Below are 115343 nucleotides of genomic sequence, written 5' to 3'. Positions count from 1 at the left end.
GTGTTCTTATATAAGCTGTCACAACATTATCTCGAAAAGAAGATTACAAATCTTACGGATAGAAATTTATTTTACATAAAAACTAACATAGAAACTGATATGAATTATTATAAGGATATTTTATATAGGATTGCAGCAGATAATGATTGTTTAGAATTAGAGAAAATGTTTAACGACGGAAATGAGTTTGAAAAGGCAGCGTCTATTAATAAGATTAGAGATGCCTTTGGATCTTATTCTTATTCAAGAAATCAAATTAGAGCTATAACCTTTGTTGGGAACAATGGAAGAAATGTATATTATGATAAAGGTAATCAAGGAATCAATAATAGAATATGGGAAGAATATAGTAATTCTGAAAAAAGCAAAATTTATTCTGAAATCTTAAATAGTAATATTCCCGTAATATTACCTACAACTTGTAATAGCTTTATTCATGGAAAATCTGAGTATATGTTTCACATAGGACTAAAAGTTAGAGATATCAGAACTAAAGATGAAATTGGGATAATTATTATGAGTTTTGATGAACAAATTCTATTTGATGTTTGTAATGTTCAGATGGATAAGGAAGATTTTGAGGAAGATAAGCTTAATATGTGCTCTGTAATAGTTGATAATGATGGGAGAGTTATATCATTTCAAGATAAGAAGTACATTGGGACATATGTAAAAGATTATTCTAGCAGTGAGATTAATGATACTGATAATATGGAAACACTAAATCAATTAATATATTCAATACCGAGTTTTAAGAATAGAAATATATCTGTTAGCAGTATTCCTATAGATAGTGTTGGCTGGAAAGTAATTAATGTTGTTGATAAAGATAATTTATTTTATGAAGTTAAGTTATTAAGAAATTTAACTTTTGTATTTCTAGGATTGATACTTATAATCTTAACAATAGTTATTATAATATTTTCAAATAAATTGTACGAGTCAGTTAAAATTATTGTCAGTGGAATGAAGGAAGCTAAAAAAGGAAATTTCAATGTAAAAATAAAGCTAAGCACAGAAGATGAAATGTCCTTTATAGGAGACGAATTTAATGAAATGTTGTCTACAATAAATATCTTGATAAGAGATATAAAAGATCAAAGTAATTTTATTGTTGAATTATCAAATAAAAGACGAGAAGCTGAAATAAAGGCAATTGTCGCTCAAATTAATCCTCACTTTTTGTATAATACTTTAGATTGTATAAACTGGATGGCAATTAAAAATGAAAATTATGAAGTTAGTGATAATATTGGAAATTTGGCGCAAATACTAAGATATAGCATAGGCGATATTAATAAGGAAGTGACTATTTATGATGAAGTTGAATGGTTGAAGAAATATGTATATTTGCAGCAGCTTAGATTTAATAATAGCTTTGTATTGGATTTAGATGTAGATGAAAATATATTAGGGGCTAGAATTCATAAGTTAATATTACAGCCCTTAATTGAAAATTCAATTATTCATGGATTTAAAGGATATGATAGTGAAAGAATATTAAAAGTTAGCATAAATAGATTTAAAAATAAGTATGTAAAAATCGTAGTAAAAGATAATGGATTAGGTATAGAAGATAGAAAGCTCAAAGACATAATTAATAATATAAAATCAGGGAAAGATGAAGATGAAAATATAGGTATAAAAAATGTATATGACAGGATAAAGATTTATTATGGTGAAGATGCTAAGTTTAGTATTGAAAGTGCAAAGGGACAAGGAACTACAATAACTTTGATTATTTCATTGATATTGGTAGTGTAAAAAATATATGAAAAATCAATCCAACTACCATTTAATGTTAAATTATGTTTGCTAGTTGCCCTTGACACACCTAAAGATAAATGGTCTTAGGCAGTTAAGGACGGGTGAATGATAATTTTGAACATGACTAATAGACCCGCCTATTGAGATATTTTACCATTTATCTTTGTGGGCGTGTCAAGGGTGCGTTTCACCAACTGCTTTAGATCATTAGGCAGTTATTGTACAGTTATTTAGAACAAAGTCTTGAGATAGTTCAATAAATTTGCACCATCTAGTAGGCATGTTGGACATTGACTCTAACTCTTCAAGGATTACAGGAGTTTTGCCTTCAAGGGCAGAATGTGGTCTTAGAAAGTTAAAGTATGCCACAAACATAGTTACAAATGCAACCGACCCGTTAGGACTTCCGAAGCCAGTAGTAGCTCTATAATTGCCTTTAAAGGTTCGGTTAAGACGTTCAATAATTTGCTTCAATGGCCTATATTCTTTTGAAACTTCATCTTTATTGGTTAAGCCTATAACTTGAGTAACATCGAATTTTATACTATGGCTTGCAAAGAAGTGCTGTGCAAGAAGATATATAGGGTTACCATCAGTTATAAGATTAAGATCTTCAGGTATTTCTTTTAACTTACTTAGAACATCATCGATGGCTTTTACAGCCGTTTCGGTATCTCTATGTGGTGATACTCTGTAAGATAGAATAATCTTTTTAACAGCATCAAAAAAGAAGAAAATATAGTTCCACTTACCGTTAACTTTTATGTAGGTTTCATCGCCGCAGAAAGAGTCAGAAAGTTTATAATCGTAGTTATCTATAAATGGCTTAACTACAATTGAAACGGCATTAACATAGTTTAAAATTGCTTGATGAGATATTTTAATATCATGAATATCTTTAAGCAATGCAGCTGTCTTTCTGGAAGATAAACCGTAGTTAACGTAGTAAGTTAGAATGAGTCCTAAGGTGTAAGAAGAAATCATAATGTTTGGAAGAGAAACCTTTGATTTTACCGGACTTTCTTTAGAAAGTGGCTTAAAGTCAAAAGTGAAATCTCTAAATATGTATCTAACTTTGAACTTACCAGGATTCTTCTTAAAATCTTGTTTTTCAGATTTTGTCATTGATTTAAGATTATTTTGGTAAAAAGAGCAATTATCATTCTTACACTTATAAACGTAGAAATCCTTACGCGCCTTGATTCTTTCAAGTGTTTTACTGCAGTGAGGACATCTTAACACTATGGATTTCTGATAGTAATTTTTAGGATTGAATGTGGTATCACAGACTTTGCAAAGATATTGTCCTCGGCCTCCGTTATTATCGTAAAGATAGGTATGTGGAGCACCACACTTAGGACAGATAACATCCTTAGGAGCTAACGCTTTGTTTTTGCGAGGTTTCACAGGAGCAAATTCTTTGCCGTGCTTAAACTCATATTCAGCTATTAGAAGCTTATAGTTAAGTTTTTCGGGAACATCAAAGATTGGTTGATCATCTACTTGAAGCTTTCGGTATTCTTTCTTAACAGGTTCGTCCGAAATGCTTTTAAGCAAGTTTTTGCCAACCAGCAAAGTCATGAGATACTTTATAATTTCAATAAGATAAATTACAGTTTCAAGAAGAAACTTATTAATCATGGTAATAGCTTGCCTCCTTTTTTAGTTCAGTGTTTTTGTTTTGCAAGTATAAAATATCTTAACTTTTTGGGGGTGGCAAGTTATTTATATAAAAAATAAGAAAAATTAAAGGGTTGCTGCCTTAGTTAGATAAAAAACTTTGACAGTACCTTGATATTTTAAGGGGGATATTTATGAAAATTTTAATTGTAGAAGATGAAATTAATGCTAGAGAAGGACTGGGGAACTTATTAGGAAAGATTAATGAAAATTATATCGTTTGTGGAAAGGCTTCTGATGGAGAGCAGGGTTTCCTTTTAGCTAAAGAGCATAAGCCAGATCTTATCTTTACAGATATTGAAATGCCGAAAATAAATGGATTAGATATGCTCCAGAAAATTAAAAATTGTGGTCAAGATCCATATATTATTATACTTAGTGGATATTCAGATTTTAAGTATGCACAAAAAGGTATAAAACTTGGAGTTAATGAATACTTATTGAAACCAATAACCTATACTGCTTTAAAAAATACCATGGAGGATATTGAAAAAAAGCTTAATTTAAGTAAGGAAAAAGATGCACTTTTAGAAGAAGGTATACTTAAGGAAGAAAAATTAGGACAAGTACTACTAAATAAAGGACAAAATTTAGAGCATTTTTACAAAATAATTGAAAGTAAAGTAAAGCAAAATGAAAATATATATGTTGTTAATTTGCATCTTAGAGATAAATACGAAGATAAGGTTGAACTTATAATAAAAGAGATTTATGAAGCTATGAAGAATTACAATATTGTAAATTTCTATTACTCTATCTTAAAAGAGTACAATTATTTGCCTATTTTAGTAATTACTAAAACACCTTACTTAGAATTTATAAAAATGCTAAAGCATAAGATATTATTTTCACTTAGGCAGAAGGGATTCTTAAATACTACTATTAGTATTATTAATCTAAACGAACTATCTGAAATTAAAAGTTCATTTAAAAAGCTACAAAGATTGTCTAGATGGCCTATTTCATTTGGAAATAATGAAGTGATTTATGAAGAACTAATATCTAAATTAAAAATAAATCATTGTAATTATCCAAGAGATCTTGAAAAGGAAGTGCTAAAAGCCATAAAAAACAATGATCAGAAAAAGTTATCTGATATTAATAAAAGATTTGTATCATATTTGAAAGAAAACATCTACGACCCATGCGAGATAATCGATGTTAGCAGCAAGTATATTTTTTCAATTTTAACTGTGGCTAAAAGCTGTAATAGCAATCTTTACACTGAGTTTAATAATGAAGGTGTTTTAGATTCAATTAAGAATAGTTTTACATTTGATGAGTTGAAAGAGCGGCTGAATTATGTAATCCGTAAGATGTGTGAAAGAGATGATGAGGGAACTAAAGTAAATTCATTGATTGTAAGAAAAGCTATAAATTATATAAAGGAGTATTATAGCGATAAAATTTCTCTTGAAGAAATAGCAAGTGGAATGAATATAACCCCAGAATATTTAAGTAGGTTGTTTACAAAAGAACTTGGAAAAAGTTTTTCAGATTATTTAAAAGAGTTTAGAATTCATAAAGCAAAGGAATTATTAGGTAGTAACAAACTAAAGATTTATGAAATTGCAGAGAAGGTCGGTTATAGTGATTCTAAATACTTTTGCAAAGTTTTTAAAGAATCAACAGGTATGTCTCCAAAAGAATATATGAAATTTTATTAAGAGATGATAAAGAAAGAATAAGTCAGTATGCTTGCTATTTTATTTAATAAGCTTAAATGCAAAGTGTAAAATTAATATCATGATTTTACACTTTTTTCATGATAATAGAATATTAGAAGTAATTTAGAAGATGTAATATTAAGTTATAGAAAACGTTATTATTCATAAGAATTTAGGAGGTAAATAATATGAAAAAAACTAAAAAGTTACTGGCTTGTTTGACAGCTATTGCAATGTCGGCGACTATATTTATTGGATGTGGAAGCAGTGGTGGGGGCACAACTCAAACTAAAGCTGATCCGGCAGGAAAGACAACGATTACAGTATGGCGCTATTTTGATGGGCAGCAACAACAAAATGCAATGCAAAATCTTGCTGATAAATATAATAAATATCAAGATAAGGTAGAAGTTCAAGTGGAATTCGTACCAAGAGCTGAACTTACTAAGCAGTTTACAATAGGTCTTGTTGCTGACAAGCTACCTGACATAGGTTTAGTTGATAATCCAGATATGGCTTCATTTTCGGCAATGGGATTATTTGCAGATATTACAGACAAAATCAATTCATATGATGGTAAAGATCAATTTTACCCAGGACCGATTTCATCATGTCAATTAGATGGGAAATATTATGGAATTCCACTTGGAAGTAATGATTTAGCTTTATTTTATAATAAGGACATGTTAAGCGCAGCAGGAGTTGAGCCACCTACAACTTTTGATGAATTAAAGACTGCAGCTAAGAAATTGACAAAAGGAGATACTTATGGTTTAGCTATAGCTGCGCCAAAGAATGAGGAAGGAACATTTCAATATCTTCCATGGCTTATTTCAACAGGAGCTAAATTTAATGAAATTGGAAGTGAGGCGGGAATAAGTTCGCTTCAATATCTCACCGATCTTATAAAGAATGGATCAATGAGTAAAGAAGTTATAAACTGGACACAAAATGATTTAGAAAAACAATTTGTAACTAATAAAGCAGCTATGATTACAGATGGTCCATGGATTATAGATACGGTTAAGAAGGATGCACCAAACCTAAATTGGGGAGTTGTAAAAATTCCTAAAGATAAAGTATTTGCATCGGATTTAGGTGGAGAAAACTGGGGCATCATTAAAGGTCATCATGAAGCTGAAGCTTGGGATTTTATTAAATATACACAGCAAAAAGATAATATGACTGAATATTGTGCTGATTTTGGTTATATTCCACCTAGAAAGGATGTAGCAGAAAGTGATGATAAAATAACTAAAGACCAAGTTATGAGTGTATTTCTAGATGAATTGCAATATGCTATGCCAAGAGGGCCACATCCAAAATGGCCTGAAATATCAGATGCAATGTCTACTGCAATGCAGGAAAGTTTTACAAATGCAAAGACACCAGAGCAAGCAGCTAAAGATGCACAAGTTAAGGTTGATGCAGTATTAAAATAACTTTATAGATACCCATCTTTAAAGTTAACTTCCCGAAATCATAAATATTTTGATTCCGAAAAGCTATGAAAATATTGCTGAAGGTTCTAAGCAGCAGGTTGTATCCACTTTAGCATGCTCCAACTTTCAGTTTGACAAGCTAAAATGGTACAACCTACAGCAAAGAACCTTTAACAGCTCATTTTCAAATGTTTTCTCCACAAATATATTTATGATTTCTAGTGAAGATATGAACTTAAAATGTTATCAAATTTGTGAAATTCTTAAATTGTCTAACTATATAAAAAATCTAAAGGTGCCTAAAATTTAGTGCAGACACCTTTTAATTGAAGCAAGGTAGGTGAAAATAATTTTGAAAAATAAATATAGCAGTGAATTTATTAAGGAAGAAAGAAAAGGGTACATATTTGTGCTCCCAGCACTAATATTTATGCTGGCTTTTGTGGGATATCCGATTATATATAATTTTATTCTAAGTCTTCGTGATGTAAATGTAACGACTTTTAGTCAGCCTGTTAAACCATTTGTTGGTATAGAAAACTACATTGAAGTATTTAAAGATCCAGCAATGCCAATAAGTATTTGGAATACTTTAGTTTTCACTATTGGAAGTATATCAATTCAATTTATTATAGGACTCGGACTAGCTTTGCTTTTCAATTTGAAATTTAAGCTTTCAGAACCTCTTAGAGGACTTATGGTAGTCAGTTATCTTGTACCGATGACAGTAACTGCATTATTGTTCAAATTTATGTATAGTACAAGCGGAGGTATAATAAACGAATTACTTATGAAATTTCATCTAATATCACAGCCAATAGGCTGGATTATAGACAGTAAAACCTCAATGTTTTCAGTTATATTAACAAACTCATGGGTTGGAATTCCATTTAATATGTTGTTATTAACAACTGGGTTAAGTAATATTCCGTATGATTTATATGAGGCAGCTAAAGTTGATGGGGCTAATGTGATTCAGAGATTCTTTAAAATAACTCTGCCATCATTAAGACCAGCGATTTTATCTGTATTAGTTCTTGGATTTATTTATACATTTAAAGTTTTTGATTTAGTATTTGTTATGACAAATGGAGGTCCAGTTAATAGTACTGAACTAATGTCAACTTTTGCATATAAACTTTCATTTACGCAATTTTCATTTAGTAAAGGTGCTACTGTTGCCAATGTATTATTTGCTATTTTATTCTGCGTAAGTTTAGGATACCTCAAATTGATAAAGGAAGATGAGGTGATTGGATAATGAAGAAGGTTATTCTTAAGGATAAACAAAAAAATATAATATTATGCTGTGTATCAATTTGCATAGCTTGTATTATGCTTTTTCCAATATATTGGATTATAGTAAGTTCATTTAAAACCAATGCTGAAATCTTTGCATCACCTCCAACTTTTATACCTAAAGATTTTACATTAAGTAGTTATACAGACCAATTTACAGGAAAGAGCAGCATAATAGTAACACTAGGTAATAGCTGCAAAGTTGCATTCGCTTCAATGATCTTAGCATGTGTATTAGCCATTCCAGCTGCATATGGCTTGGCAAGATTTAGGATGAGAGGGAAAAAGGTATTTATATTAATCTTCTTAGTAACTCAGATGCTCCCAGTAGCACTATTACTTACACCAATGTTTTTAGTTTATAAAAATTTACATCTATTAGATACTCTTTGGGCTCCAATTTTATCAGATGCAACAATATCTGTTCCTTTTGTAGTTCTTATACTTAGAACTTATTTTCTTGCTTTACCAAAAGAACTTGAAGATTCAGCAAAGATTGATGGATGCAATACATTTACGGCATTTACAAAAATAATGCTTCCAATATCTTATCCAGGACTTATAATGACAGGAGCATTTTCCTTCTTATATGCTTGGGGTGATTTAGCTTATTCGCTAACATTTTTAACCAGTCCTGAAAAGAGAACTATGACAGCTAGTATATATAATTTCATGGGCAAGTATGGAATACAGTGGAATTCAATAATGGCTTATGGAGTACTTTTGGTTTTGCCTGTTGTTTTAATATTTATATTCCTCCAAAAATATATAATTGGAGGATTAACTAATGGTGCTGTTAAAGGCTAGGAATAAATACTTTTAAAGAAAATATAGGAAAGTCTTAAGACTAATATAAAGATAATAAATTAGCAGGTGCTGTTTCTAAGGGTGAATTTAATTATTCAAATTTTAAGTAGAGATAATTATTCAAAGATTGGAGAGTTCATATATGGAATCTAATAAGGAAATTAATTTAGATGATAGTGTTTTTGAAGTTTATGGAAATGTATTAATTCGTAAATATGACTGTAAAACATTACAAATTGAGCCTTGGGGAAAAAATAGTTTACGCATACGAAGCACTAAGCAAGCAGAATTTATAAATAATGATTGGGCCTTATTGCCACAAGAAAGTTGTGAAATTGAGATTAAGATTGAAAATAACGAAGCATATATAGAGAATGGAAAAATTCATGCAAGGATTGATAAGGAAGGAAAAATAACATTTTATAATGATAAAAATGATGTTCTTTTAGAGGAGCATGTAAGAAATAGGAAAAATGTAAATAGATTTTGCAGTGCTTTAGAGATAGAAGCACGTGAATTTAAACCTATTCTTGGCGGTGATTATACTTTAACTATGAGATTTGAATCAAATCCAAAGGAAAAGTTATTTGGCATGGGACAATATCAACAGCCAAATTTAGATTTGAAAAACTGCATACTTGAACTTGCACATAGAAATTCCCAAGCTAGTGTTCCATTTGTATTATCAAGTTTAGGATATGGAATGCTTTGGAATAATCCAGCTATTGGAAAAGTTAATTTTGGAAAAAATATTACAGAGTGGATAGCAAATTCTACTAAGCAATTAGATTATTTTATAACAGCAGGTGATATGCCAGCAGAAATAGAAGAAGCTTATGCAAAGGCAACTGGAACAGTGCCAATGATGCCGGATTATGCTATGGGTTTTTGGCAATGCAAATTGAGATACCAAACTCAAGAAGAGTTATTAAGCGTTGCACGTGAATATAAGAAAAGAAACCTGCCAATTTCAGTTATAGTGGTTGACTTTTTCCATTGGCCAAAACAAGGAGAATGGAAGTTTGATTTAGATTATTGGCCTGATCCTGGTGCTATGATTAAAGAACTTAAAGATATGGGCATTGAATTAATGGTTTCAATTTGGCCAACGGTAGATAAGACAAGCGAAAATTATGATATGATGCTTAAAAAAGGGTATTTAGTAAGAGTTGATAGGGGAATTAGAACAACTATGGACTTTTTGGGAGATACTGTTTTCTATGATCCAACAAATCCAGAGGCCCGTGACTTTGTATGGAAAATTGCTAAGAAAAACTACTATGATAAAGGTATAAAAATATTTTGGCTTGATGAAGCTGAACCAGAATATTCGGTTTACGACTTCGAGAATTATAGGTATCACTTAGGTCCAAATGCACAAATAGGTAATATTTATCCGACTATGTATGCAAAAACGTTTTTTGATGGCATGAAGAAAGAAGGGCAGGGAAATATAATTAATCTTCTTAGATGTGCATGGGCAGGAAGTCAACGTTATGGAGCACTTGTATGGTCTGGAGACATTGATTCTAGCTTTGAATCTTTAAGAAATCAGTTTGCAGCAGGTCTTAACATGGGAATTGCAGGTATACCATGGTGGACAACTGATATAGGAGGATTCCATGGTGGAAATCCAGATGATCCAGACTTTAGAGAATGTATAATCAGATGGTTTGAATATGGAGCATTCTGCCCTGTATTTAGGCTACATGGTGATCGTGAACCACATTCAAAGCCACTTGGAACTAGCGGTGGAGGACTATGTGCAAGTGGTGCAGCTAATGAAGTATGGAGCTATGGTGATGAAGCATATGAAATATTTAAGAAATATATGTTTATCAGGGAAAAGATGAAACCTTATATTGCTAAAATCATGAAGGAAGCACATGAAAAAGGAACTCCAGTTATAAGACCGCTATTTTATGATTTCTCAGAAGATGAGCTTTGCTGGGATGTTACAGATGAGTATATGTTTGGACCAGATGTTCTTGTTGCACCAGTACTCCATAAAGGAGATAGGTCAAGAAAAGTATATTTACCAAAAGGTGCAAATTGGAAAGATGTAAATTCAGGGAAGATATTTAATGGTGGACAAGTAATAGACTATAACGCTCCATTAGAAATAATACCGTTATTTCTTAAGGATGAAGCAGAAGTTTCAATTATTTAATGAGAAATATAGGTGATAAGAGTTTATGTTAAGTAAACTCTTATTTTTGTTTAAAAACTGAATTCTATGTTTAAAATTTACTATTTTATAGCAAAATAGTAATAGTACATTAAATATAGAGGTTTCATTTTATTTGATACAACTTGCAGGATATGACTCAATGGCATTTTAAAAATTTAAATGACATCTAAAGGAGGGCAACATGAAGAAATTATCGAAAAAAGTATTAATTTTAATTACTATTATAAATTTTTTGGGAATGATTTTTGAAGGCAGTGCAGGAAGATATGATAGTAGAGCAATAGTAACCAACGTATCAGAACAAAAGGATAGGTTACAATTGATAAAAGAAAAAGGCGTGATAACTGTCGCTTCACCGCAAAACGATGTTTCATATTTTTATATAGATCAAAATACAAAAAAGATAGAGGGTACTGAGGCTGACATAATAACCGAAATTGCAAGTAGGCTTGGAATCAATAAAATTGAAACTAAGAACTCACCATTTGTAAATTTATTGGAAAAATTAAATGCTGATGATAGTATAGACATTGCATCAGGTGGAATATTTATAACTCCAGAACGTGAAAAGATAGTCGCATTTACTCAGCCAATATATAAGGCTACAGAAGCTGTTGTTGTTCCGACATTTTCAAATATAAATTTTAAAAGTGATTTAAAAAATTCAGTGGTTGGGGTAGAAAAAGGTACGGTGTATGAGAGCATGGGTGAAAGATGGAAAAATGATAAGATAATAAAGGATATAGCAATTTTTCAAAATTCAACTGAATTATTGGATGCTATATATAAAAGAAAGATAGATGCAGGGATAGTAGACTCTGTTATAGTGAAATATTCTCTGCTAAAAAATAAAAATATACCTTTAAGGATATTAAAAGATTATACGCCGGAATTAAGTGGAAATATAGCTATAGCAGTTAGAAAAAATGATAAAACGCTATTAGATGCATTTAATGAAAAAATAAAAGAGATGAAGGCAGATGGCACTTTATATGCAATTCTTGTAGAAAATGGGCTTGATAGAAATAATATGATTTCCGATTAATTGCTTACATAAGTTAAAGTTTTAAATATATCTTTTTAGATAAACCAACTATAATCTATACTTATGCGTATATCACACCGAAATGAATAATATACCTTTGTTCCAGTTTCTGGGTAATTATGATGGGTGATTCTAAGGTTATAAAGTTGCATCCAAAGTGCTAGCCTCAAAGAACAAGCTTTGAACTAGCACATTTGGAACAACTTATAGCCAAGAATCACATCCATCAAAATTACCAATGAAACATTCCACAAAAGTATATCACTCATTTCTGCTTGGAAGATATTTCATATTCTAAGTATAGCTTATGATTGTGGTATCTATGTATGGATATCCTAATCAAAACTAAGTTTATGTGATAATTCACCGAAATCATAAATATTTTGATTCCGAAAAAATAGACTTACATTTGAAAATTCAATGAACTAAGTAATAGATGAAGACTGGAATTTAGAAAGCCATTTGAAATATATTATTTTATATTTTATGATGAATTTTGATAAATTTAATTTTGTGGAAAATATATGTTTTTTTCTGTGATAAAGTCTATAATGAAAATATTATGACAAAATAATATTTATATTTATATAAATTTACTATAAAAAGCAAGAAATCATTGCAACTTTGTCAAAAATGTATTAGTATTTAACAGTGAAAATTAAATTTTTAGAGGAATATATTGGGGAAATAATAGCTACAAAAATTCGCATGATTATAAAATACTTATAATAAAGCATTTATCTATATGCTTTAATAAATATGGAGGAATAAAATGGATAAATCAACATCAGAAAATCAAAATTTATCAAGAGGACTAAAAAATCGGCATGTTCAGTTACTTGCTATAGGAGGTGCAATTGGTACAGGATTATTCCTTGGTTCAGGAAGATCAATTCACTTAGCTGGTCCATCTATCTTATTTGCTTACATAATAACAGGAATAATATGCTTCTTTATTATGCGCGCTCTTGGGGAATTATTATTATCTAATTTAAATTATCATTCATTTGTAGACTTTGTATATGATTATTTAGGGAATGGAGCGGCATTTATTACTGGATGGACATATTGGTTCTGCTGGATTTCAGTTGGTATGGCTGACTTGACTGCAGCAGGGTTATACATACAATACTGGCTTCCTAATATACCTCAATGGCTTCCAAGTCTTATTGTTCTTGTAATTTTACTAATTATGAATCTTACAGCAGTAAAACTATTTGGTGAAATGGAATTTTGGTTTGCTTTAATTAAAGTTGTTGCAATCTTAGCACTAATTGTAATTGGTATATTTATGATTATTAGAGGATTTTCTACAGATGCTGGTACATCAAGCTTTGCAAATCTTTGGAGCCACGGAGGTTTATTTCCAAATGGAATAAATGGTTTTATTCTTTCATTCCAAATGGTAGTGTTTGCTTTTGCTGGAATTGAATTAGTTGGCCTTACAGCTGGAGAAACTGAAAGACCAGAGCATGTTATTCCAAAGGCTATTAACAATATTCCAATTAGAATCATTATATTCTATATAGGGGCACTTATTGTTATTATGAGCATATATCCTTGGAACTCAATTAATCCGGATAAAAGCCCATTTGTTCAGGTGTTTGCAGCAGTAGGAATTGCAGCAGCAGCAAGTATTGTAAACTTCGTTGTATTAACATCAGCAGCATCTGCTTGTAATAGTGCTATCTTCAGTACAAGCCGTATGGTTTATTCACTTGCTAAAGAAGAAAATGCACCTGAATCAATGAAAAAGCTCACTTCTAGTCAAGTGCCTTCAAATGCTACAATGTTTTCAGCAATTGTCATTTTGATTTCAGTTATTTTAAACTTTGTTATGCCAGAAGGAGTATTTGTACTTATAACAAGTATATCGACATTTTGTTTTATTTATATTTGGGCAATCATAGTTATTTGCCACATGAGATATCGCAAAACTAATCCTGAACTTGCTGCAAAGAGTAAATTTAAAATGCCGCTTTATCCAATAATCAACTATATAATTCTAGCATTTTTTGCTTTTATTCTAGTTGTATTGGCACTTAATAATGAAACTCGTGTTGCTTTATTTGTAACACCTGTATGGTTTATAGTACTTGGTATTATTTACAATATACTTAAAGCAAAAAAGAAAAATGAAGAAAATGCTTAGTAGCATTTATATATAGTTCTGAAATTTTAATAGAAAGAAAAAAGCTATCTTTTACAGGATAGCTTTTTTAAGTGTAATTATTAATTATTCTATAAAAGTAGCGTCTAATGGATTTCTATCAACTAATCTATTATAACTATACCTTGGATATCCAACCATAACGGCACCGACGACTTTTTTATCTTTAGGAATATTGAATAATTTAAGCAGTGGTGAGTCTTCAATAGCTATGCAATGCTCGAAAATTCCAGCCCAGCATGATCCAAGTCCTAATGAAGGGGCGTATAATTCAAGATAAGTTAGTGATGAAACAGCATTATCTCGTGCATATGGAAAATTCTTATCTGATGTTGCAATTATTAAATTGGGAGCACCACGGAAGACTGAATCATATCCATCTTCTCTATAACTTTTTATAGCTTCTTCTACTAAATGTCTTAAAGGTGAGCTTTCTATCATTTGAATAGAAATCTCTAAAGCTTGTTCAAGTAATTGCTTATTTTCAACCACAATAAAGGATATGCCTTGACTATTACTTGCAGTAGGAGCCAATCTTGCAATATCAATTAATTTCGTCAATTTTTCTCTTGACACAGGTTCAGTTTTGTAATTTCTTATGGAACGGCGAGATCTTAAGAAATATTCTGCCTGCTTTTCGTTTAGTTTAGTAAAATCTTTTAAATCAATTTGATCTTCTAAAGGCGATTTTTTATTATCTATCGCAGTATTAGGACAGATAGCAGTGCAATGTCCACAGGCAATACAATGATTGTTTTCAATTTCTTCTGGTCCATGTAAACCCATCTTTAGAAAAGCCACAGGACATTCTTTAATACATAACTCACATTTTATACATTTTGCTTCATTCACAGTAATAAGATTCATTTTATTCAAATCCTTTCAAAATTATTTATTATAGTGTATATGTGCACATTTATACACATTTATATTAAAGAAGAAAGGCATTACTGCCTTTTCTTAATTCTCTAGGAATTTATATTCAAATTAAATTTGTGGATAAATTATGGAAAAGACTAATTCAGAAAGTTAGGATTTGTAAAGAGAATAAAAAAGAAAATATATTCGCCTGCATAAAATGTTCTTATATGCAGAATAGTTCAGTATTGTAGCATAGCTACTCTTTTTATAGGTGCATAGCTGCCATTTCTGATGTGCAGATTTTTCTCACATACGTTCGAAAAGGCAGATACGTAAAAAAATCCCCAACCCCAAAGTCGCCTGCGATTTTGTTCTAAACCTTATTTTTGATATACTCTTTTAAAGTGTTTGTAGTTGTCTCAAATTTTTCAAGAATATATTCGCTATTAATTTCATAGAAAGTGATTCTGTTTAGCTTTTCCTTATTTAAGATTTTATATCGATTCATTAATTCCAAATGTCTTGAAATAACAGACCTATCTTGAGTAAAGTTTTCTGCAATTTCTGTGATATTTTTCTTTCCATTTATTGCGAGAAACTTTAAGATTTCACTTCTTACAGGATCAAAAAGAGTTTTATAAAATTCAAAATCACCACATTCAAATAAATTATTTTGATTTTCCATTTCCATCACCAATTAAATTATATGTGCACACATATGCATATGTCAAGAAATTTATTTATGCAAATTATCATTTAGTAATGAGATGAATGCGCAGTAATCTTAGTTCTGGCAAGAAATATAGTTAATCAATCATGGGAATTTTATCATAATCCTAGGTTAATATAACCTAAAATATATTCATAAAAAAATTTTTATATTAGGGATTGAAATATATGGTACCGTGTGTTAGAATTTACTTGTGAATTGGTAAGACCAATTTACGATATCGTATACAGAAAATGAATTAGCGATAGTATTTATTTGATGGTGCTTTTTACCACCAAAACACAGAATGGTTTTATCAAAAAACAATTTAGTAATATAAAAGGATAAAGGAGAGGGAAAGTATGCAGATTCTGTTATGTGTAAAACAGGTTCCAGATGATTCAATTGAAATCCATTTGGATAATGAAAAGAAAAAACCTAAATTAAATGGAGTCAGTTTGGTTGCAAATGCATTTGATACATATGCATTAGAGCTAGCGGTTCGTTTTACTGAGGCTCATGGAGGAAAAGTAAGTGTATTAACAGTTGGAGCAGAGGATTCTTTAAACACATTAAAAAATTGCATTGCTGTAGGAGCTAAAGAAGCATTTTTTGTAAAAGATGACTTATATGCAGATTTAGATGCTATGGGAACAGCTGATGTTTTGGCAGATGCTATTCACAAGATTGAAGCAGACAAAGGTGAAAAATTTGATTTGATTCTTTGTGGAAAAGAATCTACAGATGAAATTACTGGTCAAGTTGGAGCTATGCTTTCAGAAAAGTTAGGGACAGGCTATGTCAGCAGCGCTATTGAAATCGATTTAAAAGATAATTCTATGGAAATTCATCAAGAAACTGAAGAAGGATATAATTTAGTTTCACTAGAATGTCCAGCTGTAGTAACAGTAAGCAAGCCAGATTATGATCCACGTTATCCTACTATAAAAAGTAAGATGGCAAGCCGTAAGGCAGTAATACCAACTTATTCAGCAGCAGAAATTGGAGAGGTAAAACAAGCAAAAGTACGCTTAATAGAATATGTTGCACCTCCTAAGAAAGAGGCTGGTATCAAGATTCAAGAGAAGGATGCTACTTTAGCAGTAAGTGCTGTTATGGAGCAAATGAAAAAAGATAAGGCAATCTAATTAAGGAGGAAACGAAAGTATGAAAGCATTATTATTCATTGAAACAGATGGAGAAAAGGCATTAGGTGGAAGTATTGAACTTATTAGTGCAGCAAAAGCATTAGATGCAGAAGGAACAGCTCTTGTAGTAGGGAATAAAGCTATTGCAGATATAATAGCAGCATTCGGAATTCCAGTTATTTTTACTGATACAGCGACAGATTGCGATACTTTGACAGAAGTATTATCAGAAACTGTTAAGGAACAAAATCCAGATATTGTTTTATTAGCTAATACAACACTTGCTAAAGATGTTGCACCACGTATTGCAGGTCGTATGAATTTGGGATGTGTAAGTGATGTAATAGGAATGAGTAAGGCTGATGATAAAGTTATATACACTAGACCAGCTTATGGCGGTACAATCTTAGAACATATTGAAGTAGAGGGAACAGCTGTAGTAACAGTTAGAAATGGAAGCTTTCCTAAACCAGAACCAACTTCAAATGCAGACGTTACAGAAAAGAAAATAGAAATTCCAGCTGATGCTGTTAAGGCAAAAATTATTGATACAGTAAAAGAAATTTCTGAATCTGTTAATTTAGAAGAAGCTGAAGTTATTGTTTCTGGTGGACGTGGAATGGGAAGTGCAGAAAACTTCAAACTAGTTGAAGAATTAGCACGTGTGCTTGGAGGCGTAGTAGGCGCAACAAGACCAGCAATTGAAGACGGTTGGATTTCTCGTGCACACCAAGTTGGACAATCAGGAAAAATCGTAGCACCAAAACTTTATATTGCGTGCGGTATTTCAGGAGCAACACAACATACATCAGGAATGACAGGCTCTAATTATATTGTAGCAATTAATAAAGATGAAGAAGCTCCAATTTTTGAAGTTGCTAACGTAGCAATTGTTGGAAATGTAAATGAAATCCTTCCAATTATGATCGAAGAAATGAAAAAAGCAAAAGCAGAATAAATACTTTTTCCAGATAAGATAAAAGGTTGTCGCACTAAAAAATTAGCACGACAGCCTAAAAAATAAATCTCAATTCACAAGAAAATGAAATTATGTATAAATTTCACACTTGTATACGTGGAGAATTATTAAAAAACATAATTGAATAAGAGACGCAGCATATAAAAAACAACTAAATCCGAATATATGTAAAAATAGTATTGAATCAACAAGTGGGAAGCTATGTAATTAAGACCAAAAAAGTAATAACGATTTTTAAAAGGTTATACCATTTAAAAATCGTATGAGGAGGATAAAGGAATGTTGTTTTTTAAATTCTTAATGGCGATATTACCTATCATTTGGCTTATAGTTGCACTCAGTGGATTAAAAATGCCGGGTTATAAAGCTTGCTCTATTGCACTTGTTCTTACAATGTTTTTAGCTATTTTTTTCTGGAAATTAAATGTGGTTTATACTGTGACAGGAGTATTTGAAGGAGTACTCAACGCATTGTGGCCAATCTGTTTAGTTATCGTTGCAGCTTTGTTTACGTATAATTTAATTTTACGTACGGGTGCAATGGATTTCATAAAGGAAATGTTGGCCGGAGTTTCTATGGATAAAAGGGTTTTAACATTAATTATTGGATGGGGATTTGGTAACTTCATGGAAGGAATGGCTGGGTTTGGAACAGCAGTTGCTATTCCAGCATCTATGCTTGCTGGCGTTGGATTAAATCCATTTTCAGCAGTTATAGCTTGTTTGGTTGCTAACAGTACACCAACAGCATTTGGATCAGTAGGAATACCGCTTGTAACACTTTCAGCAGTAACCGGAGTTGGATCAAACACATTGGCAGTAAATACAGTACTAATTGAAGGAATTCTTTGTTTTATAAGTCCATTTATTATGGTATGCATCGTAGGTGGAGGAATAAAGGCATTGAAGGGAGCATTTCTTGTTACATTAGTTGCTGCATTATCATTTACAGTACCTGCTTATATTACAGCAACAGCAGTTGGAGCAGAACTTCCAGATATAGTAGGATCTATCTGTTGTATGGTATGTACAGTTGCAGCAGCAAAAATCTTTAATAAAAAGCCTCAAGATGAGTATTGTATTCAAATTAACAAGAAAAAAGAAGAAACAGCTTTATCATTTGGTAAAGCAGTACAAGCATGGTGCCCATTTATTTTAATCTTTGTAATGTTAATGGCTACATCAACATTATGTGCACCAGTTCATGATGCAATTGCAGTATTTAAAACAAGTACAAGCGTATATGCTGGCAAAGGTGGAAATACCCTAACATTTAGCTGGATTAATACACCAGGTATTATCATTCTTGTTGCAGCAGTGATTGGCGGTCTCGTTCAAGGCGCAAAAATATCAACAATACTTGATGTACTGCGTAGCACATTAAAAGCAAACTGGAAAACAATCGTTACAATTTGTGCAGTTATGTCAACGGCAAAGGTAATGGGGTATAGTGGAATGATTTCAGATATTGCAAGTCTTTTAGTTGTAGTAACTGGAGGAGCATACCCATTAATTTCTCCATTAATTGGAGCCATTGGAGGATTTGTAACTGGATCAGGTACATCAACCAGTGTTTTATTTGGAGGATTACAAGTTCAAACTGCGCAAAATCTTGGACTTTCTGGTGCATGGATGGCAGCAGCAAATACTCTTGGAGCAGGTATAGGAAAGATGATTTGTCCTCAAAGTATTGCAATTGGTGCAAGTGCAATTAATCAATCAGGTTCGGAAAGTAAAATTTTAAAAAGCGTATTTAAATATTTTGTTTGTTATGTAGTTATAGCTGGAATAGTATGTTTTGTTGGAACACTTTAAGGCAGTTGATATGTATTACAGGTGACCATTTAAAGTTGACCAGGAAAATTCAGTGGCTTTTAGAAAATTGAAGAATTTATTCAAAAGTCTACATTTTATACCCTTAGGGTATAAGATGTAAACTGAATTAGTTCGGCGTAGTAATTTGCTAAAAAAAGATAAAGTGAACTTTACATCTAATATATTAGAAAGGAATGAATATTATGGCTGAGTATAATCAATTGACAGAGGAGATAATCTCAAAATTACAGGAGGCAGCACCAGGACATATTTTAACAGGTGCTGATATAAATGACGACTATAGTCACGATGAAATGCCTATTTACGGAAAAGTAGCCCCACAAGTTGTGTTTATGGCACATTCCACAGAAGAAGTTGCTGCAGTGGTAAAAATATGTAATGAAAATAAAATACCAGTAACTCCAAGAGGAGCAGGAACAGGACTTACAGGTGGAGCAGTTCCACTACTTGGAGGAGTTTTAATTGATATTACAAAAATGAACAAAATAATTTCTTATGATTTAGAAAATTTTGTTGTTCATGTAGAAGCTGGAGTTCTATTAAATGATCTTGCAGAGGATTGTTTAAAACAAGGATTATTATATGCTCCAGATCCAGGTGAAAAGTTTGCTTGTTTAGGTGGAAATGTTGCAACAAATGCTGGTGGAATGAGAGCTGTTAAGTACGGTGCAACACGTGATTATGTACGTGCAATGACAGTTGTTCTTCCAACAGGAGAAATTACTAAATTCGGTGCTACAGTATCAAAAACAAGTTCGGGTTATAGCCTTTTAAATCTAATGATTGGTTCAGAAGGTACACTTGGAATTATTACAGAACTTACATTGAAAGTAATGCCAGCGCCAAAGGTAGTAGCAAGTTTAATTATTCCTTTTGAAAATTTAGATGATTGTATTTCTACTGTTCCAAAATTTAGAATGGAACACATGAATCCACAAGCGATAGAATTCATGGAAAGAGAAATTGTTTTATCTAGTGAAAGATATATTGGAAAGAGTGTATTCCCACAAGTAATTGATGGAGTTACTGCAAATGCTTATTTACTTGTTACTATAGATGCAGGTAATGAAGATGAATTAAATAATCTTATTGAGCAAGCAAGTGAAATAGTATTAGAAGCAGGAGCAATTGATGTTCTTGTAGCTGATACACCTGCAAAAATAAAAGATGCATGGGCTGCACGTTCAAGTTTCTTAGAAGCTATTATGGCAGAAACAAAATTGTTAGATGAATGTGATGTTGTAGTTCCAGTAAATAAAATAGCTCCTTATCTTGCTTTTGTAAATAAAACTGGTGAAGAGTGTGGATTAACTATTAAGAGTTTTGGACATGCAGGAGATGGAAATCTTCACATATACCAATGTAGTAACGATTTAGAAGAAGAAGAATTCAAAACAAGAGTTGATAAATTCTTTAAGATCATTTACGAAGAAGCAATCAAATGCGGTGGACTTGTTTCAGGTGAACATGGAATTGGTAGTGGAAAGATGAGTTATTTAGCTGATAGCGTTGGAGAAATAAATATGGAATTAATGAAAGGTATTAAAGAAGTATTTGATCCAAATTCTATTATGAATCCAGGTAAGGTATGCTGTCCAATAGAAAATTAAGCTCATAATTAATAATTTATATATATATTAATATCCCATGAAATAAAAAAAAGGAAAAGATGAAAAAAAGAAAGGTAGGAAATTAAAATGGATTTTAAACAAGATGAGAATCACCAACAATTACAAGAAATGTATCGTGAATTTGCAGAAAATGAGGTAAAACCAATTGCAAAAGAAATAGATGAAAGTATGCGTTTCCCAGAAGAAAATGTAGCAAAAATGGCTGAAATGGGCTTGCTTGGAATTCCATTTCCTGAAGAATTCGGCGGAGCTGGAATGGATACATTAAGTTATGTACAATGTGTAGAAGAATTATCTAAATGTTGTGCTACAACAGGTGTTATAGTTTCAGCACATACAAGCCTTTGTGCAACACCAATTTACACATATGGTACAGATGCTCAAAAAGAAAAATATTTAAAACCTCTTGCTTCAGGTGAAAAATTAGGTGCCTTTGGATTAACTGAACCTGTAGCTGGAACTGATGCTTCAATGCAAAAGACAACAGCAGTATTAGATGGAGACAATTATGTATTAAATGGAAGCAAAATCTTTATTACTAATGCAGGATATGCAGAAATATATATTGTTTTTGCTATGACAGATAAGAGTAAGGGAACAAAAGGTATTTCAGCATTTATAGTTGAAAAAGACTTCCCAGGATTTTCTGTTGGAAGCCATGAATTAAAGATGGGAATCCGTGCATCTTCTACATGTGAATTATTCTTTGATAATTGTATAGTTCCAAAGGAAAATCTTTTAGGAGAAGAAGGAAAAGGATTTGGTATTGCAATGGCAACTCTTGATGGAGGCCGTATTGGTATCGCTGCTCAAGCTCTTGGTATTGCAGAAGGCGCAATAGAAGAGACTGTAAAATATGTTAAAGAACGTGTTCAATTTGGAAAATCTATTGCTCAATTCCAAAATACACAATTTGAACTTGCTCAAATGAGTGCAAATACAGAAGCTGCAAAACTTTTAGTATATCAAGCTGCATGTGCAAAAGACGATCACCAAAAATTCACACATTTAGCAGCTATGGCAAAATTATTTGCTGCTAGAAATGCTACTGATGTAACAAATCGTTGTTTACAATTATTTGGTGGTTATGGATACACAAGTGATTATCCAATTGAAAGAATGATGCGTGATGCTAAGATAACAGAAATCTATGAAGGAACATCAGAAGTTCAAATGATGGTACTTTCAGGATGGATGCTTAGATAATATAATAAAAAACTAGTTAAAATTAAAATGCCCTCACATTAGGCACATGAGAAAATAATAAATCAACCTGCATACTGATTTATTATTTTCAGATTGTGAATTAAACCTATTTAAATAAACTATATAAGGATAACAAGTTTTCTACAATTGTAGGGAACTTGTTATTTTTTATGCATTTATATAGGTACAAAATTTAAAACCAGATTTATGTGGTAACTCGCCGAAAGAAAGATTACTCTGTTATTTCGATTGCTGGAGAATATGGCTTTGGATTTCTAATATCAAAAGTTGCACCCAATGCTGCATGTTCCTGAGCCAAGCTCATGACAAGCAACATTGGAACAACTTCTGATAAAGAAATACCTAAAGCCTATTCTCTGATGCAATACTGTACAAAAGAGTAATCTTTCTTTCTGGTGTATGATACATTTTAAATTATAGATATAGCCTTAAAAATTGTAGGAGGGATTGCACCGTTATAATACTCAAAATAAGAAGATTGCTTATTAGAATAATTTCTTGATTATAGAAAAATAAGCTAGATAAATTCATCATAAGGAGGTGCCTTGTATGAAACTATTAGTATCTGAAAGCTATAACTGGTTTGGTCCAATTGCGGCCTCTTACTATAGAATTCATCTTAAAGTTGTAAATAATAACTGACAAATAGTGAAAGTTGAATTATTAGGATTTTCATAATTTTCATCCTAAGAGACTATTCACAGATTCTTAATTACAATTATTACTTATCTTAAAATTCATCATCAAAAGTTGAAATCTAAATTGCAATTTAAACGTTTATTTAGGCTAGAGTTAATACATAAATTTCTGCATTAGTGTTCTGATGATAAATCTTTTGCAGGCTGTATATAACTAGTATAAATTTAGATTATAATTGGTTTATCTATAGAAAAAAATGTTTAAAATTTATTATATTAAGCAAAATATCAGTGGATTTAAAAATTACTATTTTATTTTAAAAGGGAGGCTTATATGGAAAAGATACTTAAGAAATTATTGATATTTATTGTTATAGTAAATTTTATTGGAATAATGTTTGAATGTACTGCTCTAAAAGATAATAGTAAAACTGCATTAGCAAATGTCTCAATTGAAAAAGATAGATTGCAGAGAATAAAAGAAAAAGGAGTAATAAATGTCGCGGCAATAACAAGCAGTCGTACATATTTTTATAGAGATACAAATACAAATGAGGTATCTGGTATAGAAGCAGATATACTAAATGAAATTTTAAAACGGCTTGGGATGAATGCAAAAATTGAAATCAACGAAGCAACATTTCTAAATTTCTTAGAAAAATTAACTACTGATGATAATATAGATATAGCATCAGGTGGAATATTTATAACGCCAGAACGTGAAAAGCTTGTAGCATTTACTCAGCCATTATATAAAATTTCAGAATCTATTGTGGTTCCAGCATTATCAACTATTAATTTTAAGAGTGATTTAAAAACTTCAGTGGTTGGAGTTGTAAAAGGTACAGTATATGAAAAGTTAGCAGAAAGATGGAAGAATGAGAACTTAATAAAAGATATAGCAACGTTTGATACTCTGCCTGAATTATTTAATGCTGTAAGTAGTATAAAAGTTGATGCAGGCATATTAGATTCTGTTGTCGGAAAATATTCTCTATTTAAAAATTCCAAGCTCCCTTTAAGATTACTAAGAGATTATACTCCAGAGTTAACTAATAACGTAGGCATAGCTATGAGAAAAAATGACATAACACTATTGAATGCTTTTAATGAAAAAATTAGTGAGATGAAAGCAGATGGTACAATGTATGCTATTTTTGTTGATAATGGGTTAGATAAAACTAATATGGCTTAAAATCAATATCTAAATATATCTAAAAGGTGATTATAAGGTTATTAGATAGACTTATAACGTTGAACTTATCTGCTTAAAAAAGTTAAGCAAAAATTATGTGAACTTTTTCAGCGGCATCTTTCGAAGTGTATTTATACATTCAAAAATATGTTATTTTTAAATTCGTACAAACAGAGAAATTAGATACATATTTGTGCAATAGGTATTTGAAAATAAGCTATATAGGTTCTTTATGGAAGGTTACTCCATTTGCTGCTTGTCACGCTGAAAGCGTGAGTATGCAGTAATGGAGGCAACCTGTCATTTTAGAACCTTTCAGCGAAATTTTCGTAGTCCTATGGAACTAATATGTATCCAATTAAGGTTGTCTTGTGAAATTTTAAAAGGAAACTCAACTCACATACGTTCACCGAGTAAGCAATTCATGTCGAATCACAGATTCAGGTTCTCTGCTTAAAAGCCAAAGTCTTCGCCAATTAGTATGATCTTTATCTTTTTTGCTGGCCTGCTAGTTCTTGTTGTTACCATTTGTGAACAAATACAATCTGGGCTTAGGCAATCTCCACAGCTGCCATTTATATAGCATGGAGTCTTCATATCTTGAAAATGCTGCATATTTGATGGTGCAGCAATTGTTCTAGCTCTTTGAATTGCATCATCAAGAGTTTTTACAACTTTATTCATTCCAGCCACAACTATAACACTTTTAGGTCCAAAAATCATTGCTGCTACACGATTCCCATTTCCATCGATATTAAATAGCTGACCATCTTCACTTATAGCATTACTGCTCATTAAAAATGTATCACATAAAAGTGCTTTTCTCATAAGTTCTGTTCGTTCTTCAGGACTCTTTCCAGTATCTCTATCTATAACTTGATAGCCTTTTTCTTTTACAAGTTCTTTTATGCCAATTTCAGTTAAGGTTTCAGAGCCACCCCAAGATACAACATGGTTTTCTGGAATCAAATCCAAAATTTGCTGAACTGCTTCATCCTTAGTCTTGCAATAATAAGCATCAAAATGACGCTTTTTCAAAGCATCAATTACCTTTGAGCTTAACTTATCATAACGTTTTATTAATAAAGATTGTCTTGTCATTTTTAAGGTCCCCCATAATTCATATATTTTATTTTATTCCTTGCGGAGAAAGTTAAATTGATATTTCTATAATATATTTATAACATAATTAACCAGTTTATATAAGAGCGCACTTTTCTGTAACATAGTATAAAAAATGATACTAAAAGATAAGTGAATATAATAATTTATTAGGAATATAATTAAGTAATGAAATCAAAGGAGATATGGATTTGAAGCTTGATTTAGATAAAAAAGATTTAATTTCTTTAGTTAAAGGAACGGACCCAAATTTAAATGTAATGGAGCATCCTAAAATAAGTTGTTGTGGAAATTATAGAGTGCAAAATAGTAGATGGGATTGGAATCAGCATGTTTTTGAAAAATATACTGATGAAGAAATATATGAAATATATAAGATATGCAAAAATAGTTGGGGTGAATAGATATCCAAATTTAAAGCTAGATTTATGTGGTACTTACCGAAATCATAAATATTTTGTTCCGAAAAGCTATGAAAATATCACTGAAAATTCTAAGTTGCAGGTTTCACCACTTTAGCATGCTCCTACTTTCAGTATGACAAGCTAAAGTGGAACAACCAACAACTAAGAATACTAGCAGTTCATTTTCAAATGTTTTCTCCACAAATATATTTATGATTTCTAGTGAAGATATGAACTTAAAGTTTTGAAAACTCTATAAGCATATTTATCTAATAAGTCAAATTCTTAAATTGGGTATCTATAAGCGTGGAGGAATACACCTCTAAATATAAAGTTAAGTAAATTTTATGAATGAGGGCATGAAAATTATAACTTAATTTACTATTTTGATACAGCGTATATGTATCATGCATTTAAGAATACCAAAATATTTCTCTCTATTTAATAACTATAAACAATTTGGCCCTGGGATTTCACAGGTCTACTATAATAATTTAACTCAAGAGCATGGAAAGGCTTCTGATTGCATAGGATGCAAGCAATGTGAAGGACATTGTCCACAACATATAGAAATTACAAAATGCTTAAACGATGTAGCGGCTGTATTTGAATAAGAATTGGATTAAAATGAACTAAATTATTTAAGAGTCAAGCAAAAAACAATTTTAAGGATTGTTTTTGCTTGGCTCTTTATTGTTAATGTAAAACATGTTTTAAATAAATATATTTTCCAATAAAACTTTTTAACAATTAAAAAAGTTAAAAAGTTACAAATAAAGAAATTTAACAATATAACAATTTATATTAAACAAGAACCGCATTACTTTATGAAATGTAGTATATTGAGGTTATAAGAAATAATAGATTTTAAATGAATATACCTTATATTTGTTTAGTTATATACATAATATTGGAATTAATATTATAATTATTATATGAAAATAGTGTAATTGAGAATACGATAATGTGCTTACACAAATGTGAATTTGGAAGAAAAAAATGGATGAGCTCCGTCTAGTATTTATATTGGGTTGTACCCCATAACAAAACTATATGAATTTATTATATTTTGAGGATAAAAAACAGCTGAACCAACATTTTTAGAAGATAATAAAAAATGAATTTTATTTTAATAAGAAGTTTCTTAATGAAGACAGTATTTTGGAATTCATAAACTTATATATATTCAGGGGGAATAATATGTGGGAAATATTTAAAGAGCCAAATAAGCGCAGTAAATATGTTAAGAAGATAGTTCAGATGCTAAATGATTCTGAGACTTTGTATTATTTAAATATGGCTACTGATAGACGTAATAGATATGATAGAGAAGCTATGACGGATCTATTCTTTTTTAAGACTAAAATGTTTATTGTGATAATTACGTTAATAGCACTTTTAAATAAGTTAGGATTACCTGACATTATTAAATGGTATGATAATGGAGGAAAGTTTCCAATAAAATCTGCTTTTTTAGTTGGCTTAAGTTTAGTAATAATTATCATTCATATTTTAAAGCTGGATGATTATTGCATTAATAATCTTGTATACAATAACGATATGAATAAGAAAAAGAAGAAAACAAATGAATTTATAAATACAATAAAGAAGGATCCTAAAAATATTTCTTACGCTTTTCTTAGAAGTACTGTAAAAGAAACATTTTCTAAGGTGATTGAGTCACTGGAACGTATGAACTTTGAAATGTGTCAAAAATATATAAGTACCGAGTGTTATGATGCGCTGCAATCACAATGTAAAAGACACTCTTTTGAGAATATTGGAAGGATAATAGAAGAACTTGAACTTATAGAAGCAGAGCCAGTTGGAATTATTCATCATCATGATAGTTATAAGGATGTTGTATGGTTTGTCATTAAATATAATGCAAAGGATTATGTGGTAGACGAAACAGATGGAGAGATGCTATTTGGAAGCAATAAAGTTAAGACTTTTGTACAATATTGGAAGTTTCAAAAAGCAGAGGAAAATACTTGGCTGCTAAGTGATGTGGTAGCAAAAGGAGAGCGTGATATAAAAAAATGCTTTAATATTACTGAAGAGTTTTAATTTTGGCTATAATTTTAATACTCTATGTTAAAGAATAGGAATGATCAATTTAAAGTGAAAACTGTGCATAGTTTCTTTAGAAGTAGAAGAAATTAGGCATAGTTTATTATTCTTCGTAACAGATATTATGGCAGATAAATAAGTTAATAAATTGTAATATTTTTGTTACAAATAATTAAGTATTTTAAATTAAAATATTGATATGGCTTATGGAGGTGTTTGTTTTTGCACGTAATAAAAAATATTTTGGCGATTATTGTTATATGATACAATTTTCTTATATAATGAGGTATAATTTTTAGTAGTTAAATGATAATTATGGAAAGATATTATATATGTTGCAATTCATAATGCACATTTTACAATTCACAATTGCAGCTAAAATTCTTGTAATATTTTAGAATTATTTATAAAGGATTATTTTTGTAATATACATAATAAGAAATACGAGGGGATAAGGAAATGAGAAACAATTACAGATATAGCAGATATAACAGAAATGCTCGCATACGAAGAAAGAGAATATTAATTTTAACTATTATAATTGTGGCATTAGGCGGTTTAGCTGCATCTATAATAGATGATAAATTTTTTTCAAAGGATAAAAATGTACAAGCACTTGCATCTAATGAGGCTGTTGGGTCAAATCAAGATGATGAAGCTAATAAAACCAAAGAAGATGACACAAATGCTGAAGTGCAAAATGATTCTTATGTTGATGATGTTGCATCTGTAGAGAAATTTTTAACGCAACAAGCGAAAGGACAGAAAATTGAAGATACTGATGGTAAAAAAGTCGTTTACTTATCTTTTGATGACGGACCATCTGAAACTAATACTCCATCAATATTAAAGACTCTTAAGGAGGAAAATGTAAAAGCAACTTTTTTTGTTCTTGGAAAAGCAATAGACCAAAGTGAAGCTAATAAAAATTTGCTAAAGCAGGAACTTGAAGAAGGACATGCTATAGGAAATCATTCATATTCACATAATTACAAGTACTTATATCCGAATGGAAGTGTCAACACAAATAACTTCATGTCGGAGATTAATAAAACTAATGAGTCATTAAAGAAAGTTTTAGGAGAGGATTTTTCTACAAGGGCTATTAGATTTCCAGGGGGGCATATGTCTTGGAAAAATACTGGGGAAGTGGATAAAATAATGAAGGAAAAAGATTATCATTATGTAGATTGGAATGCATTATCAAAAGATGCAGAAGGCCCTCATAAAAATGCAGATCAATTAACAGAAGAGGTTAAGAAGACAGTTGAAAACAAAACAAAAGTAGTACTATTAATGCATGACACATATGGTAAAGAAGAAACAGCTAAAGCCTTACCAGGAATAATAGAGTATTTAAAGGGGCAAGGGTATGAATTTAGAACTTTTAAGTAAAAATTAGTAGTGTAGTGATGAAACTTTTTTGTTATTTATTTAGGCTTTAAAATTTATAAGGTTTTGATTCTCTGGATTTTATAAATTATATGAAGTTAGATTATAATAAGTTAAGAAAAATAGCAGAAAATAAAAATATATGATAAAATACCTTTGGAAGTATTCCGTAATATTTTCAAAGGTATTTAAATTTTATTTTAATAAGAGGATAGAAGAAAAGATGGAAAAAAAAATAAGAATAGTTAGTCCTGTTTATCAGCAGATTGCCACAGATATTGCTTCAAAAATAGCAAGTGGATATTATCAAGTTGGTGAAAAAATATATGCACGTTCTGTACTTGCAAGTCAATATGGAGTTTCAGCAGAAACAGCTAGAAGAGCTATAGCAATACTTGCTGATGTGGATATTGTAGATGCTAATAAGGGCAGTGGTGTAATAATAAAATCAACTGAAAATGCCATAAAATTTATCAAGCAGTATAATGATGTTAAAACGGTTAATGATTTAAGAAATGATATATTAAATAAATTAGAAGAGCAAAAAAAAGAAAATGATTTATTAAGGGAACAAATAATTGATTTGTTAGATAGAACTGATAGATTTAAGTCCATAAACCCATTCATACCATTTGAGATACGTATAACTAAGGAAACGCCATACATAGATAAAAATGTAGCTGAAATTAATTTTTGGCATAATACCTCTGCAACAATTGTATGTATCAAAAGAAATGGATGTCTAGAAATGTCACCAGGGCCATATGCTGTGTTACGTGATAATGATATTTTTTATTTTGTCGGCGATGAAAGCTGCTATGAGAGAGTAAATAAATTCTTATATCCATAATATATCTCTAAATTAATTTGTAACGGGTAATATATTAATCATTTAGATTATAAAAATGGTTAGTATATTACCCGTTATAATTTTAGCGTGAAAAATCTGAATCTAAATCAAAATTAAGTATATAACAGCTCACTTCCAATGCCCCTTGAATGTTATGATTCAAGAGTTTATCAATATTTATCTAATTTCGCTCTTTGTAGTATCTCAGATTTTCAATGTGAGACTCTATAACACAAAAAGTAAAAAAGTTCAAATTTGACAAAAGTAACAACCTTATATTACAATTAAGTTGTTACTAAAACTATAAAAAGTAACAACTTGTATATAGATATAAAGTTGTTAACGAAAGGGGAGTGGAATTTTTGATAGAATTTAAAAATGTTCGCAAAGATTTTAAAAACAAAACAATACTCAAGGATATTACACTAAAGATAAATAGAGGAGAGCTTGTTGCTATTATAGGATCAAGTGGATGTGGAAAGACCACAACCTTAAAAATGATAAATAGGCTAATTAAGCCAACGTCAGGTAAGATTTTTATTAATGGAGAAGATATTGCTTCAAAAGATGTAATAAAACTTAGACGAAATATTGGATATGTAATACAGCAGACAGGATTGTTTCCGCATCTTACAATTAGAGAAAATATTGAGATGATTCCTAAAGTTGAAAAGTTAAACAAAACAAGTATAGAAAAAAGAACTCTTGAACTTATGGATATGGTTGGATTAAACAGCAATGACTTTTTAGATAGATATCCAACAGAACTTAGTGGTGGGCAGCAGCAGAGAGTAGGTGTTGCAAGAGCCTTTGCTACTAATCCAGAAATAATTTTAATGGACGAGCCTTTTAGTGCATTAGATCCAATTACTAGAGTTCAGCTTCAAGAGGAGTTAATTGATTTACAAAGTAAATTAAAAAGAACTATTGTGTTTGTAACTCATGATATGGATGAAGCAATAAAAATAGCAGATAAGATTTGTATAATGAATAAAGGTGAAATTGTGCAATATGATACGCCTGAAAATATACTTAAAAATCCTATAAACGATTTTGTAAGTGAATTTATAGGAAAGAATAGAATATGGTCTTCACCAGAATTTATAAGAGCTAAGGATATAATGATTGACCATCCTGTTGTTTGTTTTAAAAATGCATCACTTTTAAGATGTATTGAAAAAATGAGAAGTTCAAAAGTTGATAGTTTAATGGTTGTAGATAGAGAAAGTTATCTTTTAGGAATTATTACAGCAAAGCAGATTCAAAATAAAACTGATAGAAATATTCCTGTAGAAGAGATAATGAATAAAAAATTTATAAGCGTACAGCCTGATGATTCAATTATAGACATTCTTGAACTTGTAAAGGAACATAAAATAGGACAAGTACCTGTTCTTGATGACTTTGGAGTTTTAAAAGGCATAATTACCAAAAGTAGCTTGGTAACAACTTTAAGTAGTCAATTTTTAGATATGGAAGAGGTGAATTAGTATGAACGAATTTTTAAATTATATATTTACATCAAAAGATCAGATAATTACATTGCTGCTTGAACACATTAAGCTTACAGCATTATCAGTTGGGATAGCAATAATAATTGGTATGCCACTAGGAATTCTTACAAGCTATGTGAAAAAGCTAAACAAGCCAATCTTAGGAATAGCTAGTGTTGTACAAGCAATTCCAAGTATGGCACTGCTAGGATTTGCAATACCGTTCTTAGGGATTGGTACACCGCCAGCGATTGTAATGGTAGTACTATACTCATTATTGCCAATTATAAAAAATACAACAACAGGGATTGATAGTATAAATTCAGACATGCTAGAGGCTTCAAAGGGAATAGGACTTACTAAATTTCAAGTTTTAGTTAAGGTTCAAATTCCATTAGCACTACCAGTAATAATGTCAGGAATAAGAATTTCAGCAGTTACAGCAGTAGGACTTATGACTATGGCAGCCTTTATTGGTGGCGGTGGTCTAGGATATTTAGTCTTTTCTGGTATAAGAACTGTTAACAATTATCAAATTTTAGCAGGAGCAATACCTGCATGTGTATTAGCATTATTAGTAGATGGATTATTTAGTATTGTGGAAAAACTTGTTACACCAATCAGTTTGCAAAAAGCTAATAATAAATCCAAAGAAGCAAAAATAAGAGCTAGAAAAATACAAAAAGGTATATTAGCAGCAACTGCATGTTTACTTATTGGGATTTTTGCAGTAAGTGGATTATCTAAAAAGATTTCTAATAAAAAAGTTATTACAATTGGTAGCAAGGACTTTACTGAACAAGAGATTTTAGGAAATATATTATCAGAGCTTATTGAAAGAAAAACAGATATTTCAGTTAATCGTAAATTTGCATTAGGTGGTACTCAGGTTATATTTTCAGCTATGCAAAATGGAGATGTTGATATGTCTGTAGATTATACGGGTACAGCCTATGGAGATGAATTAAAGTATAAACCTATATCAGATGTAGAAGAAGTTTATAATACAGTAAAAAAAGATTTTAAAGATAAGTATAATATAGAAGTATTAAAACAGATGGGATTTAATAATACCTATACACTTGCTGTAACGAAAGAAACTGCTAAAAAATATAATCTCAAAACAATAAGTGACCTATCTAAAGTATCAAATGACATTACTGCAACTACAACCTTAGAGTTCCTGAATAGGGAAGATGGACTAGTAGGCTTATCTAAAAAATATAATTTGAATTTTAAGAATACTGTAGGTATAGATGGTAGTCCTAGGTATGCGGCATTAATGAACAAAGAAAGTGATGTTATAGATGCATTTTCAACAGATGGATTATTAAAAAAATATGATTTAAGTGTTTTAAAAGATGATAAAAACTTCTTCCCTCCATATTATGCGGTTCCAGTTGTACGAGCTGAGATATTAAAGAAATATCCTGAAATTCAACCGCTTGTAGAAGAAGTAGGAGATTTACTTAATAATGATGTAATGGGCGAATTAAACTATGAAGTAGATGAATTAAAAAAAGATCCTAAAGATGTTGCTGTAGAATTTCTACAAAAAAATGGATTGATTTAATTAAAGCAAAAAAATTTATAGATGTCCAACTTTAAAACTAGACTTATGTGATAAACTTACCGAAATCATAAATATTTTGATTCCGAAAAGCTATGAAAATATCGCTGAAGGTTCTAAGCAGCAGGTTATATCCACTTTAGCATGCTCCAACTTTCCTAGGGAAGCTCGACTCATTACATTCGCTGAGGAAGTTCGACAACCCAAAATAAAATTTTGGACTCTCACTTCACAAGCTAAAATGGAACAACCTACAGCTAAGAACCTTTAACAGCTCATTTTCAAATGTTTTCTACACAAATATATTTGTGATTTCTAGTGAAGATATGAGCTTAAAGTTTTAGCAACTTTGTAAATATGTTCATCTAATAAGTCTAATTCTTAAATTGTTTATCTATATAGATAACCCAACTAAGACCTGAACTTATGCATATAACTAGCCGAAATGAATAACATACTTTTGTTCCAGTTTCTAGGTAATTCTGATGGGTCATTCTAAGGCTATAAAGTTGCGCCCAAAGTGCTAGCCTCAAAGAACAATCGCTCACAGAGAAAGTTCGAAGAACGAAATATAAAATTTCGATTCTCACTTTTTGAACTAGCACATTTGGGACAACTTATAGCCAAAGGATCACATCCATCAAAATTACCAATGAAACATTCCACAAAAGTATATTACTCATTTCTGGTTGGAATATATTTCATAAGCTATACTTATGTAGCAACTTACCGTTTAACAAATCATTTCCAAATGTTTTATCCTTATTATGCCACTTGTGGCTACAAATATATTTATTATTTCTAGTGAAGATATGAATCTAAAGTTTTAGCAATTTTATAAATATTCTCATCTAATAAGTTGAATTCTTAAATTTTTTATCTGTAAATGATGCTAGAAATATATATATAAAACTTTAAAAGATCAAAAATTCTTACCTTTTTAAATTTTTTACAATTTAAAAAGGTAAGAATTTAAAAAGATAAAAAGGTACATTAGTATAAATCTTTATTTATTTCTAAAAATTTAGTTTTAAAAGTTCCTACTATTAATATATTCACTCATTAAACTCTATATAGTTATTAATCTCATTGATTTTTTTAGCTCTACAATATCTTTTTCTCTTTTAAAATATAGTTTTTCAGCTTCCTTTAGTGTGATTTTCTTAAATGTAATTTTATCGTTAGGTTTTAGCTGAACTATTTTTTGTATGTCTACAGATGCAACATGAGCAATCTTTGGATATCCTCCAGCTGTCTGTCTATCGGCTAAAAGAATGATTGGATTGCCATCTGGAGGAATTTGAATAGTTCCAACAGATACTTCTTCAGATATCATTTCTAATTTTTCTTTAAGTTCAATTTTTTCACCAGATAAACGATAACCCATTCTATCAGACTGATTTTCTACGTTAAACTTTGAATTAAAGAATTTATTTATGCTTTCTTCAGAGATCGCATTAAATTGTCTGTCTTCAAATACTCTAATAACTGTACTATCAGGGTTTTGCATCATGAAGTTTTTCATATACCAGCCTGAAGAAACAAAGTCTCCATTGCCCTCAATATCTTTCATTTTTTTTATTATTTCATGTGATAGCTGACTTTTAACACCAATGCTAAGTACATCATCTTTTCTTAGTGCTCTTCCATTAAAACCACCAAATCCAGCCCTTAAGTATGTACTTTTACTTCCCATAATCTTTGGAACATCAAAGCCTCCAGCAACAGCCAAGTAAGATCGGCAGCCTTTAATACATGGGCCAAATTTTAGGATACAGTCCTTAGTTAAATAAATAGGTCTTCCCATAGGAACTTTTATTTCATTAATGGTAGGGGAGAGATTTCCACCAGTTAATGAAAATAAAGTTCCTTTTTCAAGCTTTAAGGAAGGTCCAATTAATGTCATTTCTAAGACAGATTCATTTTCATCATTTCCAACCATAATATTAGAAAGTCTCATTGCATAAGTATCCATGGCTCCGCTGACTATAACTCCATATTTTTGATAGCCAATTCTTCCAAGATCTTGGATAGTTGTGAGAAGTCCTGAGCTCAAAACAGATATATTCACTAATTTTCCTCCTTTAGCTTTAAGTAATCTTCATAAGAAATAGGATAGAATTTAGCTATATCTCCAGCTTTTAAAAGACTTTTAGGATTCCCATCTAAATTAAACATTTTTAATGGAGTTCTTCCAATAAGCTGCCATCCGCCTGGAGTTTCTATTGGGTATACTCCAGTCTGCATTCCAGCAATGCCAACTGATCCAGCTGGTATTACTGCTCTTGGCGACTCGCGTCTTGGTGCTGAAATTTTTTCAGACATTCCTCCTAAATAAGGAAAGCCTGGTGCAAATCCGATCATATATACTAAATAGTTTCCTTCTGAATGAATTTTAATTACTTCATCTACTGTAAGATTATTAATTTTAGCCACATGTTCTAAATCTGGGCCAAATTCTCCTCCATAGCATACAGGGATTGCAACAATGTGCTCCTTGTCAGGTGAAGTAAAGTCAAGCTTGGACAATATATCATTTAAAATAGATTTTACATCATCATAAGGAGAGTCGGTATTAAGTTTTAAAGGATTATAAACAATAGAAACACTAGCAAAGGCAGGTATATATTCTACCATTCCAGTGAAAGGATGTTTATCAAGATATGAACAGAAAGTACGAACTTTCTTATTTATATCTGCACTAATTTCTTTCCCGAATTCAACTAAAGCTGATGTTTCACTTATTTGAGAAATTTCAAATTTATTTTTATCCATAGTATATTAGCCTCCAAAGATTTTTGAAAATTATAAAACACTAAACTGTTCATCATTTATATCAGTTATAAACATATGCCTTGGAGAATGAGTGATCATAATCTATGGTTTAACTTCCATAGCAACTGCTTGTGGAGTTACACCACAGGCCCAAAATACTGGAACCTCATTCTCTTTGATAGTAACCTAATAATTAGAAAAGCTGCGTAAGAGCAGTATGAACACTCATATATGCTGTAATTGCTACAACTATGAATCCAGCAATAGTCATCCAAACAGGGTGTTTATATTCTCCAACAATTTTTTTATTATGAGCACCAATTAAAATAGAAGTAAGTGTTATAGGAAGTACGAATCCATTTATTGTCCCAACAATAACAAGAACTTTTGCTGGTTGTCCTACTATTACAAAAACAATAGTAGAAAAAACAATAAATGCAATTATAATTTTGCTATAGAATTTATCTATTTTTTCACTGAAAGATTTCATAAATGATACTGAAGTATAAGCACAACCTATAACTGATGTAGTTCCAGCTGACCATAATACTATTCCAAAAATTTTATAGCCTATATCTCCAGCGGCACTTTGAAAAACAGAAGCAGCAGGATTTGTAGGGTCTATTGCATATCCTTTTGTAATAACACCAAGAGCAGCCAAGAAAAGAACTACGCGCATAACTCCAGTAATTAAAATTCCAGTTACAGAGCTTTTTGTTGCTTCTGGAACTAAGTTTTTTCCCTTTATTCCTGCATCTATAAGTCTATGAGCACCCGCAAAAGTTATATAACCTCCTACAGTTCCTCCTACAAGTGTGATTATAGACATCATATCAATTGAATCGGGAAAAATACTTTTCACAGCAGCTTGTCCTACTGGCGGAGTAGCAGCTATCATGACAAATATAGCTAATAATATTCTGACGATACCAAAAGCCCTCACAAATCTATCCATTATTTCTCCAACTTGCTTAAATAAGAAAATAGATAGTGCAATAAATGCAGTGATTATGGCTCCAGCTTTGAATGGTATTCCAAATAAAACATTTAATCCAAGAGCTGCTCCAGCAACATTACCAATATTGAAAGCTAAACCTCCAATTACAATTAAAGTTGTAACAACATATCCAAGCCCAGGAAGGACCAAATTAGCAATTTCTTGACCTCTTTTTCCTGAAGCAACGATAATCCGCCAAACATTAAGTTGAACACCAATGTCAAGTATTATTGATGCCAATATTACAAAACCAAAACTAGGACCTAATTTCTGAGTAAATACTGTGGTCTGAGTTAAAAACCCAGGGCCTATTGCTGTGATTGCCATTAGAAAAATTGCACCCAAATAAGATTTTAGTTTAGAAGTACTTTTAAACCCACTTATTTCTTCCGTGATTGGACTTTCTTTTAATTCTTTTAATTCTTCCATATTATAGCCCCCTTATAATATAATTTTTTTATTGATATAAATATAAGTTCTTCATATATAATTTAAAAATTACTCAAAAGAAATAATTTCTATACCCGAATTAGTTAAAGTGTTATTTATTTCAAGAGCAAAGTTTAAAGCTTTAGCACTATCCCCATGAATGCATACAGTTTCGGCTTCAATACCTATATCATTACCTTGCTGACATTTAACCTTTTTATCCTTAACCATACGTATAACGCGTTCTATAGATTCTTTTTCATCAGTTACCATAGCGTCACTTTGACTTCTTGGTGTTAAAGAACCATCATTTTGATATGTTCTATCTGCAAAAACCTCACTAGCTGTTCTAAGGCCAACTAAACGCCCCTGTTTAATTGATTCACTTCCTGCTAGACCAAATAAAATTAATTCTGGATTTATATCATAAACTGCTTGTGCTATTGCTATTGCTAATTTTTCATCTTTTGCAGCCATATTGTATAATGCTCCATGAGGTTTTACATGCTGCATAGTTCCACCTTCAGCTTTTATAAATCCGTATAAGGCTCCAACTTGGTATATTACCATGTCGTATGCCTCATCTGGAGTGATTGACATATTTCTTCTTCCGAAACCAATTAAATCTGGAAGACCAGGATGAGCACCAATTGATACATTATTGAGTAGAGCGTTTTTAACAGTTTTTCTCATAACTGACGGATCGCCTGCATGAAATCCACAAGCAATATTTACTGAAGTAACATACTTAAGAATCTCTTCATCAGAGCCAATTTTATAAGCACCAAAGCTTTCCCCAAGATCTGAATTTAAATCTATTTTGTACATAAACTATTCCCCCTTAAAAATAATTCTTATATTAAGTTTTTTATTAACATCTGTAAGTTAAAAAGAATAAATATAAAAAAAGAGCCATTTTAATAAATGACTCCATTGTCTTACTATTTAATTATAATTTTACATAAAAAATAAATTTTTTTCAAGAATTTATTTAAAATTAAATATATTTACCAAAACAATTTTATCATTATTCTAAACATCATTCAAACAAATTTTTTATTGTAGAACTACAACTAAACAGTTGTTAAATAAATTATTTGATTTTCCTCATTTAATCACAACCATTTTATTGTAATTAAATAGGAAAAAAGTTGTTGGAAAAACATTTTTAATTGAAGTATGATGTTTGAGAAAATATTAATGCATTAAGCATAATACTAAAATATATAGATTAGAGGATGTTTATTATGGGGACAGAAAAAAATGAAAAAGCTCAATTAAATACAGCACAGCTGTTAGTTAAATGCTTGGAAGCAGAAGGAGTAGAATATATTTTTGGAATTCCAGGAGAGGAAAACTTAGAAGTAATGAATGCTATTGAAGGGTCAAGTATTAAGTTTATTACGACTCGTCATGAACAAGGGGCTGCATTTATGGCTGATTTATATGGACGGTTAACAGGTAAAGCAGGAGTATGCTTATCAACACTTGGTCCAGGAGCAACTAATTTAGTAACAGGAGTAGCAGATGCACATAGCGATGGTGCCCCTGTAGTTGCAATAACTGGACAGGTTGGAACTGAAAGAATGCATATAACATCGCATCAATTTTTGGATCTTTGTAAAATGTTTGAACCAATTACTAAGAGAAGTAAGCAAATTGTTAGACCAGATACAGTAAATGAAATTGTAAGAATTGCTTTCAAATATGCTGAAAGCGAAAAACCTGGAGCCTGTCATATAGACTTACCTGTAAATATTTCAAAGATGCCTGTAAGTATTTGTGAAAAACCATTAGAAAAGAAAATTCCACCAAAAGAATATGCAGCCTTAGCATCAATAGAAGAAGCTGCAAGTGAGATATTTAAAGCAAGAAATCCAGTTATTTTAGCTGGAAGTGGAGCTATTCGTAATAATGCTGCAAAAGCAGTTACAGAATTCGCAAGTAATTTAAAGATTCCAGTAATAAATACTATGATGGCAAAAGGAATAATTCCTTTTGATAATATATATTCAATGTGGACAATAGGAATTCCCCAGAAAGATTATGTAAATAAAGTTATTGAAGATGCTGATTTAGTAGTTACAATTGGTTATGATATTGTAGAATATGCACCAGCAAAATGGAATGTAAATGGAGATACTAAAATTGTCCATGTCGACACCAGACCATCACACATCAATAAGCTTTATCAGCCAATAGTTGAAGTAGTTGGTGATATTTCAGATGCTTTATATAATATAATGAGAAGAACATCTAGAAAAGAAGAGCCAGTTGACGCACTAAAAATCAAAGAAAAAATGGTTAATGAACATCAAATCTATGCAGAGGATGAAAGTTTTCCAATGAAACCTCAGAAAATTTTAAGTGATGTCAGAAAAGTTATGGGCCCCCATGACATTGTGGTTTCAGATGTTGGAGCACATAAGATGTGGATTGCAAGGCACTATAATTGCTATGAGCCAAACACCTGTATAATTTCTAATGGTTTTGCAACGATGGGAATAGGAGTTCCAGGTGCAATTGCAGCAAAATTAATAAATCCTAGTAAGAAAGTATTAGCAATTGTTGGTGATGGCGGTTTTATGATGAATAATCAGGAAATAGAAACAGCACTTCGTATAGGTACTCCGATTGTCGTTTTAATTTTTAACGATAGAAATTATGGGTTAATAAAATGGAAACAAGAAGATCAGTACGGCAAGAGCTGCTATGTAGAATTCACAAATCCAGACTTTGTTAAAATGGCCGAAAGTATGTATGCAAAAGGATATAGAGTGGAAAAGTCAGAAGACTTAATACCAATTTTAGAGGAAGCCTTTAAGCAAGATGTGCCAGTAATTATTGATTGTCAGGTTGATTATAGAGAAAATACAAAGTTAACAAAGCATTTAGCAGAAGTATATAAGAATCTTTAAGCAAAAAATATGACGTAGAGATGATATTTAAAACTAGGAGCTAGAAAACGAAAGATTATTTGTTAAAACAGAAATTTATTTTTCTAAAATATGTAAAGAATTTATTTATAAATTTAAAACTCTACTGGAGAAATACTAAATTAAATAAATTTATAGGGAAAACTCTGGATTGCAAGGAAAAAGAAGTATATGATAAAATAGAAGAGTTATTAAGCGTACTAATTTCTAGAAAGCTTTAAGAGAATAGAATGTTTTAGAAGATTAACTAATTATAGCTTGAGGATAGTATCATAGGAAAGTAAATACGTTTGATGATAAATAATCAAGTAGAATTATAGATAAACCAACTAAGCCTAAAACTTATGCATATATTTCTAGTTGGAATATATTTTACAGTATATATCTAGCTTATAATTGGTTTATTTATAGATGCAATATATTTATATTAAATACAAGGTAGAGTAGTGTTACGTTATGATGAATTTTCTTAATTTAGAGTATTTTTTAACAGCAGCAGAAGAGCTGAATTTTACAAAAGCGGCAAAAAAATTGTTTATTTCTCAACAGTCATTAAGTTCTCATATTTCAAAATTGGAGAATGATTTGGGGGTTGAATTATTTAATCGTACAGTGCCATTAACATTGACGCCAGCGGGGAAAAGTTTAGTGAAAAATGCCGTAAGAATTTTAGATTTAAAAGAGCAGTCAGTAAAAGAATTGGCAGATATTAAAGATTTCAAACGTGGAGATTTGTTTATTGGAGCTTCACATACAAGAGGACGAGCCTTTTTGCCAGAAATTCTTCCTTATTATAATGAAAAGTTTCCTAATATTAATTTACATTTACTTGAAGGAAACTCAAAGGAACTAGATGCAGCTTTATTAAAAGGTGACGTAGATTTAATAATAGGAATGTTACCTTTTAATGTTGAAAATGTAGAGATAGTTCCACTTTGTAATGAAGAAGTTCTGATGGTTGTTCCAGATAATATATTAGTAAAATATTTTCCTAACAATTATAAGGAAGTAAAACAAAAACTTGAAAAAGATATGGATATTACATTACTAAAAGATTGCCCATTTCTAATGGTTAATGCTAAAAATAGAGTTAGAATTATTGCAGATGAAATGTTTAATGAAAAAGAAATAAAACCCAATATTATATTGGAGACAGAAAGCATTGAAACAGTATTGGCACTTTCAGTTAAAGGAATGGGAATTACTTTTTATCCTAAAACCCTAATGAATAATAAAGATTTAATATTCGATAAGAATACAATTACTGGAGTTAATCTTTATCATCTGAAGTACAACAAAACTCATGGTACATTAGCTATTGGATACCAAAAAAATCGGTATGTATCTCAAGCTCTAAAAGAATTTATTGAGCTTGCAAAAGATAAGTACGGAAATATAGAATAATAGCATAAGTTATTAATTAGCGTTCTAGTTATATAAGGTGTTAAACACTTTTAGTAAACTAGAACGCTTTTATTAATGAAGGGTAAAAGGAATAAGATAAAGGAGAAGCTTACTTTTTGCTTTGGAATTTAACTATTTAGTAATTTCAAATTTAGTAACATTTTTCTCTGTTAGGTGAGCACCATATTTCTTTACTAGTTCACCTTTATCATTTCTAAAAATATTTTTGGAAACAATAGTATCCATGAGTGTGTTTACCTCAGCAGGTGTAAGATCAGGCTTTACACCACTTATATTTAAGTTAGACTTTTCACCATTTTCAGTTAAAAACGACATAAGTAAAATATATTCCATAACTAAAACCTCCAAGAATTTAAATTGATTTTCTATTAATTGAATACCCTAAATGGATAAACATATAGGTTTAAAGATTAAATTAATTTGTGTTTTTTTTAGCCTTGTACAATAGATGAAGTTTCATTTAAGAAATAAGATCTTGTTTTAGCAGAGAGAATTCCTTTAATAGCATCAGCAACAGCGTAGACATTTTCAATATTTACATCATTTTTTACATTTGCAAAAGTCTTCTTAGCGTAAGTTGGGTCGCCTGCCTTGTCCACACCATTTTGAATTTCTATAGTTAGGGATAGAGTTTCAAGATTTTTTGTTACTGCCATAATTTTTACCTCCTAAATTTCACATTGAAAAAACAACAGAGAATATTGATTTATAATTTGTGTCATAACTAAGCAATATGTGCACCTAATAGCTTGTCATGAATAAAGGGGATTGACTTTACTTTACACAAATTATATTTAGTAAAGAAGAGTGGTTATGCTGCATAAAGGAATTTCCTAATGCATGTTTAATTTGTTATCTTTTCATGTGTCAAAATTTTGCTTACATAATAGAAATATGCGTGAATTGGAAAAATATAAACCCTTTTTTGAAAATATTTTATAAATATATATGGCGAAAATGATTCTTCACCATAATTCTAAAAATACTGCAAGAATTTTAGCCGCAATTATGAAATGTGAGATGTACATTGTGAATTGCAACATATACATTAAGCTTAATGATTAGATTTGTGTGATAGTTTAGGGTAAGATACTATACATTTGTTTTATGGGGATAAAAGAGAGAATAAGGCTTAAAGTCTGTGAGTAATAGAAACTACATAGATCCATGAAATATTATATAGTATTTGCAAAAAGAGCAGCACTAAATTATTTTTAACTTATCATCTGATGCGTTTGGAGATGTATCTATAACTACACCCAATTTAGTGGAAATAATAGTATTTAACTTATTGATAGAAGAGGAAAGCTCAGATAGCTGCTTTTCTAGGCGAAACAATAAATAAGCGCAAACTGCTATGGGGAAACCCACATTAGTAATCAAGTTCATTAAATCATTAATTGCCATAATTCATTACCTCCGAATTCATATAATTTCTTAATTTTCCTAAGACTTTTTTCTTGCGTTTTGAAGCTGTCATATAAGAAACATTCCTGTAATAGGCATAGTTAACTAGAGTATTTTCTTTGAAATAAAGGAAGGATATTAGAGTTTTTTCTTCATCAGTTAATTTAGTATTTATAGCAGAAGTAAGATCTTCATATTCAGCAGTTAAACACAGAGTTTCATCTAAAGGGTCTGTATCTAAGGCAATGTAATTTTCAAGATCATCATCCAAGGATAATATAGACATGCCATTGTATTCAGTTGCGTGAACACTTTTTCGTATTAAAGAATTTAGATTCTTTTGTATAGAATTCATAGCATAAGCAGCAAAACGATTGGTACCTAAATTATATTTTGAAATACAAGTAAGAAGAGTAGCAAAGCATTCATTTACCTTATCACTATAATCATAGCCGCTTATAAAAATTTTATTGGCCACGAATCTTATGAATGGAGTAAATTCTAAAATTAAATTTTCTTTAGCTATGGAGCTACCGGATTTTGCTTCAGAAACTAAATTTTCAACATATTCATATTTCACATAAAATTCCCCCTAAAATAAAAATGCTATATATAATAGAAATATGGTTAAAAGGAATTTATATAAACACTTTTTAGAAAAAAATTAAAACTTTTTTTAAAATTTATATGAGAATATTAAAGAATAGAGAAGTGTAACAAGATGTTTTTAGCTTTATCTTAGGTGTGAATGTAGAGAAATAAAGAATAAAAGAAAAGAGATTGAATTAATTACTTTAAAATAAGTATACAAGTAGAAAAAACAAAAAGCAATAAAAAATATGTAAAAAAGTACCAATATAATTATTGACAAGAAAAATTAGAGATGTATAATGAGATTACAAAATGGAAATAAAAGGGATAGATATAAGGGGAAAAAAAGAGAGTTTTGGAATAATAGATATAAGTGAAAAAAGTAATTTGAATAATATAACAAGAAAATTAAAAAGTCGCAAAGAAATGTGAATAATGTTTTAATGAAATTAGAGGAGGCATTACTTTAAATAATTTTATAAGAAAGCAATTTTTATCCAAGTTTAGACATGAATAAAATTTTTAAACAGAGCCCTTCTGTAAACGGTAACAAATGGACTTTGTAAATTATATTATGAGGTGACATATGGTTAATGGGAATTTTGAAGGAATTTATGGGAATGAAATAGGGATTATTTTAGGTGTGAATAAAAATAAAAGCATTAAAGAGCTCCATTTAGAGAAGTTTGAAAAAAAGTGCAAAAATAAAGATGAATCGTATAAAGAAAAAGAGATTAATTACTGGTCAGAGACTATAAAAGAAATTATTTGCAAAGAATTTACAATAAGAAGTGGAAAAAAGGTGAGAAAAGAATTAAAAATAGCTACAGATGAGGAATATAGTTTTATGCATTGTAAAGTTGACAGAAGAATTGTTGGGGAAAACTCCATATTACTTTGCATAATATATAGTGGGAATGCGCCTGAAGATGTTATAGACGATAATGTATTGCTTGAATGTCAACATAATATGAGAGTTACAAAAACAGACAAATGCTATGTTGCATGTCTTATTAATGATAAAAAATTTGAATTTAAAGAAGTACTTAGAGATGAGAAGATAATCTATAAAATAATAGATGAAGAAAAGAAATTTTATTGTACTAGTAATAGGTAAATTAATAACCTGATTTAGACTTGCCGAAACTATAAGTGTTTTATATGCAAAAATATTTGTAATTTCTGGTGAAGATATAAATTTGAATTTTAGTAAATATGTAAATTTAACTAAGGGGTGACGAGCTTTGTGAGAGGTATTGATTGGATTAAAATAGCCATTTGTATGTTTGAAGATGAAAAGATGAGGCTATTTGATGCTATGGAAGAGAGAGATCTCATAGTATATTTGTGGCTTAGACTGCTTTTGCAGGCTGGAAAGGTAAATGATAATGGGTTAATCTATTTGACAGAAAATGTTCCATATACTAAAGAAATGCTTTCAGTATTATTCAATAGACCCAAAGATCTTGTAGAAAAAGTGTTGAATTTATTAGAATCCTTTGGGATGATTGAGATTTATGAGAATAATATTATTAGAATATGCAATTGGGAAAAACATCAGAATATAGAAGGAATGAAAAAAGTAAGAGAAATCAATAAGGAAAGAACAAGAAAATGTAGAGCAAGAAAGAAAAATGTATATCAAGTAAATGATGACGAAACTGATAGAGAAAGCTGTTATAGTATGAAAATTGAAGACAGTACTAAAGATAACGCTGAAAATAAATATAATATTAAAAGTAAAGATGACCATGAAAATAAAAATATTGTTAAGAACAGAAGTGGTAATGAAGATTGTTCGGATTTAGATATCACAGATGAAAAAGTTTCTATTAATCTAAATCTGTCACGATGTTGTAATGCTAATGTAACGGAACAGAAAGAGAAGAGAGAACAAGAGAATAAGAAAAAGAAATTAGAATTAGATAAAGAAGAGAAAGATTTAAAGAGTAGGGTAAAAGATAAAACAATTAATACTGTAAGATGCATGGATTCTTCTAATGTTTCTAAAGAATCAAAAGTCAGTTTAGGAAAGGTCTCTAGGTCCTATGAGGATTTAAAAGATAAAGGCTTTAAATTAATCAGGGAATTGGAAGAATATGAAGTAAATATAAAAGGCTTAACTTTGAATTGGATTCTTGAAAGATTATCTATACATGAGGAAAAATATATTAATATGGCAATAAATATAGCAATCCAAAGAAATAAATATGATATTAACTATATTACAGGAATACTCAAAAACTGGCTTAAAGAAGGCTATCCCAAAACTTACGAGGAAATGGAATTTGAAAGCTCAAAAGAAAAGCCAAAGCTTAGATTCAATAATTTCGAAGCAAGAACATATAATTACGAGGATCTAGAAGAGCGGTTACTTGGCTGGAGAAAATAAGTTTTATATTAAAGTTAGTTGGGTAGTGTAAAAAATATATGAAAAATCAATCCAACTACCATTTAATGTTAAATTATGTTTGCTAGTTGCCCTTGACACACCTAAAGATAAATGGTCTTAGGCAGTTAAGGACGGGTGAATGATAATTTTGAACATGACTAATAGACCCGCCTATTGAGATATTTTACCATTTATCTTTGTGGGCGTGTCAAGGGTGCGTTTCACCAACTGCTTTAGATCATTAGGCAGTTATTGTACAGTTATTTAGAACAAAGTCTTGAGATAGTTCAATAAATTTGCACCATCTAGTAGGCATGTTGGACATTGACTCTAACTCTTCAAGGATTACAGGAGTTTTGCCTTCAAGGGCAGAATGTGGTCTTAGAAAGTTAAAGTATGCCACAAACATAGTTACAAATGCAACCGACCCGTTAGGACTTCCGAAGCCAGTAGTAGCTCTATAATTGCCTTTAAAGGTTCGGTTAAGACGTTCAATAATTTGCTTCAATGGCCTATATTCTTTTGAAACTTCATCTTTATTGGTTAAGCCTATAACTTGAGTAACATCGAATTTTATACTATGGCTTGCAAAGAAGTGCTGTGCAAGAAGATATATAGGGTTACCATCAGTTATAAGATTAAGATCTTCAGGTATTTCTTTTAACTTACTTAGAACATCATCGATGGCTTTTACAGCCGTTTCGGTATCTCTATGTGGTGATACTCTGTAAGATAGAATAATCTTTTTAACAGCATCAAAAAAGAAGAAAATATAGTTCCACTTACCGTTAACTTTTATGTAGGTTTCATCGCCGCAGAAAGAGTCAGAAAGTTTATAATCGTAGTTATCTATAAATGGCTTAACTACAATTGAAACGGCATTAACATAGTTTAAAATTGCTTGATGAGATATTTTAATATCATGAATATCTTTAAGCAATGCAGCTGTCTTTCTGGAAGATAAACCGTAGTTAACGTAGTAAGTTAGAATGAGTCCTAAGGTGTAAGAAGAAATCATAATGTTTGGAAGAGAAACCTTTGATTTTACCGGACTTTCTTTAGAAAGTGGCTTAAAGTCAAAAGTGAAATCTCTAAATATGTATCTAACTTTGAACTTACCAGGATTCTTCTTAAAATCTTGTTTTTCAGATTTTGTCATTGATTTAAGATTATTTTGGTAAAAAGAGCAATTATCATTCTTACACTTATAAACGTAGAAATCCTTACGCGCCTTGATTCTTTCAAGTGTTTTACTGCAGTGAGGACATCTTAACACTATGGATTTCTGATAGTAATTTTTAGGATTGAATGTGGTATCACAGACTTTGCAAAGATATTGTCCTCGGCCTCCGTTATTATCGTAAAGATAGGTATGTGGAGCACCACACTTAGGACAGATAACATCCTTAGGAGCTAACGCTTTGTTTTTGCGAGGTTTCACAGGAGCAAATTCTTTGCCGTGCTTAAACTCATATTCAGCTATTAGAAGCTTATAGTTAAGTTTTTCGGGAACATCAAAGATTGGTTGATCATCTACTTGAAGCTTTCGGTATTCTTTCTTAACAGGTTCGTCCGAAATGCTTTTAAGCAAGTTTTTGCCAACCAGCAAAGTCATGAGATACTTTATAATTTCAATAAGATAAATTACAGTTTCAAGAAGAAACTTATTAATCATGGTAATAGCTTGCCTCCTTTTTTAGTTCAGTGTTTTTGTTTTGCAAGTATAAAATATCTTAACTTTTTGGGGGTGGCAAGTTATTTATATAAAAAATAAGAAAAATTAAAGGGTTGCTGCCTTAGTTAGATAAAAAACTTTGACAGTACCGTTAGTTAATAGGAGATGTATTTTATGAAAAATATTGATGAGCAATTTATAAGTTACAACAGATCTGTAAGAAGTTCTATGCCTATCTATATAGTTATTCATGATACTGGTGATCCAGGTGCAAGTGCTCAAAATGAACATGATTATTTTGCGGGAGGAGATAGAAATGCTTCAGCTGATTTTTTCATTGACAGTGATTCTATAATTCAAATAATTGATACAGATACTTATTATTCCTGGCATTGCGGGGATGGGAGAGGAGAATATGGAATTACAAATAGCAATTCTTTAGGAATAGAAATGTGCTTAGAAGTGGATGGAAAACCTTCAGAAGATACAGTTATGAATACTGTAGATTTAACAAGATATCTAATGAATAAATATGACATTGGAATTAATAATGTTGTAAGACATTATGATGCAAGTCGTAAAATATGTCCAAACAGTTTTTTTGATAATAATTGGTCAAGGTGGTATGACTTTAAGGACAAGCTTTGTAGTTTTACAATAAGGGGTGAGTGGCGCCTTGAAAATAATAAATGGTGGTATAAACACGAAGATGGTTCATGTACACGAAATGGATGGGAGAAAATAAATGGTTCATGGTATCTCTTTGATGGAGAGGGATGGATGCTTTATAACTGGAAGAAGAGCGAGGATAAGTGGTATTACTTAGGCAACTTAGAAGATGGCTCCATGAAATCAGGATGGTTACTTCAAAATAATAATTGGTATTATCTTGGAGATGAAGGCGATGGAGCTATGAAAACAGGCTGGCAGAAGATAGATGGTGAATGGTATTACTTTAATAATGAAGGTATTATGCAGACAGGATGGATTAAGTATAATGATAAAGATTATTGTCTTTATTCAAATGGCGCTATGATAAGAAATTGTGAGCTATACGGCTATAGATTTATGGAAGATGGAATGGCTGTTAAAATATAGGGTATACTTATTAATAGAATAATACTATTTGAGAAAAAAATCCTGTTTTATGTAGTTTAACAATAGTGTATAATAAGTACTGTTATATTAAGCCATAAGGAGCTGTTTAAATGGAAGATCATAAAATTGAAGCGTTATTAATGCAGATTATTGAAAATCAGAATAAAATGCAATCTAATATTACTGAAATTAAGTCTGATATTGTAGGAATGAAATCAGATATTTCAGAAATCAAAGGGAAAGTTGACTCTGTATACGATCAAACCGCTGATTTAACAGAATTTAGAACTGGAACTAAAGAGCATTTTATTACTATTAATAAAGACGTCAAACTTATTAAACAGAAACTCCATAAAACAGAAGAAGATGTTTTTGATATAAAAGGTCAATTAAAAATAGTCAAATGATTTTTGGAGATAAAACTATAAATTGTTAAGTATATGAATGAAAATAATAGGTCTGACAGATGGACTTATTATTTTTTTGGATTATGTTTTAGGAGCTTAAAATCAGCTTACCTTATTAAAGTTAAGGTAAGTTGATTTTTTTAGTGTTAAGGAAAGTTCAAAAAGTTTGAGTAACAAAATCAAATCATTAAATCAGGACATAAGGAACAAAGTGTTATAGAGGATTTTGTGTGGTGTCTCGAAATTCACTCTAATTCTTTTAGAACTTATATAGATAAAATAATTATAAGCTAGATTTATACTATTAAATATATCCCAACCAGAAATAAGGATTATGCTTTTGTGAAATGTTTCATTAGGAATTTGATGGTTTTGATTCTTAGATTAAAAGTTGTTCCAAGTACGCTAGTTCAAAAAGTGAGAATCGAAAAGTGATGCTCCAAATTTTACATTTGGTAAGCAGAACTTTCCCTGTGGGCATTTTATATTTCGTTCTTCGAACTTTCTCTGTGAGCGCTTGCCTTTGAAGCTAGCATCTTGGATGCAACTTGTGATATTAGAATCATCCATCATAATTCCTTAGAAACTGGAACAACAGAATAATCCTTATTTCGGCTAGTTATATTCATAAGTTCAAGTCTTAGTTAGGCTATCTATATAGTACTAAATTCTTACTTAAGATTACTTTTTAGGTGATCATAATAATAGCGTATAGCTTCATCAACGATAGTATTTAAATAAACATTGTCATCCGTGTGAATAGCTTTTATTTTACTTAAAATTCTTACTGTTGAGCGGCGTAAAGTATAAGTTCTAACCATATCGAATATTTCTCCATCAACAGGTGGAGTCCTGCCGTTTGGATTACCACTTGAATTTCTTTCATCTAAAGCAACATTCTTTCTAGAAGACTTAAGATTTGTTTTATCATAAGCTAATTCTGTAACAGCAGGTGATGGCTTAGGATTTATAGTCTGTTTAGGAGTTGTTGCCGCTGAATTTAAAGAAGATTGAGAATCAGGCAAGACTTCAACAAGTTCATCAGAAGAATCAAAAGAAAAACTTCTTAAAACCTTACCTTCAATTTTTGGCTCGCCATATGATAAGCTGCAAATGCTAACATCTTCGCTTTCATCAACAGTAAAATCATCTTTATAATTAAATTTATTCTTAGATTTTTTTCTATTCAAACTCATAATAATCCCCCTAAGATATTAATATAAGAGCACTTTTAAGTTAAGATATTATCCTAAAAAATAGCTCTCATTTAAGAAATATTTAGTTTTAGGAAAAATATAAATGGTTAAAATGAAAAAAATGAAAATTTTTAAAAATATCACTTGGTTCCTTTAAAACTTGTTTAAAGGAAATATGTTTTCGAAGATTTAAATAAACCTTTTTTTAAAGGAATATTCTTAAATTGATATAAATAAAACTTTTTACAAAGTTATAGATATACCGACCTATGGATATCTATCTCCGAAATAATGATTATGCGGTTGTTCCGGTTCGGATATATTTCATATTATAAATATAATTTATAATATGTAGGGTTCTCCGTATCATAAGTAAGTGATATTATTTGTCTTGTTAGAATTTCTATATAATTGTTAATTTTAACACATATATTCAAATTTTCATTTTGGATGCAGTTGCTACAACAAAATCTTTAAATACTTCAGCAGCTGGAGTAACATAACCATTCTTTAGCCATCCCATACGAATAGTTCTATAGCATTGAGGTTCTTTTATTCTGATTACTGCCACCTGATCTGTTATTAAATTAGGTATATTAGGAATAATAGAAATGCCTAATCCTGCACCAACAAAACCAGAAACCACCATACTGTTCTCATTAGGTTTTACTATAGTCTTTGGCATAATACCAGCTTTTCTAAAAATAGAACACATTTTATTTGCTATATTCTCAGAAAAAAGTGCAAAAGTTTCATCTTTTAAATCTTTTAACATTATCTCTGATTGGTTAGCAAGCTTATGATTTTTAGGTACTATTATAACAAGTTCATCATTTTTTATTGGAACTGACTCTATTTTTTCATATTCTTCAATATTTTCAAGTTCATCGTAAAAACCTAAGTCAAATTTACCATTCTCTAATCCCTCTAAAATATTGCTAGTCGAATTCATTCCAAATTCAAATTTTACATTTGGATTTTCCTTCAAAAAGTGGCTCATAATCGTTGGAATAAAATATGTTCCAATAGTATAAAGTGATGAAATAGAAACTGTGCCTGTCATAGGGTTTATTATATTCTGTAATTCCTGGATACCATCATTAATTTCTTTTATTGCAGCTTCTGCATGCTTTAAAAACATACTGCCAAAGCGGGTTAATTTTATATTCCTCCCATTCTTTTCAAACAAATGAACTTCCAACTCTTCTTCCAATTTCGAAATTGCCTTGCTTAAAGCTGACTGAGTTACCAGTAGTAAGTCAGCTGCTGTAGTATAGTTTTGCGTTTCTGCTATAACTTTAAAATACTCCAATTGCTGCCAGTTCATATTATATATAGCCTCCTTAGTTTATAATCTTTAAACTCAACTGGTTTGGTAAGGTAACATTTCTACTTAATACTCAAACCTTTCGTTAGAAAATTACTATACTAAAATAATATATTAATTTCCACCTTTGTGTAGATTGTTTGCTAGATACAAATTTATTAAAAAGCGCCCTAGGTAAAAGTTAAAGTATTAAATAACCATAACTATGTATGACTTTTATTCATATATATAATGAAAAAGTTCCATTAGACGTCTTAGAATTTTATTGATATCATTATATTACTTTCTTAATAAATTTCAAAGCCCAATAAATTAATTATAAAATCTACTCATATATTTATAAAAATTATAAGCTAGTTTATTAAGATAGTATAATTTTTAAATGTATATTCAGTAATAATCACTAAGGTAAAATAAAATATTTCTTTAATGAAGGAGAAAAATTATGAATGAAGTAATCAAAAATATTTTAACAAGAAGAAGTATAAGATCTTATACGGATGAGCAGATTTCCGAGGAGGATTTAAATATAATCTTAGAAACTGCAAAATTTGCTCCAAGTTATAAAGGCACTCAAAGCTGGCATTTCACTGTAGTACAAAATAAAGATAAAATCAATCAGCTAATTTCTGTAATAAAAGAAGCTTTGCAAAATTCTTCAATAGAGCAATTTAAAAAGATGGGGAATATAACTAACTTCAATCCATTCTATAACGCTCCTACTATAATCATCACAGCTTGTGATAAAAACTCACCAGAAAAAGAAGCAGACTCTGCTGTCGCACTTGAAAATATAATGCTAGCTGCTCATTCACTTAATATTGGTTCATGTTGGATATCATCTTTAAGTATCGTTCGAGATGACCCAAAGGTTATAGATATACTTTCAGAGCTTGGTATTCCTGAAAATTATACTATATTAGGTACTGTCGCTTTAGGTTTTAGCAATAATAGTAATGCAAAGGCGGCACCTAGAAAAGAAGGCACTGTAAATGTTGTAAAATAAATTGTGGAGCTGAACGGAAGTTATTATCATTCACAACTGAATAAAAGTATGTGAGTAAATCATATACTTTTATTCGATCTTAGTTTCGCATTTACTTATGATATGATTTATCAATGAGAATAGAACTTATGTAGATATCAACCGAAATTGGATATATATTTATAATTTCGGTAAGCCATGACATAAGTTCAAGCTTACCTATAAGTTCTAAAGAATGTGCGAACTTCTTCAGCAAAATGTTTAGGATCTTCCATGGCTGTAAAATGTCCTCCTTTAGGCATTGTAGTCCAGCGAGTGATATTTAAATTGCGCATAGCCCATTCCTTTGGTGGCAGCAATACATCAGCTGGGAATAAAGCCATGCCTGTTGGTACATCTATGTGTCCAATTGGTGGCAATGAATGTGTATTTTCATAATATGCATTTGCTGATGAGCCTATGGTATTTGTGACCCAATAGATCATTATATTAGTGAGAAGTTCATCTTTACTAAAGTTTTTATTTAAATCACCATTACAATCACTCCAACCGCGAAATTTTTCTATAATCCATGCAGCCAAGCCTACTGGTGAATCAGAAAGTCCATAGGCAATGGTTTGAGGTTTTGTAGATTGAATAGACATATAACCTGCCTCATTTGACATCCATTCTGAAGCAATTTTCTTATAACTCAATTCATCTTCTGAAAGCTTTGTATCATCTGATATCATAAGATCTCTGATAATTCCAATATCAGTTAGATGGATTCCTATTAGAAGTTCTGGATGATTTAATGCCAAGTATCTTGTAACACCTGAACCCATATCTCCACCTGCAGCAGCAAACTTACTATAGCCAAGCTTTTCAGTCATTAGCTTTGCCCAAAGCTCAGAAACACGATAATTGTTCATGCCACTATGTTTTGAAGCACTAGAAAAACCAAAACCAGGTAATGAAGGGACAATTACATCAAAAGAATCATTAGGATCACCACCATAACTTGCAGGGTCAGTAAGAAGTGGGATAATCTTTTGATAACGTATGAAACTATCAGGCCATCCATGAGTAAGTATAATTGGTGTTGGATTAGGTCCTTTTCCTTTTTCATGTATAAAGTGAATATCTATCCCATCCACATTACAACGAAAATGAGAAAAACGGTTTAATTCTTTTTCTTGTGCGCGCCAGTCAAATTCATCCTTCCAATATGAAACAAGTGATTTTAAATAATTTATATTAGTGCCTCGTTCCCAACTTGAGTTTTCTAGCAGCTCAGGCCAGCGTATATGATCTAATCTGTATTTTAAATCATTAAGTACCTCATCAGATACTTGGATATTGAATTTTTTAATAGACATAATAATTCTCCTTCTATATAAGTTATGAACAGTAAGTTATTAATGGACTTATTTTGCATAACTTTCTTTGATTCTTAATAATAGTCTACCATTTAGAAAATATGATACAATGTCATAAATGAAGCTTTTAACTATACTATTTGTAAAAGAACAAGAACAAAATCTCAAAGGCGACTGTGGAATCGTCGACTTTTGATATAGGGATTTTTTTAGCATTTGTCTTAGATTTTGCTATTGATTAATGAAAATATAAATGGTAATTTAAATTTATTATTTATTTTAATGTACCCAATGGAGGAATGTTTATGCCGCAGGCAGACCGTCACAAGAATAGAACTGTATATATAGAATTTATTGCAAATGAAAACTTTGTAAATCTTCCTTATAAGGAGCGTTTAACTATAACTTTTATTACGAGTGGAAGCATGAATTTACAACTAAATGATCGCCCTGTGAAAATTGTCGCTCCAAGTATTCTTTGTTTATCAATGGAGGATAAAATAGAAGTTATTGAAAAACAAAATGTTTCTTCGCAATCATTTTGTTTCCATCCAGATTTTTTTAATACAGCTCATTTCTCAGAAACTACTGGATATCTGTCAACTAATCTAAAAATAAAAACTGGTCTTTTACTTTTTGGAGAAGATAAAATTCATACTAGGGTATATGCTGTAGATGAGAAAATATATTTGAAATTATATGAATGGTTTTTTATTATGGGAACAGAAGTATATGCCCAAAGTGATTCGCTTTGGGTCTGCAGAATAAAAAAATACTTAATCCAAATACTGGGGGTGATTGAAGAGCTAAACCACAATAGCGAAAAATCACCTGCTAATTTAGTTTTAGAATATATACATATAAACTATTCTGACAAAATAACCTTGGAAGATTTAACAAGATGTGCGCATTTAAATCGTGTTTCACTAAATAAAAGTTTTCAGGATTTATGTGGATGCACAGCAATGGGCTACTTACTAGCATACCGATTAAAGGTTTCTGAGACTCTATTGACTCATACCGATATGAGCTTAAACGAAATTGCACGTGCCACTGGCTTTGAATATGATACATATTTTATAAAACAATTTTTGGCTAAAAAGGGTATGACTCCAACAGAATTTAGGAAAAACTCACGAGAGTTTTCAAGTCACCAATAAAAAATGTGAAATATATTTGAGAAGATAAATAATACTATTTAAGAAATGGAATTAGTAATAGAGGACGCTGAAGTTTATAAAAATCTGCATCCTCTATATTTATTGTATTTAACGTATTGTAATCTTATTTTAGGAATATACTATATTCTTAAAAGTTTAATTTATAAAAGCCTATCTTAACTATGAGATGAAGGTGTGAGTATATCATTTAGAACTTATATATGCACTGCTAAAAGTCTAATTAATAGGTATTTATGTATGTAAATGAAAGTTATTGGTAAAAAGATAAAATTTTTGCAATGTATAGATTTACAGAACTTGAATATTTATGAAATTAAGAATAAAATGATATAATGACAGAAAATGTTGAAATATGAGATTATTTATTAGAAACGTATAAAATTTAAGTTATAGTTTCTCAATAATTATATAAAGTAAAAATTTATTAAAATATTTTATGCCGGAGGTGGTTTTATTTATATTAGTTTATTTATTTCATTAATGTTATGTTGCGTTTTTTATTCGTTTATTGGTATATACGGATACAGAATGGACAAAAAATCAAAAGCTAATCAAATATTTTTAAATTTAAGCATGTGTTGTGCTGTTTGGGCATTTGGATATGCAATGATGCTGACTTGTGAAAATATAAATATAGCGTTTTTTTGGAGGGCAGTTTCTGTTTTTGGGTATTGTTTTTTTTCTGGTCACTGGCTGTATTTTGCATTTGTATTAAATAATGAGAAAGAAAATAAATACAATCGGATTATAATAATTTTAGCCCATGTTCCTGCTGCATTATTATTTATGCTAAATATTATGGTTGAACCATCTTCAGCTATGATTAGAAGACCTTATGGATGGATTGATGTGGCTCCTAATTTATTTGGTCAAATTGCATACAGCATATGTTCTATAATTTTTTATGTATCAGGTCTTGTAATGCTATTTAATAGAGGAAGATATTCCAAAAAGAATAGGATAAGAAAGCAAAATATTATTATTTTATGCACATGTTTTATAAGCATTACCATAGGGGTGTTAACAGATATTATTTTACCTATGTTTGGAATTCTTGTCTTTCCTTCAGCAGTTTTGAGTGGAACTATAGCTTTAGGTGGTGTTTGCTATGCAATAAGTAAGCATAGGTTTATGTTGACTACTTCGAAGTATTTATCAGAATACATTTTTAATAGTGTTAAGAACCCAATATTTATTTTAGATGAGAATTTTGCAATCCAAAATTGTAATGAAGCGTCATCAAATATAACTGATTATAAATTTAAAGAATTAGAAGGAAAAATGTTCAGCGATTTAATATCTTATGAAAATATTGATTTCAATACTATAATAAAAAATAGTTATGTGAAAAATGTAGAGGTTAATTTACAACAAAAAAATGAAGGATATATTGAATGTGAATTATCAAGCACAGTTATATATGATGAGTATGACGATAAACTAGGTATTGTAATTTTGATACATGATATTTCAGAAAGAAAGAGAATAGCAGAGCTAGAAAAGAAATACACTTTAAAATTAGAAAGAAAAAATTCGAAACTTATAGATCAAATAAAAGATAAAATACGTGCAGAAGAACAAATACGTCATTATGTATATTATGATGCTCTCACAGAAATTCCTAATAGAAAAATGATGTTAGAAAATATCAATGAGCTATTAAAAAATAAAGATAAAAAATTTGCACTACTTTTTATAGATTTAGATGATTTTAAAAATATAAATGATAATTTTGGACATCAAGTTGGTGATAAAGTTCTTAAAAAAGTAGCATCTACATTGAAAGATTCTATAGGTACACAGGACATAATTAGCAGAATTGGTGGAGATGAATTTATAATTATATTAAAAGATATAGAATCTGACATATATATTAAAGAAGTTGTTCTAAGAATACAAAAGGAATTGAAAAAGCCAGTTACTTATAATGAAGAAGCTTTAATTATTGGAGCAAGCATAGGTATAAGTATATTCCCAGAGCATGGAGAAGATTCAGATACTTTGATTAATAATGCTGATTTAGCCATGTATGAAGTTAAGAAAAGTGGCGGCTACGACTTTGCAATATATTCGTCTAAAATGGAACACAAAGCAATTGATAAATTAGAAATGAAGATGAAATTAAATAAAGCATTAGTAAATAATGAATTTATGGTTTATTATCAGCCTATTATGGATTTAAAGTCAATGAAAGTGTTAAATTCAGAAGCTCTTATAAGATGGAAGCAAGGGGATAGAATTATTCCGCCTATAGAATTTATTCCTATTGCTAAAAGTGTAGGGGAAATAATATCAATAGATAATTGGATGTTAGAAAATGCTTGTGTGCAGTGCAAAAAGTGGAATGAAATTGGCTTGAATGAATTCAGTGTATCAGTAAATACATCTTATTCTCAACTAAAACAACCTGAATTTGTATCACTTGTTCAAAATATATTAGAGGCATATTCTCTTCCGCCTAAATACTTGAACCTAGAAGTTACTGAAGATGAGGCTATGGAGGATTTTGAAACAATTATAAACATATTGGAACAGTTTAAGAGTATGGGGATAAAAATATCATTAGATGATTTTGGGACAGGCTATTCGTCTCTTAATTATGTAAATAAATTGCCTATTGATAAAATAAAAATTGATAAATCCCTTATAATGAATTTGGAAACAAACTATAAAAATCTAACGATTATTAAATCCATAATAAATATGGGACATAGCTTAGATATTAAAATTGTTGCAGAAGGAATTGAAACAAAAGAACAGCTTAGAATCTTAAACGAGCTTAAATGTGATTTCATCCAAGGGTATTTAATAGGAAAACCTATGGAAGCATCAGAGTTTGAACATAAGTTTATTAATTAAATTTCCGTTTAAAATTAAGCTGATCTATATAAAGAGGATTTGTTTTAATGAATTCCATACTGCTTAGTAATAGGGTCCATAAAAATCGGCAATTTAGGAGGACGAAAAGTAAAAAGAGTAAAACAAATTATTATTAAAGAACCTGTTATAATAGATAAATAAAAATGAAGCATAGTTAATGTTGCATATTTATAAATATGCAAAGATAAACATTGAGCTATAGAAAGCCCTAAAAATAATGAAAATATGTCAAGAAATAATGATTGTATTCCAAGAGCACCTGTGTAGGTATAGTAGAAACAAGTTATAACAATACAGCTAGTGATTACTGAAATAACAGAGCATATAACCCAGATATACAAGTTAACTTTATCTCGAAATATTAAAATGCCTAGTATATACCAAATAAAAGTAGGATAGGTAGAAAGTTTTAAATGTTCCCAGATACTTTCGTTAACAGGAGTAAAAATACCTACTATAACTGATTTACCACTCCAACCATATGCAAAGTGAGCTAATGCTCCAAGTAAAAAAGTAATTGGAATACCGATAATAAACCAAAATTCAGGACTTAAAATCATGTTATTCATAATTTAGATACATCTCCAATTTAAATTATATAACTGCTTTAAATAAAGTTATAGATACACAACTTTAAAACCTATATTTATGTGTTAACTTCCCGAAATCATAAATATTTTGATTCCGAAAAGCTATGAAAATATCGCTGAAGGTTCTAAGCAGCAGGTTGTATCCACTTTAGCATGCTCCAACTTTCCTAGGGAAGCTCGACTCATTACATTCGCTGAGGAAGTTCGAGAACCCAAAATAAAATTTTGGACTCTCACTTCACAAGCTAAAATGGAACAACCTACAGCTAAGAACCTTTAACAGCTTATTTTCAAATGTTTTCTCCACAAATATATTTATGATTTCTAGTGGAGATATGAACTTAAAGTTTTAGCAGTCTTGTAAGTGTGTTAATCTAATAAGCTGAATTCTTAAATTGTTTATCTATATAAACTAATAATAAAGCAGTTTCATATAATAAATATATGTATCATAGATGGAAATTAAAACCTAAAAGCTTTATGTAAAATTTTTGCAATATTTTTAGAATTATAATGAAGAATTATTTTTAAAGTTTATATTATATAAGTAGGAAAATTTTTAAAAATAGTGAGTAGTACAACAATTTTATATAGATAAATTAATCATAAGTTAAATTTATGTTATGAAATATATTCTAACTAGAAATAAGAATTATGCTTTTGTGAAATGTTTCGTTAGGAATTTGATGGCTCTGATTCTTAGATTAAAAGTTGTTCCAAGTATGCTAGTTCAAAGCTCGCCTTTGAGGCTAGCATCTTGGGCGCAACTTGTGATCTTAGAATCATCCATCATAATTTCCTTAGAAACTGGAACAATAGCATAATCCTTATTTCGGTGAGTTATATCCATAATTTCAGATTATACTTTGTATAACTATATAAATGATAGTTATATAAAGTATAATTAATATGCATTTCAATTATGGTATCTGTTTTGATATACTATTTTTAATGTCAGGTATATTTAAAATGGAGGTGTTTTTATGAATATTAAGTGGAATGCTAAAGGGTATACAAAAGATTTTCAGTTTGTACATCAATATGGTGAAGATGTTTTAAATTTGTTAGATATTGAGAAAGGAATGAAAGTCTTAGATCTTGGATGCGGTAATGGAGCATTAACGAAAAAGATTTCGGACATGGGGGCAGACGTAATTGGTATGGATGCATCAGGAGAAATGCTGGAAATTGCAAGAAGAAATTATCCTGAACTAACATTTATACAGGATGATGCAGTGAAATTTACTTTAAATGAACAAGTTGATGCGATATTTTCTAATGCAGTTTTTCATTGGATTGATAATCAAGATGGATTACTAGATAGTATTTATAATGGATTAAAAATAAACGGAAGCTTAGTATGTGAATTTGGAGGATACGGATGCACAGAAACAATTCATTCATTTTTGCAAAAGGCTTTTGAAGCAAGGGGATTAGAATATAAGAGAACATTCTATTTTCCAACTATTGATGAATATACGCCTATTCTTAAAAAGCATGGACTACAAACAGTATATGCAGCATTATTTGATCGTAAAACCGCACTTATAGGTGATGATGGAATGAAGAATTGGATTGAAATGTTTGTTATACAGCCTTTTAAAGGCTTAGATGACTCGTTAAAAAATGAAATTATTGATGAGACGGTAAAAAGCTTAAAACCTATTCTATATCAGAATGGAGTATGGTATGCAGATTATGTGCGAATTAGATTGAAAGCTAGAAAAATATAAAATATATATGTTACAAAAACAATTCTTCATACTAGTTCTAAAAATATTGTAAGAATTTTAACCGTAATTGTGAATCATGAATTACAAAATATCTATAGAAAAGATACAAATTTAGAGGAATATCAGTCATAAATGGTGAACAAATATATTATAGTAATAAAATAATATTAAAGCTACAAGAACATGTATAGTAATGAAGAAAGCTCTGTCTTTAGCAGGATTTTATGTAAAGTAAGCTTTTAAATATTGGAGGAAATAATGAATAAAGAACGTAAACCGCATATTTATAATGAATATAAATATGTATTTGATGAAATTAAGAACTTACTAAAAGATAATGAAAAATTAGCAATAGCCATTGATGGAAGATGTGGTGGAGGGAAGAGTTCCTTGGGAGCAATGCTTGCAGAAGAGTTTGATTGCAGCCTTTTTCACATGGATGATTTCTTCCTTCCTCCAAGAATGAAAACAAAAGAACGACTAGCAGAACCTGGAGGAAATGTTCACTACGAAAGATTTGAGGAAGAAATATTAAAGCCACTAAAATACAGCGAGCCTGCTGTATATAGAAAATATTTATGCAATAAAGGGGAGCTAAGTCAGCCTATAAAAGTAGAACCTAAGAATTTAACTATAGTTGAAGGAAGTTATAGTCTGCATCCTACACTAAGAGATTATTATGATTATAAAATTTTTATAACTATTGATCCAAAAGTGCAGCATGAACGAATTTTGAAACGTAATGGTGAAGAAAAACTTCAGGATTTTATAAACAAATGGATTCCACTGGAAGAACATTACTTTACCGAACTAGACATTGAGAACAAATGTGACATAATACTTGATACTACAAATATAAAGAGATAAATGAAAAGCTCGTAATAAATGAATTATTGAAAAAATTTAGAATATGGAAAAAGCACTACAAGTCTTTAGAGATCTAAGTAGTGCTTTTTCTTGGTTTTAAAATTTGTTTATAATTTTCGCTCAATATATAATATAGTTAGATGAAAATGCGATTAATAAAGAATAAAATAAATCATTTTTAACATAGTGACATGGCTTAATGAACTTTTTTGTGAAAAAGATCATCCAAAAGTAATATTTCTGTTTTTGCGTTTATAGCATGGTTTCCAAGCAAAACATCAATCGTAAAATCATTACTAAGCATTTTGCGATACATGGCGATGATATCATCTTCGGATAATTTGCCCATTAACTTTGTTTCCTTTGGGATTACTGGAATTCCAGCTTTAGCAACCAGATGTATATTTTGTTTCAATTCCTTGGCAATCTTAAGTAAAGTGTCTTTACTTTTTGCTGCCTCTACATCCATCATACCAGCATTTGTATAAAAATGTTTGATAACTATAGCATTGGCAGTATGAGAAATATGGAATGCTTTGATATTTTCTTGTATTTCATAATGTAAATTTGATACTTCAAATATTTGAGCAAGATCTTTAACTCTTTCAGTAATTTGTCCATTTATTTCACCGAAAATGGTTCCTTGATGCTTTTCAGAACCAAATTGGGCGTATAAAATACCGTCTTTCATATCTCCACCTGCGCCTGGAAATCCTGGGAGCAATCGCTCACCGACAATTTCAAGCCAACGGTCATATCCTATTGTGTTAGTTAATGTGATAATAGTTTTACTATGATTATTTTTAATTACTGATAGCGCAGATTCTGCCTGATCATAACGAACTGGAACAAAGATAAAATCATAGATATCATTATCTTCTAACTTCTCGATAGTCTTGATAGATATTTGCTTTATAACTCCATTATCGTTATATCTTAATCCATCCTTTTTAAGTGATTTAAGCCTTTCTCCTCGAGCTAATAGTGTGATGTCAAGTCCTGATTGTGCAAATCTAAGTGCATATATACTGCCGACTACACCGGCTCCAAATATTAAAATTCTTTTTTGTTTTATGTTCAATATTATCATTCCTCTCAAGTAATTGTGTGTATGTTGTCTAAGCAACATGTGTATGATATTATGATAATATGGTGCTATTAGCATTACAACCAGCAGATTAAATGAAAAGTTGCTTAAACAACAGATTTTAAGATTTGATGCTTTAGAAAGGGAGATTAATGGATGGTAAATCAGGATGACCCAAGAGTTTTACGCACACGACAATTAATAAGGGAAGCTTTTAGTGATTTGTTACAAAAGAAAGGATTTGATTCTATTACTGTAAAAGATATTGCACAAAAAGCTTCAATTAACCGAGCTACTTTTTATGCCCATTATGAAGATAAATATGATTTGTTAGAAGAAATCACAGAACAGGCTTTTCATAAGATGTATCCTGAAGAGGTTATGAATGCTAATGAGTTTACGGATGAAATATGTAGTCAGTTAATAATACTTACGTACAATTACATAGTGACTTTTTATAAAACATGTGGGTGGGATTCTAAATCTATTGGTACTATTGTTGATGAAAAGATAAAAAAGATGCTGCAAGAAACCATAGGAAACATATTTTTGAAAGACAAGACTTTCAGAATTGAAGATAACATTAATACAAAGATTATTTCAGCTATGACATGCTCAGCTATTTATGGAGCTGCATATTCTTGGTTTAGGGATGGGAAAAATAATCAAATTGATGTGCTTCTAGCTATTGTGCGTCCATACATAATGAACAGTTTTAATATATATCGCAACATAGATGAATAATGTTTCTATAAAAATCAAAGAAACTACCAATTTTTAAGGAGGTACGTATGTTTATAGAATGCACAAAAAAATTACAAGATGAAATTGGGATAACTGTTGAAAAGCCTTATGAAGATAAGGAGTTGTTTTCGTGGAGCGCTAATTTGATTAACACCAAGAGAAGAAATGCAGTTGTATTAGTAAACAACAGCAGTAGATTTGGATTTGTTCTCTTTGGACTTAAAGCAAAGGATTTTAAGAGGTTAGATGAACTTATTTTACAAGGTGTTAGAAGATGTTTTCAGAGTGAAAAAATAAAAGAAGAGATTATAGAGCAGTACCTGAGTGATGCTGGTACAATATGTTTTTCTAAAACAAATGGTTCAAGGTATGTTTCAAGACTAAATAAAGCATGCGAAGTTGTAGGGTATTTTGAAGAATTATTAGATTTAGAAAATATTTATCAGCCCAAAATCACAAGAAAATTGAATGCTGATATTATAAAGATAGACAAATATAACTATAAGCAACCCTACGAGCTATTACTAAAAGACCTAAAGGAAAATTACAGAGAAAATATAGTTAAATGTGAAGGTGTTAAGTTAGTGGTTAAGTTAGATTTAGGATCTTACTGTGCTGAAAGAAAGATAATTATCCCAATAGATATTAATTTTAAAGAACTCCATGAAATTCTTCAAATTTCGTTTGGATGGAAAAATTATCACTTGTATGAATTTAACGTTATTAATGAAGAAGGCGAAAATGTACTAAATGTGGTTAGTGAACATGAAGATGCTTTTTATCCAAATGGTGAATGTACGGTAGCAATAGACTCAGATACTTTTATTAAAGATTATATGAAAAAGGAATATAAAATAATATATAATTATGATTTTGGAGATAATTGGGAACATGAAATTAAAGTTGATTCTATAATACCTGACTATGATAAAAATTATCCAATTTGTATAGCGGGAATGGAAAATGCACCACCAGAGGATGTAGGTGGTATACCAGGTTATGAAAAATTTCTTGAAATTATGTCAAATCCTAATCATTCAGAATATGAAGAAATGAAGCGCTGGTCAGATATTAACTGGAATAAAAATTTTTGCATGGATCTTGTAAATAAAAGGTTGAAATATGCTTTACGTAATTAACGTAAATATATATGAAAAGAGTGAGAAACAATGAAAGTATACAATAAATTAGTAAGAGATAAAATCCCAGAAATAATAAAAGCTGATGGAAGAGAATGTGATATAGAAATCGCAACTAAAGAAAGAAAGTATGAGCTTTTAGAAGCAAAGCTAAAAGAAGAAGTTAATGAATTTTTAGAAGATAAGAATTTAGAAGAATTAGCTGATGTAATGGAAGTTTTGTTTGGACTTGCTGACAGCTTAGGCTTTAGTGAAGAAGAACTTATAAAAGCTAGAGACAAGAAAAGAGAAGAACGTGGAGGATTTAAGGAAGGGATTGTCCTTAAAAGTACAAAATAAATTTATTATGAAAATACAACAGCAATAGAGGTAAATAACAGTAAATGCTCATATTGTTACAAAAAGGCAATGGGGAGCATTTTATGGTACAGATTTAGATTTACAGTTAATACGTAGAGGAATTGATACAATTGTGTTAGGAGGAATTTCAACTAACATTGGAGTTGATACTACAGCAAGAGAAGCTTTCCAACATGGCTATAATCAAATTTTTGTAGAAGATGCAATGACAGCAATAAGTAAAGAAGAACATGAATATGTTTGTAAATATATATTCCCTAGAATAGGCAAGATTAGAACAAGTGAACAAATGATTTCTTTATTAAAATAAGTATTGAAAGATAGATGAGAAGAATATATAGAACATATAGTTTATTATATCTTCTTCTTTTTATTATTAAAAAAATATAGGGGAGTATCCTTGGCACTTTAAGATGTTAAATGATATTATGGTGTATAAAGAAGCATACAATAACATACTAAAGCAAACTTAAGACAATATCTTTTAAAACAATATAGCAATCGAAAATTGTGTTGATTATTGTCGAAAAGATGATAAGATAGAGACATGTCCTTACTCGAAAGCAACAAAAACTTAAAAATGTTTTTTGACTAAATAAAAATCATAAGGACAAATAAAACATATAGAAGGAGAAAAACTAATGAGAAAGAATGGTTTAAGAAGAATAGTAACTACAGTTATTGCAGCTACAACAATAGGGAGTTTCTCATCATTAGGAGTATCTGCAGCAACAATTAATTCAAATGTTAACGATTATAATAATGTAAATATAAATAATCTTTTAAATACAAATTTACTTATGAATACTTCTAATGGAAATAACGTTGGTAATACAGATGCAGTTTCAAAAAGCGGCACAAATGTAACATCAGTAAGTGTACAGGGGCTACCTAACCTGCCGACAAATTATTCAATCAGCATACAAAATTCTGCTGAAGATAAGATTCTTCAATTAATGAATGAAAAAAGAACAGAAGCAGGTCTTCAGCCATTAACTATAGATAATACATTAGTACAAGTTGCACGATATAAGAGTGATAACATGATTCAAAATAATTTCTTTAATCATACAAATCCAGACGGAACAAAGTGGACAAACTGGTTACACACAATAGGATATACTTATACTACATCAGGAGAAAATATCGCATATAACACTTCTGACCCAGTTGAATTATTTAATCAATGGTGGAACTCACCAGGTCATAGAGCAAATATGATGAATGAAAAATATACTAAGGTTGGTATAGGTGTAATCTACGGAAATAACAAATACATGGGAACACAAGAATTCTCAAACTAATGATTAGTGATAAAAATAAGAGCTTATGTAAATAGGCTCTTATTTTGTACTGTATAAGTGTAAGTGTAGGCTATAAATAGTTATACATTTGCGCTTATTTTTATTTACTTACTTATATATATACGTTGCAAAATTAATTCTTCATCACAATTATAAACATATTGCAAGAATTTTAGCATGAATTGTGAAATGTGCATTGTGAATTGCAACATATATACTAAAAATATCATATTTATATCTTTGTATTCAATCAATTATTATGGTGTAATCAGCATTTTAATAATGTAAAATTTCTTTGTAATGTTATAAATAAGTATATCTATTAATTCGAAAAGTTAAGGATTAGAGAATTATTAAAATATAAGTTAAATATTAGTAATAAGATATTAATATATATGATTTTAATTAATTATGTGGAATAAATCTCCGAAAATAATATGATAAAGTGTCAAAGTTATGCGAAAAAAGTAAAAAATAGAATAAATATAATAGACATTATGGTTTAAATTAAAGTATAATTAACATATCGAAAAAAATATTGGGAGGAATAATGATGGGGTTTAGTAAAATTAAGTTATCAACCAAACTAATTATAGCATTTTCATTAATGATTATTCTAATTATGGGAGTATCCTCACTAGCTATACTTAGATTAAGCCAAATTAATGGAACTGTTGATCAATTAATTGACGTAGAAAATGAGAAAGTATCAGCTGCATATAATATGAGAGGGAGCCTTAACAAAATTGCAATTAGTATAAGAAATATATCAATTAGCAATGATATGGATTATATGAATGAGCAAAAAAAAATACTAGATAAGAATAAAATTATTTATTATGAAAACGAAGATAAACTTGGTAGCTTAGTTTATACTGAAAAAGGCAAAAAAATATTTAAGGAAATAAAGAAAAATTCTGAATCAGCATTTTCAGCATTTGATGAAGCTGTTAATTTAGGAATGAGAACTGGAGTATCAACCGAAGAACTTCAAAATATTATTACTAATATAGAGAAACCACAAGGTGAATTACTTTTAAGCATAGAAAATATGATAGAGGCTCAAAATAATTTAATGAAATCACAAGGAGAACTTTCTAAAGAGATAACAGATAGTTCTAAACAGCAAATGGTTATACTATTAGTAGTAAGTATTATTATAGGAATTTTATTTATGTACTTAATTAGAAAAAGTGTTATAAATCAAGTAAAAGAAGTTATGAAAGGTGCAGGAAAACTAGCAGATGGTAACTTTGATATACAAATGAAAGTAGTTGCTAAAGATGAAATAGGGAATACTGTAACTGCATTAAATGGTGCAGTTGAAAAACTGAACGAAAGTATGTTGTTTATTAAAGATAAAAGTAAAAGTATCCTTGAGAGTAGCGAATTAACAAATAAAATGTTTTCAGAGGTAAGTTCTAAAGTAGATGAAATATCAGCGGCGACAGAAGAAATATCAGCAGGAATGGAAGAATCATCAGCAGCAGTTGAAGAAGTTACATCTATGGCTGCTACAGTGAAAGAGGAAGTCAATGTAACAGCTAAAAAAGCACAAGATGGATTAAATGTTGCATTGAATATACAAGAAAAAGCAGTTTCAATCAATAATGATTCTATTAAATCAAGGGAAAATGCAGAGAGAATATATAGGGAAACAAAAATTGGATTAGAAAAAGCATTGAAGGAAGTTGAAGTTGTAAACGAGATATCAGAAATGGCAAAAAGTATAGATGCGATAGCAGCGCAAACTAATTTACTTGCGCTAAATGCAGCAATAGAGTCCGCTAGAGCAGGGGAAGCTGGTAAAGGATTTGCTGTTGTAGCAGAAGAAGTTAGAAAACTTGCGGAACAATCATCGCTAACAGTTTCTGAAATTCAGAATAAAATAAGTGCTGTATTAGCTTCAGTTGGAAAACTTTCAGGTTCATCACAAGATATCTTAGTATTTATAGAAAAAGAGGTTCTTAAAGATTATGATAAACTAATTACTATAAGTGCTGAGTATAAAAAGGATGGAGATACTTTTAAAGAGATTATAGGTAACTTTGCAGAAGTTTCTGAAAGTGTTTCTGAGTCTGTGGATCAAATTTCAAAAAGTATGGAAGATGTTGCAATTTCAGTATCAGAAGTAGCTAAATCATCTGCTAATATTGTTTCAAATGTTATTGATGTAAGCAACAAAAATGAATCTATATTAGCTGCATCTAACAATAATGCAGAAAGTGCTTTAAAGTTAGAAGAAATTATTGATCAATTTAAATTAAAATAAAATATAAATGTAAGGAAAACGTTATTCATTAGTGCAAGTTGCACGATATAAGAGTGACGACATGATTCAAAATAATTTCTTTGATCATACAAATCCAGACGGAACAAAGTGGACAAACTGGTTAGACACGATAGGCTATACTTATACTACAGCAGGAGAGAATATTGCATATAACGCTTTAAACCTGGTTGAATTATTTAATCAATGGTGGAATTCACTAGGTCATAGAGCAAATATGATGAATGAAAAATATACTAAGGTTGGTATAGGTGTAATCTATGGAAATAACAAATACATGGGAACACAAGAATTCTCAAACTAGTGATTAGTAATAAAAATTAAATATTTAGTTAATGTATAAAAGAGGTGCTATTCATTGAACAGCACCTCTACTTAATTTTTGACTGAAAAAAGACTGGAAGTGGTTAAAAATGATTATAAGATGAAAAGCCTAAAGTGTATTTAGAAAAGCTAATTATGTTAAGTATAAATTTCAACTACAATATTTGTATAGTGGTTTAAATTAGTTTACAAAAAGAAAAATAAAGAGCTGCATCAAGAATTTGGGATATAAGAATTTATTTGTAAAATAGGTAATTGTTATGATAATATACTAATGTGTACTAGCAGTAATAAAATTGAGTGAATTAATATAAGTAACATTAACTAGTTTAGGGGGATAAAGTTAAAATATAGGTGCAAAGGAAAATAGGCTGAGTACTCATATAACTTAATAGAAAATGAATACTGAGATAGGGGGATTATATGTATAAAAATGAAATTGAAATAATAATGAAGAGCTTTACTCAATATAAGGATTTTATACCTTTATGTGATGAAGAAAACAAAGTAAGAACAGATGAAAAAGATAATATAATGATAAAAGATTATTTTGGCACAATGATTGTGCTGGAATTAATAAATGGAGACTTGTTTTCAGAAGAGGAAATAAGACAATATTTCATAGATGTGAAAGAAAATCTTTTAAACATTGATAAAAATAAAATTGTATATTCTTTCGGGATATTTATTTTTGAAAATGACCCACCAATAGATAAAGTTAAGATTATTGAAGATAACCAGGTCAATAAAGTAAAAGGTAAAAAATATTTAAGAAGCATAGTTGTGAATCTTGAAAAGCAAAGTGTTGTGAGCCATTCTAAAACTAAAAGGGATGAGTTTGGGGTAAAAAAACATTTAAATAAGTATTTTAGTGAATATAAGAAAAGTGATAATTCACTTATAAGCTTTGAGGACATTGTAGAGAAAAAGAAATTAGAATCCAGAATTGAGTTTAAGAGTGAAAAACCAACAATTACATATATATTAATTGCATTAAATCTTTTAGTATTTGCAATAATGGGGTTATATTCATGGGACTCAGGTACAGATTACAATGCACTACTATTGCAATTTGGAAGTAAAGAAAATGGTCATATATTGCAAGGAGAATATTGGAGATTTATAGCACCAATATTTTTACATGCGAACATAGTTCACGTAGCTTTAAATTGTTACTCATTATATTTTATAGGAATTCTAGCTGAAAGAGTTTTTGGAAAAGCTAAGTTTATAGCTATATATTTTGCGGCAGGAATTTTGGGTAATATATTTAGTTTCGCATTTAATTCAAGTCCTGGAGTGGGAGCATCAGGAGCTATCTTTGGATTATTTGGAGCTATACTTTTTATATGTATAGAGAAACCTGCATTATTTAAGTCTGGATTAGGAGTAAACATTGTTGGAGTAATATGCGCAAACTTATTTTATGGATTTACTAAATCAGGAATAGATAATTTTGCACATTTAGGAGGACTTATAGGAGGATTAATTTTTGCAGGAATTTTCAATGAATCGAAAAAGAGGTTATGGTATTTTAATAGATATGCCTACTTATTACTAGCGCTTATAATAACATCAGCAACAGTTTTTTGGGGATTTAATAATACTCAAAGTAAAACAACAAGATTAGTAACTCAACTAGAACAAAATTTTAAAGCGCAAAATTGGAAAGAGGTTGAAAAAACTTCTAAGGAAATTTTGGCATCAAATCCATCTAAGGATATAAACACTTATGCTTTAAAATGCATTATTAATTCAGATATCTTTTTAATGAAATACGATGCTGCTGTTAACTATTCAAAAAACTTAGAACAATTAGACCAAAAAGATGGGCATTACTTTTTGGGAATAGTATATTATAATGCAAAAAATTTTGATTTAGCAAGACAAGAGCTACTTAAAGCGAAATCTCTTGGAGCTAATTATAATAATATAGATGAAATACTAAAAAGTATGAAGTAAGCTATTTAAGGAAAGAGCTAAAAATAAATATTAAATACAAACTATATGTTTTTGGTAAGAGTTTATGTAAAAGTAAGCTCTTATTTTTATTGCAGTATATAGTTGAGTTATGGAATAAACACTAGTAACATACGTCCAGAAGATGAAGCACTGAAATATCTAAAGGGAGTGCATCAAGAATATTTAATGTTCCTTGCAGACAAGTGGTATATATGCCAAACTATGAAATTTCAAATGAGAAGAATAAAGAAACACTAGGAAAAAGAATAAGAAGCCAATCCTTCGAAATATTTAACAAAATTAAAGAAATGAATGAATTCTTAAATAAATCACAAATAAGAAAAACAATAAATACTAAAGAATATAGAAAAATATAGGGGAGTATCCTTTGCACTTTAAGATGTTAAATGATATTATGGTGCATAAAGACGTATACAAGAACATACTAAAGCAAGTTCAAGACAATATCATTTAAATCAATAAATTGAGAAAAATCCATGTTGAATATTGTCGAAAAGATGATAAGATAGAGACATGTCCTTACTCGAAAGCAACAAAAACTTAAAAAACACTTTTTGTTTAAATAAAAATCATAAGGACAAATAAAACATATAGAAGGAGAAAAACTAATGAGAAAGAATGGTTTAAGAAGAATAGTAACTACAGTTATTGCAGCTACAACAATAGGAAGTTTCTCATCATTAGGAGTATCTGCAGCAACAATTAATTCAAATATTAACGATTATAACAATGTAAATATAAATAATCTTTTAAATACAAATTCACTTATGAATACGTTTAATGCAAATAACGCTAGTAATACAGATGCAGTTTCAAAAAGCGGCACAAATGCAACATCAGTAAATGTACAGGGGTTACCTAATCTGCCGACAAATTATTCAATCAGCATGCAAAATTCTGCTGAGGATAAAATTCTTCAATTAATGAATGAAAAAAGAAAAGAAGCTGCTCTTCAGCCATTAACTATAGATAATACGTTAGTGCAAGTTGCGCGATATAAGAGTGACGACATGATTCAAAATAATTTCTTTGATCACACAAATCCAGACGGAACAAAGTGGACAAACTGGTTACACACAATAGGCTATACTTATACTACAGCGGGAGAGAATATTGCATATAACACTTCTGACCCAGTTGAATTATTTAATCAATGGTGGAACTCACCAGGTCATAGAGCAAATATGATGAATGAAAAATACACTAAGGTTGGTATAGGTGTAATCTACGGAAATAACAAATACATGGGAACACAAGAATTCTCAAACTAATGATTAGTGATAAAAATAAGAGCTTATGTAAATAGGCTCTTATTTGCTACTGTATAAGTGTAAGTGTGGGCTATAAATAAGTGGTTATACATTTACACTTATTTTTATTTACAATTAAGAGAGCAAGCATCAAACAAAACAGATAAGAGGATTAATGACAAATGAAGTCATAAATCCTCTTATCAAAAGAACTAAAATCTAAACTGAGAATGCTGAGTTTCAATGCAAATCTGTCTAAAATTCATAGCAAAGATAACTTAAGTTTCCTAATTGGTAATCTCTAAATATAACTCTAGGGGTTAATTCAGAACTACTGCCTAAAGCTATAAATAATGGGACAAGATGATCTGCAGTTGGAACTGCTAAGTTAGCATGAGGAGCATATTTTTTATAGTTATTAAGGGCATTCATGTCCTTGTTTCCTATCTTGTCAATTAACCAATCATCAAATTCTTTAGACCAAGAATCAATTGCCTTACTATCAAAATTAACTAATCTTAGATTATGAACTGTATTTCCACTTCCAAGAATTAAAATATCTTCAGAACCAAGCTCTTTGATGGCATTACCTATTTTAATTTGCTGCTCAATAGGTAGAGTATAATTTATAGAAACTTGAATAACTGGTATATTTGCTTTCGGATAAAGATGCTTTAAAAGAGTCCATGCACCGTGATCTAGGCCCCTTGTTAAATCTGTTTTTACATCAATACCTGAATTTATTAATTTATTTTTAATTTTTGTTGCAATAGTGCTAGAACCTCGTGCAGGGTATTTAATTTTATAGAGTTCTTCTGGAAATCCATAAAAATCATACACAGTATCATATATAGCATCAGAAGCAGAAATAGTAAGTGTTTCAGTTGTCCAATGGGCTGTGAACACAACTATAGCTTTAGGATTAATAGATCTTCCAAGGTCATTTAAAAATTTAGTATACACGCTTTGCTCAATTGCCATCATAGGTGAACCATGAGCTAAAAATAAAGGTTTAATCATATAATAAACACCTCCAAATATTTTGTTAAATTAAATATATTCCGTAATAATTAAACTATAAATTTATTTTGTTCAGTGATTAATTTCTTTGTCATATTATTTAAGGTAGCAGAAGCTTTTGCAACTTCATTAGATAGCTTGTACATTTCGTCAGTAGAAGCAGATATTTCTTCAGATGAAGCTGATATTTCTTCGGCTATAGCAGATGTACTTTCAATCTTATCAAGAATATCATCCTTTTCTTTATTTATTTCTATAGTTGCCACATTTACAGTTTGTACTTTTGGAATTACGGTTTTAATAACATCAATTATATTTTCAAATGAGTTTATAGTTTCATTTATAATGCTAACTTGATTGTTAAGTTCTGTGGTCATGCTATTTGTATCATCTTTTATTACATTAGTATTATTAGAGATATCAGATACTAATTTACTAATATTTTGAGATGAAGACTTTGTTTGTTCTGCCAAGGCTTTTACTTCATTTGCTACCACTCCAAAACCCTTACCAGCTTCACCAGCATTTGCAGCTTCTATAGATGCATTTAATGCTAATAAGTTAGTTTGATCTGCTATTGAATTAATGATTTGTACTATATTATTTATTTCTTTTATATTGCTGCTAAAAGTAATAATTTTATTAGATAAATTTTTAAAGGATATGCTTATGCTGCTTACTGTATCCATTAATAACTTCATGCTTGAGCTGCTATTATTTGCAAGTTCATTCATTATTATTGTATTTTTATCTATATCTTTAGTGTTAATTACAATATCTTCAAGTTTACTACTGAAGATATTTAAGATTGTAGTGATTTCCATTAGATTATTCGCTTGAGAATTAATTCCAATTGCTACCTCTTGCATTGAATTCGCTACATTATTAGAAGATAAGACCATGTTTTGAGATATAGTTGATAAATTACCTGAGTTTTCATCAATTATTAGGGAACTGTCCTTAGATATTTTAATCATATCTCCAATTGAGTTCTGCATAGTATTCATAGAGTTAGCTATATCACCAATTTCATCTTTAATGTATAAATATTTTTCACTTATCTTATTAGTGAAATTTCCAGTAGCCAATATATTTAAGGAATTAGAAGCATATCTAATTCTTTTAGATAGTCTATTGGAAATAATATAAATTACAAGAATTCCAATAATCAAAAATAATATAGATGTAAGGGCTATTGAGAATTTTAGAGAGTTGAGTTCTGATAAAAGTTCCGATTTTTCTAAAATAACAACTACAGACCATTTTTCTTTTTCAATTGGAGCAAAGCCTCCATAAGATTCTTTTCCACCAAAAGTATATAAATTCAAACCAGTTTCACCAGCTATCATTCTCTTTTGCATATCAGCGATACCTTTTAGACTAGGATCTTTTTCTGCTTCTCTTATAGAATTATATTGATTTAATGGCATACTTGAATCCTTATAAGCAATACTATTGCTTTGACTGTTAATCATATAGGCACTTCCAGTTTTACCAAAAGAGATCTTCTTAATCATCTCACTAAGTTCCATTCCATCTCTAACTGATACTAACACGCCTATAATTGAGTCATCATTTTTTATTGGTACTGAATATACCATTGTCATTGCAGTTTTGCCTTCATTAACTTCAGGATCATTAATAAAATTTTCTCCAGACATTGATTTCTTAAAATAAGTAGTATCTTTTATATTAGTTTGTTCACCAGTAGTATATATAATGTTTCCATTCATATCAGCGTATCCCATTTTAATACTACCATTTCTCTTTGCTTCAGCTTTTAAAATGGTCATTAATTTATCTGGAGTATCATTGTTTAATGAAGCAGTCTTAGCAGTAACTTCTAGTGAATTTAATTGATTATCTAAATTAGCCTGAACAGTATTAGAAGCCTGAATAGCTATTTCTGGTAATGTCTTTGTAATATTTGATATTAAAGCGTTAGATGCATTAATATAAGAAATAATTCCAAATCCAGTGCTTACAACTAAGAGTAATATACTTATCAGAATAATTAATTTTGATTTTATAGTTTTTATAAACATAATTAAACCATCTCCTTAATATTTATTTCATAGTTTTCTTATCTTCATATAGATCTCGCATTTTTATAATCAAGTTCTGAGCTTTTAATAGTGATTGAGATAACTCAGCTATTTCTTCATTAGAAAGAACATTAAATCGTTCTAAAAAAATATCCTCTCCAGTTGCAGCAACAGATGAAATAAGATTTAATGATTTATTTGATAGTGATAAATAAACAATTCTTTTATCTTTTTCATCTTGTTTTTTTATCAAGTAACCAAGATTATATAAAGCATTAATACTTCTGCTTGTATTTGGTACAGATATGTTTAATTTTTTACTTATTCTTGATGCTGTAGTAGTACCTTCAAAATGAATAAAATTCAGTATTTTTGAAAGAAGGGGAGTGATTTCTGTATTAGTTAGGTCTGGAATGAGATCTATAAACTCAACATTAAATAAACTATAAAAGTTAACCATATTTAAAATTAATTCTCTATTATCTTTTTTAGTCATATGAAAACTCCTTTGATAATTATTATTAGTAAAAGATATTATAACAATATAGTTATCATTTGACAACTATTTTATAAGTTTTATATAGAAATTATTTACAAAGACAAAGTGGAAAAGATTTATTCTAAAAAGTCGCAGATTTTCTTGGATTTCAGAAAAAGAACTTATGAATATGTATATTGAAGAAGATTTTGGGAAATATGAAATTAAGCAAATACTATGTGCCTTTTTAGAAAAGATGGAAGCTGTGAACTAGAAGCATGCAAACCAGAAAGATGCAAAAGGTATCCATTTACTGATAACCTTGAAAGAATTATTAGTTTAATTAATATAATTGAATCGACAAGTGTTTGTTATGTTGTATTTGAAATGATTGAAATATTAAAAAAGGAATATGGATTTAAAAGAAGAAAATAATTTTATATAGTCATGATCAAATTTAACCTGATAAATAAAATTCAATCACAAAAAATATAAAAACTGAGGATGGATTAATAAAAATGAGTAATATTAACAGTTCAATAAACGATTTTGAAAAATTTATAGAATTTATAGAAAATGAAAAGCCTATACTCTCAGCGACTCAGGAAGTATTAGGCAGAAAGGATTGCTATAATCTAAACATGATCCTTGAAAATAAAAAAGATGTAATAAATCCTAGTTATAATCAAGATAAATATTTTGCAATAGACTTGATGTTTTCACTAGTTCTTGCAAGTAAGCTTTATATAAAGGCTAACGATGAAAAGGGAAAAGTAAGACTCTTTAAAACAGATAAGTTAGAAAGTTTTCAAAATTTAAATGAAGATGAAAAATATGCTTTCTTACTCCAAACTTATTGGACCCAATATGATTTTGAAACAAAATTTGATAGAACTCATAATATAGCGGCTTTTTACAATATTTTAGCTGAGATAGCTAGTGCTAAACAGGGAGATATAATTGTAAAAGATGAAATGGATATTTCAAATGTAATGTATTCAACTGGGGCTGCATTTTTTCATCATTTAAAGTTCTTTAGTTTTGGTGAACTAGAATTAATTAATGGTGCAAAAACAAGGTATGAAGATACGATAAAAAGTTTTTCGCCAAATGAATTTGGGATTAAAACAAGTATATTACTTCTAACAAAGGCTATTCAGTATTGGAATAGAGAAGATGTTCCAGTATTACTAGAGTATTATAATTTAAAAGTTACAACTAACAAAAACGAAAAAGCATTTGACGTTTTTAAAACCATCTTTAAAGGGAACACTGTTAAAAATACAGTAGAAGAAAGTAAGATAAATAAAGGCGGAACGTATACTTTTAAAGTAAGTTTATCAAAGACTGTATGGAGAAAAATAAATTTAGCATATAAGCATACTTTTGGGGATTTACATAATGCTATTCAAGAAGCCTTTGAATTTGATAATGATCACTTATATGCATTTTTTATAGGAGGCAACAGAAGAAAAGGAATATACTGTAAGTATGCAGAGTACGAAGGACCTGTAGCAGAAACTACGACTATAGCAAGTTTAAATCTTTATAAAGGAGAAAGACTTCTATACTTATTTGATTTTGGGGACGAATGGGAATTTAATGTGGAGCTTGCTGAAATAAATGAAGAAGCACCAGTTCCTTTGAAACCTATGATTATAGAATCAAAAGGAAAGTCACCTCATCAGTACAGTGGAGGCTGGGGCCTTTATGAATAATGTAATTGTAAATAGATACTATTATTAATTTTTAACAAAATTAAGTTTAAGTTATGGGACTTTTAACGAGAGTTTATGTAATGTAAGCTCTTAATTTTATAGAAAACAGTAGGTAATGATAATTAAACTACTGTTTTTTTGTTGTGAGAATGAATTTGATATGGAAAAATATTATATTATTAAAGTCTATATAAAGCCATTAAAGTTGTAATTCCTACACCAGTACCATTCATTAATACATTTGAACCTTCTGATACGATACCTCTTTTTATAGCATCTTCCAATTGAAAAATTTCACTGTTTAAACCAAGGTATCCTAATTCTTCACTCTGGAATGTGAATTTCTTTTCATAAGTGTCAGGATATACTGATTGAATGAAATCTTCACATGTGTGTTTTGCTAGAGGTGATAATAAAACATAGTCGAGTTCATCAACTGTTAGTCCGTTATTTTCACATAAATCTAGTGTTAAGTCTGTCCAAATTTTAGTATATGGTGTGCCTCCCTTTGGATGTGATGAAAACTTTAATGTTTCTTTATCTGCAATGTCAGTTCTTAAATATTTAGAGAATCCAATTTGAGGGTTTCTAACAAAATCTATTTCAAATGAAGTATCTGTAATTTGAACTGAATCTATAAATCCTCGTTCAATATCTTCTTGAACGAGTTCTAGTACTACAGCAGATGCACTATCTGAGAATCCAACTCTAGAAACATCATCTTTTCTTCCATAAGCACTCATCATAACGCTTCCAACTACAAGGGCTTTTTTATATCTCTTATTAGTTTTTAATAGTCTTGTTACTGTATCTATTGCAACTGTCATACCAGCACAATCACAGTTTATATCAAAAACTACTTTAACATTTTTTGCATCAAGTTTATTCTGTATTAATAAGGCATTACTTGGACTTAGGTATTCTGGAGTGTTAGATGCAAATACTATTACATCTAAATCATCTACACTGATTTTTCCATTATCAAGTGCCTTTTCTGCTGCTTTAATGGCCATAGTTATTGTTGTTTCTTCAATATCAGTCGATACATACCTATATTTTCTTCCTAGAGCTTCAAAGATATGCTCTAAGTCAATATCATACTCTTTGAATTGCTCAATATATGGCTCGTTACCAATTTTATTAGCTGCTAAGTAAGTCCCCATCCCTTTAATTATAACATTTGAAAAATGCTCTTTAGTGTTATTCATTTTTTTATCCCCTTTTGTTAAAGTTTTGTTTTAGGCACATGAAAGAAAATAACAAGTTCAAAATACCATGATTATTTTTCATCAGCAAGAAATCAGATTGTTGTCATAGCGGGCCTATTATAGCAATCTACTTACGTAGCATGGTTGAAAATATGCTTAGCAGATGAATTTATTATTTTTTTTTGATTGTGCCTTATATGTAAAGTAGAAACTTAAGGTTTAAAACTCCCTTAAGTATTACTTAACTACATTATTGTAAAATTGCATGTGCACATTATACCAAACATAAGACTACCTAGCAAATCAACTAAGTTATGGATTCAAAGTTATTAATATATTTTTATGTATATAGAAATGTCTAATAGGAAACATCAAGTATATTTAATGTCCCTTACAGGCAAGTGGTATATATGCCAAGCCATAAAAGTGCAAATGTAAAGAATAAAGAAATACTAGGAAATAAAACTTTTAAAGAATAGCAGGAGAACATGTTATAGCAAAGGTTCCAAAGGGTGAAATAAACATTGTTAAAAAGAAACCTTTTTAACAATAATTATGTTTTCAAATAAAACTTTTTAAGAATTTAGCAATTTAAGAAGTAAAGAAGTTAAAAATGAAAAAAGTTAAGAATTTAGGAATTTAAGAATTTTACAATGAAAAAAGTTAAGAAGTAAAAAATTAAAGAACCTGCGAAGTTAGAAAGAAAAAAGTTAACAATATACATTTATGAAAAAGTGCGAGGTACATGATTGCTGGTATATTTAAATAGTGGTAAAATTATTATTGAAAATAAATTTTAAGATATAATTTAGTAGATACTAGATAAGATTATAGCTTGAATTGTAAGGAAGTGAGAAACGTGGAAAAACAAATAATAGATCTTAAAAGAGATGCATATAAAAAGCTATTAGAGTGGAAAAATAATCATAATAATAAGGTACTATTAGTAGAAGGTGCAAGACAGGTAGGAAAAACTTATTTAGTGAAAAAATTTGCAAGAGAAAATTATAAGCATTTAATATATATAAATCTGTTGGAAGAAACAGGAGAGGACTTACTTACAATTTATAATATAATAAAAGAAGAACGTCTATCAGGAAAACTAGACAGGGAAAAAACAAATACATTAAAAGAGATGTTTAAGAGATTCTCTAAAAATTTTGAAGACAATGAAGAATGCATAATTATAATAGATGAAATACAAGAATCTTATAAGATTTATAATATGATAAGGCAATTTGCAAGGGAATTTAAGGCACATTTTATCATGACTGGAAGTTATTTAGGAAGAGTTGTTATGCAGAAAGAGTTTTGGTCTCCGATGGGTGATGTAGATTTCCTTGAAATAAAGCCATTATCATTTACTGAATTTGTTAATGCGCTTAATTTAACACAAGCTTATGAGTCATTAGATTTGTATGGAGATGGCGATAAAAGGGATTATGATATATTTTATGATAAGTATAAGGATTACTTAGAAGTTGGCGGTTATCCAGAGATAGTATGTGAATACTTAAGAAATCACAAGGAAAATATTAATGATTTGTTTGAAAAATTATTAAGAGTATTTTGTGAAGAATCTTCAAGATATTTTGATGGAGATATATTGACTACAAGAGTGTTTGAAGACTGTATAAGCGCAATAATTGAAATTCTAGCTAGAGGAAAAAAAGGCATTAAGGAAAGCAGTTATACGGAAGAATTACAGCAAATAATAACCAAACAATATTCAAGTAATATCACGAAGGAAAATTGTAATAGAGTACTTCAATGGTTTTACACGTCAAAATTTGTTAAAGACTGTGATAAGCTTATAGATTTTGAATTTACCAATATAAAGAAGAGACAAAGATATTTTTTATCAGATGTTGGTATGGCAAATTATGTGATGAAAAAAGCAAACCTATTAGCATCGGAATCTAGCGGGTTATTAAATGAAACGTTTGTTTACCACTGTCTTTTGGATAAAATATCTACAGTTCCTATGTTTGGCATCTATGGTGATGGAGAACTTGATTTTGTCTATAGAGATAGGGAAAACGGGCATGTTTACGGAATAGAAGTTAAGGCTGGTAAGAATCCGGGTAAAACCATAACAAAATCATTAGCTAATGGAAAAATTAATTTTGCAGTTTATCTAAAAGGAGTAACTCAAGGTGGAATTGCAAACAAGACTTATACAATTCCAATATTTTTATTTCCAAGATTTGAGTTCAGAAAAATATAAAGATATTTATGATAAGAGTTTACGTAATGTAAGCTCTTATTTTATGGTAAAATATACTTATAATATAGATGAATTAACATTTTTACGTGTTTATAAAGATTAGATTTATGTAAAAAACGGTGAAAAATACAGCAAGGTTTGCGATTTAGCTTAGAAGGAAGTGATTCAAATTATTAAAAGATGTGAATGGGTGACAAAAGAAGAATTATATATTGAATATCACGATAAGGAATGGGGAGTGCCGGTATATGATGATAGGAAACTATTTGAAATGTTGTGCTTAGAAGGAGCTCAAGCAGGCTTAAGCTGGTGGACTATTCTTAAAAAAAGAGAAAACTATAAAGAAGCTTTTGATAATTTTGAGGCTGAAAAGATAGTAAAATATACTGAAGAAAAATTAGAACAATTAATGCAAGATAAAGGCATTGTTCGTAATAGAAGAAAAATTGAAAGTGTTGTAACTAATGCAAAAGCATTTCTGAAAATTAGAGAAGAGTGTGGCTCATTTTCCAATTATATATGGAAGTTTGCAGATAATAAGCCTATCATTAATTCATGGAAAAGCATAGGAGAAGTTCCGGCTTCAACTGAATTAAGTGATAAAATGAGTAAGCAACTAAAAAAAGATGGTTTTAAATTTGTTGGAAGTACAATTTGTTATTCTTTTATGCAAGCAGTAGGAATGGTTAATGATCATACAACTGAATGCTTTTGCTATACAAAATTAATTTAGTATTCTTAAGATTAATAATTTTAAAATCGATTTTAGAAGTTAAAATGAAAAATACAAGCTTTTAGAATCTAAATTACAGGAAGAATAAAATAATTTTTAATTTATATTAGTAACTTTCATTTTTAAGCATATATCCTATATAGATAAATTATTTATATAGGAGCGTGTTAAAAATGAGAGAAAGAAAATGTGTTAAATTTAATGTGAATATGTATGAGGATACAAAGTTCAAAATAATAGATAGAATGGAAAAAAGAGATCTTATAAATTATGTTTGGACTAGGCTTGTGGTTCTTGCAGGCAAGGTTAACTTAGAAGGAGAATTATTTTTGTCTAGAAATATACCATATACTCTAGAGACTTTGGCTATAGAGTTCAATAGAGAAGTATCTGAAATAGAATTAGCTATGAAAACTTTTGTAGACTTAGAAATGGTTGAATTTACTCAAGATAAAATATATAAAGTAAAAAACTTTGTAAAGCATCAAAATATTAAAACAAAAGAAAAAGTTCAAAATAAAGATAAGGCTGAAGAAGTTGAAATTAATGATAAGAAACAGCTAAGCAGTAACTGTATAGAGAATATTAATGTAGAGAGCGAGAATAAACATAAGGATAATAAAGTAATTGATATAAAAGATAATATTGCAAATAAAAATGTCACTACTGCTGATAATAAAAGCTGTATGGAAACAAGTACAAGTGTACCTTTAAACAGCTGTAATAAAAATGTAACGGAAGTAGATAATGAAGCCACTCAGAAATTAAATATGGAAAAATACAAAAGCAAAGAGCATTTACCTAATGAGATAGTAACTACCTTAGAGAAGAAAGCAGTAAAAAATAAAAGTAAGCCTAAGAAAAAAGAGAAGATTAATGAAATTAGTGTTGTTGATGAAGTAGAAAATGATGATCTGATGAAGATTACTGACGGGGAGCCGGTAATAGGAAAAGATGAGGAGATTGTTTTGGCATTTAGCTTTTAACAGAAGGAAAAACTTCAAGTATATTTAATACTCCATGTAGACAATCTGTGCATGGTGAAAACTACACAAAAGCTATTGAAGAAAATAAAGCAAATTTAGGAGCAAGCCTAAGTCCATTATCTTATTGAATATGTGGCAAAATCCGTGAAATAGATGATGTTATAGATGCATTATGTTTAGCAATTACAGTAGTTATTGGATTAGAAAATGGATCGGAAACAATATCTGAGGTGACTATGGACGATAAAAGAGGGATAAAAATGCAAATGGTTTATAGGAAATTAAGTGAATATAATAAAATAAATGAAAAAACATGCAATAAATTAGTAAGAGATAAAATATCAGACATAATAAAAGCAGATGGACGGAAATTCGATACTTCAATTGTAGATGGATATGAAAGAAGATCCTCTTAAGGGACGAAGAAGCTGGGATAGTTATTTTATATTTAAATGTCATCAAGCGTTATCTCCTCGAATTGAAATTTTAGAGAGTTTGACAGAGCAGGAAGTTGAAGAATGGTTAAGCTAATTCATACTCTGTTGAGGAAGTGCTTGAAAAACTTAAAAGTGTAAAAACTAATTTCTTTACTGTTGATATCGATAAGAAAGTAATTGATAAAAGAAATCCAAAAGTTTCATAATTATAAAATTTTAAGAGAATATTGGGGGGATTTTTTGTTTAGAAATATCGTACTAACTAAAGCAGGGGACTCAACGCTAGCAATAGCTTTTGTTATTGTTTCATTTAACTTCAATAAAGAATTTAGCAGCGAAGCAATAATGACATTTTTATCAATAATATTATCAACTATATTAGTTATAATTCATAATTTAGAATTTAAGCCTAAAAAGTACCTAAATATTTGGGTGCTTGAAATAAGCACAATTTTTGCAATAATCTATTGTTTTATATCAATAATTAGTTTTGCATATCTATATAAAACATTATCAGAAGCTCCATTAAAAAGAATTGGATTGTTTTGGAATGCGTTTTCGTTTTTAGTAATTATATGTAACATAATAAATATCGGAGTGGCATATTTAGGTACTAAGATACTAAAAAAATCAAATGATTATCAGGATTGGGATTGATAAAACAGAGCAGTAGTGGTCTCATGGAGTTTAGAGGAATAGCGAGGAAATTGTAATGAGCGAAAATCAAATAAAAGAGCCAATTATATTTATTGTAATTGAACCAAATACAAAAGCAAATTATATAAGCATCTTTGAAGCTTTAAGGTTAATTTATGAGAAAGAGACTAATTTTAAAGTTTATACTAAAGACAAAACTAAATATGTTATTATTGCTGGAGTAGAAGAGGAAACACTTCAAATTGTTATTGAAGCTTTGAGAAAAGAATTTAATATTGAGTTTAAGGCTAGCAATACACAAATTATATATAAGCAGACTATTAAAAATACCATTAAATCAGAAGGTAGGTACGTAAAACAGGGTGGTGGCAGTGAGCACTATGGCCATTGCTTTATTGAAATTGAACCTAATGATAGAGGAAAAGGATATGAATTTATAAATAAAATTTATGATGATGAAGTTATTCCTAAAGAATTTATTGAATCTATTAATTCAGGGATTCAAGAGTCAATGAAGTTAGGAAGGTGTTGTGGTTATTCTTTAACTGATATAAAAGTTACACTATATGATGGTTCATATCATAAAACAGATTCAAGGCAAATGGCTTTTAAGATTGCAGGTTCTATGGCTATTATACGAGCTACAAAAGACTTAGAATTTACATTTTTAGAACCTATATTGAAATTAGTACTTGAATTAAAGGATAACAAAGAAGATATAATAAGACTTATTCATAATAGCAGCGGAAAAATTGAAGATGGTGCCAGCAATGGAGAAATTACAGCCTACATTCCTTTGAGGGAAACCATTGGTAATGCTTCACTAGAGATAAAGAATCTTGTAAAATATCCTCTATCAATTGATATTAGCCATTATGAGGAACTTCCATATGAAATACAGAATAATATTGCAAATGAAGAGGATTTTTATAGATGTGAATATGTGGATTTACTAAATTATAAAACTCAAGAGGAAGAAATTCTATGAGTGATGATATTTATGATAACTAAATAATTGAAATAATAGAATCAAATTATATGTTAGCCTATTTTCCATAATTATATGTCAGTAGAGAAACTGAAAGCTATTGATGAATAATATGTTTAAAAAATAATAGTTTTAAAAGGAGATTATAAATAGTAATTTTTGATAAAGGTGAACCATCTTTAGCAGATGATTTAGAAACTGAATTTTGGGGAGATGGGGATGGTAAAGTAAAGATTATAAGAAGAATGGTTCTTGAAGAATTAAACTTGATTAGATAAAGTTTTAGAAGTTATTATGTAAATAGATATGCATTTGTGAGAGGATATACGAAATGGAAAATTATTTTATTTTTAAGAGCGAAGATGAATTTTATACATGTTTCTTGTTTTGCAGTAATCCACTTAACAAGAGGAAACCCGATATTGATTATGAGGAAGAATATGAAGAAGCTAAAGCAAATGGTTTTGATGTACTTTTATTTAGCTATGAAGATCTAATAGAGTTTGGTAAAGTAAATGTCCCATTAGGTGAGGAGATCAGCAGAGTAATTTATAGAGGTTGGATGCTTAAACCCAAAGATTATGAATGCCTTTATAATAAGCTTGCAGAGAAAAATCATTACCTTATTAATAACCCAGAAGAATATTTAAATGTACATTACTTACCTAAATGGTATAAACATTTAGAGGGAGTTACACCTAAAACTAAATGGAGTAATAGTGTACCAAATAAAGAAGAAATAATAGATATGCTAAAAGGTTTTGGCCCTAAGCCAGTTATAGTTAAGGATTATGTAAAATCTCGTAAACATGAATGGTATAAAAGCTGCTACATTGAAAATGCTGAGGAAAAAGAAAAATCATTGCAAGTAATTAATAATTTTATTAAAGGCCAGGGTGAAGATTTAAACCAAGGCATTGTTTTAAGAGAATTTGTTAATTTAGAATCAATTGGATTTCATGAAAAGAGTAGAAGGCCAATTTCAAATGAATTAAGATTATTTATATATAATTATAGAGTAATTTGTACAATTGGTTATTGGGATGGTAAATGACTGAATGAATATCCTAAGTTCGTAGATGAAGTTCTGGAAAAACTTAAAAAAGTGCAAAGTAATTTTTTTACGGTTGATATAGCTAAAAAAGCTAATGGAGAATGGATTATAATGGAACTTGAAGATGGACAAGTTTCTGGATTGCGGGATTATGAGGTTAAGAGGTTTTTAAGGACTTAATTAATTATTTATAACAAAGAATAGACTATTAGCTTGCATTTTGCAAAGAAAATAGCTTACCATGATATTTATATTTTATCGTAGCAAGCTATTTGTTTATATTAGTATTTAAATTTAAAAACTGTTTCTGTTTATTTTAAAATATGTAGAACTTAAATAATATCGGAAACTACTAACTATCAGCTTTTGATTTAGATTGGTGCATTCCTTTAGCTTTAGCTTCCTTTAGAGTAATTTCTTGAATATTTTTACTTCTACTTAGCGTTCCATCGCTCTTGCTTAAATGGTATACGTTGCTGCCAGGAACATAATATACTATTGTGTTCTCATCTCCGCTATTTGCAGAAGTAGCATTATTAGTACTAGCAGAACTTGCACTTATGCTCCCTGACGATTTTGTTGAGTTATCGCTGTTTGTAATAGTTGAAGGGGCAACCGAAGCAGAAGAATTGTCTACAGATTTTGTTTTATCTTCATTAGGTTTAGCATCGACAGCTGTATTCTCCTCTTTTACTTCTGGTTTGGAATCTTCTTTAATTTCGGCTTCTTTTTGCTCTGATGGCTTGTCAGATGAATTTGTTGATTCTGTTGTAGTCTCAACTTTAGAGTTTGAAGCAATTGTTTTGTTAGTAGTCGGAGCATTTTTTATTCCAATTATAAGAAGAGTAAGCAAAATTAAAACAGAACTTAAAACTATTTTACCTGCTTTGGGAAAAGATCTGAATTTAACGTTCTTTTTATTTAAGTATACTATAAGTCCTGCGCCAGATAGAAAGATTAAAAATGAATACTTGAAAATTATTGCAAGAGCAATAAGACTCATGACAATCTTAAAAATTTTAGTTTGATAGAATTTCATAATAACACACCTTTTCTGTCAATATTTCTTAGATAGTACTATAATATAACAATTTTAGAATATTTAATACAGGAAAATATTGGATGGAAGTTTATAAGGTAGATCATTATGTTTTATTGAGAGTTTATTTAATATAAGCTCTTATTTTATGTTAAAATATAGTTATAATGTATATGACTAGGCGTTAGGTGGAGAGTTTTATGAATGATATATACACAAGAAAAGATATAATATTACCAAAAGAAATATGTGAAGTTCCTTATAGTAATGAAGTTGATTACGCTACGTTTTCTAGATCACTTAGAGATGATAAGGTTGTAGCAAGTTATAAGATGTATTGGCTGCTGGCTTTATTAGATGAAATTTCTTTGGATAATTTTGAAATAGAATTTAGAACATTAATATGTAAAATGGTCGTAAAGGCTTGGTATCCTCTTTTGAAATACAAGTTAAGTTTTGGATTATGTGATAATTTAGCAAAAGTAGCTACTTACATTTCAGATACATATAACTTGGAAAGCAATTATGATGAACGTAAGCTTTTTCATTTTATATATTCATCACAAGATAAAACATTAAATAAAATGCTTAAAGAATTAACATTAAATGTACCATATAGATTTTTATCACCATTTTTTGAGAATAAACTTAGAGGTCAGAAAAAAGTTCAAAAGCTCATAGAAGAACTATCCAAAGAGGATAATGGATGCATTTATGAAATTTATAAAAATTATAAGGATGAAAATTGTATTAGGATTAAAGATAATTGGTGTAATTACTTAAAGTTTAACTACAGAATTATTCAAGGCTGGGCGTATTATAAATTGGTATGCTTCCTGCAAAAGCGCAATCCAAATGTACCAGGTATAGCAATGAAATTAGAAGCTCCTAAAAATAGAGACTTGAGAGAGCAGACAAAGATATGGAAGAAAGTTATAGAACAAAGGCATATAACGGACTTATATACAGGCTTAGATTTCACAGAAACAAATTATAATAATTATGGTGTTTTAAGCATAGATCACTTTATACCTTGGAGCTTTGTCCTTCATGATCAAATGTGGAATTTAGTACCTACTTTTAAGAATATAAATAGTAAGAAAAGTGATAATTTACTACAATATGATACATATATTGATAGGTTTTGTGAAATGCAGTATGAAGCCTTTTGCTTTGTAGTTGATGAAAATAGGAAAAATCAACTTGAGGAATATGGACAAGTGCTTAAGGTTGACAATCTTAGGAAGTTTAAAAAAGAAAATAAGGAAGAGGAATTCGTTAGGAGAATGAAACAAGAGATTGGTCCGGTTTATGGAGTGGCGGTAAATCAAGGGTTTGGAGTTTTGGGAAAATTTATTTGAATACTTCTTAAGTTCATATAAAAGTGATTTGATATGAATAGACTAGAAAGTGAGGAATTTATTGATGGAATTAAATTATATAAGAGATGTTTTAGTGTCAATAACTACAATTATAACAGTACTTGGAGTATTTATTAAAACATTAAATAAATTTTTCTTAGAGACAATTAAAAGCCGATACAAAATGATACCAGGTAAGCAATCGATTTTTGATACAGTGTTGAAAAGTATAATAGCCTTTATTTCTACAGTTAGTATAATATTTTCATTTATAATGGTAACATATTCAGTGATAAAAAAGGGAAGCAATTTAAATGCGAATGAATTGTTGAATTTAAATGTCAATATATATCAATTTATAGGTTTTGGGATAGCAATGTTATTTTATTATCTAATGTTTGGAACTCAAGAAGTTTTTGGTAGATTACAAAGTATGTTTATAGATAAATTTGAGAAGAAATCAACGGAAAGTCAGAGTAAAAGTATAATATTTAAAAAGAGTATGTATTCTTTCTTGTTACATATTGGAAACACACTAAATATAATTAAGAATGTTAGTGAAAGAAAGCTAAATATAATAAATATAATAATTTCCACATTTTTAGGAAGTTCTAGTCTAATCCTGATCCTTGCATATGTTATTAAAGGGATAAAAAAAGAAGATATTGAATCAGTTCTTATACTAGGCTTAATTAGCATAGTTAGTTTAATAAGTTTTATAATATCAATTAGTTTGGTAAATGTGTTGGAAATGGTGAATAGTAACTATATCTACACAATAGTTTTGGAGCAAGAAATAATTATATGTAGTTGCTACTTAGAATACGATGAACATTATTTATTTTTAGAAAATGGAAATGAGAGATATATAAGCAAAGGAAAAATTAAGGAAATAAGAAAATCCAAAGGATTTGGAATAGAAATATTAAGAAATTAAGCATTCATGTTAGGAGTTAATATATGTTTTTATACAAAATAAATGAAGACAAGCTAGACGAAATAAAAGAAATACTATTCAAAAAAGAGATAGAATTACATAAATTATGTGAAAGTAATTTAGAAAATATATTTGGATTAAAGTTTATTAAAAGAGAATTTGCTTTTAATAATTTCAGATTAGATACTTTAGCTTTTGATGAGAGTAGCAAGGCTTTTGTAATAATTGAGTATAAAAATACAAGTAGCTTTAGTGTAATAGATCAAGGTTATGCTTATTTATCTCTATTATTAAATAATAAGGCTGAGTTTATACTTGAATACAATGAAAATTGTAATACGACTTTAAAGAGAGATGATATTGATTGGTCAAACAAGAGTTATATTCGTATCGCCATCATTTAATAATTATCAAAAGGAGTCAATCAACTTTAAAGATTTACCTTTCGAACTATGGGAAGTTAAGAAATTCTCTAATAATACAGTTTATTTTAATAATATTAAGCCATCTAAAACATCTGAATCAATAAAAACAATAACCAAAACAAATACAAATGCTCAAACTAGAAATGTAATTGATGAAGTGATTGTATATACAGAAGAAGATCATTTCAAAAATTCTTCTGAAGAAATCATTGATTTATATAATAGGATTAAAGAATATATAACTTCATTAAATGACAACATCACTATAAGAGCTAAAAAATTAGAGATTGGATTTGTTTATAACAATAAAATTATGATAGATATACATTTACAAAAGAGAGCATTAAAGATTTGGTTAAACGCTAAGTGGGGAACTATAGATGATTCAAAACACCTTGCAAAAGATATGTCTAAAACTTGTCATTGGGGCAACGGGGATTATGAGATTCAAATATCTGATGATGAGGAATTGGAGTATATTTTTAGTTTGATAAAGCAGGTTTATAGGGTGAAATGTAATGTATAGAATAATAATTATGTTTGAAGAAAATTAGCACTTGTATGTTATGGAGTTTTAATCAATTAAAGATAAATAGGAGTAAATATTAATGGAAAATAAAGCAGAGTTAATAGATGAATTACAAGAAATTAAAGAAAATATTAAAAATCATAAATTAGTTGAATTTTTAATGGACTTACCATATCCAAAGTATTCTTGGACGCTGCTAAGCTTCTTAATAGTATACTTTTTTTATCAACTAGGATATGTTTTTATATATGGATTTTACTTTGGTGGGTATGAGTGAAAATGAAAAAATAGAAAAACTTGGAGCGTTTTATGAAGAAAAGCAAAAAGAAGTTATTGAAAATTTAGATGTGATTGAAGATAGATTTTTAAAATTCATTATTATGGACTTTGTTGATTGTGATTTCTCATTTTGGGAAGAAGCTGATGGGAGTTTAACATCATTTATAATTCCAGAAAAAATGCCTAATCATTTATCAAATAATGAGGAGGAATTAATAGAGTTAATTTATGGTAATCTACCAGATAATATTTATGAGCTGATTGATACAGAATATGAGCCAGGCAAAAATGTCATGTCGGCGAGAGAAATTTGTTTGAAGTATTTTCTTATGATGGATATAGATAATCTTATTTCAACAATATATCCAGATATATTAGTATTAAATGGCGATATCTCAATATTTCAGTGTTCAAGTAATGTTGGAGATGGGATGATTATATGTTCTGCTTATGCAGAGATATTACCAAACTATAAATTCGATGATTGGCATAATCACTAAGTTATAATATTAATTTTATATAAAAAGACAAAAGGAGAACAAAATGAAAAATATTTTATATTATCCGTCTTTTGAATTTAAAGATTTAGATTGGCTAAAATTTGCTTTGCTATATTTTTATGAGGTGAATTTAATAATACCAGAGTCTGCAGATGAAAATCTAAGCGAAGAAATTCAATATGTATATAAAGAGACTGACTTAATTAATAAATAAATATAGGCCTGATTATATGGATGGGTAAAATGCTTCTCTTGATTCACTTGAAATTATGGATAAAATATTAAGAGAGCCTGAAAGGTATATTAGAATATTTAGGCCGATAAGAGCGAGTAGAGCCATTAGGTATTTTGGTAAAGAATTAAGAAAAGAATGGGAATGCGTAGATAATCAGAAATATATATTATACGACGAGAAATATACTTGGGAATGGTCTCATTTTTGTATGGAAAACGGGATAGGACATAGAACTAATAATGGGATACAGATTCCAGAAGAAATTGGTTTGATTTATATGAGCATTTTGTCACATGTAATTAGTGAAAAAAAGGATGGAAGCTTTTACGGATAGACCATATATGGATAGATATGCAATGGCAATAAGAAAGGACTATACAACACAATTTAACTATGAAAAAATTCAGGTGACAAGAACTAAAATGGAATTACATTTACCAAATAATCTATCTCAAATTGATCTTAAAGATATTATTAAATTAAGAAACAGTAAGGAGTTTAAAGATAAACTACATGCATTTCATGATGGAATGGATAAATATTACAAGGAAATAGAGGAAGGTTCATTGAATAAAAGTAGTATTAATTCATTTGATGACATTTATAATGAATTTTTATATGAAATCTTTAAGTTAGGTAGAGAGGTAGTAAAAATCTCATTAGGAATATGGGTGGCAACCCATTCAAATCCGTTCATTGCTCAAAGCCTTGCTAGCGAAATGTTAGGTGTTGGTCTTGCATTTGATGCTATTACTCAGATAAATAAAGCATGGACAAATTCTAGAGAATCAAAGTATTGCAAAAAATATTTTTCGGACTTAAGTCAATTATCTGATGGGAGAAGGTATAGAAATAAATCATTTAGTTTGTTACGTTAAATAAATATAGAAATGTATATATGAATGAAATATTTAAGAGTAATTCTTAAAATTTTTATATTAACAAAATACCACAATATTCAGAGAAATGAATTTGTGGTATTTTTGTTACTTTATGTAATTTATTCTTAAATATATGTTATAATTAAGAATAAACTAGTAGAGATTAAACGATGGTTAATTATATGTCAAAAAATTGTATTAGGGGGAGAATAATGAGAATAGTACATTTATCGGATATACATTTAAATAAAGAGGACCTAAAGAACTTTCAGGAATTTGTTTTACCAGCGCTTATTAAGGATCTAGATGAATATAATTCTAATCAAAAAATTGATTTAGTATTAATAACTGGAGATTTAATTGATAAAGGTGGTAAATCCCTAGGAGGTATAGAAAATGCATTAAAATTATTCGTTGAAAATGTGATTGAGCCTATTAAAAATGAATTTGGATTAGGATATGAAAAGTTTTTTTTTGTTCCAGGAAATCATGATATTGACGAGAATGTAGATTCACCTCGAATAGAAAAAGGATTAACGGCTGATTTAGGAGATACAGATTCAGTGAATAAATTCATTGATGAAGATACTTTGGAAGGAATTGAAAGAATATTACCATATAAGAAATTTGAAGAAGAATATTATAAGAATTGCGTATTGAGCAAAGATATTACAAATTTTCAATCTAGTTATGTGATTAATATTGAAGGAACAACAATAGGTGTGAATTGCTTAAATACAGCGTGGCGTTGTTATAATAGTAAAACAGATAAAGAAAAAATTCTTTTAGGTGAAAGACAAATAATAAATGGCTATAAGAAGATTAAAGATTGTGATATTAAGATTGCGTTGATGCATCACCAACCGGATTGGTTAGCTAAGTTTGATAGGGAAAGCATAGAAAGCTTATTATTTGAATATTATGATTTGTTATTTTGTGGACATGTACATAAAGGTAGCACATGGAACACAAATAGGAGTTATGGAGAATTATTTTTTTCAATTGCACCTATAAATTTTGCTGGTAATATAAGAAGTGAGAATAGAATTTACTCTAATGGATATTCTATTTTAGATTATGATCCCGAATTAGGTGAAATTATTTTAAACTATAGAAGATATAATCATATTCCTCTTCATGCGTATGTAAGTAATACAGATGAAGCCAAGGAAGGAAAAGGCTTATTTAAAATTAATTGTAAGATAAATAAAAAAAAAACTATAGCTAGAGAAAGCTCGACCAAAGAAGAAATGGCGATATTTAATTTTGTGCATTCAGATATAAATTATCTAAAAACAAATAATCTTTTAGGTGAATTTATTGTAGAAAAAAAAAATTATGGTACAGGATTTTTTAGAAACAAACATCTTATTAATGAAAATATTAAAATTATATCGAAGTATAGTTTAAAATATAAAAACTTAGTAAATAACATAGATCTAATAATAGTATTATTAGATAAATTACTGTATAAATTTTCATTAGAGGATCAAAATGCTGAGTATTTCGAGATAATAATCAACTTGCAAGAACATTTTAATGAAATAAGAAGTGATAATGATGAAAATAGAATAGTCGCTTTAAAATCAATTTATGACTCAATTATTTGGTTTTGGAAGAAAATTTCAACAGATATTATTCCAGGGCTATTTCCTGGGGAAGTGTCTATATCAAAATTATTAGAATATATTATTGATTCAGAGGGAAAAAGTTGCATTGATGATCAATATGTAAAAGTGTTGGTAGAGGCAATGGAAATATATGATGCTTTAGATTCTGGAAATGAATATGAAGTTAGAAAATATAGCGAAAGTTCATTAAAGTGTCAAATGATACTATGTATAATTCTCCCAACTTACATATATGAAGAAAAATTATTATGTTGGACGTCTGAAATTAAAATTGGTAAGTCTGAAGATAAGGATATGAACCAGCTATTATCGGTAATAAAAAATGAATATATTGAATTACAATGTAATTATGCAGAAAGAAACATAGATATAGAATTAATTTATAATAAAATATTAGAAAATGATACTATAATTATAAAAGGAAAAAATGGATCTGGAAAATCATCTATAATAGGAAAATTAGTTGAAAAATTAAGTGATGAAAAGTATGGTAAAGAATTAAGTTTATCAATTATACTATATTCGTTTAAGCACTCTAAAAATATTTACGATTTAATTAAATCTATCATTTACCAAACTAATGTTACATTGGTAAATAAAATTGATGAAACAATACTAGACCAAGTTACAAAGGAATATAATATGTGGTCTGGAAATCAAATGCAGGTAAATAAAACAAATACAAGTAATGTTTATAATATTTACAAAAAAATAATACAAGAAGTTCTGGCTAATTTTATTCTAGAACATGGTGAAATATATATTTTTATAGATTCTATGGAATTAGCCAATGATTATGAGGATGATGTTAAAAATTTGTTCACTGATTTACCAAGTAATTCGCATATTGTATTTTGTACCATTGAAGATAATAAAAGCTTAGACAAAATTAATAGGGATACACATATTGGAGAAAATGTAGTAACAATTAGTGAGTTAAGTAAAGAAGAAATATCACATATACTCAATTTGTCCTTTGCTGATATTGAAAATATAGAAGTTATAGATAAGATTTACGAAAAAACAAATGGAAATATTAAATTAATTAAATCTTTAATCGAAAAAGTAGGAATTAGTGAAAAAGACATATTAGAATATTTAAAGGATTATGAGAATGAAATACATAAAAAGAATACAGAGGAATTTGAAAGATTGGCAAATAAATGGATACTATTTCATACAGATATTTTAGAGGAAACTCTTCTTATTTTGGCTCTTTTTGAAACAATTAATTTTATTAGTTTGGATAAAATTCAATCTTATTTGAATTTTAAAGGCTATGATGTAAGGTTGCCAAAGATAAAAAAATTTCTCAACAAAGTTGATGAACAAATAGTATATATAAATAATAAAGCTAAACTTGCCAATGGGGAATTAGCGAAATTTGTTATTGAGAATTTTTTTAGCAATAGTGATATGGAAATATTTGTATCTGACTTGTTTAGTTGGATTTGTAATAATATTAAAAATGAATATAATTTTGCAATAGCTTTCTTTAAGTATTTAATTAAAAAGAAATTAATCAACGAGAACCAATTGGATAAGAATTTTAATAATTTTATCTCCAAGAAAAAAGATAATAATGAAGATGAGTATTTATATCATGTTGGTATGCTTATGTACTATGAAAACAAGCAAATGGAAAAGTATTTCATGAAAATGATAGAATCCGCATCGGAACTTAATAATTGTAAAGCAAAAACATTTTTAGGATATTGTTATATGATAGGAGAATGTGTATCACAAGACATATCTAAGGCTGAAGTTTTACTTAAAGAAGCTTGCGAAGCTGGTGATTCGATGGCTAAATCCATTTTAGGAAAAGTATTGATTAGTGGTATTTATTTGAAAAGAGATTCGGAAAAGGGTAAAAAATTACTTTTCGAAGCGAGTAAGGATGGTGATGTAGATGCAAAATTAAGTTTGGCAGCTATGCTTATTAGTGGGAATGGAATTAAACCGAATCCACTTCAAGGAAGAGAACTTTTATGTGAATTAATTGAAGATAATAATACAATGGCTATGCTTTTCTTGGGAAGATTTATGTTAGACGGAGTATCAATGGAAAGGAATGTAGATGAAGGACTAAAATTGATTGAAAAAGCAATAGAACTAGGTAATATAGATGCGAAAATTGATTTAGCAGAGAGATTAATTTATGGAAATGGAATTGAAGAAGATAAATTAGAAGGGTTTAGGATGTTAGAGGAAGTATCCAACTCTGGAAATATAAAGGCAAAAAGAAAGCTTGCAAGGCTTAATATAACTAGAGGAGATGCAGAATTAGGAAGTCAATTAATCTATGAATTAATTGAAGGCAAAGATTCGTCGGCAATATTAGAGTGCTGGAGATTAATTTTAAATAAAAAATTATCTGAAGAAAAAAAAGAAATGGTATTGGAGCTATTGCGAGAAGAAGCAAAAAATAATAATGTAGATGCTATGCGATTATTAGGAATAAGTTTAATTCGTGGCGATGGAGTAGATAGAAATGTTGAAGAAGGTATAGATTTACTGAAATATTGCGTAAGTAAATCAGATGTTGAGTCTATGAGAATATTAGGATATAATCTTGCGAATGGAGTAGATATTATGCAAGATAAAGAATTAGGAGAAACATTGCTACTTGATGCAGTTGAACGAGGGGATACCGAGGCTAAAGTTTCATATGCATTAACTTTGATTAATAATTATTCTGATGAATACAATGTGAATAAATCAATTAGGTTACTTGATGAAGCGGCATCTTGTGGAAATATTTATGCAAAATTGAATTTATTTGATATTTTTATTAATGGAAGAACTGTGAAAAAAGATATTGAAAGAGCATTAAAACTACTAAATGATTGCATAGAATGGGGAGATAGACAAGCAACGAGAATTATGGCTTTTATGACACTAAATGGAATTGACGTTCCATATGATCCGAACATGGCAAAAAGACTTTTAATAAAAGCTAAAAATGATGGAGATGAATTAGCAAAAACAATTTTAGGAGAAGCAATTGTTAAATTAAGATTTCCGGAGTATTCGGTAGAACAAGGAATAGAATTATTAGAAGATGCAGCATGCCAGGAGACTATGGCAGAATGTATTTTGGGGAAGATGCTAATTTGTGGAAGAAATATCGCCCAAGATAAATTTAGAGGAATGGCATTGTTAAAAAGCTCTGCTGAAAAAGGAAATACAGCAGCAAAAAGAAACTTATACAATATGCTATTAGATGGGAAATATTTAGAACAAAATATAGAGGAAGGTAAAAATTATCTGATGAATGCAGTGGAATCTAATGATTATATCGCTAAGATGGATTTTGCGAGAAGATTACTAGATGGGAAGGCTATAAAAAGAAATGAAAATCAAGGTAAAAAAATATTTGAAGATTTGATAAATCAAAATAATTCAGATGCGATGTGTCAATATGGGGATAGATTAATTAATGGTGATGGCGTAATTAAAAATAAACCTAAGGGTGAAAATTTATTAAGAAAAGCTATAGAACTTGGAAATAAAAATGCAAGAAGGCTATTGGCCATTAATATTATTGAGAATAAATTACAAATTAATAATATTGATGAAGCAGTAAGTTTATTTGAAAAAAATATTTTAGAATCAGATGAAAGGACAATGATACTTTACGGAGAAATGCTTATAAATGGAGAAAAGGTTGTTGAAGATATAGACAGAGGAATTAAATTATTAGAAGAATGCAGCAATCGTAAAAATTCTACTGCTCAATATTATCTTGGAAAAAGATTAGTAAAGGGGAAGAAAGTTAATCAAGATATAAATAGAGGAATTAATTTATTAGAAGCCTCTTTCGCTGAAGGAGATGAAAGTTCAGGTATTTTCTTGGCTATGGTTCATATTAATGGAAAATATGTAAAACAAGATATAGATAAAGGAATTGCAATTCTGAGCAACTTATCAAGTGAAGGTTATGAGGAAGCACAAGAAAAGCTAGCTATGATGCTGATTAAAGGAGATAGAATACAGAGAGATTATATTAAAGGAATTGATTTGATTGAAAAATTATGTAAAAAGAAAGAAACTGGGGTTATGGTGGAGTATGGAGAGATGTTGTTAGATGGATTCTATGTTGAAAAAGATTTACGACTTGGACATAAGTTATTAAATGATGCAATTAAGGAGGGCGATTACTATGCGGCTTACAGATTGGGGAGAAGATTGTTCAGTGGAAGGAGCATAAAAAGACATAAATCACATGCAAGTAAATATTTGCATAAAGCTATAAAGCATGGTATTGTAACAGCTAAATTTGAATATGGAATAAGATTGAAAAATGGATTGGATCTTGCTTTAGATATAGATAAAGGGAAAAGTATTATAAATGAAGTATTGGATAAGAGTGATGCGGAAGAAAAATATTATCTGGGAATAACTGCATATAAGTTCAATGACTATGAATTAGCGACACAATTATTTTATGACGCATACAAAGATGATGTGGAAGGAGCTTCAGTATCACTAGCGTATATGCTTAGAAGAAATGAGATAAATGGAAAAATTGAATTGCCTGACATACCTAAGCTTTTGGAAAATGAAATTAAAAACAACAGTCAGAATGCAAAAATTAATCTTGCACTACATTATGTGAGAAGGAATGATAAATATCAAGATTGGGAAAAAGTAAATGAAATTTTTAGCAAATTGGATTATTGTGGAGAAGCTGCTGAATGGTGGTATGAAACATCTAGAAATGGAGATTTAGAAGGGGAATTAGTTCTAGGATTGATGGATAGATATGGATTAATACCTGAATTAAGTAATGAAACTTTTATTGAGCGATTTGGAAAAGTTAATAATAATGGCTGGGATATTCCAAATTGGATGTTTAATAATATAACAGCTTATAGCCAAATAGCTGTTACAAAAGAAAATTAAGTATATTTAATTACACAGATTACATATGAATCAATTTAGTTAAATACAACTTCCTATCAATTAAATTATATATCATTCTATGTGCGAACGTATATTTGCATAAAAGTGAATATTATTGTAAAATGTTATTAACATTTGTAGGGAGATGAAGCTATAGAAACAAAAGTAAGTGAATTGTTGGCGAAAGGATTAAAAATTAATATTAGTTATAAGGAACTACAAGAGTTATTGAATCGAATTTCTATAGTAAAAAATGAATATTTATCTTTATGTAATAAAAAAATCAGGATGAACTTTAATCATCTTGATTTTTTTTATTTTGCGCCAATGTTATTTTAGCTGCCAATATTAAATTTGGTAGATCTTTTTCAGTAATTGTATAGCCGTCATTTTCAAGCTGCTCAATGAGCTTTAAAGTAAACTGTTCTGCTAAATTAGATTTTTGTTGTTTGTCCGAAGTAATAATGTTAGTTCTGCCGAGAAGATAATCAACAAATACACCGAAGAAATTAGCTATTTTCACTAGAGTTTTTTGATCTAGTTGTCGAGAAACTTCTTCATTCAATGCATAAATATAGCAGCATTAAATCATATGAATTTATATTTGATGCAAAATATAAGATAGATACATCTCCAGAATATATTCAGGCATATGGAAGTGCTGCCCATAAGGAAGAGGATATTAATACAATACACACCTATAAAAAGAGTGCGAAGCACAATTCGGAACTTAATAGAGATGCCATTATTTACGCACCTATGAAAAAAGCAGGAAGTGCAATAAATAACAAAGATAAATTATTAGAACGTAAAGATAAAATAAAAAATCCTAGTGAATCTATAAATAACTGTATCTTTGGAGCATTTGTATTGTTCCCATATAATAATGAAGAAGAATTTAAAAATCATAAATTTTATAGGAGTATAGAAGAAGTTAATATAGGAGCAATACCGTTTCTGCCTTCAACTACAAATCTCATAGAAGATTTTCTAGATGAAATCATTGATGAGTCTTCTTACTCAAGTTATGAAAGAGCAATAGAGCCTGTAGGGAAAAAGGATTATTTAAAAGATGAATACTTTAAGCAGAGAACCAAAATCTATGATTTTGAGTGAATCGCTTACTCAGCGAACGAATGTGAGTCGAGCTTCCTTAAAAAGAGAGGTATTAGTTGGATCATTAAAAGGTAGAGAACAACTAGAAGCAAGCATTAAAGGAGCTAAATAGACGTTATAGTGAAATATCCATTGAAACAGATAATAATATCGATGATAAAAGTAAAATTAAAGCTTTTAATATAGATAATGTGAAAATTATTGTTGATGATAAAAACATAATGAGTGTAATAGGAGAAAATGTGATTGAGTTTCTAGGGATGAGTTTATGAGAAGGCCTATGAAGTGTATTAAGGAGCTTTTAAGAAGATAAGATTTATGCCTGGAAGTACTATTGATAAGGAATTAGCGGAGGATACAGTAAAAATGTTAGAAGTTGGAAGGAGGATATAAAAATAGATAAAGTTACTGTTTTGTGATACAAGCGAATATTATTGGTAATTATGTTAAAATATAATAAAACATTAATTTAAAATCAAGTGGTAAAAAGTGGGGGAGAATATGAAAAAGTTAAAATTAACAAAAGTAATAGCTAGTGTATTGGTAGTAGCTTCAGTATTATTATTAAATCCAATAGGTGCAAGTGCAGAATGGCAACAAAATTCTAATGGCTGGTGGTATTCAGAGGGCGATTCATGGGCTAAAGGTTGGAGATATATTTCTGGAAACTGGTATTATTTCGGTACTTTTGGATATATGGAAAAGAATCAAGATGTAGATGGCTGGTATTTAGATGATAATGGAGTTGGGATAGAATGTATTAAAGCTGGGGAGTTTGATATTCTTAAGTCAACTAGCGGAATTGTAAAATTTAATAGAAATGTCCCTTGGGGTCCGGGAAAAACTGGTATTCCATTAGTTATACCAGGAAAAATAGGAGATATTGAGATAAAAAGCATAGGAAATAGAGGATTTTATAATTGTGAGTTTTTAACAGATGTAACAATTCCAGATAGTGTAACTAGTATTGGAGATAGTGCATTTGAAAGGTGTGTTAGTTTAAAAAGGATAATAATTCCAGATAGTGTGGAAAGTATAGGACGTGATGCATTTGACGAGTGTGATGAGGCTGTGTTTTATGTTAATAGTGAAAAAACAAAACAATATTTAATCAAGTATGGTATATCCCCAAGTAAAATTATATTAAATACTAAATGATGCTCATTAACCAAATTTATATTAGAAGGAATTGCTGATTTTAAGCAATTCCTTTTAAAATTTAAACAAAAGATAAAAAAGGTAAAGGTAGTAAGATGAATAAAACTTTAAACTAAAAGGTTTCAATATTATCAAGGAAACATTGATTTAGACCTAATAAGTAAAGGTGAAGATTATAGAAAACTAGCAAAAAGTTATATTATATTTATCTGCACATTTGATTTATTTGATAAAGGCCGCCATAAATATACTTTTCAAAATATGTGCTTAGAAGATAGTAGTATAATGTTAAACGATGAAGCTCAGAAAATAATATTAAATTCCAAAGGAATTATGAATGATTTAAGTGATGAGCTATTGGAATTCCTTGCTTATGTAGAAGATTCAACAGATTATAAGGTAAAGCATGCTAAAGGAAATCTTGTTAAGAATATACATAGAAGAGTGAAGGAAGTTAAAAGTGATATTTCAGTGGAGGTGCACATTGTGAAAAAGTGCGAAGCACAATCAAGATCTTACATGACTTTATTGGAAAGAGATAGAGAGAAAATAGAAGAAGGAATAGAAAAGGGCAGAGAAGAAGGTGAAAAAAAGAAGGCATTAGAGATAGCATTAGAGATGCTGAAAGATAATGAGCCAATAGAGAAAATAATTAAATATTCAAAACTCAGTAAAGAAGAAATATTAAAGATTAAAATTTAAAGTTTAAAAAATAAGCTAAAATTTTCTGAATTTAGAGAATATTAGCTTATTTTTTAAACGAGAACATATGTACGTGTATTTTACTTACGATTGGAAATAATTATATTATAGATAAATGAGCGCTTAAATCTAAATTTATGATATAATTGAGGTAAAATAATGGGTTATAAAAAGGCTATTAATAATATACATGATAGATCCTATAAGGATCTTTATTCAAATAAAATAGTGTTTTTGAATTTAGTTAAAGAAATACTCAATGCATCTTGGGCAAATGATTTAAATGAAGAAAATTTAATAAATTAACAAATAGAGAAAAAGAAATATTAAAGCATTGGCTTAGAAATACTGTTGATGAGACTATAAGAAAAAATGTAGTTGAAATATTAGAAGCTAATAGAGAAGGAGTGGAAAATATGGTGGCTAATAATGCATTTATGATTAAAGAGATGAAAGAAAAAGTTGAGAAAGAAGGAATAGAAAAGGGGATAGAAAAAGAAAGAGAAAGTTCTAGATTAAAGGATATAAGAAGAGTTGAAAATTTACTTATTAAAAAATTTGGAGATTTAAATAGTGATTATAATGAAAAAATAGAAAATTTAGATAGTGATAAATTGAATTTAATTATTGAAGATATTTTGGATATTGAAAGCATAAAAGATGTAGAAAAGTATTTTTAAAATAATAGAAATAGAGAGAATGTATTAAAATATTTTAGTACATTCTTTTTTTGATTATATTAAATGTACATATCATCATATCTTTCTCAATAAAATATCATATAATCAATATTTGATTATAACAAAGAAATATATTTGTGTTATTGAGACAAAACAGCTTTTGGGAGACGTAAATATAAATAGTGATGGAGAATTTATTCGAGTTTATAAAAAGAAGAAGGATATAATGCTTTAAAATATCATTATGCTTTTTCTGGTAGCACGATTAATAATCTTGTTGAGAATAAGCCAAAAACAACAGAACAGCTGTTTAATATTAAAGGACTAGGTGAAGTAAAGATTAATAATAATGATTATTTGAATATTAATTAGCAGCAAGTCGCTTATTATAAACGATAAATAATAAAACCTTATTAAGTAAGTCACATGATAACAAGTGTAAATGATTATAGAATAGACATATGAGCATTTAAATTAAAATTTAAATTTATGATATGATCGAGGTAAGAAAATGAGATATAAAAAGTTATATAGAATGGCCAGTATCAAAAGGTGAATTGCTGAAATAAATTATATGCCAAATTATATGTTTGATAAAAGGAGTGAGTATTTATGAAATGGGATCAAGTTAAAAAAACAGATCCTAATACTTTTGTGAAGATCCAAATATTAGATTCGCATTTAGATGGAGAATAATTACATATTTCAATAAACCTTGTTAAAAATTAATATGTTTTTGAAGTTTACATTAAATATTCTTTTAAAGTAATATGGGTTTGAATAAAAGTTTTTTACAATTTAAGAATAAAAAAAGTTAAGAAGATTAGAATGAAAAAAGTTAACAATATAACAATTTATAGTAAACATCAATGTTAGGGGATTTTATTAAGGAACTTTTTATATAATAAGAATAATAAGTTAGAGCTATTATATCTAATTTTCGAATTAAATATAAATCAACGAAAGGTGTACAAATTTTTGTATGCCTTATTTTTATACAGAGTATAGATTTAAATGGAGATTAGTTTTTATCAAACGTTAAGAGAATAGAAAGTCAAAAGTTTCGAGTTGATTAAGAAAATATATAGTATAAGCTGAGATTTTCATATATTTTAGGAAGTCTCAGCTTTAATTATATTACTGAATATAATTCTAATAAGAAATATGGTAATATATAAGTAAAATAGAGAATTTAAGGAGAAATAATGAAGGAAATTAATATATTTGAAATAGTTCCAGAAAACTTTTTTGTTCCACTTTCCAGCCAAGGAAAGACTCTATATATTAAAATTATTTCTTTAATATATAAATTGGTTCAAAATGGTTTGTCCTATGGTATTGATAAAGACATATTAGTTGATGAAATTGAAGAATATTTAGGATTAATTAATTATGATATTGAAAATGAAGAAGATGAACAGTTGAACAATAATAGGGAAAAAGCAAATTATTTGATTAGAAAGCTAATTAATTATGGATGGATTTATCCAGAACAGACTAATGACTATAAACAAATTATAAATTTTCATGATTATGCAATTGTTATTTTAGAAGCTTTCTTAAAAATAGTAAGTAAAGAATCTTTAGAGTATCAAGGAAATATAATAAGTATTTATTCTATGCTGTACTCAAATGAAAAAGCAGGAGTAGTTATTAAACAGGTTTTTGAAAACACTAAAGGAATTATAAGTGGATTAAAAAACTTAAATTCAAATATAAAAAAGTACATGGATAGATTAACTAAACAGAAAACACCTGAAGAGATAATGCAAGAGTTCTTTGGAAACTATACTAAAGAAGTAATTGACAAAGCATATCATAGATTAAAAACTTCAGAAAATGTCTCAAAATATAGGCCTAAAATTATTGAAAAGCTTAATGAAAGTTTAAATAATAGTGAATTTTTAAGTGAAGCTGGAGAGTTTTACAGAGAAGATGAAGAATTGGGCTCATTAGATGAGGGAATAGAAAAAGTTAAGGATATAGTTCATAACATAATAAATGCATTTAATGAATTAGACGATATTATGCATGATATTGATAGTAAGAATGCTAAATACATAAGAGCAGCTGTAACTAGGGCTAAATTTTTACTTAACAATTCTAAAGATATGACAGGTATCATAAAAGGAATTTTAGAGTACATAAGTAATGAATATAAAGAACTTGAACTAAGTTTATCATCAGATTATCTGGAGGAAGTTACAGACTTATTCACTTTGTATTCTTATGGTTATGTAGATGAAACATCTCTGTATATTGCAAATGAAGGAAAAAAGTCCTTTAAGCCAGGTAAGATTTTAAGTGATACACTATCAAGGGAAGAGCGTCAAAGAAAAATTGACGAATTTAAGAAAAAGCAGGAAAAACAGTATTCTCCTAAGAAGGTAAATGAAATAGTTGATGAACTTTTAGGAGATAAAAAGATGGTTCTTGCAAGTGAAATTGAGATAAATAGTGTAGATGATTTTATTAAGATCATTTATATAAGGTTATATGGTAATCATATTTTGTCTAAGTATTCCATTAACAGAAAAGATATTATTGCTTCGAATAATGGATTTACTTTTAAAAACTTTGAGATATGGAGGAAGTAATTTTGATATATGATTCACTGTCCATTAAGGAGAAAGATGAATTTAAACGGGTTTGTAATAAACTATTAAGCTATTGTTTAATTTGCAAGCAAAAGGAAGACACAAAAAAGGATTATTATTTTGCAGAAGGACATAAAGATGCAATTAATGAATATTTTGAACCACTAGGATTTGAACTTGAAATTAATAAATCTATAAAAGCGGCACAGCTTATTAATAAATTTGGAAATAATAAGATTTCATTAAAACTTATTGATAGTATTACTCTTTTAATACTAAGGATTTTATATCAGGAAAAAATGCAGGAATTATCCTTATCTCAAGTTGTGATTGTGGAAATAGAAGAAATACAAAGCAGGTTTATGGCTCTTGGGTTTAAAGATAGGTTAATGGATAAAACATTACTTAGGCAGGCATTAAGAACTTTAAAAAAATTTAATATCATCGAAACATTGGATAGAGATATTACTTTGAGTGATGCGAGAATCATAGTTTATCCAACAATTCAAATGATAGTAAGAAGCGAAAATATAACTAGTATTTATGAAAAATTAGAAACTTATAAAAGAAAGGGGGTAAAAGATGATGAAGAGGTTAACGGGGATTAGGCTAGTCAATTGGCATGCATTTAAGGATGAAACAATTGAAATTAAAAACTCAGCTCTTTTATCTGGAGAAAATGGTGCAGGAAAGTCTACAATTTTAGATGCTATTCAATTTGTCTTAACTTGTTCTAAAAATAACTTTAATAAGGCAGCTAATGAAAATTCCAAAAGAAGTTTATCGGGATATGTAAGATTTAAGACAGGAAGAGAAGACAATGAATTTGAAAGAAGTGGAGATGTTTCAGCTCACGTAGCCTTGGAATTTTATGAGGAAAGTAAAAAGAATTATTTTATAATTGGAGCAGTAATTGATTCAGCTTCTGAAACTTCAGAAAAGATTCTGTGGTATAGAGTAGAAAAGTGCAGATTTGAAGATGTAACTTTTATAGTTAATAATGAACCTGCTGATATAGCTAATTTTAGATTGTATGGAAAAGAATTAAATATGACATTTTCATCAACAAGGATAGTTGATGCTAAAAAGGATTTCTCTCACAGACTTGGAAGGCTAAATGAAAAATTTTTTGAATTGCTTCCAAAGGCTTTAGCATTTAAACCGATTTCTAATGTTAAAGAGTTTGTGTATACTTACATACTAGAAGAAAAATCGGTTAATATTGATGAACTTAGGGAAAATATACGAACTTTTAAAGAATTTGAAGATATTTTAAATGAAGTAAAAGTAAAAATTAAAAAGCTCGAGGAAATAGAAGTTAAGTACTCTTCATATGAAAGTATTTCAAGGACAATAAGTCTTCATGAATTTATAGTATTAAAAGCAGAAGAAGAGCTATTAAAAGAGGAAATTGAACAAAAAATAAAAGAAATTACCGCTTTGAATGTTAATATTGATACTTTAATTAACAAGAATAATGTTATTTATGATGAAATAAATGATAAAACAAAGATTGCTAATAATATTCAGGCCGATTTGTATTCTAATTCTGAATATAATGCGCTAAAGGCTATGAAGAATTCTTTAGAACAAGCTGAAAAAGATTATAGACATGAAAAAGAAAATAAAAATGGATTTTTAAAACAATTTAGTGAACAAAAATCTTATATTAAAGAATTAAGCAGACTTCTATTGGATACGGATACTATAGGTGATTTTTACAATAAAATGATTTCACTAGATGAAAATAGTATAGAAGAATATAAAACAACATCAATAAATACTGAAAATGTAATTGATAAAACTAAACAGGATAAGGAAAAGTATAGGGCTGGGAATGAGTATGAATTAAAACAGAAAGAAGATAATAGGAAAGATATAGAAAAACAAATTTCTGAACTTGAAAAGAGAAATCTTCAATATCCTAAGGAAGTTATACTTTTAAAAGAGGAAATTATAAAGGAAACAAGAAAACTAGGAAGAGAAATTGTTCCCAAAATCTTGTGCGAATTATTGGAAGTTACAGATCCAGTTTGGAAAAATGCTGTTGAAGGGTATTTAAATACTCAGAGATTTTATCTTATTGTAGATGAAGAAGATTTTGATTCAGTACTTAAAATTTATGAGAGATTAAGTAAAGCACAAGGATTACATTCAGTTGGAGTAATAAACACCGGAGGTCTTGCAAAATATGATAATCCTCTTGAAAATTCTTTAGCAGAGGTAGTGGTTTCAAAAAGCACTGATGCCAAAAGATATATTAATATGATATTAGGAAATGTAATAAGATGCACTAATGTTTCAGAGTTGAAAGAACATAAGACATCAATTACACCTACATGTATGATGTATAAAAATAATGTCGCAAGAGCTATAAATCCAAAGATATATAAAACTCCTTACATAGGTGAAGATGCTTATAAATATCAATTAGAGCAGGCAAAAGCTAATCTTAATATATTGCTATCTGAAATTAATGTTTTAAAAGAAAATATTAGTATAGTTACAAATATAATTAAAATAATTAATAAGCTTAAGCTTGAAAACTTAAGGGAAAAGTGTGATGTTTTAAAAAGAATAGTGGATATAAGTAATAAGGTTTCAACACTTAAGGAAGAGATTTTTGAATTAGAAAAGAATAACAGCTATATGGCCCTTCAAATAAAACTTAATGAAGTTCAAGAGGAAATTGAAAGTTTAAATTTAAGTAAGAAGAAGATAGAAAATGAATTGATTAATAAAAAAGGAAATTTATCTTCAATTAATAATATTATTGATGACAAAAGAAGAATTCTTTCTATAAAAAAAGTGCAGGTAGAGGAAAATAAAAATAAAATTGGATCTTTAGCTAAAGAGGCCGAGGAGAGATTTATCAAAGAAACTGAAAGCAAATCTTTTGAAGTCATTAAAAATAATTTTAATGTGAGTAAGGAAGGAAATAAAACTAAATTATCAAAAACTGAAGAAGATTTAAAGAATCTTCAGGGATCATATAATATTACTTATGATTTCGGAGCAGAAGTCGGGATAAATGGTATTAATACTTTTTTAGATGAACTTGATAATCTTGTAAAAAGTAAAGTTATCGAATACGAAGAGCAAGTTAAAACTTCAAGGAAAAATGCAGAAGAAGAGTTTAAGGAGCACTTTTTATCTAAAATTCAAGAAAATATTAATACTGCAAAATCCGAATTTAAGGGATTAAATAAGGGGCTTAAAGATGTCAAATTTGGAAATGAAGAATACGAGTTTAAAATTGGGAAAAGCAAAGAAAATAAAGAGTATTATGATATGATAATGGATAATGAAAATATAGGTGAAGGTTTCACTTTATTTAGTACAACTTATGAAAATAAGCATAAGGAACTCCTAAATGAATTATTTGACAAGTTAACTTTAGATAATGAGAGTAATGAAGCAGAACTTATTAAATTAACTGATTATAGAAATTATATGAGCTATGATATAGAGATTAAATATAGTGATAATACCACATCATTATTTTCTAAAGTATGCAGGGAAAAGAGTGGAGGAGAAACTCAAACTCCATTTTATGTTGCAATGGCAGCATCATTTCTGCAGCTTTACAAAGGGGTATCTTCATCTTCAGAATCTATAGGAATTATATTATTTGATGAAGCCTTTGATAAAATGGATGATGCAAGAATTATGTCTATGATGGAATTTTATGATAAATTTAATTCTCAGCTGCAATTATTAATAGGAGCACCACCACAAAAAATTGAGCCTATAACTCCTTACGTAAATACAGTGCTTCTTGCAATAAAAGCAGATAAATTCAGTATTATAGAGGATATGATAAATGAGAAATTATAAAAAAATACTATTAGATAAGTTAATTGATTCTTATGAAAGCAGTGTCATTTATAAGGGCGATGCGTTAAGAGATACACAGATATACTTGAAATTTAATTTGAAAAGTATAAAGGAATATTTTGATGAACTAAATTACAAATATAAAGAAGAAATTGATGTAGCTTGTAATCAGTTAGAAATTGAAAAACTTATAAAAGTATATAAGGGAAAAGGATACAAAAGCCATATTATAGAAAAGATTCAATTAAATCTTGAGAATATAGAAGCAGCATATTTATATCTCAATAGGAAAGAAAAAAAGCAAAAAGAAGATGAAGTTTCCACATTATTGGAAAGTTATAAAGAAGGGGAAGATGCTCTTGGGAACTTTGCAACATATATTACAGATAAACTTAAGAGTAATGGATCTGTAAAAAAATATTTAGATATTGATAATGTATCGGAATGTAAAGATATATTAAAAGGTATAGATGAAGTGCTAAAGCAAGATGAAGAAATTTTTAGAAGAAATTTTTCTGTCAAAGTTTATGGGGATTCCAAAAGGTATGAAGCTATAGAGGGCAAAATAATTAAGATTATAAAAGACTTTTCTAGTGATGAAGTTCTTAATGATTATAACATTTTGAAGAATTATACCTATGTTTATTTTAAAGGAGATATAAGCTTGAGGCTTAAAGAAAGTAAAATAAATGCAAATGATTTTCTTGGAGGTATAGCTGTAAGCTCAAAGGATATAGAAAATATTAAAGAAATTAAAGTTTCAGGAAGTAAGCTGGTGACAATTGAAAATTTAACATCATTTAATAATTATACTGGAGATGGAGGTGTAATTTATTTAGGTGGGTATCATAATAGTGTTAGACAAAAGTTATTAATTAAAATTTATTCTGAAAATCCTCATATAAATTATTATCATTCTGGTGATATTGATGCCGGGGGTTTTAAAATTTTAGTTCATTTAAAAAGAAAGACAAAAATACCATTTAAAACTCTAAACATGGATAGTGAAACCTTACGTGAAAATATTAATTATGCTAAGGAACTTACAACTAATGATGTAAATGAGATTAATAGATTGTTAGAAAGTGAAGAATATAAGGACTATACAGACGTTCTATCTACAATAATTAAATTGAATAAAAAATTAGAGCAGGAAATAATTTTTTAATAAAAGATAATTTGAAACATTTAGAAAGTGCTAGTAAACAGAGATAAATTAAAGGTATAATGTAAGTATTAAAATGGTAATAACAAATTAAATTAGTTATTAGTAATTTTTGCAGAGCAGCATACTATTTAAAGATGGAGAGTGAAGCTATGACAAAAAGGTTTAATACAACAGGCGTATGTGTACCTAAAAAGCATTATATGGTAGATATATCAGGAGGAATTGAAAAAGAGCTTAATTTAATATGTTTTTAACTTAGCTAACTCCTAAATGAGTTAGCTAAGTTATTTATTTTGTTATCTTTTTTAGTTACTCTTTAGATGCCTTAAATTTTTTAAGCATCCTGCTTTAGGAAGCTGTATTGGGCTGAATATAGTTTATAATAATAACCATGATTTTTAAGGAGTTCATCATGAGTACCTGACTCAACTATTCTGCCTTTAGAAAGTACAAAAATTTTATCACAATCTCTTATGGTAGAAAGTCTATGTGCTATTACTATTGAGGTCCTTCCTTTCATAAGCTTTTTTATACCTTCTTGAACTAATAATTCAGTTTCAGTATCAATATTTGCAGTTGCTTCATCTAGTATTAGTATTCTTGGATCTGCAATTAAAGCTCTTGCAAAAGCGATTAATTGTCTCTGACCAAGGGAGAGTCTTGAACCTCTTTCATTTACGTCAGTATCATATCCCTTTTCTAGCTTTTCGATAAATCCATGAGCATTAACTGCCTTTGCAGCTTGTATTACCTCTTCATCTGTAGCGTTTAATTTACCATAGCGTATATTTTCTTTAATTGAGGTTGAAAATAAAAATGAATCTTGAAGCATTATACCCATTTGGCTTCTTAAGCTTTCAACAGTGACGTCTTTTATATCTACACCATCAATTTTTACACAGCCAAAGGTAGGGTCATAAAATCTGCTAATTAAATTAGTTATGGTTGTTTTTCCTGCACCAGTTTCACCAACTAAAGCTATTTTTTCGCCAGCTTTTAATTTAAAAGAAGTATTCTTAAGGGCTGGAATATCAGCATTAGTATAGGAAAAAGTAACATGATCAAATTCGATATCTCCTTTAATTTGAGGGAGAGCCTTAATTGATGCTTCATCTACAATATCGCTTTTGGTATCTAAAATATCAAAAATTCTTTCGCCAGCAGACATACTGGTAACAAAGGCATTATAAAATGAAGAGAGATTTATAATAGGTCTCCAAAGCATTTCAATGTACATAAAAAATGCCATTAAAGTCCCTAAGCTTAAATTCCCTTGTTTGCTTAACACATATCCAGAGCCGAGTAGAATTACCATACTTAAACCACGGAAGGCAGTCAAAAATGGCCAAAAGAAATCTTGAGTAAATACAGCAGTCATAAAACCTTTTGCATGATTTCCAATATGGCTGTCAAATTTATCTTTAGCGTAATATTTTCTGCTAAAACCTTGAATTACCTTCATTCCTGATAAAGATTCATGAGTGTATCCAATTAAAGAAGAACGATGTTCTCTAAAGATTTTCCATTTATTATCTGCCTTAATCTGAATGTAGAACATTGCAAATAATAATAAAGGCATTGTAATTAAGCAGATACCAGCCAGCATTGGATTTAATATAAGCATTAGACAAATTACAAGGATAATAGTAAAAACATTAGGAATTAAATTTACAATACTATTATTTAATAAATTTTGAAGAGCATTTACATCTCCAACAACTCTTGAAATAATCTTTCCAACGGGTCTATTATCAAAAAAATTAAAGCTTAAAGTTTGTATATGAGTATATAAGCTATGTCTAATATCCACTAAGATTTGATTGGTAATCTTAGACATGGCGATAGTTCTGATTCCAGATAAAATCATTGAAAATACATTCATAAGTATTAACCCACATCCAAGAAGAAATAAGGCCTTAACATTTTTATCTGCAACAAAAGTATCTATAGATATTTTCATTAAATAAGGGGTAACTGAATTACAAGCCATTACAATAAGTAAAAGTAAAATTACAAGAGTAACTTTCAGTTTATAAGGTTTAACATAGGTTAATAGTCTTTTTACTATTTGAATCTTAGAGGATTCATGTAAAATATCATTCATATTAATTCGCCTCCAATGTAAGTGCTTCAAAATCTTGGAATTGGTGAGAATATACACTATGATAGTAACCTTTAGCCTTTACTAAACTTGAATGATCACCTTTTTCTACAATTCTACCATCTTTCATAAATAGAATTATATCAGCGTCTTTTACACCAGATATCCTATGGGCAATTATAAAAGTAGTTGCTTTTTTCTTATCATTTCTTAGATTTTGAAGAACTTTAAATTCAGTTTCCATATCAAGGGCAGAAGTTGAATCATCTAGAATTAAAATAGGTGATTTTCTTAATATTGCTCTTGATATAGCAAGTCTTTGTTTTTGTCCTCCTGATAGGCCAAGACCTCTTTCACCAATAATGGTATCAAAACCTTCTGGCATTTCTTTAATAAAGGAGTAAGCAGCACTATCTTTAACAGCTTTAATTAAAGCACTTTCAGATTTATTACTTCCAAAGTCTATATTGTTTTTTATTGTATCTGAAAATAAGAAAGTATCTTGAAATACAACAGACATATTAGCTCTTAAAGTTTCTAAGTTCCAGTTCTTAACATTGACGTTATCAACTAAAATTTCTCCTTTAGTCACATCGTAATACCTGCCTATTAGAGAAAGTAAGGTACTTTTACCACATCCAGTGGTACCCATTATTGCAACAGTACTTCCGTGAGGAATATTTAAATTTATATCATGAAGTACTTCAACATTGTTATAAGAAAAGCTTACATTTTTAAATATAATATCTCCTTTAACTTCAGTAGGGTTATAACCATTTTCCTTGGAAGTAATTTGAGAATTTCTATCTAAAATATCAGTAATTTTACTCATAGAAGCCTTATTTTGTGAAAGTAAGTTAATAAAAAAACCTAAATTCTTTACACACCAAGAAAGATTAAAAATATAACTAGTAAATGCTACTAAACTACCAAAGCTTAAATTTCCTTGAATACATAAATAACCACCATAAACAATCATTAAAATTGGTGCAGCGTTTGTTAAAAGTTCAATTATAGGACCATAAGTCCCAACTATTTTTGCCTGCTCAACATTTAAATCAAAGAATTTTTTGTTTACTTTCAAAAATTTTGATATTTCATATTTTTCACGAGCAAAAGCTTTTACAAGTCTGATACCAGAAACATCCTGCTGAACTATGGAGTTTATTTCTGCTGTTTGATCACTAATTTGTGAATATACAGTCCAGAACTTCTTGTCCATAATTGTTCCAATATAAGCAACGGGTAATAGAACAAGTAAGCAGATAATAGTTAAAGTTTTATTTATATTAAACATTATAAAAGCAGAAACTGAAAAAAGTATTATTGCTTCCAATAGCAATCTCAGTCCAAAGGATAGAGTGTCCCATACTACATCTACATCTTCAATAATTCTCGAAAGTAATTCACCAGTGTTATTATTATCGAAAAAAGAGAATTCAAAAGATTGAAATTTAGAGTATAAATCTTGTCTCAATTTTTTACACACTATAAGAGCGAATTTATCGAACAAATACTCATTTAAGTAAGAAAATAAACCATGAATTAGCGCAACTGAAACAACAACTATTAAAAATATAATTAAATAATTATCCATATGACCAAGAATTATATTATCAATAAATATCTTTTGAAAGTAAGGATAAGAGCTATCTGCACAGATGGATACTATCATAGCAAACATAGGCAAAAGTAATAATTTCCATTGTTTTGCAATGTGATTTTTAAATAAGGTCATAAAATTTCCTCCTTTTTGGCATATGATTTCAATAATCTGATGGTTTGATATGCCTAGATATTGCATGATGTTTAAAATTTTAAATTTATAAAGTTTTCAATTAGGCGCATGCGCATGAAGATAAATAATAAGTTTTGAATGTGCCCTAAGCTAAACAAAGCAACTTTATAAACTTTTAAACGCAAAAAAGACACAGCTATTCAGAGCTGTGTTCAACGCAAAATAATATAAAAGTTAAACGCTAAAAGTTAATAATAAATATCACATAGCGGTTCTTTCGCGAGGTTTCACAGATGAATAAGTACATGTATTTAATTTTATAAATGTAATAAATAATATAATTGTATTCATAGTTCAACCTCCTTAAAAAAATATTTTTTAAACATCATGTTGCAAATATACTACAAATTAACAAAAAAGGCAAGAGAATAATTAAATTTAATAATTGCAGCTACAACAATTATTCTTTTCTTAATTTTTTACACCTCAAGGGTATTTTGCAGGGTTAAGAATTATTTTCTCAGAGCTGTGTTCAACATAAAATAATATAAAGGTTAAAAAATAATATGACTCTATAATACTTAGAGATTTTTATGAAATTCATTTTATGTAATATATGCTATAATAAACATAAAAACTGGAAAAGCATAGAAAGAGTGAATAATATGAAAGAAACAATAAATAGAATAAGAAAATTCCGAAATGACAGAGACTGGAGTCAATTTCACACCCCAGCAAATCTATCTAAAGCTATATCCATAGAAGCAGGAGAGCTTCTAGAAGAATTTTTATGGGATGAAGAAAACTATAATAAAGAACATGTTTTAGAAGAGCTGGCTGATGTTATGGTTTATTGTATACATATGGCTGATTCATTAGGAGTAGATTTAGAGGAAATTATAAATAGCAAAATGGATAAAAACGAAGAGAAATATCCAGTAGAAAAAGCTAAAGGTAACAGCAAGAAGTACACAGAGTTATAAAGATCATATTTATAGGCTGAGATTTTCTTATATTTAGAAAATCTCAGCTTTATTATTTTGCACTGAATCGACATCAATAAAAGGGTCAGGCCCTTTTATAAATTTACCAAAAGTCTCCTTAACTTTACAACTATTATAAATTATGATATTATAACAAAAAGATTGGCAGAATATTATCAAATCATTATGAAAATATAAATTAAATTATCATAATGATAGTAAAATTAGCAGTACAGTAGGAATGTGTTAATTATGAAAGTGAAAAATTAGGAGGACAGTAATATGGTAGGAAAAAGAAAATTAGCAATGTTATTATGTACAGTTTTAGTAGGTGGAGTGCTTTCTGGATGTGGACAAGATGCAACAGGATCTAGCAAAGAGAAAACTTCTTCATCAGAAATAAAAAATATTGGAATTATACAATTAGTACAACATGACGCATTGGATTTAACTAATAAAGGTTTTATTGATGCACTAAAAGAAAACGGATATGAAGAAGGAAAAAACATAAAGATTGAGCAGCAAAATGCTCAAGGTGATCAATCAAATACACAGACCATTTCTAAACAATTTGTAGATAGTAAGAAGGATTTGATTTTTGCAATTGCAACACCAGCAGTTCAAGCGGCATACAATGCCACTAAAGATATCCCAATAGTATGTTCTGCAGTAGTAGATCCAGTAAAAGCAGGAGTTGCAAAGGATTGGAAGAGTTCAGGTACTAATGTTACAGGTACATCAAATAAGACTCCAGTAGATAAACAAATGGAATTATTAGTAAAGTTAATTCCAAATGCTAAAACTGTAGGGGTAATTTATAATTCGTCAGAAACTAATGCTGTAATTCAAGTTAATGAATTTAAGGCTGAAGCAGAAAAACATGGAATTACAGTAAAGGAAATAGCAGTCACTAATACAAATGAAATAAATCAAAATTTAGCAAGTGCTCTTGGTGAAATTGATGCACTATACACACCAACAGATAATACAGTAGCTTCAAGCTATACATTAGTAGGTAAGCTTTGTTTAGAAAAAAACATTCCTGTAATTGGTGCTGAAGACGC

Annotated in this window: 94 protein-coding genes and 6 pseudogenes (2 of these 100 running past the window's edge); 73 read left to right on the top strand and 27 right to left on the bottom strand. The window is 29.3% G+C overall.

Annotated features, from left to right (window positions below; all coding sequences use genetic code 11):
• Window positions 1–1764: the 3' portion of a cache domain-containing sensor histidine kinase gene (locus tag PZA12_RS14850; RefSeq protein ID WP_103699381.1), read on the top strand. Its footprint begins 126 nt before the window's first position; 1764 of the gene's 1890 nt are visible here — the last part of the coding sequence; the start codon falls outside the window, past its left edge; it ends in the stop codon at window positions 1762–1764.
• A gap of 210 nt (window positions 1765–1974) precedes the next feature.
• Here PZA12_RS14850 and PZA12_RS14845 read toward each other — a convergent pair whose 3' ends face one another.
• Window positions 1975–3408 carry a DDE-type integrase/transposase/recombinase gene (locus PZA12_RS14845; protein ID WP_168983577.1) on the bottom strand — a complete coding sequence of 478 codons (1434 nt, stop codon included), beginning with the start codon at window positions 3406–3408 and terminating at the stop codon, window positions 1975–1977.
• Between the two features lie 173 nt (window positions 3409–3581).
• Between PZA12_RS14845 and PZA12_RS14840 the strand changes: the two genes are divergently transcribed.
• The 7 genes from PZA12_RS14840 to PZA12_RS14810 all read left to right on the top strand — a co-directional run bounded on the left by PZA12_RS14840 (window position 3582) and on the right by PZA12_RS14810 (window position 14050).
• Window positions 3582–5114: a response regulator transcription factor gene (locus tag PZA12_RS14840; protein ID WP_103698898.1), complete on the top strand. Its 1533-nt coding sequence runs from the start codon at window positions 3582–3584 to the stop codon at window positions 5112–5114.
• Window positions 5115–5302: 188 nt separating this feature from the next.
• The gene (locus PZA12_RS14835; RefSeq protein ID WP_103698897.1) at window positions 5303–6556 is read left to right on the top strand and encodes a sugar ABC transporter substrate-binding protein; all 1254 of its coding nucleotides are present in this window, start codon (window positions 5303–5305) and stop codon (window positions 6554–6556) included.
• 352 nt (window positions 6557–6908) lie between these two features.
• Complete coding sequence (locus tag PZA12_RS14830) at window positions 6909–7817, top strand: carbohydrate ABC transporter permease (protein ID WP_023975408.1); 909 nt, start codon at window positions 6909–6911, stop codon at window positions 7815–7817.
• Entirely contained in the window at window positions 7817–8662 is an 846-nt protein-coding gene (locus PZA12_RS14825; RefSeq protein WP_023975407.1) for a carbohydrate ABC transporter permease, read from the top strand. The genes PZA12_RS14830 and PZA12_RS14825 overlap by 1 nt, the downstream gene beginning before the upstream one ends.
• A gap of 142 nt (window positions 8663–8804) precedes the next feature.
• On the top strand, window positions 8805–10832 hold the full coding sequence (locus tag PZA12_RS14820) for a TIM-barrel domain-containing protein (RefSeq protein ID WP_103698896.1): 2028 nt from the start codon (window positions 8805–8807) through the stop codon (window positions 10830–10832).
• 202 nt (window positions 10833–11034) lie between these two features.
• Window positions 11035–11898 (top strand): ABC transporter substrate-binding protein, encoded by an 864-nt coding sequence (locus PZA12_RS14815; RefSeq protein WP_078117671.1) that lies wholly within the window; start codon window positions 11035–11037, stop codon window positions 11896–11898.
• Between the two features lie 772 nt (window positions 11899–12670).
• Window positions 12671–14050 (top strand): amino acid permease, encoded by a 1380-nt coding sequence (locus tag PZA12_RS14810; protein ID WP_078115276.1) that lies wholly within the window; start codon window positions 12671–12673, stop codon window positions 14048–14050.
• Window positions 14051–14134: 84 nt separating this feature from the next.
• On the opposite strand, the gene PZA12_RS14805 is transcribed toward PZA12_RS14810, so the two are convergent.
• Entirely contained in the window at window positions 14135–14935 is an 801-nt protein-coding gene (locus tag PZA12_RS14805) for a nitroreductase family protein (RefSeq protein WP_078115277.1), read from the bottom strand.
• Window positions 14936–15302: 367 nt separating this feature from the next.
• Window positions 15303–15614, bottom strand: coding sequence for an ArsR/SmtB family transcription factor (locus tag PZA12_RS14800; protein ID WP_078115278.1), 312 nt, complete (start codon window positions 15612–15614; stop codon window positions 15303–15305).
• Between the two features lie 386 nt (window positions 15615–16000).
• Between PZA12_RS14800 and PZA12_RS14795 the strand changes: the two genes are divergently transcribed.
• The 6 genes from PZA12_RS14795 (at window position 16001) to PZA12_RS14770 (ending at window position 24292) form a co-directional block, all read left to right on the top strand.
• On the top strand, window positions 16001–16786 hold the full coding sequence (locus tag PZA12_RS14795; protein ID WP_078115279.1) for an electron transfer flavoprotein subunit beta/FixA family protein: 786 nt from the start codon (window positions 16001–16003) through the stop codon (window positions 16784–16786).
• 19 nt (window positions 16787–16805) lie between these two features.
• Window positions 16806–17744, top strand: a complete 939-nt coding sequence (locus PZA12_RS14790; RefSeq protein ID WP_078115280.1) for an electron transfer flavoprotein subunit alpha/FixB family protein — start codon at window positions 16806–16808, stop codon at window positions 17742–17744.
• A 300-nt stretch (window positions 17745–18044) separates the two neighbouring features.
• The gene (locus PZA12_RS14785) at window positions 18045–19580 is read left to right on the top strand and encodes an L-lactate permease (protein ID WP_078115281.1); all 1536 of its coding nucleotides are present in this window, start codon (window positions 18045–18047) and stop codon (window positions 19578–19580) included.
• Window positions 19581–19783: 203 nt separating this feature from the next.
• The gene (locus PZA12_RS14780) at window positions 19784–21211 is read left to right on the top strand and encodes an FAD-binding oxidoreductase (RefSeq protein ID WP_077840756.1); all 1428 of its coding nucleotides are present in this window, start codon (window positions 19784–19786) and stop codon (window positions 21209–21211) included.
• Window positions 21212–21298: 87 nt separating this feature from the next.
• A complete protein-coding gene (locus tag PZA12_RS14775; RefSeq protein WP_103698895.1) occupies window positions 21299–22438 on the top strand; it encodes an acyl-CoA dehydrogenase in 1140 nt (379 codons plus the stop codon).
• Window positions 22439–23431: 993 nt separating this feature from the next.
• Window positions 23432–24292: an ABC transporter substrate-binding protein gene (locus tag PZA12_RS14770; RefSeq protein WP_078115283.1), complete on the top strand. Its 861-nt coding sequence runs from the start codon at window positions 23432–23434 to the stop codon at window positions 24290–24292.
• Between the two features lie 453 nt (window positions 24293–24745).
• Here the strand turns inward: PZA12_RS14770 and PZA12_RS14765 are convergent, their stop codons facing one another.
• Window positions 24746–25393: a lactate utilization protein gene (locus PZA12_RS14765; protein ID WP_078115284.1), complete on the bottom strand. Its 648-nt coding sequence runs from the start codon at window positions 25391–25393 to the stop codon at window positions 24746–24748.
• 212 nt (window positions 25394–25605) lie between these two features.
• Here PZA12_RS14765 and PZA12_RS14760 point away from each other — a divergent pair, with 212 nt between their 5' ends.
• The 7 genes from PZA12_RS14760 (at window position 25606) to PZA12_RS14730 (ending at window position 33199) form a co-directional block, all read left to right on the top strand.
• A complete protein-coding gene (locus PZA12_RS14760) occupies window positions 25606–25818 on the top strand; it encodes a hypothetical protein (protein WP_017212936.1) in 213 nt (70 codons plus the stop codon).
• A 407-nt stretch (window positions 25819–26225) separates the two neighbouring features.
• On the top strand, window positions 26226–26432 hold the full coding sequence (locus PZA12_RS14755) for a 4Fe-4S dicluster domain-containing protein (protein WP_242964346.1): 207 nt from the start codon (window positions 26226–26228) through the stop codon (window positions 26430–26432).
• Window positions 26433–27018: 586 nt separating this feature from the next.
• Window positions 27019–27888 (top strand): Tim44 domain-containing protein, encoded by an 870-nt coding sequence (locus PZA12_RS14750; protein WP_078115285.1) that lies wholly within the window; start codon window positions 27019–27021, stop codon window positions 27886–27888.
• Window positions 27889–28350: 462 nt separating this feature from the next.
• Window positions 28351–29286 carry a polysaccharide deacetylase family protein gene (locus tag PZA12_RS14745; protein ID WP_078115286.1) on the top strand — a complete coding sequence of 312 codons (936 nt, stop codon included), beginning with the start codon at window positions 28351–28353 and terminating at the stop codon, window positions 29284–29286.
• 220 nt (window positions 29287–29506) lie between these two features.
• Window positions 29507–30133: a GntR family transcriptional regulator gene (locus PZA12_RS14740; RefSeq protein ID WP_078115287.1), complete on the top strand. Its 627-nt coding sequence runs from the start codon at window positions 29507–29509 to the stop codon at window positions 30131–30133.
• 362 nt (window positions 30134–30495) lie between these two features.
• Window positions 30496–31623, top strand: coding sequence for an ABC transporter ATP-binding protein (locus PZA12_RS14735; protein ID WP_078115288.1), 1128 nt, complete (start codon window positions 30496–30498; stop codon window positions 31621–31623).
• Between the two features lies 1 nt (window position 31624).
• Window positions 31625–33199 (top strand): glycine betaine ABC transporter substrate-binding protein, encoded by a 1575-nt coding sequence (locus PZA12_RS14730; protein ID WP_078115289.1) that lies wholly within the window; start codon window positions 31625–31627, stop codon window positions 33197–33199.
• Window positions 33200–34265: 1066 nt separating this feature from the next.
• Here the strand turns inward: PZA12_RS14730 and PZA12_RS14725 are convergent.
• The 5 genes and pseudogenes from PZA12_RS14725 to PZA12_RS14705 all read right to left on the bottom strand — a co-directional run bounded on the left by PZA12_RS14725 (window position 34266) and on the right by PZA12_RS14705 (window position 38225).
• Entirely contained in the window at window positions 34266–35267 is a 1002-nt protein-coding gene (locus tag PZA12_RS14725; protein ID WP_103698894.1) for a biotin-dependent carboxyltransferase family protein, read from the bottom strand.
• Window positions 35267–35971, bottom strand: coding sequence for a 5-oxoprolinase subunit PxpB (pxpB, locus tag PZA12_RS14720; RefSeq protein WP_077844896.1), 705 nt, complete (start codon window positions 35969–35971; stop codon window positions 35267–35269). Before pxpB ends, PZA12_RS14725 begins: the two co-directional genes overlap by 1 nt.
• Before the next feature lie 105 nt (window positions 35972–36076).
• Window positions 36077–36157, bottom strand: a pseudogene (locus tag PZA12_RS14715) (D-glutamate cyclase family protein); the annotation flags it as partial.
• Between the two features lie 7 nt (window positions 36158–36164).
• Window positions 36165–37397, bottom strand: a complete 1233-nt coding sequence (locus PZA12_RS14710) for an NRAMP family divalent metal transporter (RefSeq protein WP_103698893.1) — start codon at window positions 37395–37397, stop codon at window positions 36165–36167.
• Window positions 37398–37466: 69 nt separating this feature from the next.
• On the bottom strand, window positions 37467–38225 hold the full coding sequence (locus PZA12_RS14705; protein WP_103698892.1) for a LamB/YcsF family protein: 759 nt from the start codon (window positions 38223–38225) through the stop codon (window positions 37467–37469).
• A gap of 419 nt (window positions 38226–38644) precedes the next feature.
• On the opposite strand from PZA12_RS14705, the gene PZA12_RS14700 reads away from it, so the two are divergent.
• Both PZA12_RS14700 and PZA12_RS14695 read left to right on the top strand, forming a co-directional pair.
• On the top strand, window positions 38645–40315 hold the full coding sequence (locus PZA12_RS14700; RefSeq protein ID WP_103698891.1) for an acetolactate synthase large subunit: 1671 nt from the start codon (window positions 38645–38647) through the stop codon (window positions 40313–40315).
• 474 nt (window positions 40316–40789) lie between these two features.
• Window positions 40790–41737 carry a LysR family transcriptional regulator gene (locus PZA12_RS14695; protein ID WP_103698890.1) on the top strand — a complete coding sequence of 316 codons (948 nt, stop codon included), beginning with the start codon at window positions 40790–40792 and terminating at the stop codon, window positions 41735–41737.
• Window positions 41738–41869: 132 nt separating this feature from the next.
• Here the strand turns inward: PZA12_RS14695 and PZA12_RS14690 are convergent, their stop codons facing one another.
• The 4 genes from PZA12_RS14690 to PZA12_RS14675 all read right to left on the bottom strand — a co-directional run bounded on the left by PZA12_RS14690 (window position 41870) and on the right by PZA12_RS14675 (window position 43745).
• A complete protein-coding gene (locus PZA12_RS14690; protein WP_077841054.1) occupies window positions 41870–42091 on the bottom strand; it encodes a DUF2922 domain-containing protein in 222 nt (73 codons plus the stop codon).
• Window positions 42092–42189: 98 nt separating this feature from the next.
• Window positions 42190–42414 carry a DUF1659 domain-containing protein gene (locus PZA12_RS14685; RefSeq protein ID WP_077844904.1) on the bottom strand — a complete coding sequence of 75 codons (225 nt, stop codon included), beginning with the start codon at window positions 42412–42414 and terminating at the stop codon, window positions 42190–42192.
• A gap of 547 nt (window positions 42415–42961) precedes the next feature.
• Window positions 42962–43165, bottom strand: coding sequence for a YvrJ family protein (locus PZA12_RS14680; RefSeq protein WP_041896481.1), 204 nt, complete (start codon window positions 43163–43165; stop codon window positions 42962–42964).
• On the bottom strand, window positions 43155–43745 hold the full coding sequence (locus tag PZA12_RS14675) for a sigma-70 family RNA polymerase sigma factor (RefSeq protein WP_078115301.1): 591 nt from the start codon (window positions 43743–43745) through the stop codon (window positions 43155–43157). Before PZA12_RS14675 ends, PZA12_RS14680 begins: the two co-directional genes overlap by 11 nt.
• A 597-nt stretch (window positions 43746–44342) precedes the next feature.
• Between PZA12_RS14675 and PZA12_RS14670 the strand changes: the two genes are divergently transcribed.
• Window positions 44343–44873, top strand: coding sequence for a YqaJ viral recombinase family protein (locus tag PZA12_RS14670; protein WP_078115302.1), 531 nt, complete (start codon window positions 44343–44345; stop codon window positions 44871–44873).
• Window positions 44874–45002: 129 nt separating this feature from the next.
• Complete coding sequence (locus tag PZA12_RS14665) at window positions 45003–46148, top strand: phage replisome organizer N-terminal domain-containing protein (RefSeq protein ID WP_078115303.1); 1146 nt, start codon at window positions 45003–45005, stop codon at window positions 46146–46148.
• Window positions 46149–46389: 241 nt separating this feature from the next.
• Here PZA12_RS14665 and PZA12_RS14660 read toward each other — a convergent pair whose 3' ends face one another.
• Window positions 46390–47823: a DDE-type integrase/transposase/recombinase gene (locus PZA12_RS14660; protein WP_168983577.1), complete on the bottom strand. Its 1434-nt coding sequence runs from the start codon at window positions 47821–47823 to the stop codon at window positions 46390–46392.
• Window positions 47824–47997: 174 nt separating this feature from the next.
• On the opposite strand from PZA12_RS14660, the gene PZA12_RS14655 reads away from it, so the two are divergent.
• Both PZA12_RS14655 and PZA12_RS14650 read left to right on the top strand, forming a co-directional pair.
• Window positions 47998–48921 carry a peptidoglycan recognition protein family protein gene (locus tag PZA12_RS14655; protein WP_242984910.1) on the top strand — a complete coding sequence of 308 codons (924 nt, stop codon included), beginning with the start codon at window positions 47998–48000 and terminating at the stop codon, window positions 48919–48921.
• Between the two features lie 110 nt (window positions 48922–49031).
• A complete protein-coding gene (locus PZA12_RS14650) occupies window positions 49032–49328 on the top strand; it encodes a hypothetical protein (protein WP_103699402.1) in 297 nt (98 codons plus the stop codon).
• Between the two features lie 671 nt (window positions 49329–49999).
• Here PZA12_RS14650 and PZA12_RS14645 read toward each other — a convergent pair.
• Both PZA12_RS14645 and PZA12_RS14640 read right to left on the bottom strand, forming a co-directional pair.
• A complete protein-coding gene (locus PZA12_RS14645) occupies window positions 50000–50524 on the bottom strand; it encodes a hypothetical protein (RefSeq protein WP_078115306.1) in 525 nt (174 codons plus the stop codon).
• A gap of 433 nt (window positions 50525–50957) precedes the next feature.
• Complete coding sequence (locus PZA12_RS14640) at window positions 50958–51851, bottom strand: LysR family transcriptional regulator (protein WP_206491058.1); 894 nt, start codon at window positions 51849–51851, stop codon at window positions 50958–50960.
• Window positions 51852–52296: 445 nt separating this feature from the next.
• On the opposite strand from PZA12_RS14640, the gene PZA12_RS14635 reads away from it, so the two are divergent.
• Window positions 52297–52857, top strand: coding sequence for a nitroreductase family protein (locus PZA12_RS14635; RefSeq protein ID WP_173708019.1), 561 nt, complete (start codon window positions 52297–52299; stop codon window positions 52855–52857).
• 194 nt (window positions 52858–53051) lie between these two features.
• On the opposite strand, the gene PZA12_RS14630 is transcribed toward PZA12_RS14635, so the two are convergent.
• Entirely contained in the window at window positions 53052–54194 is a 1143-nt protein-coding gene (locus PZA12_RS14630; protein WP_103699267.1) for an epoxide hydrolase family protein, read from the bottom strand.
• 305 nt (window positions 54195–54499) lie between these two features.
• Between PZA12_RS14630 and PZA12_RS14625 the strand changes: the two genes are divergently transcribed.
• Window positions 54500–55354 (top strand): helix-turn-helix domain-containing protein, encoded by an 855-nt coding sequence (locus PZA12_RS14625; RefSeq protein WP_103699268.1) that lies wholly within the window; start codon window positions 54500–54502, stop codon window positions 55352–55354.
• Window positions 55355–55855: 501 nt separating this feature from the next.
• Window positions 55856–58234, top strand: coding sequence for an EAL domain-containing protein (locus PZA12_RS14620; RefSeq protein WP_103699269.1), 2379 nt, complete (start codon window positions 55856–55858; stop codon window positions 58232–58234).
• Between the two features lie 44 nt (window positions 58235–58278).
• On the opposite strand, the gene PZA12_RS14615 is transcribed toward PZA12_RS14620, so the two are convergent.
• Complete coding sequence (locus PZA12_RS14615) at window positions 58279–58824, bottom strand: DUF6512 family protein (RefSeq protein WP_103699270.1); 546 nt, start codon at window positions 58822–58824, stop codon at window positions 58279–58281.
• Between the two features lie 1004 nt (window positions 58825–59828).
• On the opposite strand from PZA12_RS14615, the gene PZA12_RS14610 reads away from it, so the two are divergent.
• Window positions 59829–60578, top strand: coding sequence for a class I SAM-dependent methyltransferase (locus PZA12_RS14610; RefSeq protein WP_078115313.1), 750 nt, complete (start codon window positions 59829–59831; stop codon window positions 60576–60578).
• Window positions 60579–60836: 258 nt separating this feature from the next.
• On the top strand, window positions 60837–61445 hold the full coding sequence (locus tag PZA12_RS14605; RefSeq protein ID WP_078115314.1) for a uridine kinase family protein: 609 nt from the start codon (window positions 60837–60839) through the stop codon (window positions 61443–61445).
• Window positions 61446–61641: 196 nt separating this feature from the next.
• On the opposite strand, the gene PZA12_RS14600 is transcribed toward PZA12_RS14605, so the two are convergent.
• Entirely contained in the window at window positions 61642–62535 is an 894-nt protein-coding gene (locus PZA12_RS14600; protein WP_245161762.1) for a ketopantoate reductase family protein, read from the bottom strand.
• Window positions 62536–62688: 153 nt separating this feature from the next.
• On the opposite strand from PZA12_RS14600, the gene PZA12_RS14595 reads away from it, so the two are divergent.
• The 10 genes and pseudogenes from PZA12_RS14595 to PZA12_RS14550 all read left to right on the top strand — a co-directional run bounded on the left by PZA12_RS14595 (window position 62689) and on the right by PZA12_RS14550 (window position 71947).
• Window positions 62689–63276, top strand: coding sequence for a TetR/AcrR family transcriptional regulator (locus tag PZA12_RS14595; RefSeq protein WP_103699271.1), 588 nt, complete (start codon window positions 62689–62691; stop codon window positions 63274–63276).
• A 47-nt stretch (window positions 63277–63323) separates the two neighbouring features.
• Window positions 63324–64415 (top strand): plasmid pRiA4b ORF-3 family protein, encoded by a 1092-nt coding sequence (locus PZA12_RS14590; RefSeq protein ID WP_078115317.1) that lies wholly within the window; start codon window positions 63324–63326, stop codon window positions 64413–64415.
• Window positions 64416–64445: 30 nt separating this feature from the next.
• Window positions 64446–64754 (top strand): nucleoside triphosphate pyrophosphohydrolase, encoded by a 309-nt coding sequence (locus PZA12_RS14585; RefSeq protein WP_078115318.1) that lies wholly within the window; start codon window positions 64446–64448, stop codon window positions 64752–64754.
• Window positions 64755–64791: 37 nt separating this feature from the next.
• Window positions 64792–65085: pseudogene (locus PZA12_RS14580) on the top strand (isochorismatase family protein); the annotation flags it as partial.
• A 331-nt stretch (window positions 65086–65416) separates the two neighbouring features.
• Entirely contained in the window at window positions 65417–66079 is a 663-nt protein-coding gene (locus PZA12_RS14575; RefSeq protein WP_078115319.1) for a CAP domain-containing protein, read from the top strand.
• Window positions 66080–66632: 553 nt separating this feature from the next.
• Entirely contained in the window at window positions 66633–68351 is a 1719-nt protein-coding gene (locus tag PZA12_RS14570) for a methyl-accepting chemotaxis protein (protein ID WP_078115320.1), read from the top strand.
• A gap of 25 nt (window positions 68352–68376) precedes the next feature.
• Window positions 68377–68673 (top strand): annotated as a pseudogene (locus PZA12_RS14565) (CAP domain-containing protein); the annotation flags it as partial.
• A gap of 443 nt (window positions 68674–69116) precedes the next feature.
• Entirely contained in the window at window positions 69117–70655 is a 1539-nt protein-coding gene (locus tag PZA12_RS14560) for a rhomboid family protein (protein WP_103699024.1), read from the top strand.
• 155 nt (window positions 70656–70810) lie between these two features.
• The gene (locus PZA12_RS14555) at window positions 70811–71032 is read left to right on the top strand and encodes a DUF429 domain-containing protein (RefSeq protein WP_338481393.1); all 222 of its coding nucleotides are present in this window, start codon (window positions 70811–70813) and stop codon (window positions 71030–71032) included.
• Window positions 71033–71284: 252 nt separating this feature from the next.
• Window positions 71285–71947, top strand: coding sequence for a CAP domain-containing protein (locus tag PZA12_RS14550; RefSeq protein ID WP_103699023.1), 663 nt, complete (start codon window positions 71285–71287; stop codon window positions 71945–71947).
• Between the two features lie 234 nt (window positions 71948–72181).
• Here the strand turns inward: PZA12_RS14550 and PZA12_RS14545 are convergent, their stop codons facing one another.
• The 3 genes from PZA12_RS14545 to PZA12_RS14535 are packed head-to-tail and all read right to left on the bottom strand — an operon-like array spanning window position 72182 to window position 75487.
• Window positions 72182–72946: a DODA-type extradiol aromatic ring-opening family dioxygenase gene (locus PZA12_RS14545; RefSeq protein WP_103699022.1), complete on the bottom strand. Its 765-nt coding sequence runs from the start codon at window positions 72944–72946 to the stop codon at window positions 72182–72184.
• 50 nt (window positions 72947–72996) lie between these two features.
• Window positions 72997–74991 carry a methyl-accepting chemotaxis protein gene (locus PZA12_RS14540; protein WP_103699021.1) on the bottom strand — a complete coding sequence of 665 codons (1995 nt, stop codon included), beginning with the start codon at window positions 74989–74991 and terminating at the stop codon, window positions 72997–72999.
• 22 nt (window positions 74992–75013) lie between these two features.
• Window positions 75014–75487, bottom strand: coding sequence for a MarR family winged helix-turn-helix transcriptional regulator (locus tag PZA12_RS14535; protein WP_012059041.1), 474 nt, complete (start codon window positions 75485–75487; stop codon window positions 75014–75016).
• 219 nt (window positions 75488–75706) lie between these two features.
• On the opposite strand from PZA12_RS14535, the gene PZA12_RS14530 reads away from it, so the two are divergent.
• Together PZA12_RS14530 and PZA12_RS14525 are read left to right on the top strand one after the other, a co-directional pair.
• On the top strand, window positions 75707–75904 hold the full coding sequence (locus tag PZA12_RS14530; protein WP_103699020.1) for a hypothetical protein: 198 nt from the start codon (window positions 75707–75709) through the stop codon (window positions 75902–75904).
• Between the two features lie 83 nt (window positions 75905–75987).
• Entirely contained in the window at window positions 75988–77187 is a 1200-nt protein-coding gene (locus tag PZA12_RS14525) for a plasmid pRiA4b ORF-3 family protein (protein ID WP_103699019.1), read from the top strand.
• A 179-nt stretch (window positions 77188–77366) separates the two neighbouring features.
• Here PZA12_RS14525 and PZA12_RS14520 read toward each other — a convergent pair whose 3' ends face one another.
• Window positions 77367–78395 (bottom strand): 3-oxoacyl-[acyl-carrier-protein] synthase III C-terminal domain-containing protein, encoded by a 1029-nt coding sequence (locus PZA12_RS14520; RefSeq protein ID WP_103699018.1) that lies wholly within the window; start codon window positions 78393–78395, stop codon window positions 77367–77369.
• Window positions 78396–79254: 859 nt separating this feature from the next.
• Here PZA12_RS14520 and PZA12_RS14515 point away from each other — a divergent pair.
• The 7 genes and pseudogenes from PZA12_RS14515 (at window position 79255) to PZA12_RS14485 (ending at window position 85657) form a co-directional block, all read left to right on the top strand.
• On the top strand, window positions 79255–80622 hold the full coding sequence (locus PZA12_RS14515; RefSeq protein ID WP_103699017.1) for an AAA family ATPase: 1368 nt from the start codon (window positions 79255–79257) through the stop codon (window positions 80620–80622).
• A 160-nt stretch (window positions 80623–80782) separates the two neighbouring features.
• Window positions 80783–81355, top strand: a complete 573-nt coding sequence (locus PZA12_RS14510) for a DNA-3-methyladenine glycosylase I (protein WP_103699016.1) — start codon at window positions 80783–80785, stop codon at window positions 81353–81355.
• Between the two features lie 173 nt (window positions 81356–81528).
• Entirely contained in the window at window positions 81529–82341 is an 813-nt protein-coding gene (locus PZA12_RS14505; protein ID WP_103699015.1) for a phage replisome organizer N-terminal domain-containing protein, read from the top strand.
• Between the two features lie 236 nt (window positions 82342–82577).
• Window positions 82578–82757 carry a hypothetical protein gene (locus PZA12_RS14500; RefSeq protein ID WP_146047555.1) on the top strand — a complete coding sequence of 60 codons (180 nt, stop codon included), beginning with the start codon at window positions 82578–82580 and terminating at the stop codon, window positions 82755–82757.
• A gap of 261 nt (window positions 82758–83018) precedes the next feature.
• The gene (locus tag PZA12_RS14495; protein ID WP_103699014.1) at window positions 83019–83435 is read left to right on the top strand and encodes a hypothetical protein; all 417 of its coding nucleotides are present in this window, start codon (window positions 83019–83021) and stop codon (window positions 83433–83435) included.
• A 55-nt stretch (window positions 83436–83490) separates the two neighbouring features.
• On the top strand, window positions 83491–84423 hold the full coding sequence (locus PZA12_RS14490) for a hypothetical protein (RefSeq protein WP_103699013.1): 933 nt from the start codon (window positions 83491–83493) through the stop codon (window positions 84421–84423).
• Between the two features lie 331 nt (window positions 84424–84754).
• A pseudogene (locus PZA12_RS14485) lies at window positions 84755–85657 on the top strand (ATP-grasp domain-containing protein).
• A gap of 172 nt (window positions 85658–85829) precedes the next feature.
• Here PZA12_RS14485 and PZA12_RS14480 read toward each other — a convergent pair.
• Complete coding sequence (locus tag PZA12_RS14480) at window positions 85830–86516, bottom strand: hypothetical protein (RefSeq protein ID WP_103699012.1); 687 nt, start codon at window positions 86514–86516, stop codon at window positions 85830–85832.
• Between the two features lie 200 nt (window positions 86517–86716).
• Between PZA12_RS14480 and PZA12_RS14475 the strand changes: the two genes are divergently transcribed.
• The 10 genes from PZA12_RS14475 (at window position 86717) to PZA12_RS14430 (ending at window position 98199) form a co-directional block, all read left to right on the top strand.
• Entirely contained in the window at window positions 86717–87877 is a 1161-nt protein-coding gene (locus PZA12_RS14475) for an HNH endonuclease domain-containing protein (RefSeq protein ID WP_103699011.1), read from the top strand.
• A gap of 64 nt (window positions 87878–87941) precedes the next feature.
• Entirely contained in the window at window positions 87942–88814 is an 873-nt protein-coding gene (locus PZA12_RS14470) for a hypothetical protein (RefSeq protein ID WP_103699010.1), read from the top strand.
• 23 nt (window positions 88815–88837) lie between these two features.
• Window positions 88838–89218 (top strand): hypothetical protein, encoded by a 381-nt coding sequence (locus tag PZA12_RS14465; protein WP_242984873.1) that lies wholly within the window; start codon window positions 88838–88840, stop codon window positions 89216–89218.
• The gene (locus PZA12_RS14460) at window positions 89175–89765 is read left to right on the top strand and encodes a DUF5655 domain-containing protein (protein WP_242984872.1); all 591 of its coding nucleotides are present in this window, start codon (window positions 89175–89177) and stop codon (window positions 89763–89765) included. Before PZA12_RS14465 ends, PZA12_RS14460 begins: the two co-directional genes overlap by 44 nt.
• Window positions 89766–89847: 82 nt before the next feature.
• On the top strand, window positions 89848–90045 hold the full coding sequence (locus PZA12_RS14455; protein WP_103699009.1) for a hypothetical protein: 198 nt from the start codon (window positions 89848–89850) through the stop codon (window positions 90043–90045).
• Window positions 90038–90547: a hypothetical protein gene (locus PZA12_RS14450; protein ID WP_242984871.1), complete on the top strand. Its 510-nt coding sequence runs from the start codon at window positions 90038–90040 to the stop codon at window positions 90545–90547. Before PZA12_RS14455 ends, PZA12_RS14450 begins: the two co-directional genes overlap by 8 nt.
• Window positions 90548–90590: 43 nt before the next feature.
• A complete protein-coding gene (locus PZA12_RS14445; RefSeq protein WP_181006031.1) occupies window positions 90591–90761 on the top strand; it encodes a hypothetical protein in 171 nt (56 codons plus the stop codon).
• A 55-nt stretch (window positions 90762–90816) separates the two neighbouring features.
• Window positions 90817–91116, top strand: coding sequence for a hypothetical protein (locus PZA12_RS14440; RefSeq protein ID WP_103699008.1), 300 nt, complete (start codon window positions 90817–90819; stop codon window positions 91114–91116).
• Window positions 91097–91660: a hypothetical protein gene (locus tag PZA12_RS14435; RefSeq protein ID WP_103699007.1), complete on the top strand. Its 564-nt coding sequence runs from the start codon at window positions 91097–91099 to the stop codon at window positions 91658–91660. Before PZA12_RS14440 ends, PZA12_RS14435 begins: the two co-directional genes overlap by 20 nt.
• A gap of 215 nt (window positions 91661–91875) precedes the next feature.
• Window positions 91876–98199: a metallophosphoesterase gene (locus PZA12_RS14430; protein ID WP_181006030.1), complete on the top strand. Its 6324-nt coding sequence runs from the start codon at window positions 91876–91878 to the stop codon at window positions 98197–98199.
• Window positions 98200–98494: 295 nt separating this feature from the next.
• Here PZA12_RS14430 and PZA12_RS14425 read toward each other — a convergent pair whose 3' ends face one another.
• Window positions 98495–98764 carry a hypothetical protein gene (locus tag PZA12_RS14425; RefSeq protein WP_103699005.1) on the bottom strand — a complete coding sequence of 90 codons (270 nt, stop codon included), beginning with the start codon at window positions 98762–98764 and terminating at the stop codon, window positions 98495–98497.
• Between PZA12_RS14425 and PZA12_RS14420 the strand changes: the two genes are divergently transcribed.
• The 10 genes and pseudogenes from PZA12_RS14420 (at window position 98764) to PZA12_RS14380 (ending at window position 109457) form a co-directional block, all read left to right on the top strand.
• Window positions 98764–99315 carry a nuclease domain-containing protein gene (locus tag PZA12_RS14420; RefSeq protein WP_103699004.1) on the top strand — a complete coding sequence of 184 codons (552 nt, stop codon included), beginning with the start codon at window positions 98764–98766 and terminating at the stop codon, window positions 99313–99315. The two genes, PZA12_RS14425 and PZA12_RS14420, sit on opposite strands and share 1 nt — an antisense overlap.
• Before the next feature lie 501 nt (window positions 99316–99816).
• A complete protein-coding gene (locus PZA12_RS14415) occupies window positions 99817–100473 on the top strand; it encodes a leucine-rich repeat domain-containing protein (RefSeq protein WP_103699003.1) in 657 nt (218 codons plus the stop codon).
• A 114-nt stretch (window positions 100474–100587) separates the two neighbouring features.
• Window positions 100588–101175 (top strand): annotated as a pseudogene (locus PZA12_RS14410) (Rpn family recombination-promoting nuclease/putative transposase); the annotation flags it as partial.
• A gap of 159 nt (window positions 101176–101334) precedes the next feature.
• A complete protein-coding gene (locus PZA12_RS14405; RefSeq protein WP_181006029.1) occupies window positions 101335–101481 on the top strand; it encodes a hypothetical protein in 147 nt (48 codons plus the stop codon).
• Window positions 101482–101591: 110 nt separating this feature from the next.
• The gene (locus PZA12_RS14400; RefSeq protein WP_103699002.1) at window positions 101592–101855 is read left to right on the top strand and encodes a DUF4351 domain-containing protein; all 264 of its coding nucleotides are present in this window, start codon (window positions 101592–101594) and stop codon (window positions 101853–101855) included.
• 252 nt (window positions 101856–102107) lie between these two features.
• Window positions 102108–102227, top strand: a pseudogene (locus PZA12_RS24960) (HRDC domain-containing protein); the annotation flags it as partial.
• A gap of 833 nt (window positions 102228–103060) precedes the next feature.
• Window positions 103061–104452, top strand: a complete 1392-nt coding sequence (locus PZA12_RS14395) for a Wadjet anti-phage system protein JetA family protein (RefSeq protein ID WP_103699095.1) — start codon at window positions 103061–103063, stop codon at window positions 104450–104452.
• 2 nt (window positions 104453–104454) lie between these two features.
• Window positions 104455–105060 carry a DUF4194 domain-containing protein gene (locus PZA12_RS14390; RefSeq protein WP_077307161.1) on the top strand — a complete coding sequence of 202 codons (606 nt, stop codon included), beginning with the start codon at window positions 104455–104457 and terminating at the stop codon, window positions 105058–105060.
• Window positions 105035–108289, top strand: coding sequence for an ATP-binding protein (locus PZA12_RS14385; protein WP_103699094.1), 3255 nt, complete (start codon window positions 105035–105037; stop codon window positions 108287–108289). Before PZA12_RS14390 ends, PZA12_RS14385 begins: the two co-directional genes overlap by 26 nt.
• Window positions 108276–109457 (top strand): Wadjet anti-phage system protein JetD domain-containing protein, encoded by a 1182-nt coding sequence (locus PZA12_RS14380; RefSeq protein ID WP_103699093.1) that lies wholly within the window; start codon window positions 108276–108278, stop codon window positions 109455–109457. The genes PZA12_RS14385 and PZA12_RS14380 overlap by 14 nt, the downstream gene beginning before the upstream one ends.
• A gap of 334 nt (window positions 109458–109791) precedes the next feature.
• Here the strand turns inward: PZA12_RS14380 and PZA12_RS14375 are convergent, their stop codons facing one another.
• Together PZA12_RS14375 and PZA12_RS14370 are read right to left on the bottom strand one after the other, a co-directional pair.
• Complete coding sequence (locus PZA12_RS14375; protein ID WP_103699092.1) at window positions 109792–111561, bottom strand: ABC transporter ATP-binding protein; 1770 nt, start codon at window positions 111559–111561, stop codon at window positions 109792–109794.
• A gap of 1 nt (window position 111562) precedes the next feature.
• Window positions 111563–113296, bottom strand: a complete 1734-nt coding sequence (locus PZA12_RS14370; protein ID WP_103699091.1) for an ABC transporter ATP-binding protein — start codon at window positions 113294–113296, stop codon at window positions 111563–111565.
• A gap of 665 nt (window positions 113297–113961) precedes the next feature.
• Here PZA12_RS14370 and PZA12_RS14365 point away from each other — a divergent pair.
• The gene (locus PZA12_RS14365) at window positions 113962–114279 is read left to right on the top strand and encodes a nucleotide pyrophosphohydrolase (protein ID WP_012058997.1); all 318 of its coding nucleotides are present in this window, start codon (window positions 113962–113964) and stop codon (window positions 114277–114279) included.
• A 282-nt stretch (window positions 114280–114561) separates the two neighbouring features.
• A protein-coding gene (locus tag PZA12_RS14360; RefSeq protein WP_103699090.1) for an ABC transporter substrate-binding protein crosses the window boundary here: on the top strand, window positions 114562–115343 show its 5' portion. It continues 238 nt past the right edge of the window; 782 of the gene's 1020 nt are visible here — the first part of the coding sequence; the start codon lies at window positions 114562–114564; its stop codon lies off the right edge, out of view.

The organism is Clostridium beijerinckii (assembly GCF_036699995.1).
Classification (GTDB): Bacteria; Bacillota; Clostridia; order Clostridiales; family Clostridiaceae; genus Clostridium; species Clostridium helianthi.
The sequence above is the reverse complement of the archived record's forward strand: the minus strand, read 5'-3'. Positions and strand labels throughout refer to the sequence as shown.

Coding starts and splice junctions, on each gene's coding strand:
- PZA12_RS14650 (WP_103699402.1), top strand. CDS start 49,032: ATGGAAGATCATAAAATTGAAGCGTTATTAATGCAGATTATTGAAAAT.
- PZA12_RS14845 (WP_168983577.1), bottom strand. CDS start 3,408: ATGATTAATAAGTTTCTTCTTGAAACTGTAATTTATCTTATTGAAATT.
- PZA12_RS14740 (WP_078115287.1), top strand. CDS start 29,507: ATGGAAAAAAAAATAAGAATAGTTAGTCCTGTTTATCAGCAGATTGCC.
- PZA12_RS14785 (WP_078115281.1), top strand. CDS start 18,045: ATGTTGTTTTTTAAATTCTTAATGGCGATATTACCTATCATTTGGCTT.
- PZA12_RS14570 (WP_078115320.1), top strand. CDS start 66,633: ATGGGGTTTAGTAAAATTAAGTTATCAACCAAACTAATTATAGCATTT.
- PZA12_RS14690 (WP_077841054.1), bottom strand. CDS start 42,091: ATGGAATATATTTTACTTATGTCGTTTTTAACTGAAAATGGTGAAAAG.
- PZA12_RS14540 (WP_103699021.1), bottom strand. CDS start 74,991: ATGTTTATAAAAACTATAAAATCAAAATTAATTATTCTGATAAGTATA.
- PZA12_RS14420 (WP_103699004.1), top strand. CDS start 98,764: ATGCATAAATATAGCAGCATTAAATCATATGAATTTATATTTGATGCA.
- PZA12_RS14595 (WP_103699271.1), top strand. CDS start 62,689: ATGGTAAATCAGGATGACCCAAGAGTTTTACGCACACGACAATTAATA.
- PZA12_RS14685 (WP_077844904.1), bottom strand. CDS start 42,414: ATGGCAGTAACAAAAAATCTTGAAACTCTATCCCTAACTATAGAAATT.
- PZA12_RS14625 (WP_103699268.1), top strand. CDS start 54,500: ATGCCGCAGGCAGACCGTCACAAGAATAGAACTGTATATATAGAATTT.
- PZA12_RS14770 (WP_078115283.1), top strand. CDS start 23,432: ATGGAAAAGATACTTAAGAAATTATTGATATTTATTGTTATAGTAAAT.
- PZA12_RS14405 (WP_181006029.1), top strand. CDS start 101,335: ATGGGTTATAAAAAGGCTATTAATAATATACATGATAGATCCTATAAG.
- PZA12_RS14825 (WP_023975407.1), top strand. CDS start 7,817: ATGAAGAAGGTTATTCTTAAGGATAAACAAAAAAATATAATATTATGC.
- PZA12_RS14815 (WP_078117671.1), top strand. CDS start 11,035: ATGAAGAAATTATCGAAAAAAGTATTAATTTTAATTACTATTATAAAT.
- PZA12_RS14610 (WP_078115313.1), top strand. CDS start 59,829: ATGAATATTAAGTGGAATGCTAAAGGGTATACAAAAGATTTTCAGTTT.
- PZA12_RS14680 (WP_041896481.1), bottom strand. CDS start 43,165: ATGGCAATTAATGATTTAATGAACTTGATTACTAATGTGGGTTTCCCC.
- PZA12_RS14805 (WP_078115277.1), bottom strand. CDS start 14,935: ATGAATCTTATTACTGTGAATGAAGCAAAATGTATAAAATGTGAGTTA.
- PZA12_RS14620 (WP_103699269.1), top strand. CDS start 55,856: ATGTTATGTTGCGTTTTTTATTCGTTTATTGGTATATACGGATACAGA.
- PZA12_RS14765 (WP_078115284.1), bottom strand. CDS start 25,393: ATGACAAGACAATCTTTATTAATAAAACGTTATGATAAGTTAAGCTCA.
- PZA12_RS14455 (WP_103699009.1), top strand. CDS start 89,848: ATGGAAAATAAAGCAGAGTTAATAGATGAATTACAAGAAATTAAAGAA.
- PZA12_RS14775 (WP_103698895.1), top strand. CDS start 21,299: ATGGATTTTAAACAAGATGAGAATCACCAACAATTACAAGAAATGTAT.
- PZA12_RS14710 (WP_103698893.1), bottom strand. CDS start 37,397: ATGGAAGAATTAAAAGAATTAAAAGAAAGTCCAATCACGGAAGAAATA.
- PZA12_RS14370 (WP_103699091.1), bottom strand. CDS start 113,296: ATGACCTTATTTAAAAATCACATTGCAAAACAATGGAAATTATTACTT.
- PZA12_RS14530 (WP_103699020.1), top strand. CDS start 75,707: ATGTGCCTTTTTAGAAAAGATGGAAGCTGTGAACTAGAAGCATGCAAA.
- PZA12_RS14440 (WP_103699008.1), top strand. CDS start 90,817: ATGGATAAAATATTAAGAGAGCCTGAAAGGTATATTAGAATATTTAGG.
- PZA12_RS14450 (WP_242984871.1), top strand. CDS start 90,038: ATGAGTGAAAATGAAAAAATAGAAAAACTTGGAGCGTTTTATGAAGAA.
- PZA12_RS14615 (WP_103699270.1), bottom strand. CDS start 58,824: ATGAATAACATGATTTTAAGTCCTGAATTTTGGTTTATTATCGGTATT.
- PZA12_RS14795 (WP_078115279.1), top strand. CDS start 16,001: ATGCAGATTCTGTTATGTGTAAAACAGGTTCCAGATGATTCAATTGAA.
- PZA12_RS14630 (WP_103699267.1), bottom strand. CDS start 54,194: ATGTCTATTAAAAAATTCAATATCCAAGTATCTGATGAGGTACTTAAT.
- PZA12_RS14375 (WP_103699092.1), bottom strand. CDS start 111,561: ATGAATGATATTTTACATGAATCCTCTAAGATTCAAATAGTAAAAAGA.
- PZA12_RS14545 (WP_103699022.1), bottom strand. CDS start 72,946: ATGATTAAACCTTTATTTTTAGCTCATGGTTCACCTATGATGGCAATT.
- PZA12_RS14660 (WP_168983577.1), bottom strand. CDS start 47,823: ATGATTAATAAGTTTCTTCTTGAAACTGTAATTTATCTTATTGAAATT.
- PZA12_RS14790 (WP_078115280.1), top strand. CDS start 16,806: ATGAAAGCATTATTATTCATTGAAACAGATGGAGAAAAGGCATTAGGT.
- pxpB (WP_077844896.1), bottom strand. CDS start 35,971: ATGGATAAAAATAAATTTGAAATTTCTCAAATAAGTGAAACATCAGCT.
- PZA12_RS14590 (WP_078115317.1), top strand. CDS start 63,324: ATGTTTATAGAATGCACAAAAAAATTACAAGATGAAATTGGGATAACT.
- PZA12_RS14780 (WP_077840756.1), top strand. CDS start 19,784: ATGGCTGAGTATAATCAATTGACAGAGGAGATAATCTCAAAATTACAG.
- PZA12_RS14600 (WP_245161762.1), bottom strand. CDS start 62,535: ATGATAATATTGAACATAAAACAAAAAAGAATTTTAATATTTGGAGCC.
- PZA12_RS14575 (WP_078115319.1), top strand. CDS start 65,417: ATGAGAAAGAATGGTTTAAGAAGAATAGTAACTACAGTTATTGCAGCT.
- PZA12_RS14465 (WP_242984873.1), top strand. CDS start 88,838: ATGTTTTTATACAAAATAAATGAAGACAAGCTAGACGAAATAAAAGAA.
- PZA12_RS14505 (WP_103699015.1), top strand. CDS start 81,529: ATGAGAGAAAGAAAATGTGTTAAATTTAATGTGAATATGTATGAGGAT.
- PZA12_RS14670 (WP_078115302.1), top strand. CDS start 44,343: ATGGTTAATGGGAATTTTGAAGGAATTTATGGGAATGAAATAGGGATT.
- PZA12_RS14810 (WP_078115276.1), top strand. CDS start 12,671: ATGGATAAATCAACATCAGAAAATCAAAATTTATCAAGAGGACTAAAA.
- PZA12_RS14640 (WP_206491058.1), bottom strand. CDS start 51,851: ATGAACTGGCAGCAATTGGAGTATTTTAAAGTTATAGCAGAAACGCAA.
- PZA12_RS14695 (WP_103698890.1), top strand. CDS start 40,790: ATGATGAATTTTCTTAATTTAGAGTATTTTTTAACAGCAGCAGAAGAG.
- PZA12_RS14430 (WP_181006030.1), top strand. CDS start 91,876: ATGAGAATAGTACATTTATCGGATATACATTTAAATAAAGAGGACCTA.
- PZA12_RS14705 (WP_103698892.1), bottom strand. CDS start 38,225: ATGTACAAAATAGATTTAAATTCAGATCTTGGGGAAAGCTTTGGTGCT.
- PZA12_RS14445 (WP_181006031.1), top strand. CDS start 90,591: ATGAAAAATATTTTATATTATCCGTCTTTTGAATTTAAAGATTTAGAT.
- PZA12_RS14385 (WP_103699094.1), top strand. CDS start 105,035: ATGATGAAGAGGTTAACGGGGATTAGGCTAGTCAATTGGCATGCATTT.
- PZA12_RS14525 (WP_103699019.1), top strand. CDS start 75,988: ATGAGTAATATTAACAGTTCAATAAACGATTTTGAAAAATTTATAGAA.
- PZA12_RS14645 (WP_078115306.1), bottom strand. CDS start 50,524: ATGAGTTTGAATAGAAAAAAATCTAAGAATAAATTTAATTATAAAGAT.
- PZA12_RS14840 (WP_103698898.1), top strand. CDS start 3,582: ATGAAAATTTTAATTGTAGAAGATGAAATTAATGCTAGAGAAGGACTG.
- PZA12_RS14400 (WP_103699002.1), top strand. CDS start 101,592: ATGGTGGCTAATAATGCATTTATGATTAAAGAGATGAAAGAAAAAGTT.
- PZA12_RS14490 (WP_103699013.1), top strand. CDS start 83,491: ATGAGCGAAAATCAAATAAAAGAGCCAATTATATTTATTGTAATTGAA.
- PZA12_RS14730 (WP_078115289.1), top strand. CDS start 31,625: ATGAACGAATTTTTAAATTATATATTTACATCAAAAGATCAGATAATT.
- PZA12_RS14800 (WP_078115278.1), bottom strand. CDS start 15,614: ATGGAAAATCAAAATAATTTATTTGAATGTGGTGATTTTGAATTTTAT.
- PZA12_RS14520 (WP_103699018.1), bottom strand. CDS start 78,395: ATGAATAACACTAAAGAGCATTTTTCAAATGTTATAATTAAAGGGATG.
- PZA12_RS14535 (WP_012059041.1), bottom strand. CDS start 75,487: ATGACTAAAAAAGATAATAGAGAATTAATTTTAAATATGGTTAACTTT.
- PZA12_RS14550 (WP_103699023.1), top strand. CDS start 71,285: ATGAGAAAGAATGGTTTAAGAAGAATAGTAACTACAGTTATTGCAGCT.
- PZA12_RS14700 (WP_103698891.1), top strand. CDS start 38,645: ATGGGGACAGAAAAAAATGAAAAAGCTCAATTAAATACAGCACAGCTG.
- PZA12_RS14755 (WP_242964346.1), top strand. CDS start 26,226: ATGCATTTAAGAATACCAAAATATTTCTCTCTATTTAATAACTATAAA.
- PZA12_RS14750 (WP_078115285.1), top strand. CDS start 27,019: ATGTGGGAAATATTTAAAGAGCCAAATAAGCGCAGTAAATATGTTAAG.
- PZA12_RS14435 (WP_103699007.1), top strand. CDS start 91,097: ATGGAAGCTTTTACGGATAGACCATATATGGATAGATATGCAATGGCA.
- PZA12_RS14365 (WP_012058997.1), top strand. CDS start 113,962: ATGAAAGAAACAATAAATAGAATAAGAAAATTCCGAAATGACAGAGAC.
- PZA12_RS14560 (WP_103699024.1), top strand. CDS start 69,117: ATGTATAAAAATGAAATTGAAATAATAATGAAGAGCTTTACTCAATAT.
- PZA12_RS14480 (WP_103699012.1), bottom strand. CDS start 86,516: ATGAAATTCTATCAAACTAAAATTTTTAAGATTGTCATGAGTCTTATT.
- PZA12_RS14655 (WP_242984910.1), top strand. CDS start 47,998: ATGAAAAATATTGATGAGCAATTTATAAGTTACAACAGATCTGTAAGA.
- PZA12_RS14820 (WP_103698896.1), top strand. CDS start 8,805: ATGGAATCTAATAAGGAAATTAATTTAGATGATAGTGTTTTTGAAGTT.
- PZA12_RS14475 (WP_103699011.1), top strand. CDS start 86,717: ATGAATGATATATACACAAGAAAAGATATAATATTACCAAAAGAAATA.
- PZA12_RS14395 (WP_103699095.1), top strand. CDS start 103,061: ATGAAGGAAATTAATATATTTGAAATAGTTCCAGAAAACTTTTTTGTT.
- PZA12_RS14745 (WP_078115286.1), top strand. CDS start 28,351: ATGAGAAACAATTACAGATATAGCAGATATAACAGAAATGCTCGCATA.
- PZA12_RS14500 (WP_146047555.1), top strand. CDS start 82,578: ATGGACGATAAAAGAGGGATAAAAATGCAAATGGTTTATAGGAAATTA.
- PZA12_RS14605 (WP_078115314.1), top strand. CDS start 60,837: ATGAATAAAGAACGTAAACCGCATATTTATAATGAATATAAATATGTA.
- PZA12_RS14585 (WP_078115318.1), top strand. CDS start 64,446: ATGAAAGTATACAATAAATTAGTAAGAGATAAAATCCCAGAAATAATA.
- PZA12_RS14635 (WP_173708019.1), top strand. CDS start 52,297: ATGAATGAAGTAATCAAAAATATTTTAACAAGAAGAAGTATAAGATCT.
- PZA12_RS14835 (WP_103698897.1), top strand. CDS start 5,303: ATGAAAAAAACTAAAAAGTTACTGGCTTGTTTGACAGCTATTGCAATG.
- PZA12_RS14380 (WP_103699093.1), top strand. CDS start 108,276: ATGAGAAATTATAAAAAAATACTATTAGATAAGTTAATTGATTCTTAT.
- PZA12_RS14415 (WP_103699003.1), top strand. CDS start 99,817: ATGAAAAAGTTAAAATTAACAAAAGTAATAGCTAGTGTATTGGTAGTA.
- PZA12_RS14470 (WP_103699010.1), top strand. CDS start 87,942: ATGGAATTAAATTATATAAGAGATGTTTTAGTGTCAATAACTACAATT.